Raw genomic sequence first — 114,767 nt, 5'->3', positions numbered from 1 at the left:
CATCGGCGACGGAATCAGATTGCGGAACACCGCGCCGTCGCCGTAGCGGATCTGCTGATTGCTTTGATAGGTCGGCACCGATGCGGTTGATGGCGCGCTCGCGGCGGCCGGGCTCGATGTGGGCGCTGGCGAGCGCGCGGTGACCGGCTGCGGTGGCGGCTGCTGCTGTGCCGTCGGCAGGGCTGGCGCTGAAACCGGTGCCGGCGCTGCGGCGGACGTCGCCGGTGAGGCAGACGGTGCATCGGCGGCGAATGCCGTGGGAGTACCGACCGGCATGACTAGCGCGAGTACGAGCACCGCATGCAGCACGCCGCACGCAGCAGCACGCAGGCGGCCGGCGAGGCACAACGAGGCGCGCAACGAAGGAGGCAACGGCCGGGCTCCGGCCGCGCGCGGCGGAAACAGCGCGGTCACGACTGCGTTCTCCACGGGGCGATGCGGAACAAAAGTAGCATACCCGGCAGCGCCAGCACGGTACACGCGATGAAGTAATCGAACCAGCCGATCTGCGCGACGATGTAGCCACTTGCCGCCGACGCGAGCGTGCGCGGCACGGAAGCCAGGCTCGTGAAGAGCGCGAACTGTGTCGCGGTGTAGCGCGGGTCCGTCGTACTCGCGATGTACGCGATGAACGCGGCGAGCGTGAGACCGGTCGCGAAGGTTTCGAGGCCGTACACGAGCGCGAGCGCGACCGACATCGCATCGAACTGCACGGTCCAGCCAATCCCGACGAGCGCGAGCAGCTTCGTCAGCCCCGCTCCCGCCGATGCGGCGAACCCATACAGCGTGCCGAGTACCGGCGAGGCCGGTCCGACCTGCGCGAGCCACGCGAAGCCCAGCGTCGACACCATCTGTAGCACGCCGAAAATCCACAGCCCGCGGCCGATGCCAATGCGCATCAGCCAGATCCCGCCGATGATCCCGCCCGCGAGACTCGCACCGAACGCGGTCGTTTTCGCGATCACGCCGATCTGCGTGCGCGTGAAGCCGATGTCGAGAAAGAACGATGTGGACAGCGTGGTCGCCATCACATCGCCGAGCTTGTACAGGAAGATGAAGCCGAGCACGAGCAGCGCGCCGCGCCAGCCGTCGCGCTGCAGGAATTCACGGAACGGCTCGACGATCGCCGCGCGCAGGTTCTTCGGCGGTACGCCGTGCACCTCGGGTTCGCGTACGACGAGCGTCATCACGATGCCGGGCAGCATGAATGCAGCGGTGACCATGAACACGGTGGTCCACGGCAGATGGTCGGAGAGGATCAGCGCGAGCGAGCCCGGTACCAGTGCCGCGATCTTGTACGCGTTCACGTGCACAGCGTTGCCGAGGCCCTGCTGCGTGTCGCTGAGCAGTTCACGCCGGTAGGCGTCGATCGCGATGTCCTGGCTTGCGCCGAAGAATGCGACCAGCGCGGTGAGCGCGGCGACGGTCCAGATCGATTCGCGCGGCGACACGAAGCCGAGTGTCGCGATCGCGCCGGCGACGAGGATCTGCGTGACCAGCATCCAGCCGCGCCGGCGTCCCGGCCGCCAGCCCGGCAGCCGCGGTACGTAGCGGTCCATCAGCGGCGCCCAGACGAATTTCCACGTGTACGGAAACTGGATCAGCGCGAACAGGCCGATCTCCTTGAGGTTCACGCCCTCGGAGCGCAGCCATGCCTGCACCAGGTAGACGAGCGTGAAAAGCGGCAGGCCCGACGTGAAGCCGAGAAAGACGCAGATCAGCATGCGCGTGTTCAAAAACGCGCGCCAGCCAGGATGTTCTTCGTGTGCGGTAAGTGCGCGCGCCTCGTGCGGCGTGTTCGACATGAGGAGAGTCAGCGTGAGCTTTTCTTGACGCGATAGACCGCAAGACTACCACGCCAGTTCTCGCCCCAGCGCACCGCCTGGCCGCCGTGCAGCACCGCGCGATCAAGAATTTCGATACCGACTTCCGGCGCCAGCGCCTCGAAATCCTTGATGGTCAGCACGCGCACGTTCGGCGTGTTGTGCCACTGAAAAGGCAGTGTCTTCGACACCGGCATCCGGCCGCGCAGCACCGACAGCCGATGCGCCCAGTAGCCGAAATTCGGAAACGACACGATGCATTCCTTGCCGACCCGCACCGTCTCGCGCAGGATTGCCGCGGTCTGGTGGATGGTCTGCAAAGTTTGCGACAGGATCGCGAAATCGAAGCTTCCGTCCTCGAACAGGCGCAGGCCGTCTTCGAGATTCTGCTGGATCACGTTCACGCCGTTCTTCGTCGACGCGAGCACGCCGGCATCGTTGATTTCGATGCCGTAGCCGGAGACCTCGAGTTCTTCGGTCAGCAGCGACAGCAGTGAGCCGTCGCCGCAGCCGAGATCGAGCACCGTCGAACGCGGCTCGACCCAGCGGGCGATCGCGCGAAAATCGGGGCGTGTCACAAGATAGTCGAGCGCGCGCTGGTTCATGCGTTCACCTCGGTGGCAATCCGTTCAAAGTAGGCGCGCATCAGGTTGTGATAGCGCGCGTCGTCGAGCAGGAACGCGTCGTGGCCGTGCGGCGCGTCGATCTCCGCGTAGGTGACCTGGCGCTTGTGATCGAGCAGCGCCTTGACGAGTTCGCGCGACCGCGCGGGCGCGAAACGCCAGTCGGTCGCGAAGCTCGCGATCAGATATTTAGCCGTGGTGTGCGCGAGCGCCGCGGTGAGGTCGCCGTCGAACGCCTTCGCGGGATCGAAGTAATCGAGCGCGCGGGTGATCAGCAGATAGGTGTTCGCGTCGAAGTAGTCGGCGAACTTGTCGCCCTGATAGCGCAGATACGACTCCACTTCGAACTCGACGTCGAAGTTGAAGTTGTATGCGTCTTCCGCGCCCTCGGCGCGGCGCAGCGCGCGGCCGAATTTCGCGGCCATGTCGTCGTCGGACAGATACGTGATGTGGCCGATCATCCGCGCGACGCGCAGGCCACGCTTCGGCTTCACGTCGTGTGCATAGTAGTTGCCGCCGTGGAAGTCCGGGTCCGACAGGATCGCCGAACGCGCGACCTCGTTGAACGCAATGTTCTGCGCGGACAGCTTCGGCGTCGACGCGACGACGATGCAGTGCGCGACGCGCGCCGGGTACATCAAGCTCCACGCGAGCGCCTGCATGCCGCCGAGGCTGCCGCCCATCACCGCGGCGAAGCACTCGATGCCGAACGCGTCGGCGACACGGGCCTGCGCGTTGACCCAGTCTTCGACGGTGACGACCGGAAAGCGCGCACCGTACGGTTCGCCGTTCGCCGGGTCGAGGCTCATCGGGCCGGTCGAGCCGAAGCACGAGCCGAGGTTGTTCACGCCGATCACGAAGAAGCGGTCGGTGTCGAGCGGTTTGCCCGGGCCGACCATGTTGTCCCACCAGCCGACGTCCTTCGGGTCGTCCGCATAGACGCCCGCGACGTGATGCGATGCGTTGAGCGCGTGGCAGACGAGCACGGCATTGCTGCGCGCGGCGTTGAGCGTGCCGTAGGTTTCGACCATCAGGTCGTAACCCGTGAGCGAGCGGCCGTTCTGCATGAGCAGCGGCTCGGGGAAATGCATTTTCTGGGGAGCGACGATCCCGATCGATTCCATTCAATCCGCCTTCTGACAGGAGCGGCTAAACGGCGTCGGCGATGCGCGGAGAAGAAACGGCTGGCGCGGCTGACGACCTCTTTAGCCGCATTTGTAGTGAACCGCGGGCCTGATACAAGCAAGACCCCAGCTGGTTCGCGCGCCCGCAATCGAGTCAGCAAATCGGCGCGCTGTTACGGAGGATCGGCGATGCCGATGAACCGTAATCGAGCGCAAAGTATAGCGGAAAATTGCGCGCGGCAGCGTCGGCGGTGGGCCTCCAGGGGCTATTGCAGGATCAGCCGCAGCTGCGCGTCCGCGTGTTCGTCGGGCTGACGCGTGAAGCCGCTGCGTGCATACCTGTGCCAGCGTCCGACGATATAGCTGACGAGCAGACTCGCACGCACCGCGGGATCGTAGTCGGCGGGCAGCGGCACCTGCGCGCCTTTATCGCCTTGCGTCGTCTGCGCAGCCTGTGCGTTGGAATCCATCAGCCCGAGCCGCAGGCACTGCTTCAACGACGCCTCGACGCGTTCGAGCATCTGGTTCACGCGTTCGGTGAGCCGCTCGTGCTCGCCGACGAGCGCTTCGCCGGTCAGCACGCGGGTCATGCCAGGATTCTTCGCGGCGAAGTTGAGCAGCATCAGCGCGATCGAGCGTGCCTGCAGCACGCCGTTCGGCTCTTTCGCGACGATCTGGTTGATCAGGCCGAAGATGGTCTGCTCGACGAACTCGATCAGCCCTTCGAACATCTGCGCCTTGCTGGCGAAATGCCGGTACAGCGCGGCCTCCGATACCCCGAGCCGCGCGGCGAGCGCCGCGGTGGTGATCTTCTCGCTCTTCGGTGCCTCGAGCATCGTCGCGAGCATCTGCAGGATGTGCACGCGCCGCTCGCCGGGCTTCAGGCGCACGGTGCGCGCACCGCCGCCGGCTACTGCGGCGGCGGGGTCTTCGGTTACGGCTTCGTCACGCTTGGGAATCGGTTGCATGTGCGTCGTCCCATCAGTCGCCCGGAGCGGATGCCCAGTCGTAGCGATTTTAACGAACGAATGCACCGGTCGACATAGTGCGGTCTGCCGGTGCCCGGCAGCGGCGCCTGGATGCCCGCCGGCCGGGCCGGTGCGGGGAGGTGACCGGTGATCCACACGGTGCGGATGCCGAGTCGCCGGTAGTTTTTCAGATGGCTGCGGGTATCTTCGACGAGAATCGCGTCGGCGAGCGCGACGTGCGCGTCACGCATCGTCCGGCGCAACATCGACGGGTCGGGCTTCGCGCGCCACAGGCGGCCGTGCTGCATGTGTTCGAGCGCGATCACGCGCTCGAACAGCCGCTCGATGCCCAGCTCCTTCAGCACCGCACGCGCATAGTTTTCCGGCGCGTTGGTCAGCACGATCTTGCGGCCGGGCAGCGCGGCGAGCAGTCGTGGCAGACCGCGCTCGCTGCGCAGCATCGCGGGCAGGTCGGGGAACGTGTGGACGACTTTCAGGAAGTCGTGCGGATCGATCGGATGATGGCGCGTGAGGCCGAGCAGCGTTGCGCCGTAACGCACGCTGTAGCCGGAGCGCAGGCGGTTCGCCTCGTCGAGATCGACCTGCAGCGTGTCGATGATGTACTGCGTCATCGCATCGTTGATCGCCGGGAAGATCGCATGCGACGCATGGTGCAGCGTGTTGTCGAGGTCGAACAGCCAGACGGGGCTACCTGCTTCGATCTTGGGACGACTGCGTCGCGGGCGGGAAGGGAGCATGAAGGATCGGCGGTTGGAGGCAGGCGGGTGCGGCAGATCGGCGCGGAGGTGGAGCGTCGCGGGGACGCTCCACGCATGCGCTCAGTGCGAGCGGATCATCGTGCCGAACGGCTGCTCGGTCAGGATTTCGAGCAGCACCGAATGCTCGATGCGCCCGTCGATGATGTGCACCGAATTCACGCCGCTCTTCGCCGCGTCGAGCGCCGACGAGATTTTCGGCAGCATGCCGCCGGAGATCGTGCCGTCGGCGAATAGCGCATCGATCTCGCGTGCCGACAGATCGGTCAGCAGGTTGCCTTCCTTGTCCATCACGCCGGGGATGTTGGTCATCATCACCAGCTTCTCGGCGTTCAGTACCACCGCGAGCTTGCCGGCGACGAGGTCGGCGTTGATGTTGTACGACAGACCGTCTTCGCCGAAGCCGATCGGCGAGATCACCGGAATGAACGCGTCGTCCTGCAGCGCCTTCACGACCGCCGGATTGATCGAATCGACCTCGCCGACCTGGCCGATGTCGATGTACTGACCGGGGTGGTCGCGGTCCGGCATCAGCAGCTTGCGCGCGTGGATGAGGCCGCCGTCCTTGCCCGTGAGCCCCACCGCGTGGCCGCCGAAATGATTGATCAGCGTGACGATATCCTGCTGCACTTCGCCGCCGAGCACCCACTCGACGACTTCCATCGTCTCTTCGTCGGTGACGCGCATGCCTTGAATGAAGGTGCCCTGCTTGCCGATCTTCTTCAGTGCCTGGTCGATCTGCGGGCCGCCGCCGTGCACGATGACCGGGTTGATGCCGACCAGTTTCAGCAGGATCACGTCGCGCGCGAAGCCCTGCTTGAGCCGCTCTTCCGTCATCGCGTTGCCGCCGTATTTGATCACCACGGTCTTGCCGTGATACTGGCGGATGTAGGGCAGCGCCTCGGCCAGTATTTCGGCCTTCAGGGTGGGCGCAATCTGCGAGAGATCGGGGAGTTCGGACATGGCGGCGGGCTCGGGCGCGGACAGTTTAAACAAGGGCGAATTGTACAGGACTGGCGCGCTGCAACAGCGTTTTCGACGTGGCTTCGGGGGGTGTTCCAGCGCCGCTTGCCGCACTGCGCCATGTCGGACTGCTGGCCCGCTTTTCCCTACCGATGCCGCCGGCCGGCGGGCGTGGCATCATGGCCGGGTCGGCCTTGCCCGTGTCATCGATCTGTCTTGCCATGAACCCGTCGACTCACCGTTCGCCCGCCACTACCGCCGCCAGCGGGCGTTGTCCGCGCTGCGGCCACGCCTTCGACTGCGCGATGCGCGCGGCCGGGGTCACAACCGCAGCCGGCCAGCAGTCCGACACGCCGCCGTGCTGGTGCCGCGCGATGCCCCCGTTGCCTGCCGAACGTCTGGTACCCGGTCGCGCGTGCCTGTGTCCCGAGTGCCTCGCCGACGAGATCGCCCGCGCGCAGACCGCGTCCGACACACCTGGCCCGGTGCGATAAGCGGCGTCCGGTGCGGTGTCACCATGTAAACTGACGCCATGCACCGCACCACCAACACAGGCCGCGTCAATCTAAGCCATCTCTTCTGGCTGCGCAGCTTCGCCATCATCGGCCAGCTCGGCACGATCGGCTTCGTGCAGATTTTCATCGGTGTGCATTTGCCGTTGCCCGCGATGCTGCTCGTGATCGCGCTCGAAGTGCTGTTCAATGCGCTTACCTGGCTGCGCGTCGCGCGCGCAAAGCCCGAGTCGAATCTCGAGCTGTTCGGCCAGATCTGGGTCGACCTCGGCGCGCTGTCGGCGCTGCTGTTTCTGTCGGGCGGCACGACCAACCCGTTCGTGTCGCTATACCTGCCGTCGCTCGCGATCGCGGCCGCGGTGCTGCCGTGGCACCTGATGCTGTGGCTCGCCGCGTTCGCGGTCGCCTGCTACGCGGTGCTCGGCTTCGACTCGGTGCCACTGAATCTCGATAATCCCGCGAACCTGTTCGACTACTACCGTGCCGGCATGTGGGTGAATTTCATGGTGAGCGTCGGGCTGATCGCGTGGTTCGTCGCGCGGATGTCGCGAGCGCTGCGTCAACGTGACGCAGCGCTCGGCGACGCGCAGCAGCGCTTGCTGCGTGACGAACGCGCGGTCGCGCTCGGCGTGCAGGCCGCGACGGTCGCGCACGAAATCGGCACGCCGCTGTCTACCATTGCGATGCTGACCGAAGAGCTGCGCGACGCGGCGCGTAGCGACGCCGGCCTCGCGCTCTATTCCGCGGACCTCGATCTGCTCGATCGGCAAATGACGCTGTGCACGTCGGCGCTTGCGCGGCTGCGCAGCCGCGCGGCGACGCACGAACTGCCGGGTAACCGGCAGACCGTCGCGGAATGGCTTGAATCGTTCGCGGAGCAATGGCGGCTGCGTCATCCGCACGTGACGTTCCAACTGCTGGGTTCGCCACCGGTCGACGCGACGCTCGCCGATACCGTCGCGGCCGGCCAGATACTGACGATCCTGCTCGACAATGCGGCGCGCGCGAGTCGCGATGACGTGACGCTTGCCGCGGTCGCGACGCCGCACGGCGATTTCGTCGAATTCGAGGTACGTGACGCGGGCCCTGGGATTCCGGCGTCGATGCGTACGTCGCTCGGCGCGATGCCGGTCGACAGCACGCAGGGCGGTCAGGGCGTTGGGCTGTATCTGGCATTTTCGGCGGCGGCGCGGCTGGGCGGATCGATCGAGCTGACCGACGCCCGCGGGATCAGACCGCGTGGCACACGCGCGGTGCTGAGGCTGCCGGTGGTGGCACGTGATTTATCGGGGGTAGGCCGTGTGGCGGCGCCCCCCAATGGGCCGGAGTAAGCGCTCTGCGTGGGACCAGAGTAGCGCGCTAAAGCGCGAACTCTGGTCGACAGCTAAAGCGCCAACTCCGACATGGGACCAGAGTAAGAGCTAAAGCGCTAACTCTGGTCGACAGCTTTGCATGGGACCAGAGTAAGCGCTAAAGCGCTAACTCTGGTCGACAGCTTTGCATGGGACCAGAGTAAGCGCTAAAGCGCTAACTCTGGTCGACAGGAGCAACACACATGAGTGACAACAATTTTCTGGTAATCGACGACGACGAAGTGTTCTCCGGCATCCTCGCCCGCGGTCTCACGCGGCGCGGTTTCACGGTGGCCGAAGCGCACAACGCCAACGAGGCAATCCGTCTCGCGAACCAGCAGAAGTTCGGCCAGATCACGATCGATCTGCACCTCGGCGACGATTCCGGCCTGACGCTCGTCGCGCCGCTGCGCGAACTGCAGCCGGATGCACGGATGCTCGTGCTAACTGGCTATGCGAGCATCGCGACGGCCGTGCAGGCAGTGAAGGACGGTGCGGACAACTATCTCGCGAAACCCGCGAACGTCGAGACGATCCTGTCGGCGCTGCAAAGCGAAGCGAGCGCGTTGCAGGCGGAAGAGGCAATCGAGAACCCGGTGCCCCTGTCGGTCGCGCGGCTCGAGTGGGAACACATCCAGCGCGTGCTGGCTGAGAACGGCAACAATATCTCGGCGACCGCGCGGGCGCTGAACATGCATCGGCGCACACTGCAGCGCAAGCTCGCGAAGCGGCCGGTCAAACAATGAAAAACGGGCGGTCTTGCGATGTTCGCAAGACCGCCCGCACCGTGCAGCGAGACGCCAGGGTATTTACAGCACGTAGCGCGACAGGTCTTCGTCCTGCGCGACTTCGTTCAGCGCGCGATCCACGTACCCGGCGTCGATCTTGACGCTCGTACCCGCATGATTGCCCGCCGAGAACGACACTTCCTCGAGCAGCTTTTCGATCACCGTGTACAGCCGGCGCGCGCCGATGTTCTCGGTTTTCTCGTTCACCGAGTACGCGATCTCCGCGAGTCGGCGGATGCCGTCGTCGGCGAATTCGAGGTGCACGTCCTCGGTTGCGAGCAGCGCCTGGTATTGCTTGACGAGACTCGCGTCGGTGGCGTCGAGAATCGCTTCGAAGTCCTTCACCGACAGCGAATCCAGTTCGACGCGGATCGGGAAACGGCCCTGCAGTTCGGGAATCAGATCGCTCGGCTTCGCGAGATGGAACGCGCCGCTCGCGATGAACAGGATGTGATCGGTCTTCACCATCCCGTACTTCGTGTTGATCGTCGTGCCTTCGACGAGTGGCAGCAAATCGCGCTGCACGCCCTGCCGCGACACCTCGCCGCCGCCTGCTTCGTTGCGCGACGCGATCTTGTCGATTTCGTCGAGGAACACGATGCCGTTCTGCTCGACGTTCTGCACGGCCTTCGTCTTTACTTCCTCGTCGTTGAGCATCTTCGACGCTTCTTCGTCGCTCAGGACCTTCAGCGCTTCCTTGACCTTCAGCTTGCGGCGCGCCTTCTTGCCGCCGCCGATATTCGCGAACATCGAGCGGATCTGCTCGGTCATGTCTTCCATGCCCGGCGGCCCCATGATGTCCATACCAGGCTGCGGCAGTTCGACGTCGAGTTCGATTTCCTTGTCGTCGAGCTGGCCTTCGCGCAGACGCTTGCGGAAGGTCTGACGCGTCGCGTTGTCGTCGCTGCCGCTGGACTCGTGCGCGCCTGCGCCGAAGCCAACCGGGCGCGCGCCCGGCAGCAGGATGTCGAGGATGCGGTCTTCAGCCTGGTCCTGTGCCTTCGAACGGACCTTGCGCATTTCGGTTTCGCGCGTCTGCTTCACCGAGATTTCGATCAGATCGCGCACGATGCTGTCGACGTCGCGGCCCACGTAGCCGACTTCGGTGAACTTGGTCGCTTCGATCTTGATGAACGGCGCGTCGGCGAGCTTCGCGAGGCGCCGCGCGATTTCGGTCTTGCCGACGCCGGTCGGTCCGATCATCAGAATGTTCTTCGGCGTGATTTCCTGGCGCAGCGGATCGGCGACCTGCTGACGGCGCCAGCGATTGCGCAGCGCGACCGCGACGGCTTTCTTCGCGCGGTCCTGGCCGATGATGTGCTTGTCGAGTTCCGAGACGATCTCGGCGGGAGTCATGGTGCTCATCGTGGGTCCTTACTCGATCGTCTCGATGACGCGGTTGTGATTCGTATAGATGCACATGTCGCCGGCGATTGCGAGCGCCTTCTCGACGATCTCGCGCGGCGAAAGATCGGTGTTGTCCGCGAGCGCTGTCGCCGCGGCTTGCGCGTACGAGCCGCCCGAACCGATCGCGCAGATGCCACCTTCCGGATCGAGCACGTCGCCGTTGCCGGTGAGGACGAGCGTGGTGTGCGCGTCGGCGGCGATCAGCATCGCCTCGAGCCGGCGCAGCATGCGGTCGGTGCGCCAGTCTTTCGCGAGTTCGACGGCGGCGCGCGTCAGGTTGCCTTGATGCTTTTCGAGCTTCGCCTCGAAGCGGTCGAGCAGCGAGAACGCATCGGCGGTGCCGCCGGCGAAACCGACCAGCACCTGGCCGTTGTAGATGCGCCGGACTTTCTTCGCACCGCCTTTCATGACGATGTTGCCCAGCGTGACCTGACCGTCGCCGCCGAGCGCGACCTTGTCGCCGCGTCGCACGGAGACGATCGTCGTGCCGTGAAATTGCTCCATTTGCGTTCCTTTTGCAAAACGGGGAAGACGGATGGCGCATCGCGCCATCCTGAAATGCGGCCGCTGCTCAGAGCGGAACAGCGGACGGCGCCGCGCGGCCCTCCGCGCACGCACGTGCAGCGCATGTCGGATTTATTTTAGGGCGTGCGGCGTCATATCAAGAGCCGTTCGCGCCGGCTGCGGCGAAAAAGCGGTGGCATGCGGGCTGGCACACGGGCGGCCTTTGGAAGAAAGACCGATGCGGCCGCGGCACGGCCGTGGAGCCGGTAAAAGATGCAAACCGGAGATGCAAGCCGGCCCGACACAGCAAAACCGGTGGCACAAAAAGAAAAAAGCGCACGGCATGCCGTGCGCCTTTCGACGAAGCGTTGTGATGGGGCGCGGAGCTGGCCGCGCCGCGGCGGTCAGTCGCCGAACAGCTTCTGGCGGAGTTCGCGGCGCTCCTGCGCTTCGAGCGACAGCGTCGCCGTCGGCCGCGCGAGCAGACGCGGAACGCCGATCGGCTCACCGGTTTCCTCGCACCAGCCGTAGTCGCCCGATTCGATGCGCGCGATGGACTGCTGCACCTTCTTCAGCAGCTTGCGTTCGCGGTCGCGCGTGCGCAGTTCCAGCGCATGCTCTTCCTCGATTGTCGCGCGGTCGGCCGGGTCCGGCACGATCACGGTTTCGCGCAGGTTTTCGGTCGTCTGGCCGGCATTGCGGAGGATGTCCGCCTGCAGCTGTTCGAGCCGGTTCTTGAAGAAAGCGAGCTGATCCTCATTCATGTAATCCTTGTCGCTCATCTTCAGGATTTCGGCTTCGGTCAAAGGTCGTTTCGTCGTCATCTGGCTTGCTTCTTCAATGTGGGGCAAAACTCATACATATTGCCCGCACTTTCGTGTAGCCCGCAACGGCGTCTGGATGACGCTGATGAAGCGCCGGCGAACACGGACGGTGAGCTGTCGTGATGCCGGAGCGCGTAGCGCTCATGCGCCGATGCGGGGCCGAACTCCTCTGGAAACCGGTTCGGATGCTCTCGAGCGGATGCTCCCGAGGTATTGCAGACCGGGTACGCGCCTCACGGCCGATATGCCGGCCGGCGATGTCGGCGTCCCTTCCGGACGAGATTTTCCGGCGCCGTTTTCAGGCCCGGCACACTATACGCGACGGCCGGGCGATTCGTTGTCCTTCTCCAGTGGGCACGTATTGTAACTGAATCACAATACGGCACCGCAACCGGGAGAGTCGCAAGCTTTCCGCCCCCGATTCCCGAAAATATAACGCGCCGACAATCAAAAAGCGATGGTCGTGCACGCTTTACGGCGACAGGGTTTTCACGCGTGCCGGATGGCTGGCCGAAAGGCTTGCCGGACGCCCTGCCCGGCGACCCGTGCCGCGTGGCACGGGTCCGGGCGCCGCCACGCCGGTGGGGCGCGCAGGGTCATGCTCAGGACGACGCTCAGGCGAGGCAGGCGTCGAGGCCGTCGGTGATCAGGTCTTGCGGCAGTTCGATGCCGATGAAGACCATCTTGCTGTTCTTCTTTTCGACCGGCTGCCATTTCGTGGCGAGGTCGCTGCCCATCATCTGGTGGACGCCCTGGAACACGACCTTGCGGTCGACGCCCTTCATGTACAGCACGCCCTTGTAGCGCAGCAGACGTTCGCCGTAGATCTGCAGGATGCCACCGAGAAAATCCTCGAGCTTGTTCGGATCGAACGGGCGGTCGCTGCGATAGACGAACGATTTGATCTTGTCGTCGTGATGCGCGTGGTGATGGTCGTGCGCGTGGTCGTGGCCCTCATGATCGTGGCCTTCGTGATCGCAGTTCGCATGATCGTGGTCATGATCGTGATCGTGCGCATGATCGTGGTCGTGGTCGTGATCATGCTCGTCTTCAGCGAGGAAGTCCGGATCGATCTCGAGCTTCGCGTTCAGGTTGAAGCCGCGCAGGTCGAAGATTTCCTTGATGTCCGCTTCGCCGAAATTGACGACCTTGATCGCCGCCTTCGGGTTCATGTGCAGCAGACGGTGCCGCAGATCGCCCAGTGCCTTCTCGTCGACGAGATCGGCCTTGGTGACGAACAGGCGATCGGCGAAACCGACCTGGCGCTGTACGACTTCGTGTTCGTCGAGCTGATGGTTCGCGTGCTTCGCGTCGACCAGCGTGATGATCGCGTCGAGCAGGAATTCGTCGGCGATGTCGTTGTCCATGAAGAACGTTTGCGCGACCGGGCCCGGATTCGCAAGGCCGGTGGTCTCGATCACGATGCGGTCGAAATCGAGCTTGCCGTCGCGCTTCTGCGCGGCGAGGTCGGCGAGCACGCGGGCCAGATCGCCGCGGATCGTGCAACAGATGCAGCCGTTGCTCATCTGGATGATCTGCTCGTTCGTGTCCTGCACGAGGATTTCGTTGTCGATGTTTTCTTCGCCGAACTCGTTTTCGATCACGGCGATCTTCATGCCGTGCTTCTCGTTCAGGATGCGTTTGAGCAGCGTCGTTTTGCCGCTGCCCAGAAAGCCGGTCAGGATGGTGACGGGAATCATGTGGTCGCCTGTCTGGGTACGTGAATCGGTGTATCGATGAATTGGGGGCCACGCGGGGCGCGAGCCTTGGGCATCGCCGCGCGTGCTTCAGCCGAATATTGAAACATATCTGTCAAGTGCCCGCTTGGCGGCTGGCTGCCGGACGTGCCGCACGGACGTAAGATTCGCCGCAGATGGGGGCGCTCACGCGATTTGCAACAGCAGCCCTTTCAGGTACTCGCCTTCCGGGAATGCGGTGAGCAGCGGATGATCGACCCCCGCGCCGAGACGCTTCAAGATGCGGGCGTCGACGCGCGCGTCGGCCGCCGCGCCCGAGACGATCTTCTGGAACAGATCGGCGTCGATCGCACCCGAGCACGAGTACGTGAACAGCAGACCGCCCGGCCGCAGCAGCCGGAAGCCGGTGAGATTGATGTCCTTGTACGCGCGCGCCGCGCGGTCCACGTGCTCGCGTGACGGCGCGAACTTCGGTGGATCGAGCACGACGAGATCGAAGCGCTCGCCCTCGTCGTAGAGGCGGCGCAGTGTCTTGAACGCATCCGCGTCGAGCCATTCGGCGCGCGCCGCATCGAAGCCGTTGGCCTCGACGTTTCGTTGCGCGAGCGCGAGCGCTTCGCCCGACGAATCCACCGACACGACCCGCTTCGCGCCCCCCTTCAGCGCGGCCAGCGAGAAGCCGCCGGTGTAGCAGAAGCAGTTCAGCACGTCGCGGTCCTGCGCGAACTGCTGCACGAGCGCGCGGTTGTCGCGCTGGTCGATATAGAAGCCGGTCTTGTGGCCATGCTGCACGTCGACGTGATAGCGGACGCCGTTCTCGCTCGCGATCAGCGTATCCGAGGGCGGGTCGCCGGCCAGTACGCCCGTGATCTGCTCGAGACCTTCCTTCTCGCGGATCGACACGTCCGAGCGCTCGTAGACGTTCGGGCAACCGGTCGCGCCGATCAGTGCGTCGACGATCGCGGCTTTCCACGCCTCGACGCCGGCAGCCATGAACTGGCACACGATCTGGCCGCTGCCCGCGGCGTTCTGCGCAGGCGTGTCGGGAACGTAGTAATCGACGATCAGCCCGGGCAGTCCGTCTGCTTCGCCGAAGATCAGGCGAACCGCGCCGGTATCGCGGACCATCGTCTGCCGGTGCGCAAGCGCACGCTGCACACGGCGCTTGAAGAACGCATGATCGATCGGTTCGGCTTCGTCGAAGCTCCAGACCCGCGCGCGGATCTGCGAATGCGGGCTCCAGGCGGCGCGCGCGAGAAACCGGCCGTCGTGCGCGCGCACGAGCACGGTGGTGCCGACGTCCGGCTTGCCGTCGACGTGGTCGATCGCATTCGCGTAGACCCACGGATGCCGACGCAGCAGCGATTTTTCTTTCGACGGTTTGAGCGTAACGATATTCATGACTTCACTTCGTGGGGGATTCAGCGGACACAGCAGCCGATGCGGCGTCAGTCGCGCTTCTTCGCGCGCGGATGCGCCGCGTCGTAAATGCGCGCGAGATGCTGGAAATCGAGGCCCGTATAGACCTGGGTGGCGGTGATGCTCGCGTGGCCGAGCAGTTCCTGCACGGCGCGCAGATCGCCGCTCGACTGCAGCACGTGAGTCGCGAACGAATGGCGCAGCACGTGCGGATGCACGTTCGCCGGAATGCCGGCGACGAGCGCCGCGCGCTTCACGCGGTCGCGCACGACGTTCGGCGACATCCGGTTGCCGCGCGCGGAGAGAAACAGCGGATGCGGATCGAGCTTGACGAATTCGTCGCGTACCGCGAGCCATGCGCGCAGCGCGTCGAGCGCCTTGCTGCCCACCGGCACGATGCGTCGACGATTGCCCTTGCCGAGCACTTCGACCTCTGCCGAGTCGAGCTTCAGCCAGCCGGCCGATTGATAGTCCCCCACGCTTGCGTAGCGCACGTCGAGGCCGACCAGCTCCGCGAGCCGCAGCCCCGACGAATAGAACAGTTCAAGGATCGCGTGATCGCGGACGTTTTCGGCAGTACCGGCGGTGGGCGCTTCCATCAGCGTGTGCGCATCGTCGACGGATAGCGCCTTCGGCAGCGTCTTCGCGCGTTTCGGTGCGCGCACTGTCGCGCACGGATTCGCGGGCAGTTCGACCCGCCCGGCGAGCCATCGATAGAACGCGCGCCATGCGGACAGCCGGTGCCCGATCGAGCGCGCGGACAGGCCGCCCGCATGCGCGCGCGAGACGGCGCCGCGGATGTCGATGGCGGTGAGGCTTTCGAGCGGCCGGCCGTTTGCGAGCTTCTGCAGTTCGCCGAGTTCGTGCGTGTAGGCGCGCAGCGTGTGTGCCGACAGCCGCCGCTCGTGCTCGAGGATCGCGAGGTAGGCGGCGACCGGATCGGCGGGCGTCACGATGGCGAGCGCGTCAGCGCGGCAACAGGCGGCTCAACGCCGCGCCGGCGAGTGCGCCGATGTGGGTGAGGAAATCGGTAGCCATGCCGTCGTGAAAGCGGCGTGGATCGGCCGAGCCCATCACCAGCAACCCGAATGCGGGCGCGTCGGGACTACCTTCGGGATCGCGCAGCGCGAGCAGCGCGATCGATTCGATGGCTTCGGCCGTGGCGGACGTACCGTCCGCTTCGTCGGCCGCGGCTATGGGTGCGAGCCACTGCGCCGCTTCGAAGCCGGTGTTCACGCCGCAGTACGGCGCGACGAGGCTGTTCGCGAAGATCCGCACTTCCTCGCCGACATGGCGCGCGAAATCGGCCTGCGCGTAGGGCTCGGCGACGTCCCAGACGCGCAACGCGGCCTGCGGCACGTCGAACACGTCGCGCAGGCCGTTGCCGATCGCGCGCGGCAGTGCGTACGGATCGCGTTCGGCCGTTACATGGACGGTCCAGCGGTTGAATTTCGCAGCGATGCTGTCGTTCTCGTGCCCGTAGCGCACGAGCTCGGCGAGCCGGCGCTCGAGATGCTTGTTCTTGTCGCGGAGCATTTCCATCTGCCGCTCCTGCAACGACACGGCGGCCTTTCCGTGCGGATTCGCGAGACGGATGGTCGCGAGCATCTCCGCGTTTTCGGCGAAGAATTCGGGGTTGGCCAGCAGGTATTCGGCGACTTCGCGATCGTTCATGGTTTCGGCGGATGAGCGTCCGGGTGGGACGCTGCGTTGAATGAGAGGAGTCAGTCGGCCAGTTCGATCTCGCCTTCGAAGACGGTCGTGGCCGGGCCGGCCATCAGCAGCGGCGCGTCTTCGCGCGCGCGGTCCCACGTAATTGTCAGCGCGCCACCGTGGGTATGGACGGTGACCGGCGAGTCGAGCAGCCCGCGCCGGATGCCCGCCGCGACCGCTGCGCACGCGCCCGTGCCGCACGCGAGCGTCTCGCCCGCGCCGCGCTCGTAGACGCGCAGTTTGATCTCGTTGCGCCCAACGATCTGCATGAAGCCCGCGTTGACCCGCTGCGGAAAGCGCGGGTGCCGTTCGATCACCGGGCCGTCGATACCGACCGGAAATGCCTCGGTGTCCTCGACGATCTGCACCGCGTGCGGATTGCCCATCGATACCGCCGAGATCCAGCGCGTCGTGCCGTTCACGTCGAGCGGCCACAGCGTGTCGTCGCCTGCGTGGCGTCCTTCGAGACCTTGCGTGTCGAACGGAACACGTACCGGTTCGAAGATCGGGCTGCCCATGTCGACGACGACTTCGCCGTTCGGCTGCATCGTCAACACGATAATGCCGTTCTGCACCTGGACGCGGACGCTGTGCCGGTCGGTGAGACCCTGGTCGCGGACGAACTTGACGAAGCAGCGCGCACCGTTGCCGCAGTGTTCGACTTCGCCGCCGTCGCAATTGAAGATGCGGTACCTGAAATCGACGCCTTCGATGGTCGGGCGTTCGACCAGCAGCAACTGATCCGCGCCGATACCAAAATGCCGGTCGGCGAGCGCGCGCACCCGAGCGGCACTCAGGCTGAGCGGCTGCGTATAGCCGTCGAGCACGACGAAGTCGTTGCCCGCGCCGTGCATCTTGGTGAATTTCAGTTTCATCCGGCTATTGTACGGGACGGGCGGGCGCAGTTATGCGTTTGCGTCGACGTGAGCGGCATGCGGTCCGGGCGGCCCGAATGCCGGCCGCCGCCCGTCGCTCAGTAAAACCCCGGCTGGCCGGGCGGCCGCGTCTTGAAGCGTTTGTGGACCCAGTAATACTGTTCCGGCATCTTCGGAATCTGCTCTTCGAGGAACGCGTTCATCCGGCGGGCGTCCACATCGTCGTCGCCGGTCGGGTAGTTGTCCCACGGCTTGAACACGCGCAGCCGGTAGCCCTTGTAGTGCGGCAGCACCTCGCCGATGATCGGCACCACCTGTGCGTGCCCGACTTTCGCAAAGCGGCCGACCGCGGTCAGCGTGCAGGTCGGCACGCCGAAGAACGGCACGAAGGTCGAGTTGCGCATCCCGTAGTCCATATCCGCGCCGAGCATGACCGGCTTGCGTTCCCGCAGCCAGCGCAGCACGATCCGCGCGCTGTCGGCGCGGCTTGCCATATCGGAACCGAAACGTCCGCGTGCGGCCTTCGCGACCGCTTCGAGCTCTGGATTGGACATCGGCTGGTAGAGCGCACCGCACTGCCTGTGCAGCGCGTGATTGATGAAGATCGACCCCGCTTCGATTCCCACGAAGTGGAAGCCGAGCAGTAGCGTCGGCGGCATATCCGGATCGTCAAGATCGATTTCGCTGTCGACCTGCACCAGTTTCTCGAGCTTCTCCGCGGAGGCGAACCACTGAAAACTGCGCTCGAGATAGCTGCGGATCGCGTGGCGGAAGTGCTTCTGTGCGACGTCCTCGCGGCGCTCGTCGCTCCATTCCGGAAAGCACAGCTTCAGGTTGATGTGGACGACGCGCTTGCGTCCACTGGGTATCTGATAGAGCAGCCAGCCGAGCCCGTCGCCGAGGCGCGCAACGAAGCCGTAGGGCAGCAGCGCAAATAGCCTCAACAGGCCGAGGGCCAGTTTCACACCGAGCTGGCTCAACATGCCTGCGCTCCGGACACGGCGGCGCGCGGGGCGAGGCCGCGAAATACGGTGAACGAATGGGTATGCGACACGCGGGGTTACTCTGCGACAAATTGAAGAAGTCGCTATAATAAAGGCTTCGCCGAGTTAATAGACAACTTGCGGGGCGAAGCCGGTCAGCACGATACAGATGCGTTTCACGCGTCATGCATCGCGGGCCGGTCAGGAAATCCGCTAAAGCGTCGCCGCTTCAGGCTCTAGAAGCTGGCTACGTGAAACTCAACCGTAACCACACTTCAGGAGTCTGTAACGTGGCAAACGATTATCTCTTCACTTCCGAATCCGTTTCCGAAGGTCATCCCGACAAAGTCGCGGATCAGATTTCGGACGCGATCCTCGATGCCATCCTGACGCAGGACAAATACTCGCGTGTTGCAGCGGAAACGCTGTGCAACACCGGCCTCGTCGTGCTCGCAGGTGAAATCACTACGACGGCCAACGTCGACTACATCCAGGTCGCGCGCGATACGATCAAGCGCATCGGCTACGACAACACCGAGTTCGGCATCGACTACCGCGGCTGCGCGGTGCTTGTCGCTTACGACAAGCAGTCGCCGGACATCGCGCAGGGCGTCGACCGTGCGCACGACAACAACCTCGACCAGGGCGCCGGCGACCAGGGCCTGATGTTCGGCTACGCCTGCGAAGAAACGCCCGAACTGATGCCGCTGCCGATCCACCTGTCGCACCGCCTCGTCGAGCGTCAGGCGAACCTGCGTCGCGATGGCCGCCTGCCCTGGCTGCGTCCGGATGCGAAATCGCAGGTCACGGTGCGCTATGTCGACGGCAAGCCGCATGCGATCGACACGGTCGTGCTGTCCACCCAGCATTCGCCGGACATCGAACTGTCGGTGCTGCGCGAAGCCGTGATCGAAGAAGTCATCAAGCCGACGCTGCCGGCCGAGCTCATCAAGGGCGACATCAAGTTCCTCGTGAATCCGACCGGCCGGTTCGTGATCGGCGGCCCGCAAGGCGATTGCGGTTTGACGGGCCGCAAGATCATCGTCGATACGTATGGTGGCGCCGCACCGCACGGCGGCGGCGCGTTCTCGGGCAAGGATCCGTCGAAGGTGGACCGTTCGGCCGCGTACGCGGGCCGTTACGTCGCGAAGAACATCGTCGCCGCGGGCCTCGCGTCGCGCTGCCTGATCCAGGTGTCGTACGCGATCGGCGTTGCGCAGCCCACGTCGGTGATGGTGAACACGTTCGGCACGGGTCGCGTGTCGGATGCGACGATCACGCGCCTCGTGCAGGAGCATTTCGACCTGCGTCCGAAGGGCATCATCCAGATGCTCGACCTGCTGCGCCCGATCTATGAAAAGACCGCTGCATATGGTCACTTCGGCCGCGAAGAGCCGGAATTCTCGTGGGAAGCGACGGACAAGGCACTCGTACTCGCCGAAGCCGCCGGCACGGAACCGGTCGCCGCGATCGCGTAAGCGCTTATTGCAGCATTTATCGCCACAGTTGAATAAAGCCCCGCACGGCATCTGCCGTGCGGGGCTTTTTCATTCCGGTGTGCGCGATGTGATCCGATGCCGCGATCAGCGGGCGGCAAAGGCGAACGCGAACCAGCCCGTGCTGCTCGCGCCCAGACGACGCGGCCGGCGGCTCGTGCTGTGCGGCGCGGGAATCCGCCGCGTGGAAGGGGCGCGCAACGGCGCGGGCTTGCGCAACAGCGTGCGCAGCGACAGACGGTGCGAACTGCGTCGCGCGCGCAGTGCCGAGAAGAACGCATAGAACCACGTGCGGATGCCGTCGATCGGGCGCGCCTCGCGCCATTGGTCGGCGAGCGCGCGCGTCCGCGCGGAGTGATGACGCAGCGCGCGCACGACGTGGCGCTGCGCCGGACGCGCCGCGATGCGTGCGGCACGTGTGAGTCGGGTGCTTAAAATAGTGTGCATGGCTTTCGGAAGGGGGCGGCGGCGCGCAGGGGAGATGCGAGCGAATGCAGCAGCAAGCGTGCCAATGACGGCACCCACCGCGCGACGGACAGGCCGGGGAGAACACGGAAGCGTAACGGGACGGGCAGGACGGGTGACATGGGCCGACAGAGCCCGCACCCGCCGTGCAAGGACGGAAATTGCATACGACATGCGAATCAGGCTACACGCGATCCGTGACTGTCGGAAGTCCGTTTTTACCCTCGCGGCGCGTCCGCCGATCATGCCCTTTGGGCGCGAATGCCGTGCGCGCGTGCCCTCGCATCGTGCAGTGCGCCCCATTGACGCAGCAAAGCCGACGCAGTGCGATCGCGCACGATTTACAATCGCGCATACGGTCAGTCCAAAGAAGCGGAATCCCATGCCAGGCCATTCGAAGAAGGAACAGATCCAGACGCTGCGCGAGCAGGGCTTTGTCGTCGTACCGGGGCTGGTGTCGCCGGAGCGCTGCGCGGAGCTGAGGCAGATCGCGTTGCAGCAACTGCAGGAAGCCGCGGCGCCGATCGAGTTCGAGGCCGACCTGCGCTACCCCGGCGCGCCCGAGTCGCGGCAGGCGCAAGGCGGCCACACGGCGAGACGCCTGCTCGATGCCTACGCGCGTCATCCGCGGTTTCACGAGTGGGCGACCGCGCCGGAAATCCGCGGCTGGATGGAACTGTATTTCGGCGAAGAGCCGCGCCTGTCGCGCGCGCATCACAACTGCATGATGACCAAGCACCCCGCGTACGGCAGCCTGACCGGCTGGCATCGCGACGTGCGCTACTGGTCGTTCGAGCGCGACGATCTGGTGTCCGTGTGGCTCGCGCTCGGCCCGGAAACGGTCGACAACGGCGGCCTGTGGTTCGTGCCGCATTCGCATACGCCGGCGTTCACGTCGAACCGTTTCGACGAGGCGAAGTTCTTCCGTGCGGATCTGCCCGAGAATCAGGCGCTGATCGAGACCGCGTTCTCCCCCGAACTGAAGCCCGGCGACGTGGTCTTCTTCCATTGCAACACGCTGCACTCGGCGGGCAAGAATCTGTCCGCCGACGTGAAGTTCTCGCTCGTCTTCACGTATCACGGCGCGAGCAACGTGCCGCTGCCGGGCACGCGCTCCGCGTCCAGGCCCGAAATCGCATTCTGACTTTGACGGCTGACCGCCGACCGTTCGCCGCGCTCAGCGTTTGCCCGATACCGTGAGCCCGACCAGCCCCGCGACGGTCGCGACGACTCCGCCGGCAATCAGCAGGATCGTCCGGTCGGTCGGCGCGCCGGTGAACACGCGTGACACGTCGTTGCTGAACGAATGGAACGACTGCCCGCCGAAATACAGCAGCACGATGCCGCCGACAACCAATGCCACTGAAATCGCTTTCGTCATAAGGTGCCTCGTCGATCGTTCGGTGGCCCGCAGTGTAGAAGACCCGCGCCGCAGCGTCCATCCCGCTGCGGCGTCGCCGCCCGGTCCGCTTGCTTCGTCCCACATGTCGAGCCTCTGCACGACGCTGCACGACCTGTCGCGATTCGCTAACATAATGCGTTCGACGTACCCGCTCTGAATCCGCACCGTCGCCCGGCACCAGCCGGACGACCCTTCCCGTTTTTCACCAAGGATTTCACCCATGGCTTACGAAGCAGCTTCAGCACGCTATTCGGACATGCAGTATCGCGTTTGCGGCAAGTCGGGTCTCAAACTCCCCGCGCTGTCGCTCGGGCTGTGGCACAACTTCGGCGACACGACGCCGCTGTCGACGCAGCGCGAGATCCTGCGTACCTCGTTCGATCTCGGCATCACGCACTTCGACCTCGCGAACAACTACGGGCCGCCGTACGGCAGTGCCGAAACGAATTTCGGCCGTCTGTTCAAGGACGACTTCAAGCCGTATCGGGACGAACTGCTGATCTCGTCGAAGGCGGGCTGGGACATGTGGCCGGGCCCGTACGGCCAGGGCGGCGGCTCGCGCAAGTACGTTCTTGCGAGCCTCGATCAGAGCCTGCAGCGCATGGGTCTCGACTACGTCGACATCTTCTATTCGCATCGCTTCGACGCGGACACGCCGCTCGAAGAAACCGCCGGTGCGCTCGCGACCGCCGTACAGCAGGGCAAGGCGCTGTACATCGGCATCTCGTCGTATTCGGCTGCGAAGACGCGTGAAATGGCGAAGCTGCTGGCCGAATACAAAGTGCCGCTGCTGATCCATCAGCCGGCGTACAACATGCTGAACCGTTGGGTCGAACACGAACTGCTCGATACGCTCGACGAAGTCGGCGCGGGTAGCATCGCGTTCACGCCGCTCGCGCAGGGTCTGCTGACGGGCAAGTATCTGAACGGCGTGCCGCAGGACGCACGGATCAACAAGGCCGGCGGCGGCTCGCTGAAGCAGGAGCATCTGAGCGAGCAGAACATCGAGCACGTGCGCAAGCTCAACGACATCGCGCAGCGTCGCGGACAAAGCCTCGCTCAGATGGCGCTCGCATGGACGCTGCGCGATTCGCGCGTGACGTCGGCGCTGATCGGCGCAAGCAAGCCGGAGCAGGTGCGCGAGAACGCCGGCGCGTTGAAGAACCTGTCGTTCACGAAGGAAGAGCTCGCCGAGATCGACAGCCATGCAATCGAGGGCGGCGTGAACCTGTGGGAAAAACCGTCGACGGATCAGCGCATCTGAACACTCGCATTTCACGTATCTCGCATCGCAGGCCGCCTTCGGGCGGTTTTTTTACGTGGACTGCTTACCGGTTGTCACCGGCCGGTGAGCGATTCTTCCGATTGTCATCCGGCATTGCTAAGTTCTCCGGCGATATCGAATCGACGGAGCGACGATGGATCGACAGACCGCCACGGCGGGAGCGGATGCAACGTTTGAACAGCGACCGCCACGCCGGGTCGCGATCGATCGGGTTGCGAACGTCGCGCTGCTCGCGCTCGTGTTCGCGGTGTTGCTGTTCCAGCTGTTCGGTTGGCCGCTGCTTCTGGCCTATGTGGGCGTCGCGTGGTGGATTGTCGCGCCGGTCACCATGCTGCTCGTCGTGCTTTCACCGACGCACTGGGGCTTGATTCACGAAGCGATTCACGGACAACTGCTGCCGCGGCATCGCTGGAACGAGGCGGTCGGCCGACTGCTCGCCATCGCGTTCATGCTGCCGTTCGACGCGGTTCGTTTCGGTCACCTGATGCACCATCGCTTCACGCGCGAACCGTACGATCGGCCCGATGTATTCGACGATGCTACCGGTCACACGTCGAGCACGTCGAGCACGTGGCGTGCGGTGTCGTACTACGTGCGTTTGCTCGGCGGGTTGTATCTGGCGGAGGTGATGCTGCCGATCCTCGCGTACTTGCCGGCAGACGTTGCGTGTCGTCTGGTGTCGCGTTCGGTCGGTGCCGAAGGACCCGTCGGCACCGACGTGCAGCGGCTGTTCGTCGCATTTGCCGGTGACCCGGCGCGGCGCGCGCGCATCCGGCGAGACGCGGCGCTGTCGCTCGCGTTGCATGCGTTCGCATTTCATCTGTATGGAGAATGGTGGCCGCTGCTGCTCGCGACGATGTACTTACGCGGTCTGTGGCTGTCGCTCGCGGACAACCTGCCGCACTACGATGTCCCGCTCGACGTGTCGGGGCGTGCCCGCAATTTTCGCGTACCGCGGTTCTGGCAGGCGGTGCTGATGAACCATCATCTGCACCAGTTGCACCACCGCTACCCGACGCTGCCATGGACGGCATTACCCGCTCTCGCGGACGATCACGCCGCAACGCCGCCAGGCACGGCGGCGCATACGCATTACTTTCGCGCGGCGCTGCGGCAGTTCCGACGGTCAGGCCGCGTCGGCTAACGACGTTGACAGCGGCCGCCTACTGCACGCGACGCGCGAGCGTCACATCAGTGCCGGCAACCCTTCGACCAGCACGACTGCGAATGCGACGCCGATTAGCGCACCCAGCACGCGTAGCACGTTATGTCTGAATTCCGTTGCACACGGTAGCGCTCCGAGGAACAGCGCACCAGCGAGCGCCATCGGAATGACCAGGATGAAATCACTGATCGTGAAATAGGTTGTCATATTCGTCTCCTTATCGGATCCTTCTTCGCCGCACGCCACTTCTGATTTTTCTGGGGGCGTCGACTCGATTCGAGTATAGGTGACGAACGAAGGGGTATTACCTGTGGACGCGCTGTTAGAGCGTCGGTTCGTTCGCTGTCGAAGCCCTATGGCACAGGGCTTCGAGCGATTTTAGACGGCGTCGCGAGTGTGTAGCGCATACTTACAAAGCGCTTTCCGATTATGCGTTTTACCCGCGAAAACACGCTGCCTCGGCGGCGCGAATTCACGCCGCGCCGATGCGTTCGCGACTGCGCAACCGCCACGCGATAGCAACGCCTGCCACGAGCAGCAGACCCACCAGTCCCGCGACACCGTTCCATCCATAGGCGGTCCAGTATCGGCCGCCATACGACCCGACGATGCTCGAGCCGAGATAGTAGGCGAGCAGATAGAGCGCAGCGGCCTGGCCTTTCGCTTCCTTCGCAAGCCGGCCGACCCAGCCGCTCGCGACCGCGTGGCCCGCGAAGAAGCCGAACGTCACGCACGCGATGCCGGCGGCGATCGCAGCGATCGGGTGCAGCATCGTGAGTCCGAGGCCGACGAGCATCAGCACGAGGCTCGCGATGAGCACGCGCCCGCGGCCGAACGAATCGGCCATCCGCCCCGACCAAGGCGAAGCGACGACGCCGGTCAGATAGACGACGAAGATCGTGCCGATGGCTGCCTGGCTCAGGCGGTATGGCGGCGCGAGTAGCCGATAGCCGATGTAGTTGTACAGCGTGACGAAGCTGCCCATCAGCACGAAACCCATCAGGAACAGCGCGGGCAGACCGGGGCGGCGAAAATGCGTGGCGAGCGCCGCGCGATGATGCGCGAAGCCGAGCCCGCGACGCGGCACGAAGTGGCGCGACGGCGGCAGCAGTGCGCGAAACGCGAGCATCGACAGCAGTCCGAGCACGCCGATCGTGCCGATCGACACGCGCCACGAAAACAGATCCGCGACGATGCCGGTGATCACACGCCCTGCCATCCCGCCGATCGCAGTGCCGCCGACGTACAGTCCCATCGCGAGGCCGAGGCCGTCCGGGTGCGCTTCCTCCGCGAGGTAGGCCATCGCGACCGCGGGCACGCCGCCGAGCGCGAGTCCTTCGAGCGTCCGCAGCACGAGCAGCGTGTGCCACTGCGGCGTGAACGCGACCGCGATCGTGAGCACGGCCGACAGCGTCAGCGAAGCGGTCATCAGCCGGTGCCGGCTCCAGCCTTCCGACACGAAGCCCGCGACGAACACCGCGACTGCGAGCGCGGCCGTCGTTAGCGACAGCGACAGGCTGCTTTGCGCCGGACTTACACCGAACGCCTCGGAGAATGCCGGCAGCAGCGGTTGCACGCAGTACAGCAACGAGAACGTCGCGTAGCCCGCGAACAGCAGCGCGATGCTCGCGCGCCAGTAGGCTGGCGTGCCGCGTTCGAGATAGCGTTCGTCGGGTGGCGGTGAGGGCGGAGAATCGGAAAGAGAAGCAGCCGAAGAAACGGTGCGGTCGGGCTTCGGCGGGGCATTCACGAACGGGGTCTCCTATCGGCAAAAAATCAGACGATACGCCGATCGGGACGACCACGGCACGGTGTGGCCGCGGTCGATGCGATGAGGATCGCGTTGTATGCAACGTGCGAACGCCTAACCCTTTGCAGCCCCCGCGCTCGCCGGCGCATCAGGATGCACGAGCTGATCCCCACTCGGCAACGCCGACGCATCCCACCCACCGCCGAGCGCCTTGATCAACGCGACACTCGCAGCCATCCGGCGCCGCGCGATCGACACGGCCTGCTGCTCGTTGGTCAGCGCGGTGGTCTGTGCGACGACGACGTCGAGATAGGTGATCGCACCGTTCTTGTAGCGGTTCGACACGATCGCGAGCGAGCGCTCGGACGCGGAGACCGCCTGATCCTGCGCGAGCGCTTCGCGTTCGAGCACGCGCAGCGCGGCGAGGTTGTCCTCGACCTCGCCGAACGCGGTGAGCACGGTCTGCCGGTACTGCGCGACGCTTTCGTCGTACTGCGCCTGGGCCTGCGCCTTGACGGCCGCGCGTCCGCCGAAGTCGAGCAGCGTCCCCGCGAGCGACGGCCCGAGCGACCAGAAGCGCGCGGGCGCGAGCAGCCACTGGCTGTAGTTGGTCGCTTCGAGGCCACCGGTGACCGACAGCAACAGGTTCGGAAAGAACGCAGCGGTCGCGACGCCGATCTGCGCATTCATGTCGACCACATGGCGTTCCGCCGACGCGATGTCCGGGCGCCGTTCCAGCAGCGCCGACGGCACACCGGCCGGCGCGACGACCGGCACCGCGGCGAGCGGCGCGACCGGCAGCGAGAAAGTGGATGGCGACTGCCCGACGAGAATCGCGATCGCGTGTTCGAGCTGCGTGCGCTGCACCTCGAGATCGATTGCCTGGGCCTGGGTGGTCTGCAACTGCGTCTGCGCCTGCGCGACGTCGGCATCGGTGGCGATGCCGCCAGTCAGACGATGCTGCGTGAGATCGACCGCTTCGCGATACGCCTTGATCGTGTCGTCGAGCAGTCGCTGTTCGCTGTCGATGCCACGCAGTTCGAAGTAATCGGTCGCGAGTTCGGCCTGCATCGACAGCAGCACCGATTGCGCGTCGGCGGCGCTCGCCTGCGCGTTCGCCTTCGCGCCTTCGACGCTGCGCGACACGCGGCCCCACAGATCCGGCTCCCACGTTGCGTCGCCCTGCACGAGGTAGTCGTTGATCGTGCGGCCCGCGGTGGATTTGTACAGCACGTTCTCCGACGATCGCGTGCGCGAAAAGCCGCCGCCCGCGGTCACGACCGGAAAGAAGGTCGAGCGGAACTGCGCGACCTGCGAGCGGGCCGCGCGAAAACGCGCCTGCGCGGCCTGCACGTTCTGGTTCGCGCCGGCGACCTGCTGCTCGAGCCCGTTCAATGCCGGGTCGCCGTAGACCTCCCACCATGCGCCGCGCAACGCGGTGTCGCCGGGTTGTGCGGGTTTCCAGCCGGTGCCTTCGAGTTCCTTGTAGGTCGCCGCGGCGGTCGCGGTGGGCCGCACGTAGTCGGGGCCGACCGTGCATCCGGTCAACGCGGACGCGGCCAGCAGCGCTGCGACCGCGTTGCGCGAAGAGAGGCGCCGCGTGCTCACTCTGCGACCTTTGGCGGTTCGCCGGCCGCTGGTTCACTGCCCGCGACGGCGCTGCTCGCCGGCTTCGCCGCGGCGATCCGCACCGGCGCACCGTCGACGATCGAATCCTGCGGATTCACGATCACCCGTTCGTCGCCCTGCAATCCCGACGCGATCGCGATGCGTGTGCCGAAGTCGGTACCGAGCGACACGTGCACGAGCTTCACGCGCTGCTGTGCATCGACGGTCGCGACCTTCACGCCGTCGGGACGGAACAGCAGCGTATTGCCGGGCAGCGTGAACGGCGCGCCGCCCGCGCCGAGCGAGAAGTGCACCTGCGCGTATGCGCCTGGCAGCAGATCGCCATTGCGGTTGTCGACGTCCACTTCGACGAGCATCGTCCGCTGCTGCGGATCGACCGCGCCGGCGCTGCGCGCAACGGTACCGGGATAGTGCTTCGACGGCCGCTCGAGGAGCGTGAGGTACGCGCTCTGCTGCGCGTGCACCTGCTGCGCGTAGGCCTGCGGCACGTTCACGTAGACCCGCAGCCGGTCCGCCGACGCGACGTGGAACAGCTCCTTCGCCGGCCCGCCCGAACTGCCCGCGTCGATCAGCGCGCCGACGTCGACGTTGCGCGCGGTGACGATGCCGTCGAACGGCGCATAGACCTTCTGGAACGACTGCGTCTTTTCGAGCCGCGCGACGTTGAAGCGCGCGGCATCGAGCGTGCCTTTCTTCGCGAGCATGTCGCCGACCTTCTCGTCGGTGTCCTGCTTCGACACCGAGTTGCTCTTCAGCATCCCGGTCCAGCGGTCGGCGGTGCTTTTCGCGAGCGCGTAGTTGGCCTGCGCGTTCGCAAGGTCCGCGCGCGCGGCGCGCAGCTGGTCGTCGACCTCAGGTGTTTCTATTTCGGCGAGCAGTTGTCCGGCCTTCACGTGCGCGCCGATGTCCGCGTACCACTGCTTCAGATAGCCGTTCGTGCGCGCGTAGATCGGCGTGTCGAGGAAGGCCTGCACGTTGCCCGACAGCACCAGGTCGAAGGCCGACGACGACTTCTGCGGCTGCACGACGGCAACGCTCAGCGCGCTCGCATGCTCCGCGTCGCGTTCGAGCGCGGCATGCGCGCTGTGTCGCGACCAGATGCCCTGTGCGGCCAGCACGAGCACGACGATCACCGCCACGATCGCGAGCCAGCGATTGCGGTGGGATACGGTGCCGGACGTCGCCGGCTTGCCGCCCGGTGGGGTTTCGTCAGGATGTCGACCTTCCATCGATGCCTTGCCTCAGGATGACTTGTGAACCACGTGTTCCGCCGAACGCCGCCGCCGGTCGGCGAGCCGCCGGTAGATCATCGAGAACACGACCGGCACGAACACCAGCGTGGCGAGCGTACCGATGGTGAGCCCGCCGATCACCGCGCGGCCGAGCGGCGCGTTCTGCTCGCCGCCTTCGCCAAGGCCGATCGCCATCGGCACCATGCCGATTATCATCGCGAGCGCGGTCATCAGCACCGGGCGGAAGCGCGTGAAGCCGGCTTCGATCGCGGCGCGCGTCGCGTCGCCGTGCTCGAGCAACTGTTCGCGCGCGAAGCTGATCACGAGAATCGAGTTCGCGGTGGCGATGCCGATACACATGATCGCACCGGTCAGCGCTGGAATGGACAGTGTGGTGTGCGTGAGGAACAGCATCCAGACGATGCCCGCGAGCGCGCCCGGTAACGCTGTGATGATGATGAACGGATCGAGCCACGACTGGAAATTGACCACAATCAGCAGATACACCAGCACGATCGCGAACAGCAGCCCGGTGAAGAGGCCCGAGAACGAGTCGTTCATCGTCTGCACCTGGCCGCGCACCGAGATCGTCGAGCTCTTCGGCAGATCGGCCTTCGAACTCGCGATGACCTTTTCGATGTCGTCGGACACGGCGCCCAGGTCGCGGCCGTCGGGGGTGCCGAAGATATCGACCGTCGATTGCGCGTTGTAGTGCGTGAGCACCGCGTGGCCCGCTTCGCGCCGCATCGTGGACAGCGCGCCGAGGATGTTGCTGTGACCGTTCGCGGTCAGCGGAATGTTCGCGAGCGCCTGTAGCGAATCGATCGTGTACTGCGGCGCTTCGGTGATCACGTTGTAGCTGACGCCGTTGCGCGGATTCAGCCAGAACGTCGGCGTGGTCTGCTGGCTGCCGGACAGCGTGATCAGCAGATCGCTCGCGATGTCCTTCTGCGTGAAGCCCGCCTGCAGCGCGCGCGTGCGGTCGACGTCGATGAAGATACGCGGCAGGTCCGCTGGCTGCTGGATCCGCGCGTCGGCGAGCCCCGGCACGCTGCGCAGCCGGTTCAGCAGCGTCGCGGCGAACGCGCGGTTGCCGTCGACGTCGCGCCCGACGATCTGCACGTCGATCGGCGATGGCATGCCGAAGTTGAGCGTCTGGCTGACGATGTCGGCCGGGAGGAACGCGAACTGCACGCCGGGGAATTCGTCGGTGAGCGTGCGCCGCAATGTGCGGACGTAACCGGCGGTCGGGTGATGGTCCGGATTCAGCGTGATCAGCACGTCCGCATCCGACGTGCCGATTGTGCCGGTATTGCTGTACGACAGGTTGATCCCCGACACCGGCAGCCCGATGTTGTCGATCAACGAATGCAGTTCGTTCGACGGAATCAGTTGACGGATGCGCGCATCGACACGATCGGTGACGACCGCGGTTTCCTCGACGCGCATGCCGGTTTTCGCGCGCAGGTGCAGCGCGATCGTGCCTGCGTCGACCTGCGGAAAGAAGTCGCGACCGAGAAACGGAATCAGCAGCAGCGACAGTCCGCAGCACGCGAGAAAGACCGTGACGAACATCCCGGGCCGTTCGACGCGCGCCACGAGAAACGTGCGATAGCGCTCGCGCAGGTTCTCGAAGCCGCGTTCGAACGCGAGATGCACGCGCATGAACGGATTGCGGCTCGTGCCGTCCGTGTGATGCAGATCGGCGGGCCGGTGGTGATGGCGCAGCAGATATTTCGCGAGCGTCGGCACCAGCGTACGCGAGAAGAAGTACGACGCGAGCATCGCGAATACGACCGCTTCGGCGAGCGGGATGAACAGGTAGTGCGCGACGCCCGAGAGCAGGAACATCGGCACGAACACGATACAGATCGACAGCGTCGAGACGAGTGTCGGAATCGCGATCTGATGCGCGCCGTCGAGAATTGCCTGTTCGAGGTTCTTGCCCTGTTCGAGCTGATGGCTCACGTTTTCGATCGCGACGGTCGCGTCGTCGACCAGAATCCCCACCGCGAGCGCGAGCCCGCCGAGCGTCATGATGTTGATCGTCTCGCCGAGCACGGACAGTGCGATCACCGACGTGATCATCGACAGCGGAATCGATACCGCGATGATCAGCGTCGCGCGCCAGTTGCCGAGAAACAGCAGGATCATCAGCGCGGTCAGGCACGCGGCGATCAGCGCTTCGCGCAGCACGCCCTGCACTGACGCGCGCACGAACAGCGACTGGTCCGCGACCGGATCGATGTTCAGCGACGCGGGCACGAGGTTGCGCAGCACCGGCATCATCTGCTTGATGCGGTCGACGATCTCGAGCGTCGACGTATTGCCGCTCTTGTTGATGGTGAGCAGCGACGCACGCTGGCCGTTCACGCGCACGATGTTGGTCTGCGGCTGGAAGCCGTCGCGCACATGGGCAACGTCGCGGATATAGACGGTGCCCGCGTCGGTGGTCTTGATCGGGATGTCGTTGAGGCCTTCGAGCGATGCCGGGCTCGCGTTCATTTCGACCGAGTATTCGGTGGAACCGATTTTCGCGGTGCCGGAAGGCAGGATCAGATTTTGCGCGCTGATCGCATTGACGACGTCCATCGGCGACAGGTTGCGCTGCTGCAGCTTGCGCGAGTCGATGTCGACCATGATCTGCCGCTGCTTGCCGCCGTAAGGCAATGGCGCCGACGCGCCGGGCACGGTGGCGAGCTGCGTCTTCAGGAAGTTGTTGCCGAAGTCGAACAGCTCCTGCTCGGTGAGCGACGGCGACGACAGCGACAGCCGCAGAATAGGCACCGTCGACGCGTTATAGCGCAGGATGAACGGCGGTGTGATCCCGGGCGGCAGCGAACGCAGCTGCGTCTGCGACAGTGAGGTGACCTGGGCGAGCGCTTCGTCGATGTTCGCGTGCGGCTGGAAGAAAATCTTCACGACCGCGATGCCGTTCAGCGACGTGGATTCGGTGTGCTCGATATCGTTGACCGCCACCGACAGACCGCGCTCGTAGTTGAGCACGATCCGCTTTTCCATCTCGTCGGCGGGCAGACCGTTGTACGTCCAGATCACCGACAGCACGGGGATGTCGATGTTCGGAAAGATGTCGGTCGGCGTACGGATGATCGTCAGCGGACCGACGATCATTAGCAGTAACGCTAGAACGATGAATGTGTACGGGCGCCGCAGCGCCAGGCGAACGATCCACATGAGCGGTGCGGTCGGGGTGAGGGCAAAACCGGCAAACTGTGCGGGCGCCGGACGTCGCGCGGACGGCGGTGGGCCTATGCGACCGGAATATACCGCGTATCGTAAGCTTCATGCGCGAAATTAAGCGGATGGTTCAGCACCGGTTATGATCGGCTCATTACTATGCGTTACAGTTAGTATTTTGTAAGAGGTATGCGGTGGAAAGGCGGGACATGTCCCTTTACTTTCTACTTTCCCCGCGCCGCCAAAACAGGAACAATGGTTTAACCGCACGGGAAACGCGCAGAGCGCAGAGCGGGTCAGGTGCGCTTGCAACGTTAGGGCGTCGCGGCGTTTTTTTCATACATTGACCGGCATCGGGTTCAACACAGCCGGCTTGGGAGAACGGGGAAACATCATGCAAGTCGGTTCTATCGTCCGATCCGTGCATATCGCCGTGCCTGCGGGCGCGCGCGGGATTGTCATGCGCCTTCTCGGCGACATGGCGATGGTGGCGTGGTATGCCGGCGAGCCCGGCACATCGCTGCTACTGAACACCGAACCCTTTTTCCTCGAAGATCTGATCGATACAGGCGACTTCGTTCGTCCCGCCGGCGCGCAGATACATTGAATGTCCGCTGGCCTGTCGGTGTGCCCATCGTGCACGTGATTCGCACGCTCGTGACGCGCTCGTCATCCGTGACGGCGCGGGGCACAATGCGGGCATGAACGACGATCTCCAGGTTTCGCAGGGCGGTGCCGACGGCGCTGTCCCTTTTGCCCGGCTCACACCGGAACGCGCGCTCGACGCGGTCGACGGCGTGCTCGAGACGGTGGGCGTGCGCACGGACGGCCGCATGCTGCCGCTGAACAGCTACGAAAATCGCGTGTACCAGATCGGCGTCGAAGATAGCCCGCCGGTGATCGTGAAGTTCTACCGGCCGGAGCGCTGGACCGATGAAGCGATTCTCGAAGAGCACGCATTTGTTGCCGATCTCGTTGAGCGCGAGATTCCCGCGGTGCCGGCCCGCGCATTCGATGGCCGCACGCTGCACGAATTCGAAGGATTCCGCTTCTCGATCTTCGAGCGGCGCGGCGGACGCGCACCCGATCTCGATCGCAGCGATACGCTCGAATGGCTCGGGCGTTTCATCGGCCGTATCCATGCGGTCGGGCGCACGCAGCGCTATACCGCGCGTCCCACACTCGACATCGACACGTTCGGCCGCGAGCCGCGCGAATATCTGCTCACCCACGACTTCGTGCCGGACAACGTGCGCACCGCGTGGACCACGGTCGTCGATCTCGCGCTGGAAGGCGTCGAGCACGCATTCGAGCGCGCCGGCGACGTACAGCCGCTGCGCATGCACGGCGACTGCCATCCGAGCAACGTGCTGTGGACCGACGCCGGTCCGCATTTCGTCGACTTCGACGACAGTCGTATGGGCCCCGCGGTACAGGATCTCTGGCTGCTGCTGCCGGGGGATCGACAGGAAGCGTCGCGTGCGCTCGCCGATCTGCTCGCAGGCTACGAGGACTTCTGCGAATTCGAACCGCGTGAACTGCATCTGATCGAAGCGCTGCGCACGCTGCGGCTCATTCACTATTCGGCGTGGCTCGCGCGACGCTGGAACGACCCTGCGTTTCCCGCGGCGTTTCCTTGGTTCAACTCGCAACGCTACTGGGAAGACCGCGTTCTCGAACTGCGCGAGCAGATCGGTGCGATGCAGGAAGGTCCGCTGTGGCCGGTGTCGTGAACGGCGCGTGAGCGCCCTACACGCCTACACGCGCTCGACGCTGCAGATCGTGCCGCCGGTCGCGGCGATTTCGCGAGCGGCTTTCGCGCCTTCGACCTGCAGTAGCGTCGGCAGCGACACGCCGTTCTTCGCGGCCGTCACTTCCGCGAGTATCGACACCGCGATTTCCGGCGGCGTGCGACTGCCGATGTAGATGCCGACCGGCCCATGCAGCCGCGCGAGTTCGGCGTCGTTCAGATCGAATTCCTTAAGACGCTCGCGCCGTGCCGCGTTATTGCGCCGCGAACCGAGCGCGCCGACGTAGAACGCGGGCGTCTTCAGCGCTTCCATCAGCGCGAGGTCGTCGAGCTTCGGGTCGTGCGTCAGTGCGATCACCGCGCAGCGCTCGTCGAGTTTCATGTCGAGCACGGTGTCGTCGGGCATGGTGTGGACGATCTTCGTGCCCGGCACGTCCCACTCGTCGGTGTATTCGTCGCGCGGATCGCAGACGGTCACCTGGTAGTCGAGTCCCACCGCGATATGACACAGGTAGCGCGATAGCTGACCGGCGCCGATCACGAGCATCCGGTAGCGCGGACCGTGAAGGGTCAGCAGCCGTTCGCCGTCGAAGTCGACGCCGTCGGTCGCGCACGCCGCTTCGAGCCGCGCCGCACCGGTCGTCATGTCGACCGTGCGCGCGACGAGCTGCCCGTCTTCCACCGCGCGGCACAGCGCCGCGATGCCGCTTGCTGGCGTCAGCGGTTCGAGCACGAGCTGGATCGTACCGCCGCAGGGCAGCCCGAAACGATGCGCTTCTTCGGCGGAGATGCCGTATTTCACTGCTTCGGGTACGGTCTGTTGAATGCCAAGGCGGCGCACGCGGTCGATCAGATCGTCTTCGATGCAGCCGCCCGACACCGAGCCGACCACGAGGCCGTCGTCGCGCACCGCGAGCATCGCGCCTTCGGGTCGCGGCGACGAGCCCCACGTCTTTACCACCGTCACGAGCAGTGCGCGGTGTCCTTCTTCGAGCCAGCGTGCGCTGGACTTCAGGACTTCGAGATCCACGCTGTCCATGGTTTCTCTTCCTTTCCGGTTAGGCAGCTTCCGGTTGTCCGCCAGCGGGTGGCGGATCGGCTATTTCTGCTATTCCTGCGATTGTGCCGCAGCCTGAACGTTTGCGTCAGATAGCGGCGTGGCTGCGCCGCCGCTCACCTGCTCGCCGAACCGCCGGAAGAACTCGCCGGCGAGCCTGCGCGCGGCGCCGTCGATGAACCGCGAGCCGATCTGCGCGAGCTTGCCGCCGACCTGCGCGCTCGCCGTGTACGACAGCTTCGTCGCCGTGTCGCCGGCAGGTTCGAGCGTGACGTGCGCCGTGCCGGTGCCGGTCCGGCCTTCGAAGACGATCGTGTACGTGCGCGGCGCGTCGATGTCGATGAGACGCATGCGACCTTTGAAGCTTACCTTCACCGGCCCGACCGACGCGCTCATCGACAGCGCGAATGTGTTGTCGCCGTCCGCCTCGATGCTGTCGCAGCCGGGAATCGACACGCGCAGGATCGTCGTGTCGTTCAGCGCTTCCCATGCACGCTGCTGCGAGATCGGCAGCGTGTAGTGCTCGGTCAGGTCCATGGCGTTGCTCCTCCGGAAGACGATGTTCTTGCGATCGTGGCCGAATGCGGCGAGGTTCTTCAGATTATGAACCGGCTGGCGCACGTCGACGTGCTGCTCCTGCGGGACCGCGATCACGGCGGGGCGCAGGGCGAAAAAAACGCAGGCCGTGGAGCCCGCGGTTGCGATGCTGCAGTGCGCAGACCCAGCGTCAGTGGGTCGCGTGAGCGAGCTTCGAATGGCGCCGCGAGTAGCCGAAGTAGATCGCCATGCCGATCACGAGCCAGACGACGAACGCGATCCACGTGATCGCCTGCAGGTTGACCATCAGGAACAGGCACGATGCGACCGCCAGCACCGGCACGACGGGCACGCCTGGGCAGCGGAACGCGCGCGGCAGATCCGGATGCGTCCTGCGCAGGATCAGCACCGCGATCGACACCATCGAAAAGGCGGCGAGCGTGCCGATGTTGATCAGTTCGGCGAGCACGTTGAGCGGCACCAGCGCGCCGATCAGGCCGAAGAAAATCCCTACCAGCCACGTCGTGAAGAAGGGCGTCGCGAAACGCGGATGCACGCGCGACAGCACGGCGGGCAGCAGCCCGTCGCGCGACATCGCGAAGATCACGCGCGTCTGGCCGTACGCCATCACGAGAATCACGGTGAGCATGCCGAGCACGGCGCCGAGATCGATGAAGCCCGCCACCCACGGCTGGCCGGCCACCTGCAGCGCGTACGACACCGGGTGCGAGATGTTCGCGAACTGCGCGTACGGCACGATGCCCGTGACGACCGCCGCGACCGCGACGTACAGCACCGCGCAGACGCCGAGCGAAGCGATGATGCCCACCGGCAGATCGCGTTTCGGGTTCTTCACTTCCTCGGCCGCCGACGACACCGCGTCGAAGCCGATGAACGCGAAGAACATCACGGCGGCCGCGCCGAACACGCCGTTCCAGCCGTTCGGCATGAACGGATGCCAGTTCGCCGGCGTGACGTGGAACACGCCCACCGCGATGACGAGCAGCACGACCACGACCTTGATCGCGACCATCAGGTTGTTCACGCGAGTCGATTCGCGCACGCCGACCGACAGCAGCGCGGTGATCGCCATCATCACGAGGAACGCGGGCAGGTTGAACAGCGTGTGAACACCGGGCACCGCGCCAGGGGCGGCCGTCAGCGCGTCGGGCAACGAGATGCCGAAGCCGTGCAGCAGCGACTGCAGATAACCGGACCAGCCAACCGATACCGCGGAGGTCGCGAGCCCGTATTCGAGCATCAGATCCCAGCCTATGATCCATGCGGCCAGTTCGCCGAGCGTCGCGTACGAATACGTGTAGATCGAACCGGCGACGGGGATCGTCGACGCGAATTCCGCGTACGCGAGCGCCGCGAAGCCGCATGCAACGGCCGCAATGAGGAATGACAGCATCAGCGCCGGGCCGGCCTGCACGGCGCCCGTGCCGGTCAGCACGAAAATCCCTGTGCCGATGATTGCGCCGACGCCGAGGAAAGTCAGATCGAGTGCGCCGAGCGCTTTTTTGAGTCCGGCGCTTTGCGCGCCGGCGAGCATCTGCTCGATGTTCTTCTTGCGGAAGAGGGACATGGGCGGGAGTCTCCTGGAGAGCACGCGCATGGGCGCGCCCGATATCGGAAAACCCTCGATTCTAGCGGATGTACGGTGCTGCCCCTGGCGGGCGCACACGGACGAAGGGGGATATGGCGCGGGCGATCCGGTTAAAGCCGGTTCAGGCCGTCATCACCGGATTCAGGTCGACGAGGCGATTGCTCATCACGTAGAACGTGAGTTCCGCGTTATTGCTGAGCCGCATTTTTTCGAGCAGCCGCGTGCGGTACACGCTGACTGTCTTCACCGACAGCGACAGCGTATTCGCAATGTCGGTCAGACGCTGGCCGGACGCGAGCATGCACAGCGTCTGGTATTCGCGGTCGGAGAGCTTTTCGTGCGGCAGCTGTTCGCCGTCGAACGATACATAGTCGGCAAGCGCTTCGGCCATCGCCGGGCTCACGTACTTGCGCCCCGCGGCGACCTGCTGGATCGCGCCGATCAGTTGCGCGGCGTCGATCGTCTTCGACAGATAGCCGGCCGCGCCCGCCTTCAGCGCGCGCACTGCGTACTGATCCTCGCGGTACATCGAGAACATCAGCACGGGCACACGCGGGACCTTGCGCTTGATGCGCTTGAGCACTTCGACGCCGTTCATGTCGGGCAGCGAGATGTCGAGCAGGATCACGTCGTAGACCTGCTTCGCGGCCAGCGCGAGCGCTTCAGCGCCGGTCTGCGCCTCGACGACCTCGCAGGCGACGCCGCGGTCGATCAGCAGATGGCTGACACCTTGACGGACGACCGCGTGATCGTCGACGAGCAGAATGCGCAGGCTCATGATGTGCCGCCTGAGCGCGCGTTCATGCCGGTGCCCGTCCGGTACGCGGCCGGCCGCGGCGCATCGACGAGCAGCCGGTCCCACGCGAACCGCGCGCGGACCGTGGTGCCGGAGGACTTGCCGTCGTGTTTCGCCGTGACGCTCGTGACCCGCAGCGTGCCGTCGAACGCTTCGCAACGCGCGCGCATGCCGGCCACACCGTAGTGGCCCTGCGCTTCGCCGCGACGTCGGCGCAGGCCGCGTACGATGCCGATGCCGTCGTCGGCGATGGTGAGTGTCAGGTGGCGGCGGCTCGTCTTGATCCGTACGTTCACGCACGACGCGCGTGCGTGGCGGGCGGCGTTGGTCAGCGCTTCCTGCGCGACGCGGAAGATCGCGAGTGTCCCGTCGGCGGACAGCCGGGTGAGGCGGACATCGGCGGCGCAGACGAAGCTCGTGCGCAGACGGGTGCGGGCGGCGAAGTCGTCGGTCCATTGCGCGAGCGCGGCGACGATGCCGGCTTCGAGAGGCGGTGCGTGCAGTTCCGTGACGGCGTCGCGGGCTGCGGCGCATGCGGCGTCGAGCGAACGGTTCGCGACCGCCAGTGCGGCCGCACATTGAGACGGCGCATCGGCGGGCAGCCAGGTATCGATGCCGGCCAGCGCGAAGCGCGCCGCGGTCAGTTCGGCACCCACGCTGTCGTGCAGTTCGCGCGCAAGCTGACGGCGAGCGGTTTCATGCGCCGCGGCGAGTTCGGCGGCGAGCGCACGGACGCGCTCGCGCAGACAGGCGAGTTCGGAATCGGCGGCGGAGGTCGGGTTGCCCATACCGATCGGCACGACCATCGACGTGTCCATCTCTCTCCCTCGTCAGGAAGCGGATTGGGGGGCGAACTGCGTGCGCATCGATCGCGCGAAGACTGGACAACGCATGCGAACCTCAAGCCTCCAGATGCATCTGCAGCGGGACTGCCGCGACGGATAATCGCTACGTTTTAGCGTAACGAATTTTACATTCAGTAACAAATCGGATCTAACCCTGGTGAGGGTTGACCACACTGATCGCTGCGCCGCGATGATATCTTAAAAAAATAGAAAATGCAGATACACCAAGGCTTAGCGGGGGATTTTGAAGGCCTTTCAGAAGTCTGTCACAGACGGCCGCGTCAGAAAAACGCTGACGGGAAAGGTTAAATCTGAGAAGCCGAATTTGTAACTCCGGCGCGGCGCGGTTCGACTGGCTCGCGGCGCGATGAAACGCACCGGGCACGCCAATAAAAAACCGGAGCGCAGGGCTCCGGTTCGGGTCAGGCGAAAGGCCGCGGACGTTTAGCCGACGAACGCTTTTTCCACGACGTAGTGTCCCGGCTCGTTGTTGCTGCCTTCCTTGAAGCCGAGGCTGTCGAGCAGTTCGCGCGTGTCGCGCAGCATGTGCGGGCTGCCGCAGAGCATCACGCGATCGTTCTCGAGCGAGAACGACGGCAACTGGAGGTCTTCGAACAGCTTGTTGGTGTCGATCAGTTCGGTGATGCGGCCGCGGTTCTGGAAGGTTTCGCGCGTGACCGTCGGGTAATACACGAGCTTCTCGCGGACGACTTCGCCGAGGTACTCGTGGTTATGCAGGTCTTCGGTGATGTATTCCTTGTACGCCAGCTCGTCGACGAAGCGGCAGGTATGCGTAAGCACCACCTTGTCGTAGCGGTCGTACACCTCAGGATCCTTGATGATCGACATGAACGGCGCGAGGCCCGTGCCAGTGGACAGCAGCCACAGCGTCTTGCCGGGCAACAGATTGTCGGCCATCAGCGTGCCCACCGGCTTCTTGCCGATCAGTACCTGGTCGCCCACCTTCAGATGCTGCAGACGCGACGTCAGCGGGCCGTCCTGCACCTTGATGCTGAGGAACTCGAGGTGTTCCTCATAGTTCGCGCTGGCCATGCTGTAGGCGCGGATCAGCGGCTTGCCTTCCACTTCCAGCCCGACCATCGTGAACTGGCCGTTTTCGAAGCGCAGGCTCGGATCGCGCGTGCAGGTGAAGCTGAAAAGCGTGTCCGTCCAGTGGTGGACGCTCAAAACGGTTTGGTGAGTCAGGTTGCTCATGGCGCTTGATGGATGCGAAAAAGAAGGCGGCCGTCGGTTCCGGCCATACGGCGACAGGGCGCGCACCTCGATGAGAACGATGCGCAATCCGTTATTCTACCGCGCCTGCTGCCCGTTGCCTGTCAGCGGCTAACACCCTGCGGGCTTCGGTGCGGGCACCGGCTGCCGACGCATGTCGGCGGTCTGCGTGACCGCGCATCGGGACACGGGCCGCGACAGGCTGCCGAAACATCGGTTTGCGGGCCGCCGGACGGGCATCGGCGAACTTGGCCGGGACGGCAAAACAGCCCCGCGATCATACCGAAACGCGTCGTGCGACGCAGCATTGACCCTGCTGGCGGAGCGGTAAAGGCTTGAATCGCTTGAAGAAAGGCGGGCCGCCTGGCGCTCGGCGGCGAGCTTCGCACCGAGGCCGACGAGCACGGCGCCGCACACTCCGTCGATCGGTCGACGCAACCGGCGATAGCCGCGTTGCGTGCGCTCCGTCGCGCCGATCATCGCGAGCACCACGATGCGCAGCCGGCACTGTTAAGCGAAGGACGCTAACCCGCCGCCGCCCTGCGCCCACGCTGCTTCAGCACACGCGCCTGCAGCACGATCACGACCAGCAGGAACACGCCGCGAATCACCGACTGCCAGTACGCCGACAGACTGACGAAGCCGAGCCCGTTCTCGAAGTTGAGCAGGTTGAAGACGAGGCCGAGCAGCAGCACGCCGGCAATCGTCATCGCGATGGAGCCTTCGCCGCCGGTCAGCAGCGTGCCGCCGAGCACCACCGCCGAAATCGCGAACAGCTCCCAGCCGACGCCTTCGTTCGGTTGTCCTGCGCCGAACTGCGCGGCGAGGATCACGCCGGCGAGTCCCGCGAGCAGCCCGCTCACCGCGTACGCAACGACCAGCGTCCGGTCGACGTTCAGGCCCATCAGCCGCGCCGCTTCCTCGCTGCCGCCGATCGCGAGCGAATGCCGTCCGAAGCGCGTGCTGCGCAGCGCGAGCCAGCCGAGTACGGCCGCCACGAGCGCGACGAGTCCCGGGATCGGCAGGCCGAACAGGTCACCCTGGCCGAACGCGCCGAAGTTCGTATCGGCGGAGATCGACACCGCGTCGTTCTTGCCGAGCAGCAGCGCGACGCCGTGCGCGCCGAGACTGGTCGCGAGCGTCGTGATGAACGGCAGGATCTTCAGTCGCGTGATGACGAGCCCGTTCAGCACGCCGACCGCCGCGCCGGCCGCCGCGCCCGCGAGCACCGCGACCCAGCCGCCCAACGGACTCGTCAGCGCGGCGACGACGCTCGCCAGCGCCGCGACTGTGCCGACCGACAGATCGATGCCGCCCGTGATGATCACGAACGCCATGCCGATCGAGATCAGCGCGAACATCGAGTTGTAGCGCCAGAAGGACGTGATGTTGTACGCCGACGCGAAGTGGTCGTAGCGCACGACGCCGAGCAACACGAGGGCTGCAAGCGCGATCAGGATGGGCAGGTTCTTTTTCATCGGACGAGGTTCCGGAGCATCGGAGGAGCGCGGCGTCAGCGCGCGCGTCGCTGCACGTAGACGGCCGCGACGATGATCGCCGCCTTGACGACGAGCGCCGCCGCATCGGGGATGCCGTGCGCGAGCAGCGTGTAGCGCAGCAGCTGGATGATCAGCGCGCCGATCAGCGTGCCGCCGATGTACGCCTTGCCGCCCGTCAGCGCCGTGCCGCCTACCGCTACCGCGGCGATCGCGTCGAGTTCGATGCCGAGCCCGACGACGTTCGCGTCGGACGACGAATTCACCGAGATCGAAATCAGCCCGGCCAGCCCGGCGAGCGCCGCGCAGATCGTGTACGCGATCAGCTTCGTGCGCGCGGTCGGAATGCCGCACAGATACGCGGCTTTCTCGTTGCCGCCGGTGACGAGCAGATACTGGCCGAACAGCGTCTTGCGCACGATCCACGTGAACAGCGCGACGAGCGCGAACATCAGCAGCACCTGGAACGGCACGCCGGCCACCTTGCCGAGCGCGATCCACTGAAATGCGGGGGTATCGAACGCCTGCAGGCTGCCGTCGGTGACGACCTGCGCGATGCCGCGTCCGGCGATGAACAGCACCAGCGTCGCGACGATTGGCTGCACCGCGAGCCGCGTGACGAGCAGCCCGTTGAACACGCCGCACAGCGCGGCGGCGAGCACAGGCAGCACGAACGCGAGTGCGATACCGAGCGCGCCGTCCACATGCATGAAGAGCATCGGCGCGAGCGCGCCTGCGATCGCCATCGACGCGCCCACCGACAGATCGATACCGCCGGTCGCGACCACAAGCGTCATGCCGATGCCGACGATCACGATCGTGACCACCTGCGTCAGGTTCACGTTGAACGTCTGCAGCGACCAGAAGTGCGGCGTGAACAGCAGGTTGAAGACCAGCATCGCGAGCAGCACGACGATCTCGCGCTGGATCGCGATACGCCGGCGCTTTTTCACCGTCGTCGCGGGCGCGGCCACGGTCAGCGGCGCGGCGTCGTTGCGCAATGAATCATGAGCCATGCCGGCTACCCTCCTTCTGCGTGGCTTGCGCCGCTTCGTGGACGTCGCCCGCTTCGACGGCGACCGCGGCTTCCGCGAGCGCCGAATGGCCGTCGCTGCCCCACGCGATCGCATCCATGATCGCGGTTTCGCTCATCGCCGCGCCGTCTAGCTGCGCGACCGTGCGGCCGTCGCGGATCACGACCGCGCGATCGGCTACCGCGGTCAGTTCTTCGAGTTCCGACGCGGACAGGAGTACCGCGAGTCCGGCGTCGCGCAGTTCGCGCACGATCGTCGCGACGTCGGCTTTCGCGCCGACGTCGATGCCGCGCGTCGGTTCGTCGAGCAGCAGCAGCGTCGGCTGCGCGGCGAGCCAGCGTGCGAGCAGCACCTTCTGCTGGTTGCCGCCGGACAGTTCGCGGATTGGTTGATCGGGGCTGCGCAGCTTGATGCCGAGCGACGCGACGAAGCGCTCGACGATCGCCTGCTGCTGCTTCCTGTCGACGATGCCGTGCTTCGCGAGCGTGCGCAGACACACGAGCGTGAGGTTGTCGCGCACCGACAGCTCGGGCACGATGCCGTCGCCCTTGCGGTCTTCGGTGAGGTACGCGAGGCCGCGCGCGATTGCATCCTGCGGCGACTTCAGCGTGACCGTCTTGCCGTCGATCGACACGCTGCCGCGCTCGAGCGGATCGGCGCCGAACATTAGACGCATCGTTTCGGTACGTCCGGAGCCGAGCAGACCGGCGAGCCCAACCGCTTCGCCACGATGCACCGCGAGCGACACGTCGTTGACGAGCGGTCGCGCGCCGAGACCCTGCACGGCGATCGCCTGTTCGCCGCGCTGCGCGAGATGCGTGTCGCGCGCAGTGGTGTCGTCGTCGACGACCGCGGCCAGCGTGCGGCCGAGCATCGTCGTCACGAGCTGGCGTTTGTCCATGTCGGCCATCGTGCTCTGCGCGACGGTCTGGCCGTCGCGCATCACCGTGACGCGATCGCACAGCGCATACAGTTCGTCGAGCCGGTGCGACACGAAGATTACCGCGCGGCCGTCGTCGCGCAGCTTGCGCACGACGGAGAACAGCAGCTCCACTTCGCGTTCGTCGAGCGACGACGTGGACTCGTCCATGATGACCATCTTCGCGTCGGCCGATACTGCGCGCGCGAGCGCGACCATCTGCTGGATCGCGGTCGAATAACTGCCCGCGGGTTTCTTCACGTCGATCTGCAAGCCGAACGATTCGAGCAATGCGGCGGCACGCTGCTGCACTGTGCGCCAGTCGATCAATCCGAAGCGCCGCGGCTCGCGACCCAGAAAAATGTTCTCCGCCACCGAGCGGAACGGCACCAGATTGATCTCCTGATAGATCGTGCTGATGCCGGCTTCGCGCGCTTCCTTCGGGCTGCGGAAATCGATCTCGCGACCCTCGAAGCGCACGCTGCCGCCGGCGCGCCGGTAGGCGCCCGTCAGGATCTTGATCATCGTGGATTTGCCGGCGCCGTTCTGGCCGATCAGCGCGTGCACCTCGCCGGCGGCGACGCTCAGTTGCGCGTCGCGCAATGCGGGGACGCCGCCGAAGCTGATCTGGATGTCCTGCATGTCCAGCAACGGCGGAAGCGCCGTGTCTCGGGACTGCGGCGTCTGGCTGACGGATACCGTCACGAAGCCCTCCGGATGCAATACGTGCGGCCGGCTGCAGGCCTTGCCGCTAGTTGTCGATGGTACGCCGGACAAAGCGAAGCGACGGCCCGCGAGACGCTGTGCGCAGCGCGGGCGCGCCGCTCCGAACCTTCCCGTCAGCGGAGTCCCTGGCGGCTCCGCTCACGCACTGCTTCGGGCGCTGCCTTCCGAGGGGGGCGCCCGTTACTGCCCAGTTGCCGCTGGTAGCGGGCTTAGTACCCGTACTGCATGCTCTGCTGCACGTTGCTCTTGTCGTAGAAGCGGTCCGATACCTTGACCCACGTCGGGATCTTTTCGCCCTTCGCGTAGCGCTGCGCGACGTCGCAGGCGAGCGGTCCGAAAAACGGGCTCGACTGCACGCTTGCACCCAGTTCGCCGGCGGCGATCGCGTCCATGCCGCCCTTCGTGCCGTCGATCGTCACGATCTGGATGTCCTTGCCCGGCTGCTTGCCGGCCGCCTTGATCGCGGCGATCGCGCCGAGCGCCATCTCGTCGTTGTGCGCGTACACGGCGGTGACTTCGGGGTGCGCCTGCAGCAGCGTTTCCATCACCTGACGACCCTTGTCGCGCGCGAAGTCGCCGCTTTGCGACGCGATGATCGACATGCCCGGATTTTTCGCGATCACTTCGTCGAAGCCCTTCTTGCGATCGTTCGCGGCGGACGCGCCCGTCGTGCCTTCGAGCTCGATGATCTTCGCCTTGCCGCCCGTCGCCTTGACGAGCCAGTCAGCGGCGCGGTGACCTTGATCGATGAAGTCCGAGCCGATGAACGTGATGTAGTCGCGGCCCGCCTTCGCCACCGACTGGTCGACGTCACGGTCGACGAGAATCACCGGAATGCCAGCCTTCTTCGCCTGCAGCACGACCGGTGCGAGCGGTTTTTCTTCGCGCGGCGGGAAGACGAGCAGATCGACGTGCTGCGCGATCATGTTCTGGATGTCGGAGACCTGTTTCGCGTTCGAACTGTTCGCGTCAGTCATCACGAGTTGCCAGCCGCACTTCGCGGCGATGTCCTTGAAGCTTTTCGTTTCGGCGAGCCGCCAAGGGTTGTTGCTCTCGGTCTGCGCGAAGCCGACCTTCAGCGGCGTTTTGTTGGGCAGCTTGGGCAGCCCGTCGTCGGCGTGTGCCGCGACTGCGCCGAAACCGAGTGTCAATGCGAATGTCAGAACCTGAAGCGATGCGGCCAGCGGACGAGCCTGCTGCCGGCGCGGTTGCCGATTGTGCGACGCCATGTCTTCCTCCAGTACCTGGTGGTGGATTGCTTATGCTTTTCTGGTAACGCTGTCGTCCTGCGAAGATCGCCGGACCTGCCGATTATTCCATCGGGAATTATTATTGGTCAATCACTAATAATATTAATTATGGGCTGTTTTGCCTCGGTAATTACCCTCACCGACGCGCGCTCGACCAGCGGACCGTCGAGCTTCACCATCCGGTGCCGCACCGGCGCGCCGGCCGCCCGGTTGTGCTCTTCCTGCAGCAGTGTCTCGACCGCCCAGCGGCCGAGCTCGTAGTTCGGCAGCACGACGGTCGACAGTGCCGGGTGCGTGTGGCGCGCGATTTCCTGGTCGTCGTAGCCGAGCACCGACACGTCTTCCGGCACGCGATGACCCAGCTGCTTCAGCGCTTCGATCGCGCCGAGCGCCATCAGGTCGTTCGCGCAGAAGACCGCTGTGGGCGGATTCGTTTCGCGCATCAGCGACAGCGTGTGCTCGAAGCCGGTGCCGGAGCTCCAGTCGCCGTCGCGTACGAGTTCCGCCGCGTACGGCAGGTCGGCCGTGGCGAGCGCGGTGCGGTAGCCCTTCAGGCGATCCTTCGACGCGTCCTGCCACGGCTCACCGTTGATATAGCCGATCCGGCGATGGCCGGCGCGCAGCAGATACTCGGTCGCGATGTGGCCGCCCGCGACCTCGGCCGGTACCACCGACGACTGGCCGCCTTCGCTCGTGTAGCAGTTCAGCAGCACGGTCGGCACGCGTGACAGCGCGGCCGGCAGGCTGACCTTGCGCGTATAGACGGTCGCGTAGATCACGCCGAACACGTTCGGGCTCGACAGCACGGCATCGAGCACCTGCTGTTCGATGTCGGCGTTGCCGTGCGTCGAGTAGACCGCGAGCATCTTGCCGCTCGCATAGGCGGCGTCGCGGGCGCCGTCGACATTGACGACCGGATGCGGACTGGTCGAGATTTCGTCGGCGAGATAGACGATCAGGTTGCGTTCGTCCTTCGACGCCGCGACCGGCGCGCGCGCCGACAGCCGGTAGCCAAGGTCGTGTGCCGCCTTCAGCACCTTGTTGCGGGTGGCTTCGGAAAACTTCGCGCCCGTCGCGTTGTTCAGCACCAGCGAGACCGAGGATTGAGATACGCCGGTGAGCTTGGCGATGTCGGTCATCGTGGGGCGGCGTTGAGTCGATTTCTTCATGGTGAGGCCGCGTGACGCGGCAGAAACGGAACACGCCGGAGGGTCCGGCTGCCGGGGCTCCGGCTGTCTCGACGGTACCACTAATAATATCCGCGCAGCAACGCGCGCAAACCCCGCGCAAACCGGTTTGAGCCCGGTCCAGCGAATTCCGCGGGCATTGCCAGGGGATAAATTTATTACTAATAATATTGACCGGCAACGTCTGCTCGTGCGATTCTCAGTCGCGCCGGGCCGTCATGGCTCTTTCACTGCCGTCTGCTATGCCCATGCACGACCTGTCACTGAGTTCCCTGCCATCCGATCCACCTTCCGCGCGCCTTGACGCGGTGCCGTTCGTGGCCATGCCGGTCGCGCCGGATGGTCTCGCATTGATCGAACTGGCAAGCGGCGACACGCGGGTGAAGGTCGCACCGCAGATCGGCGGCTCCATCGCGGCGTACTACGACGTGGCCAATAGTGGGCTCATGCACTGGTTCCGGCCCGCGACGCCGGCGGCGCTCGTGGAGCGCGATCCGCTGAAGATGGGCAGCTTTCCGCTGCTTCCGTATTGCAACCGCATCCGCGATGCGCGCTTCGTTTTCGAAGGCCGCACGATCGATCTGTCCGGCGACGGCAATCGCTACGCGCACGCGCTGCACGGTCACGCGTGGCGACGCGAATGGCGCGTCGGCGCGCGCACGCCGGAGGCTGTCGAACTGCATTTCGATCACGAGCCGGATGCGCATTGTCCGGGCGACTGGCCGTTTCGCTATACCGCGCAGCAGCGCATCGAACTGATCGGCAACGCGCTGCACGTCACGATGCGCGCGCGCAATCTGTCCGGCCGCGCGATGCCGTTTGGCATGGGACATCACCCGTACTATCCGCGGACGCGAGACACGCAGGTGCACGCGCAGGTACGCGCGATGTGGCATGCGGACGGCGACGTGCTGCCGACGCATCTCGGCGCACATCCGGCCGTCGATGCGCTGAGTCGCGGCATGTCCGCCGACGCGTTCGATCTGGACAATAATTTCGCGGGCTGGTCGCGCGAGGCGACCGTGACGTGGACCGACGAGCGGCGCAGCGTGACGCTGCGCGCGGAAGCGCCGTTCGATCATCTGGTGGTGTTCGCGCCACCCAACGACACGCAGTTGTGCGTCGAGCCGGTGACCAACACGACCGACTGCTTCAACGCCGGCATCGCGCCGGAACTCACCGGGGGCCAGGTGCTCGCACCGGATGAAGAGGTGGTCGCGCGGCTCGTGTGGACGCCGCAGCGGTTCTGAGATTCAGCCGACCTGCAGCCGCGCCATATACGGCAGGTGATCCGACAGCCACGCGGTTTCCTGCGTCGGCTGGATCCATTCGATCGGTTTCATGTCGCGCACGAACATCTTGTCGAGCGCGAGCGCCGGCGAGAAAGCGGGGAACGTGCGCGCCGGTTCGCCGAGCAGCGTCGCGACTTCGTGGAGTCCGTGTTCCCCGAAGAGCGGCACCGAATCGTTACGCCAGTCGTTGAAGTCGCCGGCCAGCACGAGCGGACCGCTCGGCGCTTCCTTCGCGATCCAGTGCGCGATCCAGTTCATCTGCCGCAGCCGCGCCGAGCGCGTCAGCGCGAGATGTGCGCACAGCAGCGTCACTGAATGTCCCGCAAAGGTCGCACGCGCGACCAGCAGACCGCGCCGCTCGAAACGATGCGCGGAGATGTCCCAGCGGCCGCCGAGATCGAGCGGATGCGGCGACAGGATCGCGTTGCCGTGCCGCCATGAAGGCTTGAAGACGTTCGTGCCGAGCGCGATTTCGAGTTCGAGTGCGCGGGCGATTTCGGTGGCCTGGCAATGCCAGACGTCGTCGAGCGGATCGCCGAGCGGCGCGCCGAAATTGCTCGACAGCACCGGCGCCGGCATCCGGCGCGCCATCGCTTCCTGCAGGAAATACGCGTCGGCGTGGGTCGACTGCACCCAGCGCTGCATCGCCTGCCATGCCTGGAAGCCGAGCGGCGTGCGTCCCTTGTGCAGGTTCCAGCTCACCGCGATGAAGTCTTTCGACTGCGCGTTGTCGCGAATCAGTTCCTCGGGGTTTCGCATGCCGCGTCGTCCACGTTTTTTGTCGATGTCATGGGTTGTTCGCGAGACTTGCACGCACCCGATATTCGAGCGTCGGATCTTTGTCGACGATCTTCCATGTGGTCCATTCACCGGTCTTGAGTTGCAGCCCAGGATGACTCGCACTGACGAGCCGCGGCTGCGGCGGCAGCTTGCAGCCTTCGGCGGTCTGCCGCGCGTCGTTTTCCTCGAGTGTTTCCTGCGCGTCGATCGCGAGCGTCACGCTGCTCGCATCCGCTCGCGTCGGCGAAATGGTCAGCGTGCGTGACAGATCGATACTGCCGGCCGGCTGATCCTTGCAGCCGACGTTGTGCTGCACGACGTGATGATGCGTGTCCGTGCGCGCCTGGCCGACGGTCGTCGTGCCGTCGAACGCGTCGATCTGCTGGCCATCGCGCATGACCTGCAACTGCCATTGCACGACCGGCTGCACCGGACGCGTGTCCTGCGCGTGCGCGAGCAGTGACGTGCCGAGCAGCACGGTGACGATGCTGGTTTTCCACATGAGAACACTCTCCGGCGCAGGGTGCGGCGGTGGAACAGCCGCCCATCTTACGCCTGCTGACGATAAGGGTTTCTGACACCCGATCGCCGGCCGGGTTCAGCAAAACAACATTTCAGTTGGTGACGGGAATGCGCCGGTTCAAGGCTCCGCGTGCATTCGCGCGGCTTGAGCGTCTGTTAGCAGCAGACGTGTCGCGCTGCTCGCTTGCGCGAAAATTTTGTGCATCGCTACACTGGGTCAAAGCGGTGCGCGGGACGGTAGATGCGCCGCATCGACGGTTTCAGTCCGACGGGGTGAGCGATGACGACAGCCATGGTCAAGCAGGAAATCGCGGTGGCGTCGTTCAGCAAGGTCTACGAACTCGACAGGGTCGAGAACGCGCTGAACGAACTCGGCGATGGTGCGAACGACGCGCTGCGTACGACGTACGAGAAGATGCTCAAGATCGGCAATCTGCGTTTCTGCGTGAAGCCGAACCGGATGCCGTCGATCGACGATCTGATCGATGCGCTGCCAAATTTCGAGGCTCCGCTCGACGACGTCCGCAAGCAGGTCGCGCTGTGCATCGAAACCGACGACCGTCTCGAGCTGATGCCGATCCTCTTGCTCGGCGATCCGGGCATCGGCAAGACGCACTTTGCGAAGCATCTCGCGCGGCTGCTTGGCACCGCGTACCACTACGTCGCGATGAGTTCGCTGACGGCGGGCTGGATTCTGTCCGGCGCGTCGTCGCAATGGAAGAACGCGAAGCCCGGCAAGGTGTTCGATGCGCTCGTGCACGGCAGCTACGCGAACCCGGTGATCGCGGTCGACGAAATCGACAAGGCCACCGGCGATTCGCAATACGATCCGCTCGGCGCGCTGTACGCGCTGCTTGAGCACGACACCGCGCAGACCTTCATCGACGAGTTTGCCGAAGTGCCAATCAACGCGGGCCACGTGATCTGGATCGCGACCGCGAACGACGAGCGCTCGATTCCCGAGCCGATCCTGAACCGGATGAACGTGTACGAGATTCCGCCGCCCGATCGCGACGGCGCGCGTCGCATCGCGCAGTCGATCTACGACGAGATCCGCTCGGCACACGGCTGGGGCGCGCGCTTTCCCGCGCAGCTCGCGGACAGCACGCTCGACGCGCTGATCCAGGCGTCGCCGCGCGAAATGCGGCGCGCCATCCTGAACGGATTCGGTGCGGCCCGGATCGCTAACCACGAGCAGATCGAACCCGACGACATTCGCCTCGACTACGGGACGCGTCGCAAGCCGATTGGGTTTTGACGGGTGGCGGGCGCATGCGCCGGCTGTGAATTAAAGCCGCCTGCGGGCGGTTTTTTATTGCTGATTGTGAATTCATCAGCGTAAATCGGTCGCCTGTTGTTTCGCAATTTGCAATTAAGAGTTGTGGCTGATCGGGTCGGAGAATTGATAGTAGGTGGATACACTGAGTCGCACTGAATGCCGCTACGGACAACCCGCCCAGCGGCCTTCCAGCCAAACGACTCATCCAGTGACACCAGGAATCCACCGTGAAAAAGATCTCGCTCGCCGCCCTGCTGATCTCCGCCGTTGTTACCGTGCCCGCTTTCGCGAACGACAACGGTCCCACACCAAAGACCCGCGCTGAAGTGAAGGCCGAACTCATGCAGGCCCGCGCAAGCGGCGTACTCAGCGTGAATCCGAATTCGACCGCATACGAGCAAGAGTTGCCGACCGGTGGCTACGCGGTGCCGCGTGTGCAGTACGGCACGCAGCTGAGCCAGGGGGCAGCGAAGGGCGTGAGCGTCGAGAACTGATCGCCGCGAACGGTCGTGCGTCAGGCGCGCGATCGCCGATGTCGCTCCGATGTCACTAGTGTGTCCGGCAGTGCCCGCAGCCATTTCGGCTGCGGGCACTTTGCTTTGAATCGCCGTCGTACAATCAATCCCATCAGACATGGCGGATGACTGCCGCGTGCGTCGTGACGGAGCGCGGCGGCATCCCGTTCCCATCGGGCAGTTCAGCGAGACGAAGCGCGGCGCGGTGCGCTGGCGCGAGACACATGGATCAGATCGAATGTGTAGTGATCGGCGCGGGCGTGGTCGGCCTCGCCGTGGCCCGCGCGCTGGCCGCGCGCGGACGCGAGGTGATCGTGCTCGAAGCGGCCGAGGCGATCGGTGTCGGTGTTAGCTCACGCAACAGCGAAGTGATTCACGCGGGCCTCTACTATCCGCGCGGCTCGCTGAAGGCCTCGCTATGCGTGCGCGGCCGCGAACTGCTCTATGAATACTGCGCGGCGCGCGGCGTTCCACATCAGCGCTGCGGCAAGCTGCTCGTTGCGACGGCGACGAACCAGATTCCGCAACTCGAAAGCATCATGGCGCGCGGCCGCGAAAACGGCGTGCTCGACCTGATCCGGATCGGCGGTACGGAAGCGCAGGCGCTCGAACCGGCGCTCGAGTGTGTCGCTGCGGTGTTTTCGCCGCAGACGGGTATCGTCGATAGTCATCAACTGATGCTCGCGTTGCAGGGCGATGCGGAAAACGACGGCGTCGTGTGCGCGTTCCATGCACCGGTCGAAGCGATCGAGGCGGTCAACGGACGCTTCGTCGTGAAGGTCGGCGGCGCGGCACCGACAACACTCAGCGCCGCATGCGTGATCAACAGCGCGGGGCTGCAGGCGAACGCGATCGCGCGTCGCATCCGCGGACTCGATGCGCGTCACGTGCCGCCGCTGTATCTCGCGCGCGGCAACTACTTCAGCGTATCGGGCCGCGCGCCATTCAGCCGGCTCATCTATCCGATGCCGAACGAAGCGGGACTCGGTGTGCATCTGACGATCGATCTCGGCGGCCAGGCGCGTTTCGGTCCGGACGTCGAATGGGTCGATGCGATCGGCTACGACGTCGATCCGCGTCGCGCGGATTCGTTCTATGCGGCGATCCGCGCGTACTGGCCCGCGCTGCCCGACGGCGCGCTGCAACCGGCCTACGCCGGGATTCGCCCGAAGCTGTCGGGGCCTGGTGAACCCGCCGCCGACTTCCTGATTCAGGGTCCCGCCGCGCATGGTGTGCGCGGACTCGTGAACCTGTTCGGTATCGAATCGCCGGGTTTGACCGCATCGCTTGCGATTGCGCAGCGTGTCTGCGAACTCACCGGCGCTGCGTAACGCATATAACGCGCATCACGCACATATGCACGCAGCGCCAATTTGCTTATGCCCGCCATTTGAATGCTCACGCGCGGCTGCTTCGTTGCTATCCTGTGAGGACCGCCGTCGTTAGAACGGCGTCAGTTCAATAAAATGGAGTGAGTCCCCATGAAGTCATCCCGCCGTACGTTTTTGATTACGAGCCTGGGCGTTGCAGGCGTTGCGTCCACGCTCGCGCTGTCCCGCCAGGCCTTCGCCGATGCACCGAAGGTAACCGAAGCCGATCCGACCGCACAGGCGCTCGGCTACAAGGAAGACGCAACGAAGGTCGACAAGGCGAAGTATGCGAAGTACGCCGCCGGCGAGGATTGCGGCAACTGCAGCTTCTATCAGGGCAAGGCCACCGACGCGTTCGGCGGGTGTCCGATGTTCGGCGGCAAGCAGGTGTCGAACAAGGGCTGGTGTAGCGCCTATAACAAGAAGGCCTGAATCTCGCGCGGCCTCCCGGCCGCGCACTCATTCACGTGCGCGCCGGCATCAACGGCGGACGGCGATCGAACCACGGACGCGCCGCCTCAAGCTGCGCGGCGAGTTGCAGCAGCGTCGCCTCGCCGCCGTCGCGCGCGGCAAACTGCACGCCCACCGGCAGCCCGCGCGCATTCCAGTAGAGCGGCACCGACATCGCCGGATGCCCGGTCAGATTGAATAGCTCCGTACAACCGGCCCATGCGAACGCCTTGTTCGAGGCCTCCGACAGCAGTCGCTTCATCAGCGGCTCGATCGGCATGGCGGTGACGGCGCGCATCTGGATGCGCTCCATCTGCGTCGGCTGCATCTCGCCAATCTTGATCGGCGCGCTCGCGAGCGTCGCGCAGAGGATCACGTCGTAACGCGTCAGCAGATTGGTGAGCTTCGCGGTGATGACACGCTGCGCGTCGAGCGCGGCAGGCAATGCGCGTCCGCCGAACTTGCGACCGATGTGCGCCATCGCCCACGTCGCGATTTCGAATTCCGTGCGCAATGGCTTGCGGCCCGACACGCGTTCGGCATTCAGCACGAGGTCTTCCGCCATCAGCGACCATAGCGTAAGAAACGCGTCGCGTACCGCGTCGAAATCGATGCCGGCCGATACCGGTTCGACGTGATGCCCGAGCGACGCCGCGAGTTGCGCGGCATCGTCGAGCGCGGCGCGCACGTCGGTGGACAGCGCGGGCGCAAGCATCGATTCGGTTACGTAGGCGATGTGCAGCGGTTTGAACGGTGCGCCGAGTGCGCCGGTGAACGTGCCCGCCGAACCCGGCGGCAGATGCGCATTTCCCGCAGTCAGATCGAGCAGCAGTGCACTGTCGCGCACGCTGCGCGATACCGCGTGATCGACAATCAGCTCGCCGGGCCATGGACGCACCGAAGGCGGTTGCCGACTGCGCGAAGGCTTCAGCCCGAACAGTCCGCAGCACGATGCCGGGATGCGGATCGAGCCGCCACCGTCGGCGGCATGCGCGAGCGGTACGATGCCCGCGGCTACCGCAGCGGCCGCGCCGCCGCTCGAACCACCCGGCGTGTGATCGAGGTTCCACGGATTGCGGCACGGCCCGAACAGTTCGGGCTCCGTGTACGGCATCTGGCCGATCTCCGGCGTGTTCGTCTTGCCGAAGATGTTGAGTCCGGCCGCCTTCGTCAGCGCGACGATCGGCGCGTCTTCGGACGGCACGAAATGGCGGTAGTGACGGCTGCCCATCGACATCCGCAGTCCGGCCACCGCGGCGCCGAGATCCTTGATCAGATATGGCACGCCCGCGAGCGGACCCTGTGCCGCATTCGCGGTGCCATTGGCGTCGTGTTGCGACGCGCGCCGGCGTGCCGCATCGTAGTCCTTCAGCACGATCGCGTTGATCGCCGGATTCGCCGCTTCCGCGCGCGCGATCGCGGTGTCCAGCAGTTCGCGCGCACTGACTTCGCGTGTGCGGATCAGCGCCGCGAGACCGGTGGCGTCGTGCGCGAGGTAATCGGCCTGCACGTCGGCGGCGCGCTTACAGACGTTCGCCGAGGAACGTCAGCGTGCGGCCGTGCGCGAGCGCCGACGCATGCTGGTTGTACGACGCGCGGTCGGTACAGTTGAAGCCGTGTTCTGCGCCCGTGTACAGATGGAACTCGACGTTGTCGTGGCCGGTGAAGCGCTCCTTTACCTCGCCTACCGCCGACAGCGGAATGCCGTGATCGTTTTCGGCGTAATGGAACAGCATCGGCACCTTGATCTTCGCGGCTTCGTCGAGATAGTTCTGGATGCCGCCGCCGTAGTACGAGACCGCTGCGTCGAGCGTGCCCTGCGCCGCCGCGAGGTACGCGAGCCGGCCGCCGAAACAGTAGCCGATCGCCGTGATCTTGCCCGTCACTTCGGGCATCGTGCGCAGCGCCGCGGCGCTCGCGCCGATATCGGCGACCGCGAGACTCACGTCGGTTTTCTGTGCCAGTTCGATGCCCTTGTCGCGATCCGCGCCCGCATAGGTGAGTTCGACGCGCGGCTGCGTGCGCCAGAAGATGTCCGGCGCGAACGCGACGTAACCGTCGGCCGCATATTGATCCGCGACCGAGCGGATGTGGCTGTTCACGCCGAAGATTTCCTGGACGATGATGATCGCCGGTCCCTTGCCGCTTTGCGGTAGCGCGAGGTAGCCCTCGAAGCTGTCCTTGCCGGCCGGAATGTCGATCCATCGGGAAGTGGTGCTCACGTTGTTCTCCTCGCGCGAAATCGGATGGTGCTGTGACAGTGTGACGTGTGCAGAGCGGGCGCACGAAATGTGTACGAAACGGCCGGCCAGTTTGCCATCAAAAGAATGCACGTGCAGTGCGGCAACACAGGTTGCCCATTTCGCATCGCATGTCGAGTGCGGCGGTTCTCGTAAGCGGATTGAAACGATCTCGATTATTCATTTTTCGGTGCGAGGCGCGTCCGGTAAAGTCGGTGGCATGGCCGCGGCGTGCGCGGCCGCCGATCGGAAGGAAGCCATCATGAATGCCCAGCGTTTTGTGTCGCCGTTCGCGGAGCGGTTCGATCTGCGCGTCCCCGTCGTGCAGGCGCCGATGGCCGGCGGCCCGACGTCGCCGGCGATGGTCGCCGCCGTGTCGAATGCGGGTGCGCTCGGGACACTCGCCGCTGCGCCGTTCGCGCCCGAGCGGCTCGCGAGCGAGGTCGCGGCAATCCGCGCGCTGACGCAGCGGCCGTTCGGCGTGAACCTGTTCGTGCTCGATCCCGCCGCTCCGGACGAAGCCACCGTGCGTCGCGCGCTCGACGCGATCGATCCGCTGCGCGCCGATCTCGGTCTACCGCCGGGGCAGCCGCTCGAACGCTACGCACCGGACTTTCGCGCGCAGCTCGACATGCTGATCGAACTGCGCGTACCGATCGTGAGCTTCACGTTCAATGTGCTGTCGAAAGAAGATGTTGCGCGATTGCATGCGGCGGGCTGCTATGTGATCGGCACCGCGACGCACGTCGCCGAAGGCATCGCATGGCGCGACGCGGGCGCGGATGCGATCGCCGCGCAAGGCGCCGAAGCCGGCGCGCATCGCGGCACGTTCATCGGTTCGTTTGAAGACGCGCTCGTCGGAACGATGGCGCTCGTGCCGCAGCTCGTCGATGCGACCGGTCTGCCGGTGCTGGCTGCAGGCGGCATCATGGACGGCCGCGGCATCGTCGCGGCGCTCGCGCTCGGCGCGCAGGCTGCGCAGATGGGCACCGCGTTCCTGACCTGCGAAGAAAGCGCGATTCCGGCGTCGTGGAAAGCGCGCGTGCGCGCGGCGTCGGACACGTCGACCGAAGTGACGCGCGCGATCACCGGTCGCCATGCTCGCGGCATACGCAATCCGATCATGCGCCGGCTGACCGAGCAGCTGGATCGCGTTGCGCCGTACCCGGTGCAGAACGCGTTGACCCAAGAGTTGCGGCAAACCGCGGGCCGTGCGGACAACGCTGACTATCTGTCGTTGTGGTCGGGCCAGGGGGCGCCGCTGGGTCGCGCGCGTTCCGAGGCATTGACGGCGGCCGCGCTCGTCGCGCAGCTCGATGCCGAATGGCGTGCCGCAGCGGCGGGCATCGTGGCGCTCGGCGATTGAACGCAATGCCCGCAATGCCTATTCGGACTATTAACGGAATTGCACTGCTAATTCTTTAGCCTTTCATGAAAAAAACCTGTTCGGGCTTCCGCCTACCTGGCGGAAACCCGCATGAGCCGGTGCTTTCCGGTCATCGGTGAAACTTCGCAGTGGACTCCCTCGGATAAACGCTATTGGTAGTGTCACCACTTTCCCAAAAAAATCCCCGGAATTAATTTGATCGCCTACACTTCCGCGCAAGCACGGGTGGGCACCTGTCACAAACAGGCTCCGCACACGTGCTGGCCAAGTGCATGAACGATGCATCCGGCGTGATCGTCCACGGGACAGAGGCAGGGTGGAGCGGGGCACAGGCGATTACGTTGTTTTTGGGACCGAAACTGGAGACTTACATGAATACCAAGCTTCAAAAGCTGTTGCCGATCAGCGCTGCGGCGATGCTGTTCGCTACGTTGGCAACGACCGCGGTAGCAGACGAGGTCGTCAAGATCGGCCACGTCGCGCCGCTGACCGGCGGTATTGCCCACCTGGGCAAGGATAACGAAAACGGCGCGCGCCTCGCGGTGGAAGAAATCAACGCGAAGGGGCTGACGATCGGCGGTCAGAAGATCACGCTGCAACTCGATGCACAGGATGACGCAGCTGACCCGCGTACGGCTACCCAGGTTGCGCAGAAGCTCGTCGACGACAAGGTCGTCGCCGTGGTCGGCCACCTGAACTCGGGCACGTCGATCCCGGCTTCGAAGATCTACAGCGATGCGGGTATCGTGCAGATCTCGCCGTCGGCAACGAACCCGGTTTACACGCAACAAGGCTTCAAGACGACGTACCGTGTCGTCGCGACCGATGCGCAGCAAGGTCCGGCTCTCGCGAACTACGCAGCGAAGGGCATGAAAGTGAAGAGCGTCGCGATCGTCGATGACTCGACGGCTTACGGCCAGGGTCTCGCGAATGAATTCGAGAAGACCGCCAAGTCGCTCGGCATGAACGTGATGTCGCACGATGCGACGAACGACAAGGCTGTCGACTTCCGCGCGATTCTGACGAAGATCAAGGGCGAAAACCCGGACGCGATCATGTACGGCGGCATGGACGCCACCGGCGGCCCGCTCGCGAAACAGGCCAAGCAGCTCGGCCTGCGCGCGAAGGTGCTGGCAGGCGACGGCGTATGTACCGACAAGCTGGCGGACCTCGCAGGCGACGCAACCGACAACATCGTCTGCTCGGAAGCCGGTATGGCGCTCGAGAAGATGGCGGGCGGCAAGGCGTTCGAAGCGAAGTACCAAAAGCGTTTCGGTCAGCCGATCCAGATTTACGCACCGTTCACGTATGACGCTGTGTACATCATCGTCGACGCGATGAAGCGTGCCAACTCGACCGATCCGGCGAAGATCCTGGCTGCCATGCCGGCGACCGACTACAAGGGCGTGATTGGCGAAACGACGTTTGATTCGCACGGCGACCTGCAGCACGGCGTGATCTCGCTGTACGACTACAAGGGTGGCAAGAAGACGCTGCTCGACGTCGTGAAGATGTAAATCGACGACGGTTGTCCGCGGCGGGTGCGAACCTGCCGCGCGACAGCGCAGGACACGAAAAAGGCACGCGGGCCGAACCCCGCGTGCCTTTTCTTTTGCCGGTCGGCGTGAGACGCTATCGTCAGAACAACAACCTGACTGGGAGGCTGCGATGACACGTCCGATCGACGACGAGTGGCGTCGGTGGATCGCCGAAAACCTGATGCTCGAGATCCCGCCCGATTCGCTCGCGGGAGCGCTCGTTTCGCACGGTTTTTCGGCTGACGATGCCGCGCGCGAAGTGCAGACGGCACTCGCGAGTCCGTATCTGCAGGGCAGTACGCGATTGCGCAATCGTTTGCGAAAGCGCGAGTGGATGCTGTCGGTGTACGGCACGCTGAACCGGCTGCGCGCGAACGGCGGGACGGTCGAGCGCCGCGAACGGCTCACGCACGACGAATTCTTCGAACAGTACTATTTCCAGAACCGGCCGGTCGTGATCACCGGCATGTTCGATTCGTGGCCGGCGCGTACGAAGTGGAGCTTCGATTATTTTCGCGAGCGCTGCGGCGACTGCGAGGTCGAAGTGCAGTTCGGCCGCGATTCCGATGCGAACTACGAAGTCAATCAGCCGCAGCTGAAGCGCACGATGCGCTTTCGCGAATACGTCGATCTGATCGAGCGGAGCGGCCAGACCAACGATTTCTACATGACCGCGAACAACTCGTCGCACAACCGGGAGGCGCTCAAGGCGCTGTGGTCCGACGTCGAGCCGATCCGCGCATACCTCGATGGGGAGTCGCCGGACACCGGCTTTTTCTGGTTCGGACCGGCAGGCACGAAGACACCGTTTCATCACGACCTGACCAACAACTTCATGGCGCAGGTGATCGGCCGCAAGCTGATCCGGCTCGTGCCGTTCCACGACACACCGCACATGTACAACGACCTGCATTGCTATTCGCAGGTCGACGGCAGTGCACCCGACGTCGATCGCTTTCCGGCGCTGCGCAACGCACAGGTGATCGAGTGCACGCTCGCGCCCGGCGAGCTGCTGTTTCTGCCGATCGGCTGGTGGCATTACGTCGAGGGACTCGACGCGTCCGTCACGATGACGTTCACGAACTTCCTCGAGCCCAACGATTTCGGCAAGACCTACGACACGTATCACGAGCTCTGAATTGAGCGTCCCACGCGCCGGCATGTTCTTGTCCGGCGCTCGATAAAAAAACGGCGGACCGGAATTTCCGGACCGCCGTTTTGCTCCCTGGCGCTTTCGCGCGGCCGTTTATTTTTTCGGTTGTGCAGTGAGCGAACCAAGACCGCCGAGCAGACCGCCCGACCCGGTGCTCGAGCCCGCGGCGCCGGTCAATCCACCGGTCAGCGACGTGACGAGCCCGGTGACTGGCGCGAGCAGGTTGGCAAGGCCGCCGGCCGCACCCGATCCGCCGCTGCTTCCGGTACCGCCCGTACCCGTCGTGCCGCCTGAACTGCCGGTCGTGCCACCCGCCGCGCCGAGCGCACCCGTCACCGTACCAAGCAGGCCGGTGATCGGTGCGAGCGGATTGCTCGAGCCCGTTCCACCGCTGCCGCCAGTGCTTGCGCCAAGGCCGTTGAGCGCGCCAGTCAGCGTTCCGGTGACGTTCGTGAGCAGCCCGGTGACGGGCGCGAGCGGTCCAGTACTGCCGCCCAGCGCACCGGTGAGTGTCCCGGTGACCGTGGTGAGCAGTCCGGTGACCGGAGCAAGCGGACCACCTGAGCCTGAACCGGTGCCACCGCCCAGACCACCGCCGAGTCCGCCGAGCCCACCGAGTCCTCCAAGCGCGCCGGTGAGTGTACCGGGCAGCGACGTGAGCAGTCCGGTGAGCGGCGCGAGCGGATTGCCCGAGCTGGTCCCGCCCGAGGTGAGCAGACCGCCGGCCGAGGTGACGGTGTCGCCGAGCTTGGTGACCACGTTGCCCAGGTTCTGTCCGATCGGGTTGCTGGTCGCGCCGCTGATCTGGGCGCCGGCGGCGTCGAGCCCGTGTCCGATCGTCGAGAGCAGGCCATCGAGCGGTTTGCCGAGACCCGTGGTGTCGCCGATGGCTTGAGTGGTCTGCGAGACCGTCGACGTGATCGGCGTGATCACCGTGCTGACGGTTTGCGTGACCTGCTGGATCGGCCCGTTGGTGAGCTGGTTACCGAGCTGCGTGCCGATGCCGCTGACGGTGTTGCCCACACCGGAGACGAGTCCACCGAGCGGACCGGTGAGCGGACTCAGCGGCGCAAGAGGACCGCTGCCCAGGCTGGTCACGAGCTGGCCGACATTATTGACGGACTGGCCTGCGTCATAGACCAGGTTGCCGGAACTGGCCAGCGTGATGCCGAGCGGATCCTTCACGTTGCTGTTGCCAAGCTGACCGAGGCCGTTTTGCAGCCCCGTACCGAGTGCCGTGACACCACCGCCGAGATTGGAGACGGTGTTGCCGAGCGCCGCCGTTGTTGCCGGGTTGGCGCCAGGGATTGCCGTCATGCCAATCTGACTGCCGATCGCCGAGACGGTCTGTCCGGTCGCGGTGACGACGTTGCCGCCGTTTTGCACGACGACGCCGATGGGGTTGGCGCTGGTGGGCGTTGGCGTCGGAGTGGGTGTCGGCGTCGGCGTCGGGGTGGGCGTCGGCGTCGGGGTGGGCGTCGGCGTCGGAGTAGGCGTCGGCGTCGGAGTCGGAGTCGGCGTGGGCGTCGGCGTCGGCGTCGGAGTGGGCGTCGGTGTCGGCGTCGGAGTAGGCGTCGGGGTGGGAGTAGGCGTCGGTGTCGGTGTCGGCGTCGGCGTCGGCGTCGGAGTAGGCGTCGGGGTGGGCGTCGGCGTCGGCGTCGGAGTAGGCGTCGGAGTAGGCGTCGGGGTGGGCGTCGGCGTCGGAGTAGGCGTCGGCGTCGGAGTCGGCGTGGGCGTCGGAGTGGGCGTCGGTGTCGGCGTCGGAGTCGGAGTAGGCGTCGGGGTGGGAGTAGGCGTCGGTGTCGGTGTCGGCGTCGGCGTCGGAGTAGGCGTCGGGGTGGGCGTCGGCGTCGGCGTCGGCGTCGGAGTCGGAGTCGGAGTCGGAGTCGGCGTCGGCGTCGGCGTCGGCGTCGGAGTCGGAGTCGGAGTCGGAGTCGGCGTAGGCGTCGGAGTAGGCGTCGGAGTAGGCGTCGGAGTAGGCGTCGGTGTCGGAGTCGGAGTAGGCGTCCCGCCGCCACCTCCACCTCCCGTTCCCGAGCCACCACCTGCGCCTATGCCGCCGCCGGAGCCGCTGCCACTGCCGCTCGGGATCGTTGGCTTGGGCCCGTTAACAGTTGTCCCGCAGCCTGTCAGTGCGATCAGCGATGAAATGCACATCGCAATCGTCGTTTTTTTGAATTGGTGGTTCATGCTAGTTTCCCCTCGGAAATAGACCGATGACGAGGAAACTGCAAGCCTCATGCCAATTCATTCGGGAACCGAAGCAATCGCGCGAGGCCTGTCGCTTCAAGGGAGAGAAGCAGGTGCGTTGCGTCGAGCGTTCGTGTTGCCGTCGGTGTGTCGAGGAACAGGCCCCTCGCGCGCGTGCCGCGTAACGTAACGCGTCGCGCGCGAAGCCCAGCGCGCATCCGATGATCGTGACGCGCATGACCGACGAAGCGCTTAGGCTGACGCCCAATAAAAAACGGCGGACCGGAATTTCCGGACCGCCGTTTTGCTCCCTGGCGCTTTCGCGCTGCCGCTTATTTTTTCGGTTGTGTAGTGAGCGAGCCGAGGCCGCCGAGCAGACCGCCGGACCCGGTGCTCGAGCCCGCGGCGCCGGTCAATCCGCCGGTCAGCGAGTTGACGAGCCCGGTGACCGGTGCAAGCAGACTGGAGAGGCCACCGGCCGCACCCGATCCGCTGCTGCCACCCGTCGTACCGCCGGTACCGCCGGTACCGCCAGTCGCTCCGCCGAGCGCGCCGGTCACCGTGCCAAGCAGACCCGTGACAGGCGCGAGCGGATTGCCCGCGCTACCCCCCGATCCACTGCCGCCGGTCACACCGCCCAGGGCACCCGTCACCGAACCGAGCAAGCCGGTGACGAGCCCCGTGACGGGGGCGAGCGGATTGCTGGAAGAGCCGGAACCTGAACCGCCGAGGCCACCGGTGAGCGCACCGGGCAACGACGTCAGCAGGCCGGTGATCGGCGCGAGCGGATTACTGGAGGAGCCGGAGCCGCCCAGGCCGCCGGTGAGTCCGCCGAGTATCCCGCCGAGCGGGTTGCTGCTGCTGGAGCCGCCAGCGGTGAGCAGACCGCCGGCCGAGGTGACGGTGTCGCCGAGCTTGGTGACCACGTTGCCCAGGTTCTGTCCGATCGGGTTGCTGGTCGCGCCGCTGATCTTGCTGCCCGCGGAATCGAGCCCGTGTCCGATCGTCGAGAGCAGGCCGTTGAGCGGTGCACCGAGACCGGTGGCGTCGCCGACGGTCTGGGTGGTCTGCGAGACGACCGAGGTGATCGGCGTGATTGCCGTGCTCACCGCCTGCGTGACCTGCTGGATCGGTCCGTTGGTAAGCTGGTTACCGAGCTGCGTGCCGATACCGCTGACGGTGTTGCCCACACCGGAGACGAGTCCGCCGAGCGGAGCGGTGAGCGGACTCAGCGGGGCCAGGGGACCGCTGCTGCCCAGGCTGGTCACGAGCTGCCCGACATTATTGACGGACTGGCCGGCGTCGTAGACCAGGTTGCCGGAACTGGCCAGCGTGATGCCGAGCGGATCCTTCACGCTGCTGTTGCCGAGCTGCCCGAGGCCGTTCTGCAGCCCCGTACCGAGTGCCGTGACGCCACCGCCGAGATTGGAGACGGTGTTGCCGAGCGCTGCTGTTGTTGCCGGGTTGGCACCGGGAATCGGCGTCGTGCCGATCTGGCTGCCGATCGCCGAGACGGTCTGTCCGGTCGCGGTGACGACGTTGCCGCCGTTCTGCACGACGACGCCGATGGGATTGGCGCTCGTTGGCGTTGGTGTGGGCGTTGGTGTGGGTGTCGGCGTCGGCGTCGGGGTGGGCGTCGGGGTGGGCGTCGGAGTCGGAGTCGGAGTCGGAGTCGGAGTCGGAGTCGGAGTCGGAGTCGGCGTCGGCGTCGGAGTCGGCGTCGGCGTCGGAGTCGGAGTCGGGGTGGGCGTCGGTGTCGGTGTCGGAGTCGGCGTCGGAGTGGGCGTCGGAGTAGGCGTCGGAGTAGGCGTCGGTGTCGGTGTCGGTGTCGGCGTACCGCCGCCTCCCGAGCCCGAGCCCGAACCGCTACCCGAACCGCTGCCCAAGCCACTCGATGGCCGGTTGACCGTCGATCCACAACCCGTCAAAGCGATCAGTGACGATATGCACATTGCGATCGCTGTCATTTTAAATTGGCGTTTCATGTTTGCAACTCCCCGTAAGAAACTGGTGGGAAGTCCTCTGCAAACCTTATGCCAATTTTTTGCTCCGTCTCATCCGGCCGGAGAGCCCCGTCCAGCAAGGCGAAGCGAGATCGCGTGAGATGCGCCCCAGGCTGCGCGGCCGCGATGTGTCGAGGAACAGCACGCCGCGCGCGAGCCACGTAACGTAACGCAACGTGTTTGCCTCGGCCCAGCGAGCCGTGTTCGCTTTACCGAAATCGAACCGGCTAAAAGCTGGCCCGTCGGGGCCGCCCAGGTTCAAATCAAGCTCAGATCTTCAGACGCCGCAGCATCCTCGGACCCGTCACCGCGAGCAAGGCGGCGCACAGCGCGACGACGGACAGCCCGATCGTCAGATTCGTCGCCTGCGCGACGCCGCCGATGATCACCGGCCCGAGCAGCATGCCGAAATAAGCTAGCCCGGCGACGTGTGCAAGCCCTTCGGCGGCGTGGATGCCCTCGACGCGCGCGGCAGCCGCGAACAGCACCGGCATCATGTTCGCGAGGCCGATGCCCATCAACGTGAAGCCGGCCATCGCGATCACGGGATTCGGCAGCAGCAGCGCGGCGATCATCCCCACGCACGCGAGCGATGCGCTCGCCATGATCAGCTGCGGCGCGCCGAATCGCGCGCGTACCGCGTCGCCGGCGAAGCGCGCAGCCGCCATGCCGCCCGAAAACGCCGCGTAGGCCGCGCTCGCGACCGCCGGCGTCGCCAGCACCACGTCGCGCATGTAGACGGTCGCCCAGTCGTACATCGCGCCTTCGGCGATCAGCGCGATCAGCGCGAAGATGCCCAGCGCCCACAGCGCCGGGGAGCGCCAGCGGTTCGCTCGCGGGGCGTGCGCGTCCGGATGCTCGGCGTGCGGCACGTGCGGCAGTACCGACGGACACGCTGCGAGCAGCACCAGCGCGCTGATCGCGGACGCCAGCGCCAGATGAACGGCAGGCGCCATCCCGCGCGCGAGCAGCGCGCCGCCGATCGCCGCCCCCGCCATCCCGCCGACACTGAACATCCCGTGCAGCGACGACATGATCGGGCGCCCCAGCGCGATCTCGACGGCGCTGGCCTCGGCGTTCATCGCGACGTCGAGCGTCGCCATGCCGGCGCCGAAGATCATGAGCACGATGAGCAACAACCAGTACGACGGCACGACCAGAATCAGCGCGCCGCAGACGGACATGACCAGGCCGCCGGTCAGGCACGCGCGGCGGCTGCCGACGCGGGCGATCCACGACGCGTTCGTCGCCATCGCGGTGATCGACCCGACGGCCACCGCGAGCAAAGCGACCGACAGCAATGCCGGGTTCAGATGGAAGCGGTCGCGCACGGTCGGGACGTGAACCCCCCACGACGCATACACCATCCCGGCGATGAAAAAGAGCGCCATCGTCGCGGTGCGTGCGCGGTTGCGTGCGGCGACGGGCAGGTTGCGATGAGCGGCGGGCAGCGCCGCCAGATCGGAGGAACGGTCGGACACGGAAATCTCGTCGAGGAAAGACGGTCGGCGCGCGAACGCACGAAAGCGCGCTGAAAGTAAACGTCAGATTCTATCCGGCCGGCCGGTCTTCTGCCGGGCTCGGCTGAACTAATATCTACCGATATCCACCGATATGCCCACCCCTCGACGAGGACACGTTTGAAGATTCCCGCTCACGCGCCGCTGCACCTGCTGCATCAGGTCGCCGTCGGTACGCTCGCTACCCACTGTCGCGATCCGCAGGGGTTTCCGTATCCGTCCGTGCTGCCGTTCGCACCCGACGGGCGGCACCGGCCGATGCTCCTCGTCAGTGGTCTCGCCGAGCACACGCGTAACCTGCATGCCGACCCGCGCGCCGGTTTTCTCGTCGCGCACGCGCCGGACGGCGACGTGCTTGGCGGTCCGCGCGTCACGCTGATCGGGACATTCGAGCGGATCGAGCCGGAGCAGGCCGTCGTGAAACGCTATCTGCGCTACCACCCGGACGCCGAACGCTATCTCGCGCTCGGCGACTTCGCGTTCTGGACGATGCAGGTCGACCGGCTCCGCTATATCGGCGGCTTCGGTGCGATGGGCTGGCTCGATGCCGAGGATCTCGACCCGCTTGCGCCGCTCGCGCCCGACGACGAAGCGCAGCTCGTCCAGCACTTCAACGATCACTCGCGGCGGCCTGCGACGCTGGAACTCGCCGGCATCGATCGTTATGGAGTCGACCTGAAGATCAAGGGCGCGCGCACGCGATTCATGTTCGATGCGCCGAAGACGGATCAGGAAACGCTGCACGCCGCGCTCGAGGATTGCATCGAGCGACACATTCGCTGATACCTGACATTGTCCCGACGCGTTGATTATTTCGTCGGACGTGAAGTAATTACCGATTTTGTTGCAACCAGCGCTTCGAAGTTCTCACGCCATGAAAAGTTTGGCTATAAAGATGCTTTTTATTTTCATGATTTGGGAGTGAATCGGGCATTTATCTGAAATATGCAGCGCCTTTTCAGGTGGCTTGAATTTGAGAGAAATGAAAAGTTTCTCGACAAAACTCGTTGAACTATTCGTCTGAAACAAACGTTAATTATTTTCTGTTATCGGCCTTTTGCGCGCTTTGAATTTTGTGTTAATCTCGCGTTCAAATTCCGAGGCATGATCATCTTCAAACGGCAAACCTGCTTAAGACTGGTAGCCATTTATCCAAACCATAAAGGTAAACTATGTCTTCCTACAAAGACCTTCTCGCACAGCGAGAGAAGCTGGAAAAGCAGATCGAAGAAGCGAAGGCACGCGAATATGCCGAAGTGCTGAACGAGATCAAGCAGAAAATGTCCGACTATGGCATTACGCTGGCCGAGCTCGGCGGCGGTCGCGGCAAGAACGCCAAGATTGGCCGGCCGCGCGCGGGCGTTGCGCCCAAATATCGCGATCCGGACAGCGGCAGCACCTGGTCCGGCCGCGGCAAACCGCCACGCTGGATCGCTGGTTTGGACCGTGAAAAGTTTCTGATTCAGAAATAAACGCTTCCGGTGCTTGCACCGGAAAGTAGTAATAAAACCGCGTCATCCGCAAGGAGCGCGGTTTTTTATCGACTGGAGAATGTGGCGGCTTCGCGGAAACCCGGATTCGATGGTCTGAATACGAATGCTTCATGTTCTTATAACCAGCTGATTTAAAAGAAGTTTCTAGGGGAATTGAGAGTTTTCAACAGCGCGGAGGGGTAGAATCGTGACGTCTGATCTCTCCACGTTCATATGTCCTCTACCGTAGCCGCCCAATCCAGCGAGAAACAGCGGGTTGCGCGAAAGACCACTTTCGTCAGTATCGTGCTCAATGCGGTGTTGAGCACGCTGCAGATCGTCGTCGGTATTTTTGCCCACTCCCAGGCGCTCATCGCGGACGGCGTGCATTCGCTGTCCGATCTCGTATCGGACTTTGTCGTACTGATCGCGAACCGCCATAGCGGCGCCGAGCCCGACGCCGATCACAACTACGGTCACAGCCGCTACGAGACGGTCGCGTCGCTGTTTCTGGGCGCATTGCTGATCGCGGTCGGGGTCGGGATGCTCTGGCGCGCGGGCATCCGGCTCACCGATCTCGATTCGATCCCGGCGGTTCATCTGAGCGCGCTGGCCGTTGCCGTGCTCGTGCTGGTTTCGAAGGAGAGCCTGTTTCGCTACATGCTGCGCGAGGCGCAGCGGGTGCGTTCCGCGATGCTGATCGCCAATGCGTGGCATGCGCGCTCGGACGCGGCGTCGTCGCTGGTCGTGGCGCTCGGCATCATAGGCAGCCTGGCCGGCGTGCGGCTGCTCGATCCGATTGCCGCGGCGATCGTCGGATTCATGGTCGCGCGGATGGGCTGGGTGTTCGGCTGGGACGCGCTGCAGGATCTGTCCGACCGCGCGCTCGACGAAACCGCGTCCGCCGATATTCGCGCGTTGCTGGTCGCGACGCCCGGCGTGCGCGGCGTCCACGAATTGCGGACGCGGAAGACGGGCGATTTCGCGCTGGTCGACGCGCACGTTCTCGTCGATCCGCTGATTTCGGTTTCGGAAGGGCACTACATCGCCGAATCCGCGCGGGCCCGGCTGCTCGTCGATCCGCGCGTACTCGACGCACTGATCCACGTCGACCCGGAGAACGATGCGCTTACGCGACCGCCCGTCGGGTTGCCGTCGCGCGAGGCGGTGATCGCTGAAGTCGAGACGGCGCTCGCCGGCCGGGGCATCGTCGCCGACGACGTCAATCTTCACTATCTAAGTACCGGCCTCGATGTCGAACTGACCTTGCGACCGACCGCGGGAGAAGAAGCGCCAGGCGATGCGTGGCTTGCTCGTGTCGATCTTGCGGGCTTGCAGCGTCGGCTCGGCGCGCGCCGTCTGGACGTGCTGCGCGCGGTGCCGCAAGAGGCACCAGCCCGCGCGAAGCGCGACATCGCCTGAGCCTCGCGGCATCTGTGGTCTCTACAGCGGCAGCTGCGTATCGAACTTGATCTCGCGCAGCACGACGCTCGTGCGGACCTGCGCAACGGCCGGAATCTTGAAGATGCGTTCGTGCAGGAACGTGTCGTACGCCTTGATGTCCGGCGCGACGATTTTCAGGATGTAGTCGGATTCGCCGGTCGTGCTGTAGCACTCAGTCACTTGCGGGCAGGTGGCGATTTCGCGTTCGAACTGCTCGACGCCGCCCTCGGTGTGCCGCGTCAAATGGATGTGCGCGAGCGCGCACACGTGCAGGCCGAGCTTCTCGCGATCGAGCAGCGCCGTATAGCGCTGGATCACGCCGGACTGCTCCATGTCCTTGATCCGCCGCCAGCACGGCGTGCTCGACAGCCCGACCTGGTCGGAGATTTCCTGGACCGAACGGCGCGCGTCCAGCTGCAGAAGACGCAGGATCTTTTGAGAGAACGTATCGAGTGTCAACTGCGCCTCCGTTGCGTCGCCGTATCCCTAATGGTAGAGGCGGCAAAAACGAAACGCAATGTATACCGCCCCTTACGAGGGAGATTCCCTAATTTGCTCCCTTACGAGCGGCTTTTTGTGCTGAGCCGTCCCCATCAGTGTCAATTGTGTCGGGCCCGGCCTCGCTAGCGGCGGCGGCGTCCGCGGCCTGCGACGCGCGCAGGTCAGCGAGCATGTTGCAGAAGAGCGCGCCCTGCTCGATCGCATCGTCGAGCGCGACGTGGGTATGCGGGTGATCGTCGAACCAGTGCTTCGGGAAGCGCGGCTTGATGCACTTGCGATACGGCAGCCCGGTCATCGCGAAGGCGAGCGTCTTGATGTCGAGCGCGGACCACGAGAACGGGCAACGTCCGGCGAAACGCATCATGTACCAGAACATGAACGTGAAATCGAAACCCGCCGGCATCGCGACGAACACCGGCTTGCCCGGCAGTGCCTCGACCCAATCGACGTAGGCGATCATCGCAGCCTCGGGCTGCTGCAGACCGAGCCGGCACGCAGCCCACGCTTCAGGTTGGGTCTTCCACCACGCGGCCTGGACTGGATGCGGCGCCGCGCCTTCGAGCAGTTCGAGATTCGCCGAAAACGTCGCGACGAGGCGTTTGTCTTCCGTATACGCGGCCGACGCGAAACTCAGCATCGAATGCGGACCAGGAATCGGGCCGTCCGCTTCGACGTCGGTGCTGACATAGATCTCGGTGCTCATGCGCCGACTCCGTCCGCGACATACGGATTGCTGCGGCGCTCGGCACCGAACGTCGACGTCGGGCCGTGGCCGGGGACGAACGTCACGTCGTCGCCGAGTGGCCAGAGTTTTTCGCGGATCGAGCGGATCAGGTCGTCATGATTGCCGCGCGGGAAGTCGGTGCGCCCGATCGAGCCGGCGAACAGCACGTCGCCGACCAGTGCCAGCCGATGCTCGCGGCTGAAGAACACGATGTGTCCGGGCGTGTGGCCGGGGCAGTGATACACCTCGAGCCGCGTGTCGCCGAACTGCGCGGTGTCGCCGTCGTCCAGCCAGCGGTCTGGTGCGAACGCCTGCGCGGCGGGAAAGCCGAAGCGCACGCTCTGGGCCGGCAACTGGTCGAGCCAGAAGCGCTCGTCCGGATGCGGACCTTCGATCGGCACGCCGTAGTGTGCAGCCAGCGTTTTCGCGCCCGCGCAGTGATCGATGTGGCCGTGCGTCAGCAGCACCTTCTCGACCTCGACCGATTGCCTGTCGACCTCATCGCGGATGCGGTCGAGATCGCCGCCCGGATCGACGACAGCCGCGCGGCCGGTCGCCTCGCACACGAGCAACGAGCAGTTCTGCTGGAACGGAGTGACCGGGATCAAGGTGACTTTCATGGGGCGGGCGCGGCTTCAAAAACTGCGATTGTACCGGCCGCCTGGCGCGTCCGCCGGTTGGCCGAAAGGTCGACGGCCAATACTCATTTTTTCAGCAATAGCGAGAATTCATCAACCGGATCAGGCGTTTGGGAGCCGGGGAATGTGTTTTGGGTATAATGGCGACCATTGTGCGCGGAAGCCGCGCTATCACCAGGCGTTCGCCACCGGTCCGAAAGGATGCGGCGGGCGCCATCAAGCAAGTGCCGTCGTTGTCGACGGCAAACTCTGCATCGATACGTTCGATGCACACGTCTCGTCCAGCCAGGCGCCGCCCGCCTGCTACGGCCTCGCTGCCGTGAAGCTGGATGGGGCCTACGCCGCCGTTCCTAGGCACTGATGTTCCGGTGCCCAAGAATGTGTTTGCCACGTTCGATGGCGGCATGTGGGGTCTGGTCAGGCTGCCGGGGACAGGTTGCGCCAGACGTGAAAACTAACCGTGCGGTAGCGGCTGAATGAGCCGCATCCGGGATTCGACGCTCTGCGCATGGCGCAGCCGTCGGTTTCGCCTTGCCGCCGGAGTCGCATGCAACACGCAGCTATCGCGTGATGCGGCTCGACAATGTGATGCACGTCTTATGAAAACTCGGTTGTCCCGACGTATCGGGAGTTTCTTTGCCTTTTTGGTGCTATCCGGCTGCGCGATGCCGCCAGGCCCCGCCGATCAGGCTGCCAACCCGCCGCTCGGCACGAAGAGCGCGCGGTCGACGGCCGCGCCGGTTGCTTACGGCAGCGCGTTCGCGATGCCGGCGCCCGACGCCCAGGCTAACGACAAATCTGACAAGTCCCTGTCCGACGCAGAACCGCTGACCGACGGCCCCAACGTGGCCAACTTCCGGCAGACGGGTCGCGCGTCGTGGTACGGCCCGCGCTTCCACGGCCGTCGCACCGCGAACGGCGAGCGCTACGACATGCACGCGCTGACCGCCGCGCACCGCACGCTGCCGATGGGGTCGTACGTGCGCGTGACCATTCCGGCGACGTCGCGCTCGGTGGTCGTGCGAATCAACGATCGCGGGCCGTATGCGCGTGGTCGCGTGATCGACCTGTCCCTCGCGGCCGCCCGCGAACTCGACCTGCAGCACGCCGGCACGGCGCGCGTGAAGATCGAAGGTCTGAGCCGGGAAGAAGTACGGGCCGCGCGCGACGAGACGCTCGCGGCCAACTCCGACAAGTAGGCCGAGGCGGGTTCCGTCCCGCGCAGTTTGCTGGTTGATTCCCTCTGAAGGGCCGCGTTCGCGGCCCTTCAGTCTTTTCCGGGTGCCAGTGCGAGCGCGCGCGCATACAGCGTGTTGCGCGACGCGCCGGTGATCGATGCCGCCACCCGCACAGCGCTGCTCACCGACAGTTCCTCCAGCAACACCCCAAGCAGCGCGTCGTGACTGTGCTCATCGTCCGCGACCTGCGCCCCTTTGCCCTCGACGATCACGACGAATTCGCCGCGCTGCCGGTTCGGATCTTCGGCGAGCCACGTTGGCCCTTCGGCCAGGGTGCAGCAGTGCAGCGCCTCGTGTAATTTCGTCAGTTCGCGGGCGATCAGAAGACGCCGCGCGCCGCCGAATGCTTCGGCGAGCGCAGCGACGGTTTCGACGATCCGGTGCGGCGCCTCGTAGAACACCATCGCGTACGGATGTGCGGCAAGCGGCTGAAGTACCGTCGCGCGCTGCTTCGCCTTCGACGGCAGAAAGCCGAGAAACGAAAACTGCTCGGCCCAGTCGCCGGCCGCACTGAGCGCGGTGACGAGCGCGCTCGCGCCGGGCAGCGGCACGACCGGCAGACCCGCCTCGCGCACCGCTTCAACGAGCTTCGCGCCAGGATCGGAGATGCCGGGCGTGCCTGCGTCGGACACATAAGCGACGCGCTCGCCGGCCTGCAGATACTCGACGATGCGCTGCGCGGCGGCGCGCTCGTTGTGTTGATGCACGGCGACGAGCGGCTTCGAGATGCCGTAGCGCGCGAGCAGTTGGCCGGTGTTGCGCGTGTCCTCCGCGGCGATGCGGTCCGCGAGTCCGAGCACGTGCAGCGCGCGCAGCGTGATGTCGGCCACGTTGCCGATTGGCGTCGCCACGACGTAGAGCGCGGAGGTGGGGTAGTGCTGGCCTTGCGCGAGTTCGGAAAGAGGAGTCATGGGACGGAACACGCAGACAGATAAAGCAAGGCCGACATTGTGCCACGCGGGCACGAGCGCTCCGGACGTAACGTCGCCACAACACGCGGCCGCTGGCCGTCCACTCGACCAGCGCGCGACGCGGACCATCGGCGCCGCATTCGAAGCGCGAGCGCTCGTGTTTCTTCAGCAGCAGCGACTGCGCTTCGTCGCGCGCAACGTGACGTGCCGCGGCGGCGAGATCGACCTCGTGATGCGCGACCGCGACGGCACACTCGTGTTCGTCGAAGTGCGCGCGCGTACGCGACGCGGCTACGGCGGCGCGGCTGCGAGCATCGGCTGGCACAAGCGACAACGGCTGCTGCGTGCGGCGGAGCATGTTCTTGCCCGCGGTATCGCCGGTCGCGGCGAGCCCACGCCGGCCTGCCGGTTCGACGTCGTCGCGTTCGAAGCCGGCCGACTCGTGTGGCTGCGCGACGCATTTCGCGCCGACGACCGCTAAACCTCCGGATACTGCGCGCGAGTACGCTAAACTTGCGGACGCACAGGGGCCGACGCATCGCATCGCGTGTCGCATAGGGTCGGCACAACGCGGGCACAACGTCGGCACAGCGCCGAACGCCGCCTCCCTGTCCTCGAGATACGGGCCGCGCGCGAGGCGGCCGCTCACGCAGTAGACGATAGAGAGTCGATGTCAGTCGAACGCATTCAACAGCACTTCCGCGACAGCGCGGCCGTGCAACTCGAAGCCCTGGAAGCGCTGTCGATGCCGATCGCCGCGGCCATCGACACGATGTTCGCCGCGCTTGCCAACGGCAACCGCATTCTCGCGTGCGGCAACGGCGCGTCCGCTGCTGGCGCGCAGCACTTTGCCGCGCTGCTCGTCGGTGGATTCGAGCGCGAACGGCCGGCGTTGCCGGCCATTGCGCTCTCCGCCGATGCCACCGTGCTAACCGCGATCGCCGATGCCGAAGCGTTCGAACATATCTTCGCGAGGCAGGTCCGCGCGTTGGGCCAGCCGGGCGACGTGCTGCTCGCGATTGCCGCAGCGGGCGACGCCGCGAACGTGCGCGCCGCGATCGACGATGCGCACGAGCGCGAGATGACCGTCGTCGCGCTGACTGCCGGCGACGGCGGTTCGATCGGCGAAGCGCTGACCGATACCGACATCCACATCTGCGTACCGGCGGCGCGTGCCGCACGCATCCAGGAAGTCCATTTGCTGACCATTCACTGCCTGTGCGACGGCATCGATGCCATGTTGCTCGGCGAAGATTGACCCGGAACTGATCCAGAAGGAGAGTTAGTTGATGAGCGCATACCGCGTCAGAAGAACGCTTGTACGTACCACGCTCGTGGTGGGCCTCGCGGCCGGACTGGCCGCGACGTTGCAGGGCTGTGTGCTGGCCGTGGCCGGCGCGGCGGGTGGCGGCGCGCTGCTGGCGACCGACCGGCGCACGCTGGGCGCGCAGACCGAAGACCGCGAGATCCAGGTGAAGGCGCTGGCGCAGCTCAGCAACAACCTGCCCGACGCGGCGCACACCAACGTCGCCGTGTTCAACCGGCGCGTGCTGATCACCGGCGAAGTACCGGACGACGCATCGAAGCAGAAGGCCGAGACGCTGATCCGCGGACTGAACAACGTCAACTCGATCGCCAACGAACTCGCGGTGCAGCCGGCCAGTTCGTTCTCGTCGCGGACCAACGACACGTACCTCGAAGGCCGCGTGAAGACCGCGCTGATCGGCGAGAAGAACCTTTCCGCGAACAACTTCAAGGTGGTGTGCGAGCGCGGCATCGTTTATCTGCTGGGGCTCGTGACTGTCGACGAAGGCAATCGCGGAGCCGATGCGGCGAGCCGCGTGCCGGGCGTCGTGCAGGTCGTGAAGGTGTTCCAGTACATCCAGTCGCCGGAAGCGGCTGCTGCTGCGGCGGCTGCATCGACGGTTGCTGCGCCTTCGGCAGCTTCGGCGCCGGCGGTGAGCGAACCGACGGCGAGCGCGATACCGGATTCATCGGTGAGCGCGCGTCCGCTTGATCAGCAGAACCCGGCGCCGGTGACGAATTCTGGGGCTGTGCATCCGGGGAATCCGGCAGCGCCGCAGCAATGAGCGTGGTGGTTTTGAGGCGGGTGGTTTTTGTGTTGAGTGCCGCGTTGCTGGTCGGCTCTTCGGTTGCTCGCGCGGCCGATGTGCCGGCCGGGCAGCTTGTCGCGAGCCGCAATGCCTGCATGGGGTGTCATGCGGTGGATCGGAAGCTCGTTGGGCCTTCGTTTGAGCAGATCGCTGCGAAATATCGAGGCGATGCGCAGGCTCAGGGCAAGCTCGAACGCAAGGTCAGGGACGGTGGGTCGGGTGTTTGGGGTGTGATTCCGATGCCCTCTCATCCTTCGATGAGTGAGGCGGATATTCGGGTTGTCGTCGGGTGGGTGCTGGCGGGGGCGCCGGGGAAGTGATCGGCTGATTTGCGTTTCGCTGCGGGTGGCTCCGGGGCCTCTGGCGCTTGGCAAAATGGAAATGCCCTGTGCTAGAATCGCAGCTTCGTTGGGGCGGTAGCTCAGCTGGGAGAGCGTCGCGTTCGCAATGCGAAGGTCGGGAGTTCGATCCTCCTCCGCTCCACCATAGAAAACTTGGTTGTATATTTATGCTTCCCACGACAAAGCCGGCCTTGCGCCGGCTTTGTCGTTTCGAGTGCCGGAAGCATGTGCCATCGACTCACTACGTCTTTCAAACAGCCGCTTCCAAAGTGCAACAGACATTCGCTCAGGAACATTGAACGGTGAGCAATCGGCGTGACCGTGTACCGTTGGGATTGACGTGTCAACGATCGCAAATCGGATGGGCCACTCCGTAATCGCGAGTATCCGGTTTGTGCTTCCGCGAGTGCGTGCTGTGGACCCGCATCAACCGTTAGTGGATGCGGAGTGTTCGTCAGCCCAAGAGGAAACGTCTCAAACTTATAGCCAAGGCCGAGGCATCGGTTTCCGGTGACAATTCGAATGAGCTCAAGCCGGAATGCGCTGTCTGCCAGCCAGGTGACGGCTCCGCCTCGTGGAAGTAGAAGAAAACTGCCCCATGGACGTTCATGATTTCACTTCAGACTGTCCTGATAGATATGGGCCGACTGCATGGCGTCAAGGACATTACCCCGACTCGCACGATACTTTGCATCAAGCACTAGGAAGCGACGAGTCCGCGAAGACTGAACGGTGAGAACGATATCCGGTTCACGTTGCCGTGACAGCCTTTTGACGGCGAGCGTGCTTACCTGATCCCAAGCATGAAATGTCGGCTGCAAGTGAGGGATCACGGCATTACCATTCACGCATCCATGCACCTTGGGGCGAATATCATCGGAGTGACGGGCGGCAAATCGCCGTCCGGCTTCCGGTGCGATCTCCTGGAGCAACTGCCACAGCCGCACGAAGCACCATCGCTCGTAAATTTGCCATTTCGGTCCGATGGGGAGCGGATCGTCCGCGTCGTCGCCAGGCAGGCCCATGTTCAAGGCCTTCCAGGTCAGTTGGAATACCCTCGCATAGTCGGGCTGCGCTGAAATGGCATTCAGGCCTGCCGCGGAAACTTCCGGGCGCGTCACAGCGTTGAACACCGGAGAGCGTCGGATGCCGTGCAGTCCACGTTCAAAACCGGTCAATACCTGAAGGCGGCGCGATACCTTGATCGACGCCCGCTCATCCTGTTGGCCGGCGATGCTGGCGAACCGCTGTCTCGACTCTGTTGCGCGGGTAAGGAAGCCATCCATCGTGAGCGCAATTGTTCTATTGGAGGCATGATCGAAACTGAGCTGCACATGAGGTACGTTATCCACCTCAGATCGACGAGGCTGCCCTGCTCCAATCCAGGCAGTCGACCTGTGGCTGGAGTCCGGTAGAGTTCTTGTACCGTTCTGACATCCAATCGCCGCACCTGATGAGGCTGTACGGCGCGTCGCCACCACTGTAGATGCATCAATGGTTGCAGGCAGACGATGCGCAAGGCGGTGAGGCATGCATCGCCATAGCGACGCATGCGGGCATAGGCCACCTCAATGATCGCCTCGTCTCACAAAAGCCCCATTAAACTCCGTACTTCACTTCGATCTTGAAACCGTCTAGCTAACCTCTATTGAATTTCGTTCGCTGCTTGATCAGGCTAGGGGGCGGCGCTTTATGGCGGAGGCAGCGGAGTACAATAATGAAAACAGTGGCGTCGTTTGTTCGTCACCGATGAGACGGTCCAATGGACGGTAGCCTCATTGATTAATAATTCGCAGGTTGGCTCAAAAGGGGCGCATATGGAAATCGAGGCGACCGTTGTTGCTATCAACAAACATGCCGGCGTGACCATTTACCGATCAAGTGGGCCTTGCCGCGACAGCGGTCAGAAAAATGGCCCACGCATACCCGCTGAGCAAGCACATCACAGGCCATCTTGAGGGGTTCCTTGGCAAGGCTGCAGGCGCTCAGTAGCAGCTGTGCCCTCAGCTCGTGGTTTTCAGTGAGCAATCGGGAGAGCCCTTCAAGGTGATGAACAGTGCGAACAGCGATCAAAACCATAAGCAGTTGAGAGGCGTGCCAAACGTCGTTCTGGATCCCGTAGAGTTCGCTCGCGGTCACCTAGTTGGATTGGCCTACCGTTCTTCCACCAGTGCGTGCGAAGTGCATGTGCAGCGCTTGCACAGCGCCTTTGAGAGAGCTGGTATCGCTGGAAAGCTTCGCTTCGCGCTGCGCGTCCTATCGCTAATGCGGGAAGCAGAGGACCTCGGGCGCGGTTACTGGTATCCGACTCCGCTGCGAGCCGTTGACGGCGGCCAACTGATACTAATGGTGTCGACGTCTCCCACTGGAGAACTGAAGCGTCACTTTCCGTCAATACGCAGGGCCGGATATGCCAGGGTTATATCTCTGTCGGACGCGGAAGATCTTCCACGTCAGTCGCTAGACCAGTGGCTGGGGGACGCACCGGGCTCGACCGTCGCGTGGGCGAATTTGGAGCTGGAGCGCGCGCGCGCGGCGATGGGTACAACCTTGGCCTGTCCGCATGTGGAGTTCTTTGGCGTCGTAACATCGGGTTCCCGGGAGTTGCCGACGTTTTCACCGCATTGGGTACACGACTCTGCACGAGCCGTCATCCACAGGGACGGTATGGTTCTTTGCCGTGAACGTCTGTCTGCCGTTGCTTTCAGGTATTTCGTTGGGCAACTGGACGAAGGCTTGCTTGTGGCCGAAAGCAATCGAGCAGTGGACGCCGATCGGCTCCAATTCGGATTGGCGGCCTTGGCGCAACGAAACATATCCGTTATAGCTAAGAGATTGAGTGATGCAGATGTGTATTTCATGCCTGCGCAACTACCAAGCTCCGAACGCCGGCTGTTGCTTGCTCTAGGGCAAAGGGATATGTGTTTGCCAGGAAAGGCCTATCGAGTGAGTTTTGGGGCGGCGAGTTCACTCGTAAATGCTAGGCTGAAATCTCTCGGGACAGATGTAAGGTGGAACACATGACTGAATCCAAGGTCTATTCGGCGCGAAGTGTTTTTGACGGACTTAAGAAAACCTTTCATCAATACCTTGAAGCGCAGTACCACATCTGGGACGAAGGCTTGATTGCTGAGCGCCAAAGGTTGCTTGGTCAACCGGGCGTGTCGTTTCAGGAGCCGCGACTGGAGGCGACACCGTTCTACGCAACCGGCGCTCCATATCGGCTGCTATCTATACCGAAACCTGCGCGGGACATCTTGACGCTTGCGTCGACACGGCCGCGTACTGGGATCTATTCGGAGCCGTACGCTCATCAAGCCTCAGCCTTGGAGGCGATCCTTACGCGCGACGAGGAGATTATCGTTGCGACCGGGACCGGCTCAGGTAAAACGGAGAGCTTCTTGATGCCGATTCTTGGCTCGCTGGCGATCGAATCGGCCCAACGCTCCGAATCTTGGAACGTGCCGGGAGTGCGAGCACTGTTGTTGTACCCGATGAATGCTCTCGTCAATGACCAACTGGCAAGATTGAGGAGGTTGTTTGGGGATGAACACGTCGCCCGCACCCTTAGATGTGGTCGTGACCGAAACGCTACCTTCGGCATGTATACAAGCCGCACCCCCTACCCAGGTCGCTCGACGCCGGCGAGGGACCGCGAACGCATTGGGGCGCTCATCAACCATTTGTTTCACGGTCTTACTGAGGAATCGCAAACCCTTTTGAGAGATGAGGGCAAGTGGCCGGCCAAGGACATCGAACGGTTTGCCGAGTCGCTCTTTCAGACTGGCACGAACGATGCCGAGCTGTTTTCGCGACAAGAGATGCAGAGAACGAGCCCAGATCTTCTCGTCACGAACTATTCAATGCTCGAATACATGCTCCTGCGGCCGATCGAGCGTTCCATTTTCGAACAGACCGCGCATTGGCTTGAGAGTCACCCGGACAACCGCTTCATCGTGGTACTCGACGAGGCGCACATGTACCGTGGATCCGGTGGTGCGGAGGTTGCCTACCTTCTTCGTCGGTTGCATTCTCGCCTCGGAGTGAAGCGAGACCGCGTTCGTTACATCCTTACCAGTGCCAGCTTGGGATCAGGTGTCGAAGCCGTCAAAAGAGTAAAGCGTTTTGCTGCTGATCTGACAGGACTCGAGAGCGCCACCCGTAGTTTCGTTTTGATCACGGGTGCGCCTGAAGAAAAAGACACCCCAAGAGTCGCAAGTCATGAAGAGGCGATAGCGCTCGCAGCCTATGACTTTGGAACGCTCCATCAGATGCATGAGGCCCCGGCTGCAACTGAGGTCGCATTGCGCCAGTTGTTTGGCAGCCTCGGGGTCTCGTTTCCGAAAGGAGCGCAAACTCAAAATGACCTCCGGCATATCGTTCAACAGTGGCTGAATCAGTTCGGTCCGGCCGCTCTGGCTGCGAACGGAATCACCTCGGCACCCCAGCCGCTTCGGACGATAGCCCAGCGAGTTTTTTCCGATGCCGTAGGGGCGGAACGTGCAATGGAGAGTTTGCTCGCCCTCATGTCCTTCGCAAGAGACAAGAAGAGTGGCCGAGTTTTCGCTCCTGTCCGTTCGCACCTCTTCTTCCGAGGTCTGCCGGGCCTATACGCATGCGTGAATCCCAAGTGCCCACATCGAACAAACTCAGGCCGAGCAAGTATTCTTGGCCGACTCTTCTCCACTCCAAGGCTTCGATGCGAATGCGGTTCACGGGTCTATGAGTTATTAACCCACCGAGACTGTGGCGCTGCATTCATCAGAGGCTACCTCAGTGATGAACACGGTGATTTTCTGTGGCACGAGCCATCCACAGGCTTGTGGAGTGACCTGGATTTGCTCGAGACGCACCTGCTGGTTGAGCCGGATCGGGAATCCCGACGCCAGTCAAAACTAATGGCCGGCGTTCGAACTTGGCTGCATATGCCGACCGGGCGGCTTGTGCCGACGGCACCTCCTGCGGAGTTAGCGGATCAATTCCTGTCGGTCCTGAGGCCCGAAACCCGAATTGAAGAGCGCGGGCGGTGGATGCTGTCCTTCAATAGGGAGTGTCCGGTTTGTGTGCGTTCGTGGCAGGGCCTGTCGAAGATCATGGATCTTGCAACCAAGGGTGAAGCACCCTTCGCGCATCTGGTCCGTGAGCAGGTTGCGCTTCAGCCTGCAACGCGAGCTCGAAACGATCGCTCCCCGAACGGAGGGCGCAAGGCTCTTTTGTTTTCGGATGGTCGGCAAAAAGCCGCCCGTCTGGCCCGCGACATACCGCGAGAGATCGAGCAGGATGTCTTTCGGCAATTGCTCCTCATGGCTTCCCAGGCGCTTGAACGAAGCGGTCACGAGCCCGTCCTCAGCCATTGGACTTACATTGCTTTCGTGGATGTTTTGTCGCGAACCGGACTTCAGTTGTTCGACGGGCAGGACCGATATGCGCTGCAACGAGACGTGGACCAGTACCGCCGCTGGCATGATGGCAACCTAGAGGATGCCCTCCGCGAGTTCACCCCATTGCCACCCCCTCGTTTTACGGCTCAGTTGCTGAGACAACTCGGATCGCGGTTCTATTCAGTCAACTCGCTGACGCTTGCCTATATTCAACCCACGCAGAGAGCGATGCGGGCTATCGCAGAGGCACAACCGCTAATTGCCCGGGATGACTTGCTGTCACTGGCCGTAGTTTGGGTGCAAGGTTTGGCCAATGAGTTTGCATTCGATACGAATGTAAGACACGGCATACGACAACAAGCTGCAGGTCACACTATCGGTGCGCCTTCAGGACGCGGGTTTTCGACGCGGCAGCAGCAATTTCTTACCGATCGGCTTGGTGAGTCGGTAGCAGCGTTGATAGCCGCGTTCAGTGAAACCATCTGTAGTTCGGACGAGGCCGGACGCTTCTTCATTAACCCAGGACGAGTCCGCCTTGAGCTTGCGTTGCGTCGACATTGGTACCAGTGTTTTGCGTGTACAGCCGTGTCGCCAGTTGCTTGGTGGGGGCATTGCCCAAACTGCTTAGAGCCTGGAGCAGTAGCTGTCGAACCGGAGGCGACATCCTACCTACGCGCACGCAAGGGATTTTGGCGAGACCCTGTGGTACATGCGCTCGAAGGCGCGGACGCGCCACTGAACTTGACAGTCGAAGAGCACACGGCTCAACTCTCATATCGTGATGTGGGCGATCCCAGCACCACAACTGAAGAGTTCGAACGCAGGTTTCGCGACATCCTCGTGCGCCCTGATGACGTTTCAATTGATGTCCTTTCAAGCACGACGACGATGGAGGTCGGGATTGATATTGGTTCGCTGGTGGCTGTCGGGCTGCGCAACATTCCTCCCCTGCGCCAGAACTATCAGCAAAGAGCTGGTCGAGCAGGAAGGCGAGGCTCGGCAATCTCGACCGTACTAACCTACGCACAGAACAGTCCGCACGACAATCACTACTTCCTGAACCCCGAGCAGATCATTTCGGGTGAGCCGACCATGCCGGGCGTCGATACGAAGAATTCCAAAATCATCGAGCGTCACATACGAGCTCAGCTTGTACAGACATTTTTCCGTGTTCATGGAGAGGGACCCGCCAGCGGTGATGTCTTTTCGATGCTCGGCGAAACATGGAGCTTTTATACGGGAGATGGCCCATTCAGCCTTGCTGCTTTTTCTCGATGGATTGCGTCTTCGCTAGAAGCGCAAGCATGCTACGCAGAAATTCGAGAGTGGCTCCCAATGGGGATTTCTGTTGACCCGGCCTCAGTTGCAGCAGGTTTTTTGACAAGGCTCGAAGAACAACGCCCTGGACGCGAGGAGGATCTGGATCAGGCCGATGAATACTTCATCGAGTTCCTCTTTAGCCATGGACATTTGCCTTCGTACGCGTTTCCGAGGGACCTCTGCGCGCTCCAAATTGAGGACGATCCACCTCGTGAAGGGCGCCCGCGTGTGCCGATTCTTCAACGGCCGCAGCAAGGATTGAACGTTGCTCTGTCTGAATATGCACCCGGTCGGCTGGTTGTCGTGAATAAGAAGACCTATCGGATCGGAACGGTGGCCGCTGGAGGGGCCAGCTCCCTTGTCGATCGGGCGGAGCGACTATTTGCGGGGCGACGGACCTATGTGCATTGCAACGCGTGTCTGTTCACTGCGGGGTTCATACGCGACAATGAAGACCGGCGAGCGTGTCCGGTCTGTGCGACCGGTCAGTTGACTGCGGTGACGGTGATCCAGCCCGAAGTTGTTTTCCCCGAGGGACGGAGAGAGGTAGACGAATTCGACGACGAACAATTTTTTAGTCAGGCGACATCAGCTCAGTTGCCGCTTCCGGAGGGAGATGTGCCATTCGCTTGGCATCCTCTCCATGTGAAAGGGCAACTTGCTACCGCTCGCGACCAGGCGATGGTGATGGTGAACAAAGGCGACGACAGTGACGACGGGCAGGGCGGTTTTCTAGTCTGCGCGCGTTGCGGGAAGACGTCGCTTGACGGACGGCCATTGGGCCCTCACCGGCGTGACTACCACATCGTGCCCAGGCGAGGAGAAGTGCGCCCCTCGCAAACTTGCAATGGGGAAGTGCAGCGTGTTTACCTAGGTTATGCGTTTTCCTCTGACGTGCTCTTGTTCCGAATTCCGATTGAAAAGCCGTTTAGATTTGACCCGGTGGAGAAGCGTGCCCGTCAGCCAATGGCCGATGCCCTTCAGTCACTTTGCGAGGCGTTGGTCCTTGGCATGGGTCAGGTACTAGACATCGATATTCGCGAGGTGAATGCGGGTTATCGATTTGTTCGGATTGGGGACACACACTCGGCCGACGTGTTCGTATATGACACGCTCTCTGGAGGGGCGGGTTATGCTACTTTGGCCGGCGAAGTGTTCTCGCGCGTGTTGGACCACGCAGAAGCGCTGCTGGGTCGGTGCGACTGCTCGACCTCTTGTGACAAATGTTTGAGGCACTACGGGAATCGGTTTCATCATTCGTCGCTGGACAGGCACCTCGCACTTGAGCTGATCTCGTATGTCAAGAGTGGCCGGCCGCCAGCGGCGTTTGACGTTACGCGCCAGCGCGCGGAATTAGTGTCGTTGGAACAACTTCTTACCCTTGCGGGATGGTCAATCGCCAACGAAGACGGTCCGGCACCGCTGACCGTAGCGCGAGCGGGACGCCAAACCAATGTCTGGATTGTCCCTTCGCTTGTCGATCCAAATGCGATCGGCGTGGGGCTGAGACAAGGTGACGCGGTGTTTACACCCTATGAGTTGAGCCGAGATCTACCCGGCGCCTATGCGGAGATCACATGAAGTCGACGGCTGTCATAAAGGTCGCTGCCCGAGAAGCAACACTCAAGAGGAAGGTTCGAGCGCATCTACGAGAACTTGGATTTTCAAGGGCCGCCGATGGCCTGCTTGTCCCACCCGCTATGGACAAGGAGACCTACCGAAAGGTACACGCCCATCAACGCGCCTCGAAATTGGAGGAGAACAGCAAGTGGATTGCCGCTCACGCCCCAAAATTGATTCGCCATTTTGCATCTGGCGCAGACATTGATGTCCCAGCTATAAGACCTCGATTAGAACTGGCGCCGGGGAGTTCGAAGGAAGGAGATCTGTTCAGGTTTGCAAGTATGAATTGGCGCATTCCAGTTTCAGAGGGCTACGGACGCCGGTTGCGCTTTTTGGTTTGGGACGAGAACAACGGAAAGCTCATTGGCCTCATCGCGCTAGGTGATGCGGTTTTCAATCTCAAGGCTCGGGATGCCGTCATTGGTTGGGACCATGTGCGAAGGAAGGAGGCACTGGTGCATCTGATGGACGCGTATGTACTCGGTGCTGTGCCTCCATACAACACGTTGCTTGGTGGGAAACTTGTAGCATCACTGGTTCGATCTTCAGAGATCGTCAAAGCCTTTGACGAGAAGTATCGCGATTCGGTTGGCGTTATCTCCCAAAGACGGAAGAAGGCTCGCCTAGTTGCAGTAACGACCAGCTCTGCGCTTGGTCGATCGTCGATGTACAACAGATTGGCGCTGGGCGGGCGCCGAATATTTGAACCGATCGGGTATACATCAGGATGGGGTCACTTCCACATTTCGGATGCGCTCTTTGAGGAGTTCCGCAGTTATCTTTCGTATTTGAGAGATCCGTACGCGGACGCCTTCAGCTTCGGTCAGGGTCCGAATTGGCGCATTCGATTGATCAAGCGAGCGCTAAGCCATCTGGGGATGGAACCTGATCTCATCCAGCACGGCATGACACGTGAGGTATTTCTCTGCACTATGGCCTCGAATTCCAAGGAGTTTTTGAGGGGAGACCATGTACGCGTGCGCTACGGAAATCTCCCAAGTGTCGCTGAGGTCGCCGACATGGCGATGGAGCGGTGGGTGATCCCGCGTGCTCACAATCGCCCTGAGTATATGAGCTGGCGGGCGGAGCAGTTTATGGAGGAACTTGCGCAGCCTGCATTAGCAACGCAACGAACACCAACGGTACAAGAGGCGCTGTGGACTGGGCACGTGACCAATTAGGGCGCTTGGTTCAGGCATCAGACGATGGCCTCTTTAGTTACGGCATGAGGTGTCCGACGTGTGCCGAGCCAGTATTTCGACGTGCAGGCGGTCAACGACGGCCGCACTTTGCGCACTATGGCTTCGGCGCGAAAGCGGGATGCGAACTGTACCGACCAGTCTCCAGCGCAAATGCACGCTCTTCTCACGTGTCTCAAGAGCGCTCTATCGGATTCCGAGGGGGCATTTTCCTCGGGGGGAATACTGGTGGAGGATTTCAGCTCTACCTCCGGCTGCCAAGACTTGAGACTGCAATTGAGGTCAGTGGACGGCTTCAAATTCAGACCGCATTGGGTGTTCGATCGGTGGTCGCGGAGAACCTGTTAGGCAAGCAGCTAATTCCACTCCCGCCGGCATTTCCGCTTGTAGAGGTTGGTGGTTCGGGAATGCTGTCTGCAGTTGCCGAATCGATCCGCCTAGATGTCACTCAATTCCGTGAAACTGGCAACATCTTCCGCTCAGTGGAAGATGGAGGGCGACTGCTCTCGGTAGAGGAACCGCTCGAACTCGGCCGACGCTACTGTGTGCTGGGTTGTGAGGCTCTCGTCGCTCCTCCCACTGACGTTGAGCTTCAAATCACAAACCAAATCGAGGTAAGAGGATGGCACTTCTGCGAGATAGAACTCCCCACAGGCCGCGTGGGGCACGCGGACCAATTGGCAGAGTCGATCGAGCATTTCCTCGGACGGTTGGTGCGGTCAGCTAGGGTTCGCGTCTGGCCGGTCGAGCCACCACCGCATCATATAGAGGCTGATGGAACGCTGATATACCCGATCGGAACCGAAAAAATCATAATTCGCCGTAGCGCTCCGTGCCAAGCTACTACCTCTGATGGCGTGGAAACTAGTCAAGTAACCCGTGTCCACTGGTCGAGCGACGAATGGGGCGGAATTGATGGCGTTGGCCCAGGCCCGTTGGCCTTGTTCGTGGGCGACCAAGAACAGTTCTGCGTACGGATTGAGGCGTGCGGGCCATTTTTTCCGGTCGGAATTCAAGTTGATACTCCTCAAGGCTGGTTTGATCTGTTCGATCCTCGCGCAAGTCGCGCCGTCTTCGCCGCCGTGACAATGACGTGCCGCCTTGTCTGTCCTTGTGAACGGATCGCGGTGAGCATACCGATCGACGTGACGGCGTGGAGCCGAAGTGGGGAAACACTGACATTTACGGGAACTGAAGCATTTCGGCGGGTAGATGCTGGTGGTTTCGGTGCGCTGCAGGGAGAGGAGCTATTGAAGAGTGTGGACGAGCCTTCGAGGACAAATCCGAAGCAGGTTTGGCTTGAAGGAGTGATGAGACGGCTGGGCAATCAGACAGTGGCCGACAAGCTGTCGTGGCGAACGCGGGCGGACGCGCGCGGAGCATCTCAATTGTCAGCATTCGAAGACCCGTCATGGCTTCGAATCTACGTTAAAGCCGCCAAATTAGGATGATACCGGCATGGCATATCTGGGTATTGATCGCAGGCGATTCGAGTATGTTCTTAGTCTTGGCGCAGATGAATTTGAACTACGGCGCTTCTTCATCGAGAACCGAACAATGCTGATCCAGCATGGCGGACGAGTACAAAACATTCCGCAAGGCTTAAAAGCCAGAGTCCACACCTTGGCGTTCGAGTTGCCCACGACGACGGACGGCGATGTGCAGTCGTGGTTTGGGAAGCACTTGACGATGGTCGATCCAGAGGAGCCAGCGAGGGTAGTCGAGGAGTTCACGCTCTATGAGGAACTTCGGGAGCCGATGCCAGAGAACAACGCTAGGCGCCTGGCGAGATCGTGTCTTGTTCACCTGTTCAGCGACAAGCCGCCGTTTGTGTTGACAGAGTTCTTGCGCACCCCAATGGGTGGGGTATCACGCCAGAAGGGTGTGGCAGAAGAGCCGGCCCAAACCGTCCCGGCTCTCCCGACGCCCACCGCCGCGTGGATCGTCCCTTCGGGTCTGTCCAAGCTGCTTGTGGACCTTGTGGAGGGGCACGACGTTGACGAGGATCTTGCTGACCTGCCGCCAGAATTCGGCACGTTCGTTTCCGGACTGCAAGCAGGGCAATTGGGGCGTAGAGAGGACGCGCGTGCGATGGCGGCCGCACTGCAAGATGGGTCTGTACTCCGCCTAAGCTTGGAGGCGTTCCTGAAACGTCGAGACGCTCGACGCAACGAAAACAGCGTATCCGTCAAAGGGCTTCGGACCCAGGACGAATCTAGCTTCAGTGGTGAGTTTTTTTCGGAACGAGACGAAGTGCTGGGGTATTGCACCAACGCGAGTCGACCCAGCGCAGTGTTTGTCAAACCGCTGGCGATCGTACGACCGGGGCAGGTGCTGTTTTTGTCCGACGACGACGCGAGGAGCATCTTTCCGGACACCGGCGACCTTATCGCTTTCCCAGGTTCCGGTCATCCTAGGCAACCTGTCCGTGGCGAGATCGGCGTATGGAAGGTCGAGGAACACGACACGGAAAAGCGCACGCGCTTTCATTTGGTATCTGATAAGCGCTCCGTGTTCGAGGCCAGGATGGTCCCATTTCCCTCCACGGACTACGACTCCGTGAGGGAGTATTTGAAGGAATTATCGTCACGTACCGAACGGCCACCGCTAAATCCCTATGTCTACCAACTGAGCGACGGTCTGGTGGTAGCTTGCCGGCCTGACCGGGCAGACTTGAATAGAGACGAGACCTTCGAGTTGGGCCTACTTGAGTGGGAGTCGCTACCGGCGCTTCGTTTTGATGGTCGCCTCTTCGTTATCGGGCCCTTGCCCAAGGAGCAGTCCATATATGAATGCGGCAGCTTAGCCTTCACCGCAAAGAATCTGTTTCGGAACAAAATAGGAAATGGGGCCGCCGCCGGCCTCACGAAAGCGCAGTTGCGTGACCTAGCTCAGTCGCTGGGCAATGGAGAGTCTGAACTGACTGGTCAGCGAATTGCTCGGCTCAGCGCTGAGCTTCTTCGATTGGCTGATCAGCGTGAAGTCCTAGATGTACTTGTCGAGAGCGTGGCACAACGGGCGGAGGTTAGATCGCGAATCGATCAGGTGATTGAATTCGAGGCTGCGAAGGAACTAGCGGTACGTACCGATCTACAAGGGGATATAGAGCGACTTCAAAAAGAACGAGCAGAGTGGGAAGAGCGTATTCGCAAGCAGCGAGACGAGCACAGGAGGCTACGAGACGAAACCACGAAGGTGGTGCGCAGCGCATTCGATAGAGCACGAAACGAAGGCATGCCCAAACTACTTGCCGATGCCGCGATCTTTCAAGCTCTTTCGACAAGCGTCGGCCTGTCTCCCGCACAGCCTGTGGCATCGACTTCAGTGGTGTCACCACGGACGTCACCGCGGGAACTGCTAGTCGCCCCGAGCGATGCAGTCACGGCCCTTCGCAAATTTGGCGTTGCTAAGCAGCGAGCCACCGCATTTTCCGCATTGTCCAAGGCGGTCCACGGCGCTGGCCTCATGCTCTTCGTCAAGGGCACAGTCGCACGTCCAGCGGTCGAAGCTTGGGCTGCTGCGCTTGGCGCGCGAGGGACTCTGTTTGATGTGTCGGTTGGTTTGATCGATGACGAAGTCGTCCGGGCCATACTAGGAAGCGTTCCACCGCCAGAGGTTGTCGTGCTCTTCGATGCAAATCTGTCGGCGCTCGACATCTATGGACGGTCTCTGACGGACTTGGCTATTACAAACATCGCCCGATCGGCAACGGTGCCTATGCCAGCAACGTTTATGGTGCTTTCCGAAGGGCTGGGGGCATTGCCGGTTCCTCGGACGTTCGAGCAACTTTCTGTTGAAATCGATCTAGAGCGTCGATATGAGTTTAGGGACGCCGCATACTTCGAGGGAATGACGCTAGAGAGCGGTGCTGAAGCGGAGCACCCGTCACTGTCACGACTTTGGGAACTCGGCGCGCGACGTCTGAGTGAGGAGATCGACAAATTACAGCCGGAAGACCGAGCCCTTGCTCTTTCGGTCTTGCTTGCCGAACAAGGAGCGTGAACATGAGCATCGGTCTCCATGGCGCCCGGCTATGACTACGGCGTGATAGTCAGTCATTTGAAAACCCAAGCAGATGCTCAGGAATTGCATCCGAGTTACTCGTTGCCTTTCTGCGACACATGTGTACGGACTTTGTCGAATCGGCAGGCGGTGCAATAAAACAAGCCAAGTATCCTAACGGGATGTTCGAGCAGAAAGTTAAAAGTGGCAGCACCTATGGGGGCATCTCCCCTGCTGCGAGGGCGAAGGTGCTTTTCTACACGGTTGTGAGGCTGTTAGTTTGGTAGTCCTCCTCGCGACGAAGTAAAATCCAGATCACCCGCAAGCCGGAACAACGCCCGCCATTTCCACGACGTACGCTCCCAGCCCGGACTACCTAACCCATGAACCTAGAGGCACCTATGTTAAAGCGCTTCATATCGCTGGCCCTTCTGACGGCCACCGCATTCTCCCTGTTCGGCTGCAATACAGTAGCCGGTGCAGGCCAGGACATCTCAAACTCTGCGCGAACCGTCCAAAAGGCGCTGTAACGCCGGACGACGACACATCACCCGTACTCATCCCGACAAATTCCACCCAGAAACCCGCGGCGCATTCCACAGACAAAATCAACGCTCAACCAACAACGCGTCGATGAAAAAGCGCCTCTCCCTCATCCTTCTACTGGCCACTGCTTCCACTCAGGCATGGAGCACCGAGCCCCTACCCGCGACCCCCTACTCAAAAGCCTACGCCGCCTGCACAAAAAAATCCGGCTCCCCAGGCTTCTACGACCAGTCCGCCGCCGCCCGTTGCGACGAAGCGGAAGTGAAACTCCAGAAAACCCGAATAAACACCGCCTACAACAAGATCCTGAAGATGTGGGCAAACGACCCATTGGCGATCGAAAAGTTGAACAAAGCGCAAAAGGCGTGGGTGCAATGGAGGGACGGCACCTACCATCTACTGCAGGAGAATGGAGGCTCGAATGGCCAGGTCGTCTACATTGTCAGTTCGAGCTTCCTACTCAAATCGCTGGCCGATCAGGCGAATCTGCTGGAAGGCATTCTCGCCGCCAACGGCGGAAACTAGACGGCGCCGTGCGACAACATCGAGTCACGGCCGCAACAACAAAACCACCTCACTCCTCAAACATCGAATGCCCATTCGCCGACGCCTCAGGAATCGGCTGCACCACATCCCAGTGCTCGACAATCTTGCCGTTCTCAAGCTTGAAAATATCGACAATCGCACTACCCCGCGTGCCAGGTTCCCGCACCGCATGCACATGCAGGATCACATAGTCGCCGTCAGTGAACACCTTGGTGATCTCGCTATGCGACTGCGGATACCTCTCCTTCAGAAACTCAACAAACTTCCGAAAGCCCTCAGGACCATCCGCAGCGAGCGGATTGTGCTGCGTATACCGCGGACCGACATACTTCAGCGCGGCATCCGCATCTTTCTTGTTCAAGCCTTCGTCGTAGAACGCCAGCACGACTTCCTTGTTGTGGGCTTCGGTCGTGGTGTCGTGAGCAAAGGCGGCTGGTGCGCTTGAAACCATCAGCGCCAAGGCGATAAAAGCAGGGATGACTTTCATTAATCGGTTCTCACTGTGTAGGACAGCGTCAGGGCTTAGGGAGGGGTACTTCACAGCGCCTCCGATCATACTGGAGGCGTGTCCATTCATGCCTCTCGCCGCGCACCGTATCGAAGGTCCATGCTGTGACAGCGACAGTGCAGAAGCACCTAGCACAGCGGCATTTCACCACCTCTTTGTATCCCACTGTATCCACAACCCCGAGCGTTACACAACGTTGCACCGACGGACTTTGTCGACATAAACCAGATACGTCCTCTGGGTTTAATGCTTCCAAGCCAGCCGACCTGGCTTCATCAACCGAAAGCGCAGACGGGCGTTTGCGCAGGAAGGCATTCACTACCCTGAGGTGTACATCATGAAACTCGTTCAATCGCTTGTCGTTGCCGTTGCTATCGTGATCCCGGCTCTGTCGTTCGCACAAACGAACCATCCGCTGACCCGTGCTGAAGTTCGCGCGGAGCTGGTCGAACTACAGAAGGCCGGCTACAACCCATCCACCGACTACACGCAATACCCCGCGAACATCCAGGCAGCCGAAGCCCGTCTGAGTGCGCAGAAGGGCGTGACTTCATCGTCGTATGGCCCGTCGACGGCTGGCACGTCGGCATCGGGTTCACGTGTGTCCCAGTCGCAGTCGGAATCGGAAGTAATCGGTCTCGGCCCGATCTACGCAAAGCCGTAAGCGGCCAACCGAAACAACAAGCGCGAGGTTCGCGGGCCGATGTTCCTTCCGGTCACGCCTCGCGCCGCTTCCGGCTCAAACGCCGAACGCGCCGCCGCGTCATCAAGAGCTCGCAGGCCTCTCAACACACACGACAATCAGAAAGGAGAATCAACCATGAACGACCCAATCAACACCCGACGTCGCCGACTGCTCGGCACGACGATCGCAGGTATCAGCTTGCTCGAGCTAGGCCTAAGCGGCATCGCGAACGCACAGTCCATCGGCCCCGATACAACGGAACCGCGCGCCGTTTCATTCGCCAACCTGAGGCAGATCAATATCGGAACGCTGAGCATGGGCTACGCGGAAGCCGGCCCACAAAGCGGACCGGTCGTGATCCTGCTGCACGGCTGGCCCTACGACATCTACAGCTTCGTCGAAGTGACGCCGCTGCTCGCAGCAGCCGGCTATCGCGTAATCGTGCCGTACCTGCGGGGCTACGGCACGACGCGTTTCCTGTCCGCGGATACGCCACGCAACGGTCAGCAAGCCGTGATCGCAGTCGACATCATCGCGTTGATGGACGCGCTGAAAATCGACAAGGCCATTTTCGGTGGCTTCGACTGGGGCGCGCGCACGGTCAACATCATCGCCGCGCTGTGGCCGGGACGATGCAAGGCGATGGTATCGGTGAGCGGTTATCTGATCGGCAGTCAGGAGGCGAACCGCACGCCGCTGCCGCCGAAGGCCGAACTGTCATGGTGGTATCAGTTCTATTTCGCCACGGAGCGTGGTCGTGCCGGTTACGAAGCGAATCGCCACGAGTTCAACAAGCTGATCTGGCATACCGCATCGCCGAAATGGAATTTCGACGATGCGACGTTCGAGCGTTCGGCCACGTCGTTCGACAATCCGGATCACGTCGCCGTGGTAATTCACAACTATCGCTGGCGGCTCGGTATCGCGCAGGGCGAGCCGCAATACGACGAACTCGAAAAGCGTCTCGCGACGGCGCCGCCCATTTCCGTTCCGACGATCACGATGGAAGGCGATGCCAACGGCGCACCGCATCCCGAGCCGGCCGCGTACGCGAAGAAATTCACTGGCCGGTATGCGCACCGGAACATCGGCGGCGGCATCGGACACAACCTGCCGCAGGAAGCACCGAAGGCATTTGCCGATGCCGTCATCGACGTCGCGCGGTTTTAACCGGCTGACCCGGACAGGAGTCACTCATGCGAAAAATCCGCACAGCACACCTCGCGCTGAACGCGGCGCTTCTAGTATCTGTCGTCGCGAATCACGCGTCGGCGGAGACGCCGAAGTCCGCGCCCTCGCCGATCTACGGCGTCACGATTCCCGACGGCTACCGCAAGTGGCAAATGATCGCGCCGTCCGTAGAAGCGGCCCCGCTCGACGAGCTGCGCGTCATACTCGGCAACCCGAAGGCGATCGAGGCGATCGAAAGTTCGACGCAGCCCTATCCCGACGGAACGATCCTGGTGAAGCTCGCGTACAAGCGCAAGCAGTCACCCGATTTCGAGCCTGCGACGGTGCCCGGGCAACCCACGACGGTACAGGTGATGGTGAAGGACTCGCACCGTTATGCATCGACGGGCGGCTGGGGCTTCGGCCGTTTCGTCAACGGGCAGCCGGTCGACGAAGCTCAGCATCAAACGTGCTTCGCGTGTCACGCAGCCCGCGTGAAGGATCGCGATTACGTGTTCACGCGCTTCGCTCCGTGACTGCGCCGTGATCGAAATCGGCCTGCGTTAAAGCATCGATCCCCGCTCGCATGCCGCGTACGCATCGCAACGGAGGGAGCAGAAAACAGAAACCGGGCAAGCCCGCAAAACGCGAACCCACCCGGCCGGAACAGAACAGAACGGAACAGATCGAAACAGACCCTAGGCCGCCGCCCGCTTCGGCGTCACCGCCGACACGACAAACGTCACGACGATGTTCGCCACGAGCGCAATCAACCCGATATACAGCGGATAGGTCGCATCGCCGAGATGCAGCGCATACACCGGCTTCAGCCCCTGCACGATCGCGAGCCCCGTGCCGATCACGATGCCGACCAGCCAGCCGAGGAACAGCCCCGGCGTGTTGAGTCGTCGCGTGTACAGCGAGAACACGATCGCCGGGAAAATCTGCAGGATCCACACGCCGCCGAGCAGTTGCAGGTCAATCGAGTACTGGGTCGGCAGCACGACGATGAACACCAGCGCGCCGAACTTCACGACCAGCGAAACGATCTTCGCGGTCGACGCCTCAGCAGCCGGCGTCATGTTCGACGACACCAGCGGACGCCACAGATTCCGCGTGAACAGATTCGCTGCGCCGATCGACATGATCGCCGCCGGCACCAGCGCGCTGATCGCGATCGCGGCGGCCGCGAAGCCGACGAACCACGACGGGAACAGCGTGCCGAACAGCGCTGGCACGACGTCCGATGCGGACTTCACGTGTATGCCCGCGGCGATCGCCATATAGCCGAGCAACGCGATCAGGCCGAGCAGCAGCGTGTACGCGGGCAGGAAGATCGCGTTCTTGCGCACCGTCTGCGCCGACGCCGACGAGAGTACCGCTGTCATCGTATGCGGATACATGAACGCCGCGAGCGCCGAGCCGAGCGCAAGCGATGCATACGCGGTGAACTGCGTCGGCTTCAGCAGGATGCCGGTTGCTCCGCCCTTCGCCTGGAAGTAGTGATCGGCTGCGTCGAACACGTGGGCGTAGCCGCCGAGCTTCACCGGAATCAGCCACACGGCCGCGATCACCACGATGTAGATCATGATGTCTTTCACGAACGCGATCATCGCCGGCGCGCGCAGGCCGCTCGTGTACGTGTACAGCGCGAGGATCACGAACGCGACGATCAGTGGCAGTTCGCCGCTCACGCCGAGCCCCTTGATCACGACTTGCATACCGACCAGCTGCAGCGCGATGTACGGCATCGTCGCGACGATCCCGGTCAGCGCAACCGCTGCGGGGAACCACTTGCCGCCGTATTCGCCTTGCACGTAGTCGGCGGCGGTGATGTGGTCTTTCGCGTGCGCGATCTTCCACAGCTTCGGCATCACCGCGAACACGAACGGGTACACGATGATCGTGTACGGCAGCGCGAAGAAGCCGTATGCGCCGACCGAATACACCAGCGCGGGCACGGCGATCACCGTGTACGCGGTGTAGAAGTCGCCGCCGACGAGGAACCACGAGATCACGGTGCCGAACTGGCGGCCGCCGAGGCCCCATTCGCTCAGTTGGGTCAGGTCGCCGCGTTTCCATCGTGCCGCGAAAAAGCCGACGACGGTGACGAGGACGAAGAACGCGATGAAGACGGTCATCGCTACCGGGTCGATGGGATTCAGATCGCTCATTTAAGGCCCCGGTAAACGACGTAGATCAGCAGCGACGTGAGCGGCACCCAGAGGAACTGATACCAGTAGAAGAACGGAAAGCCCGCGAACGAAGGACGCGCATCGTTGTAGAACGGCAGCCAGAGCAGCGCGATGTACGGGAGAAGCAGGATGAGCCATAGCCATGAGCGGCCGGGCTGGTCGGTAGATTCCACGGTTGTCTCCTGTGGTTGTTTGAACTGGTGTTCGGGTCGTGCGGTTTTTTTTGCGGCTCGCCCGGGCGATGCAGGGCGCACCGGTGCATTGAAACAGAAAGCTGACCGGAATGCAGCGGAAGACGCGGGCGCGGCGAAAGCGTCCGTGAAAGAGCCGCGACCCGGCGTCCCCGTGATTCATTGCCGGTGCGGTCTGACCGACCTGTCGTGTGCGTACGGGAAAGCACTGAAACCCGCGCCGAAAGCATCCGACGCCCGGCGGCGTAGTATTCGCTTTCGCCGCCACGGCGGCAAGCGCACGATTACGTAAGCCAGCTACGTAAAATTACGTAGCCTACCTGTCGTTACTTCACTGCGATGAATCTTAAAGCGAAGATGTTTCTGCTCGCGATCGTCCCGTTTCTGGGGGCGATCGCCGGCATCGAATTCGGTGTGCGCGAGCAGGCCAAAGTGCTGGCCGATACGCAGCACGCGACGATGCAGGCCGCGTACATATCGAGCAAGGAGCTCGAACTGAAGCATTACGTCGATCTCGCGACCAGCGCGATCGCGCCGCTCTATGACGTGCCTGCCGCCGACGCGCGCGACGACGCGACGCTGCGCCTCCGCGCGCTCGACGTGCTGAAGAAAATGGACTTCGGCCCGGACGGCTATTTCTTCGTCTACGACATGCATGGCCGCTCGCTGATGCATCCGCGCGAAGCGAACCTCGAGGGCCAGGACCTGTGGACGATGCGCGGTCCGCACGGCGCGTTGCCGATCCAGGAACTGACCGCCGCGGCGGCGCGTGGCGGCGGTTATGTGCGCTACGTGTGGCATCGTCCGTCGACCGGCCGGCTCGAGCCGAAGCTCGGCTACGTCGTGCCGCTCGAACGCTGGGGATGGATGGTCGGCACCGGCATCTATCTCGACGACGTGAACACGACGCTCGCACAGATCGACCAGCGCGCGTCGGCGAACATCGATCGCACGGTGATGTGGATCGGCGCGATCGCACTCGCGGGTCTCGGTGTGATCGCGGTGTGCGCACTGGTGCTGAACGTCACCGAATACCGCAGCGCCGACGCGAAGCTGAAGCGGCTCGCGCAGCAGGTGGTGGAGTCGCAGGAGAACGAACGCGCGCGGCTGTCGCGCGAACTGCACGACGGCATCAGCCAGATGATGGTGTCGGTGAAGCTGCTGCTCGAATCGGCCATGGCGCATCTCGAACGCAGCGACGTGCGGATACCCGCGGCGGAAACCGCGCTGTCGACGAGCCTTGCGCGGCTCCGCGACACGCTGCGCGAAGTGCGCCGCATCTCGCACGCGCTGCGGCCCGCGATGCTGGACGATCTCGGGCTCGCCGCCGCACTCGAACAGCTCACGCGCGAACTCAGCGAAGAGGCCGGCATCGAGATCGGCTTCTCGCAGACCGGCCACGCGAACACGGCACCGATGTCGGATGCCGTCAACATCGTGCTGTTCCGCATCGCGCAGGAAGCGCTGACGAACGTCGTACGCCATTCGCTCGCGACGCGCGCAAAGCTGTCGCTCGATGTATCGGCCGAGGCGGTCACGCTGTCGATGTTCGACAACGGCCGCGGCTTCGATGTCGCGCATGCGTTTGCCGGTCCGCGTGGCGGCGTCGGGTTGCGCAACATGCGCGAGCGGCTCGAACGGCTCGCCGGCACGCTGTCGCTGATGTCGCAGGCGGGTCACACGATTCTCACTGCACGTGTGCCGTTGGCGAATGGCGCGCCGCGTCTCGCGGCCTGACCTCGTAGCCCGAAGGAATCCGACATGAACGACGTTTCATCCACCGCTGCGCGCCTGATGCTGATCGACGACCACCCGCTCGTGCGCGACGGTCTGCGCGCGCGGCTCGATGCAGTGCCGAACTTCAAGGTCGTCGGCGAAGCGGGCAATGCGGACGAAGCACTCGCGCTCGCCGCGCAACACGAACCCGACCTCGTGCTGATGGATGTCGGCATGAAGGGGATGAACGGCATCGAACTAGCGGCCGTTTTTCATGAACGCTTTCCCGCGATCCGCGTGCTGATGCTGTCGATGCACGACAACGTCGAGTACGTCACGCAGGCGGTGCGCGCGGGCGCGAGCGGCTACGTGCTGAAGGATTCGCCGGCCACCGAGATCGTGCTCGCGATCGGCGCGGTGCTGCGCGGCGAGCTGTTCTTCAGCGCGGGGCTCGGCGCGCGGATGATCCAGGCGTCGGCGATGCAGACGCCAGTCGAACGGCTGACGCCGCGTGAGCGCGAGATTCTCGATGCGCTCGCCGATGGGTTGTCGAGCAAGCAGATCGCGCAGCGCAACGGCTTGTCGGTGCGCACGGTGGAGACACATCGGCTGAATCTGAAACGCAAGCTCGACATCGAGGGGCAAGCGGAGCTGATCAAGTTTGCGGTGGAGTATCGGCGGAGAAGCTAGGTGCTGCACAGCGGCTAGATCGACACGCGCTACACCGCCGAATATGTAAACAGAATGAATCGGTGCGCACGCATTCGCGTGACGCGACGCGACTTCGTGCGCGCTGAACGGGCGCCAGGCCGAACTGCTTCAATGCATGTCAGGAGCACACGAACAGCAAGTTCGGTTGCCGGGCGCTTCGGCCGCACCTCGAGCATTTGCAAGAGGCCCGGGCGCTCACGACGCAAACGGTACGCACGCCCCCGATGGCGTGCGAAGTTCCGTTTCGCCCTCGTTATTCATATATCAGGAGACGCATCATGTCCGGCAACAACAACGGAGTTGGCTCAACGTCGCCCAACTTTTCGCATACCCAGCTTCCGCAGCCCAGCGACGATGCACCCGCGACGCCTGCGCGCCGCAGCCCGTCGCTGCGCAGCCAGCACTCGAACGAGAACCTGCCGCCCGCGCGCACTTCGCAGGAGGGCACGGAGATGCAGGCCATTTCGCGGCAGGTGAGTGTGCGATCCCGCCGGTCGCTCTCGCCGCCGATCGAAACAGCTACAGACCAGATCGAGCGCATCTCGGCGGACGACGTAGAACGGGCGCTGGACACGATCGTCAACGAACCGCTGCCGCCGCACGTGAATTCGCCGGCCAGTCTCTGGCAGCACGTCGTCGGGCGGCTGCAGGGGGCGCTCGGCGGCGGGGTCACAGCCGGGATCACGTTCGGCGCATTCCGCGGTCTCGGTCCGCTCGCCGAGCACACGACGAACCCGGGCTTCGGCGCGCAGATGGCTGCGCAGATGCCGGCCGTCGTGATCGGCGGCTTGGCCGCCGGAGTCGGCAATACACTGGCATTGACGGTTGCGGCGCCGGTCGCCAACGCACTGCTGTCGAAGGCACTCGGTACCAGCACGTCACTCGTGCCCGAGAACCCGGAGCACATGGTGCCGGAGGGCTATCCGAACCGCGACGCGCAGATTGCGGGAATCCGGAAGGCACAATCGCGATTCGGTGTCGACTCGCTGATCAATATCCTCTCCGGTGTCGTGTCCTTTGGTGGCCTCCATGCCGTGCGCGGTGCACTGACGGCCAACGCGAACCTGTCGCCGGGTGTGGGCTATGCGGTGGCAGCGCTGACATCGTTCGCAGCCGGCGGTCTGACTACGCTGCTGACGCAGACCTTGCAGGCCAACAACCGGATCACGGTGCAGGGTCCCGATGGCGAGTCGCAAACGTTGCGACTCTTCAAGCACGCATCGAATCCTCCGCCGGCTGTCGGCGCCGCGGTCAACGCTGCGGTGCAGGGTTTTACCGGCGGTCGGGAGGGGGCGCGGGCGATCGCGCATGTGGTCTCGCAGATCGCGCAGCGCGGGGGGATCGTCACCGCGTCGACCGTCGGGTACGGCATGACACAGGCCGTGATTCCGACGGTTCGGGATGCATTCATGCGGGACGGTCAATCTCTCGAGGACGCCAACAGCCACGCCGCCGCCGCGATGAACGCGGTCGGCTTCACCGCGGTCGTGATCGCTTATTTCACGTTGCTCGGCAAAGTCGCCGGAACGCTGCCGCAGCGAAATCCGCCGCCCGCTCAGGATCCCGCTGGTCCCGGTCCGGCGCCTCGCTAGTTGACGCGACTTCCGGCCGTAGCGCTCCTGCGGCCGGTTCTGTGTTGCGCGCTTCATTCACTGTCAGCCAACCCGGACGCAGATCCAGCCTCAACTTCCCAACTGTCCCTTCAACCAGCGATAAAACTGCTGGATCGTCGCATCGCGCGGATGGCCCTCGCGCCACGTGAAGAAGTAATCGAGGGACGCGGGAATCCGCACGTGGCCCAGCTGCACGAGCTCACCGCGTTCGATGAACGAGCGCGCGAGTTGCAGCCGTGCGGTGGCGACCCCCTGGCCCGCGACCGTCGCCTGCAGCAGCAGGCCGGCATCGTCGAAGATCGGTCCACGATCGGGTTCTTCGGCGGACAGGCCAGCCGCTTCGAAGAAGTCGCGCCACGAACGCCGCGAGAAGTGCAGCAGCGGCATCGTCGGCAAGTCTTCGATGCGGAAGTCGGGATAGCGCGCGAGCAGCGTCGGGCTGCAGACCGCGACGACCATATCGTCGAGCAGCTTGCGGCTCAGGAAGCCGGGCTCGTCGACGCGCCGGTGCCAGATGCCGATGTCGACCGAATAGGGATCGGGCGGCACGACGCTCGCGTGCATGTGCAGCGACAGGTCGACCAGCGGATGTTTTTCGTAGAAGTCGCCGAGCCGCGGAATCAGCCACACCGACAGAAAATCGGACATCGCGCTCAGCTCGAGCCGCGTCGCGCCCGCGCTACCGAGACCGCGGCGGGTCGCGTCGAGCGCGTCGCGCAGGTCGTCGAGACTGTGCCGCACGCGGTCAGCGAGTTGCGCGCCGGCCGCGGTGGGAATCATCCGCGCACCGGCCCGGCGAAACAGCTCGACGCCAAGCTGTTCCTCCAGCCCCCGAAGATGATGGCTGACGGCGCTGTGCGTCAAATGCAGTTCTTCGGCAGCGCGACTGAAGCTGCGCCGGCGCGCAGCCGCTTCAAGCGCACGCAGAGCCTGCAGAGGAGGAAGGGGAGTTGGCATGACGTCAAATTCTACTCACAATCGACGTCGAAATCTCTCGCTGGCTCCAGACGCCCGACTCGCGAATAATCGAGCCCTGTTCCCGTATTCCCCAGATTCCCAGACAAGGCTGTCCGCATCATGACCTCGACCAGACTGCGCGTATTCGTCGTGTTCTCGCTCGGGTACTTCGTGTCGTACCTGTACCGCGGCGTGAACCTCGGCTTCGCGCCGTATCTGACACACGAACTCGGCTTTTCCGCCGCCGATCTCGGCACGCTGACGAGCCTGTACTTTCTCGGCTTCGCCGGCGCGCAGATTCCCGCTGGCGTGCTGCTCGACCACTACGGCGCGCGTCGCGTCACCGCGTGCGTGATGCTGGTCGCGGCGGTGGGCATCCTGCTGTTCGGCCTCGGCCACGATCTGCCGACGATGATGATCGGCCGGCTGCTGATCGGCATCGGCGTATCGGTGTGCCTCGGCGGCGCGTTCAAGGCGACCGCGCAGCATTTCCCGGTCGCGCAGCTGACGCTCGTCAACGGGTTCGTGATGGCGGTCGGCGGGCTGGGCGGCGTCGTGGTCGGCACGCCTCTGTCGTGGCTGCTGTCGGTTGTCGGCTGGCGTTCGGTCTGTATCGGTCTCGCCGTGTTCACGACGCTCGTCGCGGCGAACCTGTTCGCGTTCGCGCCGAAAGTGCGCGACACGCATCGCCAGGCCGGCGTGTTCGAGCAGTTCAAGGGCACGTGGCACATCCTGAGCAGCCGTGCGTTCTGGAAGCTCGCGACATTCTCCGGTCTCACGCAGAGCGTGTTCTACGCGATGCAGTCGCTGTGGGTCGGCGCGTTCCTGCGCGACGTCGTGATGCAGGATGCGCCCGGCGATGCGGCTGCGCATGCGGCTCACGCGGCATCGCTGGTGTCGGTGCTGGGTGCGGCGTTCATCGTCGGCAACATTGGCTTCGGCGCGCTCGCACGCACGCTCGAGCGGCGCGGCATGACCGTGCAGTTGTTCTCCGGCATGACGATGGTGGCGTTCGTGCTCGTGCAGGCCGCGATCGCGGCGCGCGTGCCGCTGCCCGAGCCCGTGCTGTGGGCTGCCTACGGCGCGCTCGGCGGCACCGGCATTCTCACGTATTCGGTGCTCGCGCAGCATTTCCCGGTGCGGCTGATCGGTCGCGTGAACACGACGTTCACGCTCGTGATCTTTCTCGCGATCTTCGTGCTGCAGGTGGCGATCGGCGCGGCGCTCGGTCATTGGCCCGCGCGCGACGGCCACTTCCCGGCCGTCGCGCATCGCAGCGTGTGGGCGGTGCTGATCGCGCTGCAGGCGGCGGGTGCGGTCTGGTATTTCATGCCGGCGCGGGGTGCGCGGGTGGTGGGGCAAGCGACGGGGTCGCAGGTGTAGGGGCGAAGGATCGCAGCGCAGCGCCGGTCGCCGCTCACACCGTATTGAGCATCCCACCGTCGACGAAATACGTCGACCCGACGCTGTAGCTCGCGCGCTCCGAACACAGGAACACGATGAAGTCCGCGAGTTCGGCAGGCGTCGCGAAACGCCGGATCGGCGCATGCCGGTCGGCAACGGCCTGTAGATGGCCTTCCCAGTCGCCGCCCGAATCCTGCGTGAGTTGCTTCGCGGTTTTCACCCAGTCGGGTGTCAGTACGAGGCCCGGATTGATCGTATTGACGCGGATGTTGTCGCCGATCAGTTCGTTCGCGAGGTTCTTCGAGAACATCATCAGCGCGGCCTTGGTGACGTTGTAGATCGGCTCGTAACCGAGCGGCTGCACCGCGCAGATCGACGCGTTGTGCAGGATCGCGCCGCCGCCGCGCTGCTTCATCGATGGCACGAGGCCACGCGCGAGCCGCACTGCGGCCATCACGTGCAGGTCCCAGTACGCCTGCCATTTTTCGTCCGGCGCGTTCAGGATCGTTTCGTTGCTGCCGGTGCCCGCGTTGTTGAACAGGATGTCGGTGCCGCCGAACGCATCGAGCGTCGCATGCACCAGCCGGTCGACGCCCTCCTGTGTCGCCACGTCGCACGCGACCGGCACCGTGCGCACGCCGTGCCGCGCGGCGATCTGCGCGGCCGCGGCGTCGAGACGCTCAGCCGCGCGAGCAGCGAGCACGAGGTTCACGCCTTCGGCCGCGAAGCTTTCCGCCACCGCGAGCCCGATGCCGACACTCGCACCTGTCAGTACCGCGACTTTGCCGCGCAGATTCAGATCCATCGATGTCTCCTCGTCGTCTGAACATGGACCGGGCCACAGCCGAGGTCCGTGCCGGCCATCATAGGACACGACGGCCGCCGCGCGAAGCGGCAACGAAAGGAGAGACGTGCGCTTTACCCGGGCGTGTGGTCCGCGGCGGAGCGCTGTTCGGCGATCAAGTCGGTGAGACGCGCAATCTGCCGGCCGTCCGCACCGAAGTTGCGGTCGTCGAGCCATTGCTCGAAGCCCAGACGGATCGCTGGCCATTCGCGGTCGAGGATCGAAAACCACGTGGTGTCGCGACTGCGTCCGCGATAGACCAGCGCCTGCCGGAACAGCCCTTCGTACGTGAAGCCGTAGCGCTCGGCCGCAGCGCGCGAAGGCGCATTCAGCGAATCGCATTTCCATTCGAAGCGCCGGTTGCCGAGCGTGTCGAACACGTACTTCATCACGAGGTACATCGTTTCGGTCGACGCGCGGCTGCGTTGCAGCAGCGGCGAGTACGTAATGTGGCCGACTTCGATCATGCCGTTCGTGGCGTCGACGCGCATCAGTGCGAGCGTGCCGACGGCCTTGCCCGTCGCGAGATCGATCACCGCGAAATGCCGCGGGTCGGTGAGCGTCGTCATTTTCGTGAAGTGCGCCTTCCAGACGTCGAACGAATCGAACGGGCCGGCCGCGAGGTAGGTCCAGTTCCGGCCGTCGGGCGCAGTGGCATGGGCGTCGAACAGATCGCGCGCGTGGCGCTCGACGTCGACCGGCTCGACGCGCACCAAACGGCCGGAGAGCGTAACGGCTTCGGGTGCTTTCGCGCCACGCCAGTCGGGCAGCGGCGCGCCGACAGGCAGGCCGTATTCGTTGTGCGTCGGGTTCAAGCGGGACTCCTCATCGGTGTGGGCGCAAAGTCATGCGCGGGTTATCGACAGCATACGACGCGCGAGTCCGCGTTTTTAGAGCCAATCGGTGGCGGCAGGCTGGGGCCAGCGCGCCATGTTCCGCGTTTCTTCTGTCTTGTCAGCCTTATTGCGTCTCCGTACACTCGCGCCTGACCAGAACGGCGCCGTGCCCCACCCGCACGCCAACAGAGAGGAGAACCCCCATGGCCGAATCCTATTTCCCACGCTGGCGCGCGCAGCCAGGTTCCGTCGAAGGCCGCGTCGTCGGCCCCGATGAACGGCTGCCGGCGCCGCAGATGATCGCGATGAGCATCCAGCACGTCGTCGCGATGTTCGGCTCGACGGTGCTCGCGCCGCTGCTGATGGGCTTCGATCCGAATCTCTGCATCTTCATGTCGGGCATCGGCACGCTGCTGTTCTTCGTGATCGTCGGCGGCCGCGTGCCGAGCTATCTCGGGTCGAGCTTCGCGTTCATCGGGCTCGTGATCGCGATCACCGGTTACACGGGGCATGGTGCGAATCCGAACATTCCGCTCGCGCTCGGCGGGATCATTGCGTGCGGGGTCGTCTACGCGATCGTCGGCGCGGTGGTGTCGGCGATCGGCACGAAGTGGATCGAGACGCTGATGCCGCCGGTCGTGACCGGCTCGATCGTTGCGGTGATCGGACTCAATCTCGCGCCGATCGCGGTGCACGGCGTGAGCGGCAGCGCATTCGAATCGTGGATGGCGCTCGTCACGGTGCTGTGCGTCGGCGCGGTCGCGGTGTTCACGCGGGGGATGGTGCAGCGTCTGCTGATTCTGGTCGGTCTGCTGATCGCGTATGCGATCTACGCGATCGTCGCGAACGGCTTCGGATTCGGCAAACCGATCGATTTCTCGATCGTCGCGAACGCCGCGTGGTTCGGCCTGCCGCACTTCACTGCGCCGGCCTTCGACGCGAAAGCGATGACGTTGCTCGCACCTGTCGCCGTGATCCTCGTCGCGGAAAACCTCGGCCACATCAAGGCGGTCAGCGCGATGACCGGCCAGAATCTCGATCGCTACGTGGGCCGCGCGTTCATCGGCGACGGCCTCGCGACGATCGTCTCCGGCTTCGCGGGCGGCACCGGCGTGACGACCTACGCGGAAAACATCGGCGTGATGGCAGTGACGAAAATCTACTCGACGCTGGTGTTCGTCATCGCGGCGGTGATTGCGCTGATCCTCGGCTTCTCGCCGAAGTTCGGCGCGGTGATCCAGACCATTCCGGGCCCGGTGCTCGGCGGCGTGTCGATCGTCGTGTTCGGGCTGATCGCGGTGACGGGCGCGCGCATCTGGGTCGTCAACAAGGTCGATTTCGCGGACAACCGCAACCTGATTGTCGCCGCGGTGACGCTCGTGCTCGGCGCGGGCGATTTCTCGCTGAAGCTCGGCGGCTTCGCGCTCGGCGGGATCGGCACCGCGACCTTCGGCGCGATTGCGCTGTACGCGCTGCTGCGCCGCAAACCCGCGCAGGCGCCGGTCGTCTGAACCTTTAGCTCTTCGCGCGGCCGCGGCTCGTCAGCGCAGTCTCGGAGAGATCCACTTCGCGCATCAGCTTGCCCAGCGTTTCGTCGTTGATCTTCTGTGCGTTGCGCAGGCCGAGCAGCGCCGCGCGTTCCGCGCGCATCGCGGCGAGCTTCATGCGGAACTCGAGCGCCTCGGCGGCGCGCGCTTCGTCGGCGGTTTCGTGCACATCGGTGAGCGTCGCGAGCCGGCGGCGGTACAGGTCCATGACGCGCGCGGTGACGTCGGTCGCATGGGCCGCGGTCGTTTCGTCGCAATCGGCGGTCTCGGTTTCGTGCAGATCGTCGACCGCGCGGATCGCGGCCTGCGCCGCGTGCACGCGCGCGGCCTGCTCTTCGGCCGCGTTCGGATCTCGACCGCGGCGCCAGCCGCGCAGCAGCAACGGCAACGCGATCACCGCGACCAGCAATGACAGCAGAATCACACCCGACGCGATGAAGATCGCGACGTCGCGGCCCGGCAGCGCCGTGCCGTCGGTGAGCGTGACGGGCAGCGACAGCACGCCCGCGAGCGTCACCGCGCCGCGTACACCGGCCACGGTCGTCACGGTCACCGTGCGCAGCCCCGGCACCGCGCTTTCTACGCCACGTTTCGCGGCGCCGCGGCTCGCGAACCAGCGCAGCAGCCATACCCACACGAAGCGGATCGCGTACAGCGCGAGCGCGACCGCCGCGACGTAGCCGAGTAGACGCCACACCTGCGCGTTGCTCGCGTGGTGCGCATCGAGCAGCGCGCGGCCGAGCACGTGCGGAAACTGCAGGCCAAGCAGAATGAACACCATTCCGTTGAACACGAAATCGATCATCAGCCACAGGCCGGTCATCCGCATGCGGGTCGCGACCGGGCTCGACACGACGATGCGCGTGTAGTTCATCATCATGCCGGCCGCCACCGCGGAGAGAATCCCCGAGCACCCGATATGCTCGGCGAACAGATACGCAGCAAACGGGATCAGCAGCGTCATCACGACGCCGGGCGCCGGGTCGCCGTCGCGCGTGAAGTTCAGGAAGCGCTCCGACACGAAGCTGAACAGCCATGCGATGGCGACGCCCGTCGCGAGTCCGCCGGCGGCGATCACGACGAAGCTGATCGACGCGTCGCGCAGCGAGAACACGCCGGTCAACGCTGCGGCGACCGCGAACTTCAGCGCGACCAGACCGGACGCGTCGTTCATCAGCGCCTCGCCTTCGAGGATATGCATCAGCTGCGGCGGAATGCGGTTCTTGCCGGCAATGCCGGTCAGCGCGACCGCGTCGGTCGGCGACAGCACCGCGGCCAATGCGAAGGCGACCGGCAGCGAGATTTCCGGCGCGAGCATGTGCACAAAGTAGCCGACCGCGAGTACCGTCATGAACACGAGTCCGAGCGCGAGCATCAGGATCGCGCGCCGCGCCATGAAGAACTCGCGCTTCGGAATGCGCCAGCCGTCCGCGAACAGCAGCGGCGGGATGAACAGCAACATGAAGATCTCGGGATCGAAGGTCACGTGCAGGCCGAGCACCGGCCACGCGAGCATCGCGCCGATCGCGATCTGCACGAGCGGCAGCGGCAGCGCGAACGGCAGCAGACGGACGACGATGCCGGACACGGTGACGGCGAGCAGCAGAATCAGAACGGTAAAGACGATTTCCATCGGCGGATTCGAAAGCGGACGACAATGAAGCGATGCACCGGGCACGACGCAAAGCGGCGAGCCGTGACGGCAAGTTGAACGGCGAATTGAACAGCGGTTGAAACCAGGGAAGAGTCCGCAGTGTAGCCGACGCGACGACGTGCCCGACCAGAACAGATGACCAACGTCCGCGCAAAAGTTCGCGGAGCGCGGCGCGAAATTAAAGAACTCGTAAAGAAGCCCGCAACCTCTCGCGCACTGCAGCGGTGCATCATGCGCCCTTAGCCGACGCACGAACCTTACGGGCGGTGCAAGCATCGATGCAAATTTCATCGGAACACGGATGCGAGTGTGCATGGAGCTTGCTTAGGATGATCCGATGACGCAAATTTCGAGAACGGATACGCGACCTCGCCCGCCGGCGACCGGATCGCCCGCTCTCGCTCGAGAGGAATGCATGACCATTGCGCAACAGGAAAGAACCGCGGCTTCGCCGCATGGCTTCGAGCTGTCGGTGACCTCGGGCTTCGACCGCTATTCGGTGCAGCACGACGACCTCACGCTGACGAGCGCGTTCCAGCCGATCTTCAGTCTGTCGCACATGCGCGCGGTCGGCTATGAAGGGCTGCTGCGCGCACACGACGCGCTCGACCGTCCGGTATCGCCGCTCGACGTGTTCGGCCAGGCGTCGCGGCTCGGCGAGGTGCTGCAGGTGGACCGGCTCGCACAGGCGCTGCACCTCGAGAACTACAAGGTACTCGGCGCGGAACGCGAGTGGCTGTTCCTGAATGTGCATCCGGGCGCGCTGACCGATCCGTATCATTCGGCCGCACTGCTTGCGAACCTGCGGCGCCTCGAGATCTCGCCGCGCCGCATCGTGCTCGAAGTGCTCGAGCAGCGCGCCGAAGACATCGAACGTCTCGCCGACGCCGTGCGACAGTTCCGCGAGCAAGGCTTCCTGATCGCGCTCGACGACTTCGGCGCGGGTCATTCGAACGTCGAACGCATCTGGCAGATGAACCCCGACATCGTGAAGCTCGACCGCGTGATGCTGTCGCACGCCGCGCATCGGGCCGATATGGCCGCGATTCTGCCGGGCCTCGTGTCGCTGCTGCACGAAGCGGGCAAGCTGGTGCTGATCGAAGGTGTCGAGACCGAGCACGAAGCGCAGATGGCGCTCGCGTGCGACGCCGATTTCGTGCAGGGATTTTTCTTCGGCCGGCCGAATCCGGGTGTCGCGGACAGCGCGCATGCGGCGCTGTGCATCAGCGAACTGACCGAGCGCTATCGCACGCAGACCGAAGCGCGCGAGCGCCACGACGCGAGCCGTCTCGCGCCGTATATCCGTGCGTTCGAACGCACGGCCGAACGGCTCGCGGCCGGCGAACCGCTCGACGAAGTGTGCTGGAACTTCCTCGCGCTCGACGATGCCGCGCGCTGTTTTCTGCTCGACGGCAGCGGCCGGCAGTCGGGGCGCAACGTCGTGCTGCGCGCGGACCGCGCGGCGCACGAAACGCGCTTCCTGCCGCTCGCCGATGCGCAGGGCGCGAACTGGCTGCGCCGGCCGTACTTCCGCGCGGCGATCGCCGCGCCGGAACGCGTGCACGTCACTCGACCTTATCTGTCGATCAACGAAGCGATGCCGTGCGTGACGCTGTCGGTCGCGACGCGCATCGGTGGACAGACCTGCGTGCTGTGCGGCGATATTGACTGGGTGGGCAGCGAGCGATTCTGACATCATGGCGTTCTCGACGCCGCCGATGCCAACCCATGTCCTCTTCTTCCGTTCTGCTCGAAGTCATCGCGACCACGGTCGCGGACGCGCGGCTCGCCGCGCAGGCCGGTGCCGACCGGCTCGAACTCGTCACCGCGATGGGCGAGGGCGGCCTCACGCCGAGCATCGGCCTGATCGAATCGGTCGTCGACGCGGTCGCGATTCCCGTCAATGTCATCGTGCGGCCGCATAGCCGCTCGTTCGTCTTCGACGCGAACGATCACACCGTCATGGCGCGCGACGTTCGCGCGATCTCGGCGGTCGGTGCGCACGGCGTAGTGATCGGGATGCTGACGCCGTCGCGCGAGATCGATCGCGAGGGGCTCGCGCGGCTTATCGATGCGGCGGACGGCCTTGCCGTGACGTTTCACCGTGCGTTCGACGAGACCCGCGATCTGCATGAAGCGCTCGACGTGCTGCTCGGCTTCGATGCGGTGACGAACGTGCTGACGTCGGGCGGGCGGCCTTCCGTATTGCAGTCGGTCGACACGATCCGCACGCTGGTCGCGCGCGCGGCCGGGTCGCACTGCACGGTGCTCGCGGGCGCCGGTCTGACGATCGACGCGGTCGCGGGCTTCGTGCGCGACACGGCCGTTCGCGCCGTGCACTTCGGGTCCGGCGTGCGGGTCGACGGCAACGGGCTCGCGCCGGTCGATCCGTCGAAGGTTGCGCGCGTCAGGGCGCTCCTCGACGGTTCAACCTGACGCGCGCTCTTACTTCGCAACGACGACCGGAATCCCGCGCAGCGTGCCCGCACCTTTCACTTCCTGCAACGCCCGCTGAACCACCGGCGACGTCACCGCCTCGAGATTCAGCTGCGCGGCGAGATCGCGTTCGCTGCGCTTCACGCCCGAGAGGTTCGCGAGCTTCACGTGACCGTAGCCGCGCACGCGTGCATGCAGATCGGCGAGCTTGCCGACGGTCTCCGCCGTCTCTGGCGTCACCGCTGGAAACGCACGCTGCATGGTGATTTCATAATCGTCGGCGAGCGCGCGTTCCATCCGGCGTTCGAGCGTCCTGCCGAACGGATCGAATGCCGTGCCGCGCAGCCCACGCCATTTCGCGAGCACGCCGAGCACCGGCCACAGCCATTGCCCGAACGTCACCTTGCGCGGCGCTTCGCCATGCTTCGAACGCGACAGCACCGGCGGCGCCATATTAAAGCGCACGCCGAAGTCCTTGCCCGCGACGCCTTCGAACTGCGCTTCGAGCGCCGCGCGGAACGTCGGGTCGGTGTGCAGGCGGGCCACTTCGTATTCGTCCTTCACCGCGAGCAGACGATAGAACGTCGTCGCGACCGCACGTGCGATGCGCTCGCCGTCTACGCCGCGTTCCGCCTGTCGCGCTGCATCGACGAGCGCACGATAACGCTTCGCGTACGCCGCGCCGCCGTAGGCTAGCAAGCGCGTTTCGCGGTCGGCGACCAGCTCGTCGAGCGTATCGATGCGCACCTCCGGTTGTGCCGCGTGACGCGCCTGCCAGAGTGTTTCGAGCGCGGCCGGTTCCGCGGCGGCGAGACGGCCCACCGCGAACGCGAGCTGGTTCATCGGCACCGCGACGTTGTTCAGTTCAATCGCGCGCATCAGTGCGCCGAGCGAGACCGGCACGAGCCCGAGTTGCCATGCGAAGCCGAGCATCAGGATGTTCGCGCCGATCGTGTCACCGAGAAAGCGTGTCGCGAGCGACTGTGCGTCGCAGGCCGACATCCTTTCATCACCGGCTGCGTGACGCATCTTCTCGTACAGCGCGTCGGCATGCAGGTTCGCGTCGGGGTTCTGCACGAACGTTGCGTTCGGAATCGCGTGCGTGTTGACGACGATGCGCGTGCGGCCGTGACGCACCGTCTGCAGCGCATCGGCGCTCGCGCCGACCACCATGTCGCACGCGAGCAGCACGTCGGCTTGCTGCGTGTCGATGCGCACCTGGTTCAGCCACTCGTCGCGCGCGGCGAAGCGCACGAACGACAGCACCGAGCCGCCCTTCTGCGCGAAGCCCATGAAGTCGAGTACCGATGCGCTCTTGCCTTCGAGATGGGCGGCCATGCTGATCAGCGCACCGACCGTCACGACACCCGTGCCGCCGACGCCGGTGACGAGAATGTCGTACGGCGCCGCATCGAGATGACCTTGCGGCAGCGCGAGTGCATCGACGCGTGCAGCGAGTGCTGCGACGTCGAACGCGACGCCCGCGGCCTTCTTCAGCTTGCCGCCTTCGATCGTCACGAAGCTCGGGCAGAAGCCGTTCACGCACGAATAGTCCTTGTTGCACGACGACTGGTCGATGCGACGCTTTCTGCCGAGCGGCGTTTCGATCGGCTCGACCGACAGGCAGTTCGACTGCACGCCGCAATCGCCGCAGCCTTCGCAGACCGCTTCGTTGATGAAGAGGCGCTTGTCCGGATCGGGGAATTCGCCTTTCTTCCGGCGCCGGCGCTTTTCGGCTGCACAGGTCTGGTCGTAGATCAGCACCGTGACGCCGTCGATGTCGCGCAGCACACGCTGCACGGCGTCGAGTTCGCTGCGGTGATGGAACGTCGTGCCTTGCGGAAAGAGGCCGTGATGGCCGTCGTATTTCTCTGGCTCGTCGCTGACGACGACGAAGCGCGACACGCCTTCCGCTTCGACCTGGCGTGCGATCTGCGGCACCGAAATGCTGCCGTCGACCGGCTGGCCGCCCGTCATCGCGACCGCATCGTTGTAGAGGATCTTGTACGTGATGTTGGTGTTCGCCGCGACCGCCTGGCGGATCGCGAGAATGCCCGAGTGAAAGTATGTGCCGTCGCCGAGATTCTGGAATACGTGGCGCGTTTTCGTGAACATCGAATGGGAGGCCCAGTCGACGCCCTCGCCTCCCATCTGGATCAGCCCGGTCGTGTCGCGCTCCATCCACGACGCCATGAAGTGGCAGCCGATACCCGCCTGCGCGATCGAGCCTTCCGGTACTTTCGTCGACGTGTTGTGCGGACAGCCGGAGCAGAAGTACGGCGTGCGCTTCACCGCGTCGGCGGCGTTCGACAGGATCTGCGGCGCGACCAGATCGACGACGCGCTCGCGCCGGTCGAGTGCGGGCTTGTGATGCGCGAGCCAGTTCGCGAACACCGGCAGGATGCGCGACGGCCGCAGCTCGCCGAGCGCCGACAGCAGCGGTGCGCCATCCGCCGCGTGCTTACCGGTCACGGTCGGCCGCGCGCCGGCGGTGCGGTTGTACAGGTAGTCCTTGATCTGCTGCTCGATCACCGGACCTTTCTCTTCGATCACCAGCACGTCGGAGAGGCCCGCGACGAACGCGTCGATGCGCGTCATTTCGAGCGGGAACGACAGCCCGACCTTGTAGATCCGCACGCCCGCGGCGTCGAGATCCGCGACGGTCAGATCGAGGCGGCGCAGCGCCTCCATCAGGTCCAGATGTGCCTTGCCGCACGTGACGATGCCGACGTTCGCGTGCGGGCTCGGCGCGATCCAGCGATCGATGCTGTTCGTGCGCGCGAAGTGGCGCACCGCGTCGAGCTTCGCGTGCAGACGCTGTTCGATCGTCAGACTCGGTAGATCGGGCCAGCGGTTATGCAAACCGCCTGTCGGCGTCACGAAGTCTTCCGGTACAGTCCATTCGGTGTGCAGCGCGTCGAGATCGACGGTCGAGCCGGACTCGACCGTTTCGGAGATCGCCTTGAAGCCGACCCACGCGCCCGAGTAGCGCGACAGTGCCCAGCCGTACAAGCCAAACTCCAGCATGTCGGCGATGTTCGACGGATTCACGACGGGCATGTGCCACGCGATCATCGCGAAGTCGCTCTGATGCGGCATCGACGACGACACGCAGCCGTGGTCGTCGCCCGCAACGACGAGCACGCCGCCGTGCGGCGACGAGCCATAAGCGTTGCCGTGCTTCAATGCATCGCCGGCGCGGTCCACGCCCGGCCCCTTGCCGTACCACATCGCGAATACACCCTCGACGGTACGCTCCGGGTCCGATTCGACGCGCTGCGTGCCGAGCACCGCGGTGCCGCCGAGTTCTTCGTTGATCGCGGGCAGGAAGCGCACGTCGTGCGTCTCGAGCAGTTTCTTCGCTTTCCACAACTGCTGGTCGACCATGCCGAGCGGCGAGCCGCGATAGCCGCTGATGAAGCCGGCCGTGTTCAGGCCGCGCGCGCGGTCGGCGTCGCGCTGCATCAGCGCGAGGCGCACGAGCGCCTGGGTACCGGTGAGGAAGATGCGGCCGCGCGTCGCGGTGAGGTTGTCCGACAGGCGGTAGTCCGACAGGGCAGGCGTGCCGTCGATCGGCAGGCGGGCAGTCATGGGGGAGTCTCCTTGTTATGCGCGTCTTATGCGTCCGCACACGTACGAGGTGGGGAGTGGAGGGATACACGTGCGGCGAAAGAGACTCTATTTTTTCGCGCCGATTAGAGAAGATTTTTGCTAAGTTCGTGCGCGGGTCTGGAGAGTGCGCGGTGGGGGCTGCGTTTTGTCTGGTTTTTGAGTGAGTTCTGCCGGGGCCCGTCGCGCCGCGTGATCTTCCCGGAGTAGACGGTGTGCGCCGACGTCCCATTGCAGTACCCTGACGGTTCTCTCCCAGTCCGCGGAGCCAACCGATGAAACTCTATTACTGGCCGAAGACCCGCGCGTTCCGTGCACTCTGGATGCTCGAAGAGGTCGGTGTGCCTTACGAACTCATGCGCGTCAACATCCGCGCGGGCGAACAGGGCACGGCGGATTACCGCGGCGTCAATCCGATGACCAAACTGCCGGCACTCGACGACGACGGCGTGCGCGTCGCCGAATCGGGCGCGGTGCTGCTGTATCTCGCGGACCGCTTTCCGGCCGCGAATCTCGGCGCGCCGCTCGACGATCCGTTGCGCGGGCGCTTCCTGCAGTGGCTGTTCTTCACGCCGAGCTGTCTCGAACCGGTGATGGCCGAGAAGATCACCGGCTCGGCGGGCAATTCGTTCAGTTTTGGGTGGGGCGATTTCGATCGCGTGAGGCAGGCGATCGACGGTGCGCTCGACGAAGGCGAATGGCTGCTCGGCGAGCGCTTCACGGCTGCGGATCTGCTGCTCGTCAGCACACTGCAGGTTGCGTTCTCGGCGCGCTTGCTGGAACCGCAGGGAAAGCTCGGCGATTACGTCGGTCGGGCGCTCGGGCGCGACGCGCATGCGCGCGCGATTGCGGTCGAGCAGCGCGAACGCGATGCGCTGAAGTAGCGCGATCGAATCGCATCACGTGGGCTGCGGGCCTGGCATCAGTTCGTGCGCTTCGAGCGGCACGACGTCGTCGAAATGCGTGTAGTCGATGTAGCTGACGCCGCCCTCGTCGCGGATCAGATCCACGTATCGATGCTGCCACCGAAGGCTCGCCGACGGCCAGGTGTAGCGCGCCTGCATGGTCTGCGCGGTGGTTTCGTCGGAGCCTTCGATCGTGATCAGCAGCGACGCGTCACTTGCCGCGAGCGTTGCGGCGGTTTCGCCGAACAGCGGGCTCGTTTCGTCGATCACGTGCATCAGGTTCCAGCCGAGCATGAAGATCGGATGCTGGTCGCGTACCAGATCGAGGTCGCGGATCTTGCGCGACGTATAGCCTTCCGTAGTGGTTTCGAGGCGCATCATCCGCAGCTTCGCGCGGGCCTCGGCGATCACGTTCTGCCGTCCGTTCGCGGCGCGCACGATCAGCGTCATGCGGCCTTCGAGCGGCCGCACGACCGCATAGCGCGCGAACATGATCTTCGCGCGTGGCCGCGAGAAGCGCGCGAAGATCAGCCCGGTCGCCAACGCGATGCCCGACATCCCGACGAAAATTTCGAAGGTCGCGACGAGATGCGCAAAGTAGGTTTGCGGATGCATATCGCCGTAGCCGACCGTCGCGAGCGTCTCGACGCTGAAGAAGAACGCGCCCGCGAAACCGTGCGGAAACTGGTTGGCGATCGGCGCGGTGCCGAGCAGATACAGTGACGCGAACGCGGTGTTCAGCAGCAGGAACAGCACCGCGAGCGAAACGAAGAAGGTGGGCCAGTTGACGAGCAGCGCGCGGTGATACAGGTCCTGCCAGAAGCGTACCGGCGCGTTTTGAGCGAACACGACGCGGCCGACCCCTTCGAGGCGGCGTCCGCGGCGGCGCAGCGGTGCCTCGTCGGTGGTTTCCGCGTTGAGCGAGTCGTCCTGCGAATCGGTGACCATCGCGTTCCCGGCGAGATGAAAACGCGCACAGCGTAGCATGCGCCGCCGTGCACGCAAGCCGGTACACGCAGTGGCCGCGCGACGCTCAAAAGGAACGCGCAACGCTCACGGAAACCCCCGCGGCTTCGGAATCCCGGCGCCGTGATCGATGTCGGACACCGCCTGGCGGTGCGCCGTTTCGATCGCCTCTTCGAGGTCCGCATAGCCGGCGTCGCCACCGACCGTGGTCCACGCTTTCACAGCCTTGTCGCGATGACGGATCTCGTATTCGGCATCCCAGCGCGCGCTGTGCAGTTCGAGCGGGCGCACGTGGATCGCGTAGACGCCGTAGAGGAAGAGCTGATCAGCCATGGTTGCCTCCAGCTGTTCAGGGAGAGTGGAAACGGATTGACTGGCGCCGCGCGCGGAAACAAACCAGACGGGCGGCGCCGCTTAACTACAGTTCGAGTGCGCCGAGGATGCGATGAGCGAGCGCCTTGGCTTCCTCGAATGCTTCCTCCGGAGTGGACGACGTCGTATCGACCTCGTAGAGCGTGCTCTCCGGCTCGGCGCCTTCGTCGCGTTCAAGCGATACCACGCCCTGGTACTGGTCTCCGTCTACCGGTCGCACCGTTGCGGTCGCCGTGTAGATCCCTTTGGTATAGGTGATGTCGTCCATGATGCATCTCCTCAAGGGTAGGGTAGCCCCCCTTCCTTACGGAAGAAGGGCCCCCTAAGAACTGTACGTGCGAGTTTCCCCGCATACAGCTCAAGCCTACTAGCTAAGTCCTGTTTCGAACAGAACCGGTTTCGTTACAACCAGATTGAGATGATGCACTTGCTGGTGGCAGTAAGGGTGGAGCAAGACCCGGTTGGATAATGCATCTGTCCCGCCATGCATCCGATATTCAAGATGATGATCGTGCCAGCCTGCTTCGTCCGTCAATGCACTCCCACAGTGCGCACAGTTGCCACCCTGTGATAGATACAGCGTGACCCATTGCTTCCGGTAGCGCATTGAGTCCTTCATACGCACCTGTCGCAATTGCTCACCGTATTGCTCCCACTTCGGATCGAAGGGATTAAATTCCCCTTTGACTTTCATATGTCGCTTGATGACCGTGCTGCTGGTTCGATATAGCTCAAACGACCCTCGACTGCCATCGTCGTGCACCACAGGAGCGGCGAATACCCAACTGCGTTCACCAATTGAGTGAAAGTATTTCTTTCTCACCCAGTCAGTGCTCTTGTTCGGATGCCGCCTCTTTGACCACCGCCAGAGCCTGTAGAACACCAGTGACTCCATGCGGCTGTACGTCTGCTTGGCAACTACAGGACTGTGATACTGCGCCCAGCCCCGTAGCATCGGGTTCAGCAGTCGGATCAACTCCTCCTGCTTCACCGTTTTGTGGCCACTGATCGTATCCGCCACCTTGCGGTAGAACGCTTGCGCATTCTTTTTGCTCGGTTTTATGAGCAGCTTTCCCGAGTACTTCCGGAAATTCCACCCGAGGAAATCGAAGCCGTCGTCAATGTGAGTGATCCGCGTTTTCTCCTCCGATAGTTGCAGTCCCCGTATAGCAAGGAAGGCTTCCACCCAAGGTCTGACTTCGCTTTCCAGCAACTCTTTCGAGTCACCAGTAATCACGAAGTCATCCGCGTACCGCACCACATTTACTTTCAGCCTCTTGGCTTTTGCGATCCCGAATTTCGCACCGAGGTGCGCAACCAGTTCACGCTCCAGCCCGTTCAGCGTCACGTTTGCCAGCGTCGGGGAGATGATCCCTCCCTGCGGCGTACCGGCCTCGGTCGCCCGTAGCTGACCTTTGTAAATCAGGCCAGCCTTCAGCCATTTCCGCAGAATCGTTTTGTCCATCGGGACATTACTTTCCAGCCAGTCATGGTTGATGTAGTCGAAGCATCCCTTGATATCCGCTTCCAGTACCCATCGGGCAGAGCCCTTCTGGGACATGGCAACGAAGATCTGGGACATGGCATCGGCCGTCGAGCGATTTAACCTGAACCCATACGAGTTCGGGTCGCTCGTCGACTCCGACACTGGCTCCAAGGCCAGCAGATACAGGGCTTGCATCGCCCTGTCCCGCATGGTCGGAATGCCCAGCGGGCGTTCCTTTCCATTTGGCTTGGGGATAAAGACCCTCCGTAATGGCAGAGGCCTGTATCCGCGGGCCGTCAACCGGTTGACGGC

At 63.9% G+C, this 114,767-nt stretch carries 97 protein-coding genes, 1 tRNA gene and 4 pseudogenes (1 of these 102 running past the window's edge); 43 read left to right on the top strand and 59 right to left on the bottom strand.

Annotated elements, in window-relative coordinates; genetic code table 11:
* The 7 genes from ACREXZ_RS00510 to argB form a co-directional block, all read right to left on the bottom strand.
* Positions 1-429: the beginning of a M48 family metallopeptidase gene (locus ACREXZ_RS00510; protein WP_431762061.1), read on the bottom strand. 747 nt of this gene lie to the left of the window's left edge; the window shows 429 of its 1,176 coding nt (coding positions 1-429); the start codon lies at positions 427-429; its stop codon lies off the left edge, out of view.
* Positions 411-1,805 (bottom strand): AmpG family muropeptide MFS transporter, encoded by a 1,395-nt coding sequence (locus tag ACREXZ_RS00505; protein ID WP_431762060.1) that lies wholly within the window; start codon positions 1,803-1,805, stop codon positions 411-413. Before ACREXZ_RS00505 ends, ACREXZ_RS00510 begins: the two co-directional genes overlap by 19 nt.
* Positions 1,806-1,813: 8 nt before the next feature.
* Positions 1,814-2,428 (bottom strand): methionine biosynthesis protein MetW, encoded by a 615-nt coding sequence (metW, locus tag ACREXZ_RS00500; RefSeq protein WP_431762059.1) that lies wholly within the window; start codon positions 2,426-2,428, stop codon positions 1,814-1,816.
* Positions 2,425-3,570 (bottom strand): homoserine O-succinyltransferase MetX, encoded by a 1,146-nt coding sequence (metX, locus tag ACREXZ_RS00495; protein WP_431762058.1) that lies wholly within the window; start codon positions 3,568-3,570, stop codon positions 2,425-2,427. The genes metW and metX overlap by 4 nt, the downstream gene beginning before the upstream one ends.
* Before the next feature lie 266 nt (positions 3,571-3,836).
* On the bottom strand, positions 3,837-4,538 hold the full coding sequence (slmA, locus tag ACREXZ_RS00490) for a nucleoid occlusion factor SlmA (protein ID WP_431762057.1): 702 nt from the start codon (positions 4,536-4,538) through the stop codon (positions 3,837-3,839).
* Positions 4,505-5,296, bottom strand: coding sequence for a pyrimidine 5'-nucleotidase (locus ACREXZ_RS00485; RefSeq protein WP_431762056.1), 792 nt, complete (start codon positions 5,294-5,296; stop codon positions 4,505-4,507). Before ACREXZ_RS00485 ends, slmA begins: the two co-directional genes overlap by 34 nt.
* 81 nt (positions 5,297-5,377) lie before the next feature.
* Positions 5,378-6,277: an acetylglutamate kinase gene (gene argB, locus ACREXZ_RS00480; protein WP_431762055.1), complete on the bottom strand. Its 900-nt coding sequence runs from the start codon at positions 6,275-6,277 to the stop codon at positions 5,378-5,380.
* A 221-nt stretch (positions 6,278-6,498) separates the two neighbouring features.
* On the opposite strand from argB, the gene ACREXZ_RS00475 reads away from it, so the two are divergent.
* The 3 genes from ACREXZ_RS00475 (at position 6,499) to ACREXZ_RS00465 (ending at position 8,887) form a co-directional block, all read left to right on the top strand.
* A complete protein-coding gene (locus tag ACREXZ_RS00475; protein ID WP_431762054.1) occupies positions 6,499-6,771 on the top strand; it encodes a cysteine-rich CWC family protein in 273 nt (90 codons plus the stop codon).
* Between the two features lie 38 nt (positions 6,772-6,809).
* Positions 6,810-8,120, top strand: a complete 1,311-nt coding sequence (locus ACREXZ_RS00470; protein ID WP_431762053.1) for an ATP-binding protein — start codon at positions 6,810-6,812, stop codon at positions 8,118-8,120.
* Between the two features lie 224 nt (positions 8,121-8,344).
* On the top strand, positions 8,345-8,887 hold the full coding sequence (locus tag ACREXZ_RS00465) for a response regulator transcription factor (protein ID WP_431762052.1): 543 nt from the start codon (positions 8,345-8,347) through the stop codon (positions 8,885-8,887).
* A gap of 63 nt (positions 8,888-8,950) precedes the next feature.
* Here the strand turns inward: ACREXZ_RS00465 and hslU are convergent, their stop codons facing one another.
* The 9 genes from hslU to ACREXZ_RS00420 form a co-directional block, all read right to left on the bottom strand.
* Entirely contained in the window at positions 8,951-10,294 is a 1,344-nt protein-coding gene (gene hslU, locus ACREXZ_RS00460; RefSeq protein WP_431762051.1) for an ATP-dependent protease ATPase subunit HslU, read from the bottom strand.
* Positions 10,295-10,303: 9 nt separating this feature from the next.
* Positions 10,304-10,840 carry an ATP-dependent protease subunit HslV gene (gene hslV, locus ACREXZ_RS00455; RefSeq protein WP_431762050.1) on the bottom strand — a complete coding sequence of 179 codons (537 nt, stop codon included), beginning with the start codon at positions 10,838-10,840 and terminating at the stop codon, positions 10,304-10,306.
* Positions 10,841-11,244: 404 nt separating this feature from the next.
* Positions 11,245-11,664 carry an RNA polymerase-binding protein DksA gene (gene dksA / locus ACREXZ_RS00450; protein ID WP_431762049.1) on the bottom strand — a complete coding sequence of 140 codons (420 nt, stop codon included), beginning with the start codon at positions 11,662-11,664 and terminating at the stop codon, positions 11,245-11,247.
* Positions 11,665-12,278: 614 nt separating this feature from the next.
* Positions 12,279-13,364 (bottom strand): CobW family GTP-binding protein, encoded by a 1,086-nt coding sequence (locus ACREXZ_RS00445; RefSeq protein WP_431762048.1) that lies wholly within the window; start codon positions 13,362-13,364, stop codon positions 12,279-12,281.
* Between the two features lie 183 nt (positions 13,365-13,547).
* Positions 13,548-14,762 carry a class I SAM-dependent rRNA methyltransferase gene (locus tag ACREXZ_RS00440; protein ID WP_431762047.1) on the bottom strand — a complete coding sequence of 405 codons (1,215 nt, stop codon included), beginning with the start codon at positions 14,760-14,762 and terminating at the stop codon, positions 13,548-13,550.
* Between the two features lie 47 nt (positions 14,763-14,809).
* Positions 14,810-15,733 (bottom strand): tyrosine recombinase XerC, encoded by a 924-nt coding sequence (gene xerC, locus ACREXZ_RS00435; protein WP_431762046.1) that lies wholly within the window; start codon positions 15,731-15,733, stop codon positions 14,810-14,812.
* A gap of 13 nt (positions 15,734-15,746) precedes the next feature.
* Entirely contained in the window at positions 15,747-16,454 is a 708-nt protein-coding gene (locus tag ACREXZ_RS00430) for a DUF484 family protein (protein ID WP_431762045.1), read from the bottom strand.
* Between the two features lie 50 nt (positions 16,455-16,504).
* Positions 16,505-17,368, bottom strand: coding sequence for a diaminopimelate epimerase (dapF, locus tag ACREXZ_RS00425; protein WP_431762044.1), 864 nt, complete (start codon positions 17,366-17,368; stop codon positions 16,505-16,507).
* Positions 17,369-17,466: 98 nt separating this feature from the next.
* Entirely contained in the window at positions 17,467-18,351 is an 885-nt protein-coding gene (locus ACREXZ_RS00420) for a lipid A biosynthesis lauroyl acyltransferase (protein ID WP_431762043.1), read from the bottom strand.
* A gap of 290 nt (positions 18,352-18,641) precedes the next feature.
* Here ACREXZ_RS00420 and metK point away from each other — a divergent pair, with 290 nt between their 5' ends.
* Positions 18,642-19,829, top strand: a complete 1,188-nt coding sequence (metK, locus tag ACREXZ_RS00415) for a methionine adenosyltransferase (protein ID WP_431762042.1) — start codon at positions 18,642-18,644, stop codon at positions 19,827-19,829.
* Positions 19,830-19,934: 105 nt separating this feature from the next.
* Here metK and ACREXZ_RS00410 read toward each other — a convergent pair whose 3' ends face one another.
* Entirely contained in the window at positions 19,935-20,294 is a 360-nt protein-coding gene (locus tag ACREXZ_RS00410; protein ID WP_431762041.1) for a hypothetical protein, read from the bottom strand.
* Between the two features lie 400 nt (positions 20,295-20,694).
* Between ACREXZ_RS00410 and ACREXZ_RS00405 the strand changes: the two genes are divergently transcribed.
* The gene (locus tag ACREXZ_RS00405; RefSeq protein ID WP_431762040.1) at positions 20,695-21,456 is read left to right on the top strand and encodes a phytanoyl-CoA dioxygenase family protein; all 762 of its coding nucleotides are present in this window, start codon (positions 20,695-20,697) and stop codon (positions 21,454-21,456) included.
* Positions 21,457-21,489: 33 nt separating this feature from the next.
* Here the strand turns inward: ACREXZ_RS00405 and ACREXZ_RS00400 are convergent, their stop codons facing one another.
* A complete protein-coding gene (locus ACREXZ_RS00400) occupies positions 21,490-21,693 on the bottom strand; it encodes a DUF3185 family protein (protein WP_431762039.1) in 204 nt (67 codons plus the stop codon).
* A 241-nt stretch (positions 21,694-21,934) separates the two neighbouring features.
* On the opposite strand from ACREXZ_RS00400, the gene mgrA reads away from it, so the two are divergent.
* Entirely contained in the window at positions 21,935-22,978 is a 1,044-nt protein-coding gene (gene mgrA, locus ACREXZ_RS00395) for an L-glyceraldehyde 3-phosphate reductase (protein WP_431762038.1), read from the top strand.
* A gap of 154 nt (positions 22,979-23,132) precedes the next feature.
* The gene (locus ACREXZ_RS00390) at positions 23,133-24,143 is read left to right on the top strand and encodes a fatty acid desaturase family protein (protein ID WP_431762037.1); all 1,011 of its coding nucleotides are present in this window, start codon (positions 23,133-23,135) and stop codon (positions 24,141-24,143) included.
* A 42-nt stretch (positions 24,144-24,185) separates the two neighbouring features.
* Here ACREXZ_RS00390 and ACREXZ_RS00385 read toward each other — a convergent pair whose 3' ends face one another.
* The 5 genes from ACREXZ_RS00385 to ACREXZ_RS00365 form a co-directional block, all read right to left on the bottom strand.
* Positions 24,186-24,371: a hypothetical protein gene (locus ACREXZ_RS00385; RefSeq protein WP_431762036.1), complete on the bottom strand. Its 186-nt coding sequence runs from the start codon at positions 24,369-24,371 to the stop codon at positions 24,186-24,188.
* Between the two features lie 265 nt (positions 24,372-24,636).
* Positions 24,637-25,788: an MFS transporter gene (locus ACREXZ_RS00380; RefSeq protein WP_431762457.1), complete on the bottom strand. Its 1,152-nt coding sequence runs from the start codon at positions 25,786-25,788 to the stop codon at positions 24,637-24,639.
* A gap of 240 nt (positions 25,789-26,028) precedes the next feature.
* Positions 26,029-27,522: an efflux transporter outer membrane subunit gene (locus tag ACREXZ_RS00375; RefSeq protein ID WP_431762035.1), complete on the bottom strand. Its 1,494-nt coding sequence runs from the start codon at positions 27,520-27,522 to the stop codon at positions 26,029-26,031.
* Positions 27,519-28,772: an efflux RND transporter periplasmic adaptor subunit gene (locus ACREXZ_RS00370; protein ID WP_431762034.1), complete on the bottom strand. Its 1,254-nt coding sequence runs from the start codon at positions 28,770-28,772 to the stop codon at positions 27,519-27,521. The genes ACREXZ_RS00375 and ACREXZ_RS00370 overlap by 4 nt, the downstream gene beginning before the upstream one ends.
* A 12-nt stretch (positions 28,773-28,784) precedes the next feature.
* Positions 28,785-31,970, bottom strand: a complete 3,186-nt coding sequence (locus ACREXZ_RS00365) for an efflux RND transporter permease subunit (RefSeq protein WP_431762033.1) — start codon at positions 31,968-31,970, stop codon at positions 28,785-28,787.
* 397 nt (positions 31,971-32,367) lie between these two features.
* Here ACREXZ_RS00365 and ACREXZ_RS00360 point away from each other — a divergent pair, with 397 nt between their 5' ends.
* Together ACREXZ_RS00360 and ACREXZ_RS00355 are read left to right on the top strand one after the other, a co-directional pair.
* Entirely contained in the window at positions 32,368-32,580 is a 213-nt protein-coding gene (locus ACREXZ_RS00360) for a hypothetical protein (RefSeq protein ID WP_431762032.1), read from the top strand.
* 94 nt (positions 32,581-32,674) lie between these two features.
* Positions 32,675-33,706 (top strand): serine/threonine protein kinase, encoded by a 1,032-nt coding sequence (locus tag ACREXZ_RS00355; RefSeq protein WP_431762031.1) that lies wholly within the window; start codon positions 32,675-32,677, stop codon positions 33,704-33,706.
* A gap of 24 nt (positions 33,707-33,730) precedes the next feature.
* Here ACREXZ_RS00355 and ACREXZ_RS00350 read toward each other — a convergent pair whose 3' ends face one another.
* The 12 genes and pseudogenes from ACREXZ_RS00350 to ACREXZ_RS00295 all read right to left on the bottom strand — a co-directional run bounded on the left by ACREXZ_RS00350 (position 33,731) and on the right by ACREXZ_RS00295 (position 46,364).
* Positions 33,731-34,762: an XdhC family protein gene (locus ACREXZ_RS00350; protein ID WP_431762030.1), complete on the bottom strand. Its 1,032-nt coding sequence runs from the start codon at positions 34,760-34,762 to the stop codon at positions 33,731-33,733.
* Positions 34,735-35,317, bottom strand: a pseudogene (locus tag ACREXZ_RS00345) (CoxG family protein). Before ACREXZ_RS00345 ends, ACREXZ_RS00350 begins: the two are co-directional and overlap by 28 nt.
* A gap of 190 nt (positions 35,318-35,507) precedes the next feature.
* Positions 35,508-36,905 (bottom strand): amino acid permease, encoded by a 1,398-nt coding sequence (locus ACREXZ_RS00340; protein ID WP_431762029.1) that lies wholly within the window; start codon positions 36,903-36,905, stop codon positions 35,508-35,510.
* A 142-nt stretch (positions 36,906-37,047) separates the two neighbouring features.
* Entirely contained in the window at positions 37,048-37,704 is a 657-nt protein-coding gene (rqpR, locus tag ACREXZ_RS00335) for a response regulator transcription factor RqpR (RefSeq protein ID WP_431762028.1), read from the bottom strand.
* The gene (locus ACREXZ_RS00330; RefSeq protein ID WP_431762027.1) at positions 37,701-38,540 is read right to left on the bottom strand and encodes a sensor histidine kinase; all 840 of its coding nucleotides are present in this window, start codon (positions 38,538-38,540) and stop codon (positions 37,701-37,703) included. Before ACREXZ_RS00330 ends, rqpR begins: the two co-directional genes overlap by 4 nt.
* A gap of 471 nt (positions 38,541-39,011) precedes the next feature.
* Entirely contained in the window at positions 39,012-39,782 is a 771-nt protein-coding gene (locus ACREXZ_RS00325; protein ID WP_431762026.1) for a ferredoxin--NADP reductase, read from the bottom strand.
* A gap of 384 nt (positions 39,783-40,166) precedes the next feature.
* A pseudogene (locus ACREXZ_RS00320) lies at positions 40,167-40,265 on the bottom strand (LysE family translocator); the annotation flags it as partial.
* A 59-nt stretch (positions 40,266-40,324) separates the two neighbouring features.
* Positions 40,325-41,278: an ABC transporter permease gene (locus ACREXZ_RS00315; RefSeq protein ID WP_431762025.1), complete on the bottom strand. Its 954-nt coding sequence runs from the start codon at positions 41,276-41,278 to the stop codon at positions 40,325-40,327.
* Between the two features lie 35 nt (positions 41,279-41,313).
* Complete coding sequence (locus tag ACREXZ_RS00310) at positions 41,314-42,312, bottom strand: ABC transporter permease (RefSeq protein WP_431762024.1); 999 nt, start codon at positions 42,310-42,312, stop codon at positions 41,314-41,316.
* Positions 42,302-43,891 (bottom strand): sugar ABC transporter ATP-binding protein, encoded by a 1,590-nt coding sequence (locus tag ACREXZ_RS00305; RefSeq protein WP_431762456.1) that lies wholly within the window; start codon positions 43,889-43,891, stop codon positions 42,302-42,304. The genes ACREXZ_RS00310 and ACREXZ_RS00305 overlap by 11 nt, the downstream gene beginning before the upstream one ends.
* Before the next feature lie 293 nt (positions 43,892-44,184).
* The gene (locus tag ACREXZ_RS00300) at positions 44,185-45,204 is read right to left on the bottom strand and encodes an ABC transporter substrate-binding protein (protein WP_431762023.1); all 1,020 of its coding nucleotides are present in this window, start codon (positions 45,202-45,204) and stop codon (positions 44,185-44,187) included.
* Between the two features lie 107 nt (positions 45,205-45,311).
* Positions 45,312-46,364 carry a LacI family DNA-binding transcriptional regulator gene (locus ACREXZ_RS00295; protein WP_431762455.1) on the bottom strand — a complete coding sequence of 351 codons (1,053 nt, stop codon included), beginning with the start codon at positions 46,362-46,364 and terminating at the stop codon, positions 45,312-45,314.
* A 371-nt stretch (positions 46,365-46,735) separates the two neighbouring features.
* On the opposite strand from ACREXZ_RS00295, the gene ACREXZ_RS00290 reads away from it, so the two are divergent.
* Positions 46,736-47,662 carry an aldose 1-epimerase gene (locus ACREXZ_RS00290; RefSeq protein ID WP_431762454.1) on the top strand — a complete coding sequence of 309 codons (927 nt, stop codon included), beginning with the start codon at positions 46,736-46,738 and terminating at the stop codon, positions 47,660-47,662.
* A gap of 3 nt (positions 47,663-47,665) precedes the next feature.
* On the opposite strand, the gene ACREXZ_RS00285 is transcribed toward ACREXZ_RS00290, so the two are convergent.
* A complete protein-coding gene (locus ACREXZ_RS00285; RefSeq protein WP_431762022.1) occupies positions 47,666-48,463 on the bottom strand; it encodes an endonuclease/exonuclease/phosphatase family protein in 798 nt (265 codons plus the stop codon).
* 28 nt (positions 48,464-48,491) lie between these two features.
* Positions 48,492-48,986, bottom strand: coding sequence for a hypothetical protein (locus ACREXZ_RS00280; RefSeq protein ID WP_431762021.1), 495 nt, complete (start codon positions 48,984-48,986; stop codon positions 48,492-48,494).
* Positions 48,987-49,286: 300 nt separating this feature from the next.
* Between ACREXZ_RS00280 and ACREXZ_RS00275 the strand changes: the two genes are divergently transcribed.
* The 4 genes from ACREXZ_RS00275 to ACREXZ_RS00260 all read left to right on the top strand — a co-directional run bounded on the left by ACREXZ_RS00275 (position 49,287) and on the right by ACREXZ_RS00260 (position 52,602).
* Positions 49,287-50,264: an AAA family ATPase gene (locus ACREXZ_RS00275; protein ID WP_431762020.1), complete on the top strand. Its 978-nt coding sequence runs from the start codon at positions 49,287-49,289 to the stop codon at positions 50,262-50,264.
* A gap of 248 nt (positions 50,265-50,512) precedes the next feature.
* On the top strand, positions 50,513-50,779 hold the full coding sequence (locus ACREXZ_RS00270; RefSeq protein WP_431762019.1) for a DUF4148 domain-containing protein: 267 nt from the start codon (positions 50,513-50,515) through the stop codon (positions 50,777-50,779).
* A gap of 245 nt (positions 50,780-51,024) precedes the next feature.
* Entirely contained in the window at positions 51,025-52,131 is a 1,107-nt protein-coding gene (locus ACREXZ_RS00265; RefSeq protein WP_431762018.1) for an NAD(P)/FAD-dependent oxidoreductase, read from the top strand.
* A gap of 150 nt (positions 52,132-52,281) precedes the next feature.
* Positions 52,282-52,602: a high-potential iron-sulfur protein gene (locus tag ACREXZ_RS00260; RefSeq protein WP_431762017.1), complete on the top strand. Its 321-nt coding sequence runs from the start codon at positions 52,282-52,284 to the stop codon at positions 52,600-52,602.
* Positions 52,603-52,633: 31 nt separating this feature from the next.
* Here the strand turns inward: ACREXZ_RS00260 and ACREXZ_RS00255 are convergent, their stop codons facing one another.
* Positions 52,634-54,130, bottom strand: a complete 1,497-nt coding sequence (locus ACREXZ_RS00255) for an amidase (protein WP_431762016.1) — start codon at positions 54,128-54,130, stop codon at positions 52,634-52,636.
* Positions 54,131-54,143: 13 nt separating this feature from the next.
* Entirely contained in the window at positions 54,144-54,842 is a 699-nt protein-coding gene (locus ACREXZ_RS00250; RefSeq protein ID WP_431762015.1) for a dienelactone hydrolase family protein, read from the bottom strand.
* 280 nt (positions 54,843-55,122) lie between these two features.
* Here ACREXZ_RS00250 and ACREXZ_RS00245 point away from each other — a divergent pair, with 280 nt between their 5' ends.
* From ACREXZ_RS00245 to ACREXZ_RS00235, 3 genes are all read left to right on the top strand, one after another.
* Positions 55,123-56,226 carry an NAD(P)H-dependent flavin oxidoreductase gene (locus ACREXZ_RS00245; RefSeq protein ID WP_431762014.1) on the top strand — a complete coding sequence of 368 codons (1,104 nt, stop codon included), beginning with the start codon at positions 55,123-55,125 and terminating at the stop codon, positions 56,224-56,226.
* A 392-nt stretch (positions 56,227-56,618) separates the two neighbouring features.
* Entirely contained in the window at positions 56,619-57,764 is a 1,146-nt protein-coding gene (locus ACREXZ_RS00240; RefSeq protein WP_431762013.1) for a branched-chain amino acid ABC transporter substrate-binding protein, read from the top strand.
* Positions 57,765-57,915: 151 nt separating this feature from the next.
* Complete coding sequence (locus tag ACREXZ_RS00235) at positions 57,916-58,923, top strand: cupin-like domain-containing protein (protein WP_431762012.1); 1,008 nt, start codon at positions 57,916-57,918, stop codon at positions 58,921-58,923.
* A gap of 108 nt (positions 58,924-59,031) precedes the next feature.
* Here the strand turns inward: ACREXZ_RS00235 and ACREXZ_RS00230 are convergent.
* Positions 59,032-60,441, bottom strand: a pseudogene (locus ACREXZ_RS00230) (collagen-like triple helix repeat-containing protein); the annotation flags it as partial.
* Between ACREXZ_RS00230 and ACREXZ_RS00225 the strand changes: the two are divergent.
* Complete coding sequence (locus ACREXZ_RS00225) at positions 60,335-61,150, top strand: hypothetical protein (RefSeq protein WP_431762478.1); 816 nt, start codon at positions 60,335-60,337, stop codon at positions 61,148-61,150. The pseudogene ACREXZ_RS00230 and the gene ACREXZ_RS00225 overlap by 107 nt on opposite strands.
* Positions 61,151-61,460: 310 nt before the next feature.
* On the opposite strand, the pseudogene ACREXZ_RS00220 reads toward ACREXZ_RS00225, so the two are convergent.
* Together ACREXZ_RS00220 and ACREXZ_RS00215 are read right to left on the bottom strand one after the other, a co-directional pair.
* Positions 61,461-62,795, bottom strand: a pseudogene (locus ACREXZ_RS00220) (collagen-like triple helix repeat-containing protein); the annotation flags it as partial.
* A gap of 605 nt (positions 62,796-63,400) precedes the next feature.
* Positions 63,401-64,612 carry an MFS transporter gene (locus tag ACREXZ_RS00215; RefSeq protein ID WP_431762011.1) on the bottom strand — a complete coding sequence of 404 codons (1,212 nt, stop codon included), beginning with the start codon at positions 64,610-64,612 and terminating at the stop codon, positions 63,401-63,403.
* Between the two features lie 159 nt (positions 64,613-64,771).
* Between ACREXZ_RS00215 and ACREXZ_RS00210 the strand changes: the two genes are divergently transcribed.
* The 3 genes from ACREXZ_RS00210 to ACREXZ_RS00200 all read left to right on the top strand — a co-directional run bounded on the left by ACREXZ_RS00210 (position 64,772) and on the right by ACREXZ_RS00200 (position 67,545).
* Positions 64,772-65,434, top strand: coding sequence for a HugZ family protein (locus ACREXZ_RS00210; protein ID WP_431762010.1), 663 nt, complete (start codon positions 64,772-64,774; stop codon positions 65,432-65,434).
* 389 nt (positions 65,435-65,823) lie between these two features.
* Positions 65,824-66,123 (top strand): H-NS family nucleoid-associated regulatory protein, encoded by a 300-nt coding sequence (locus ACREXZ_RS00205; protein ID WP_431762009.1) that lies wholly within the window; start codon positions 65,824-65,826, stop codon positions 66,121-66,123.
* 234 nt (positions 66,124-66,357) lie between these two features.
* On the top strand, positions 66,358-67,545 hold the full coding sequence (locus tag ACREXZ_RS00200) for a cation diffusion facilitator family transporter (RefSeq protein WP_431762008.1): 1,188 nt from the start codon (positions 66,358-66,360) through the stop codon (positions 67,543-67,545).
* 21 nt (positions 67,546-67,566) lie between these two features.
* On the opposite strand, the gene ACREXZ_RS00195 is transcribed toward ACREXZ_RS00200, so the two are convergent.
* The 3 genes from ACREXZ_RS00195 to ACREXZ_RS00185 all read right to left on the bottom strand — a co-directional run bounded on the left by ACREXZ_RS00195 (position 67,567) and on the right by ACREXZ_RS00185 (position 69,411).
* Entirely contained in the window at positions 67,567-68,025 is a 459-nt protein-coding gene (locus ACREXZ_RS00195) for an Lrp/AsnC family transcriptional regulator (RefSeq protein ID WP_431762007.1), read from the bottom strand.
* 88 nt (positions 68,026-68,113) lie between these two features.
* On the bottom strand, positions 68,114-68,770 hold the full coding sequence (locus tag ACREXZ_RS00190) for an exonuclease (RefSeq protein WP_431762006.1): 657 nt from the start codon (positions 68,768-68,770) through the stop codon (positions 68,114-68,116).
* A complete protein-coding gene (locus tag ACREXZ_RS00185) occupies positions 68,767-69,411 on the bottom strand; it encodes an MBL fold metallo-hydrolase (protein ID WP_431762005.1) in 645 nt (214 codons plus the stop codon). Before ACREXZ_RS00185 ends, ACREXZ_RS00190 begins: the two co-directional genes overlap by 4 nt.
* 617 nt (positions 69,412-70,028) lie before the next feature.
* Between ACREXZ_RS00185 and ACREXZ_RS00180 the strand changes: the two genes are divergently transcribed.
* Positions 70,029-70,628 (top strand): septal ring lytic transglycosylase RlpA family protein, encoded by a 600-nt coding sequence (locus tag ACREXZ_RS00180; protein ID WP_431762004.1) that lies wholly within the window; start codon positions 70,029-70,031, stop codon positions 70,626-70,628.
* 68 nt (positions 70,629-70,696) lie between these two features.
* On the opposite strand, the gene rsmI is transcribed toward ACREXZ_RS00180, so the two are convergent.
* Entirely contained in the window at positions 70,697-71,578 is an 882-nt protein-coding gene (rsmI, locus tag ACREXZ_RS00175) for a 16S rRNA (cytidine(1402)-2'-O)-methyltransferase (RefSeq protein WP_431762003.1), read from the bottom strand.
* Between the two features lie 37 nt (positions 71,579-71,615).
* On the opposite strand from rsmI, the gene ACREXZ_RS00170 reads away from it, so the two are divergent.
* The 5 genes from ACREXZ_RS00170 to ACREXZ_RS00150 all read left to right on the top strand — a co-directional run bounded on the left by ACREXZ_RS00170 (position 71,616) and on the right by ACREXZ_RS00150 (position 74,178).
* Positions 71,616-72,059 (top strand): YraN family protein, encoded by a 444-nt coding sequence (locus ACREXZ_RS00170; protein WP_431762453.1) that lies wholly within the window; start codon positions 71,616-71,618, stop codon positions 72,057-72,059.
* Between the two features lie 189 nt (positions 72,060-72,248).
* Positions 72,249-72,836, top strand: coding sequence for an SIS domain-containing protein (locus ACREXZ_RS00165; protein ID WP_431762002.1), 588 nt, complete (start codon positions 72,249-72,251; stop codon positions 72,834-72,836).
* Between the two features lie 31 nt (positions 72,837-72,867).
* A complete protein-coding gene (locus ACREXZ_RS00160; protein WP_431762001.1) occupies positions 72,868-73,668 on the top strand; it encodes a BON domain-containing protein in 801 nt (266 codons plus the stop codon).
* Complete coding sequence (locus ACREXZ_RS00155; RefSeq protein ID WP_431762000.1) at positions 73,665-74,012, top strand: c-type cytochrome; 348 nt, start codon at positions 73,665-73,667, stop codon at positions 74,010-74,012. Before ACREXZ_RS00160 ends, ACREXZ_RS00155 begins: the two co-directional genes overlap by 4 nt.
* Positions 74,013-74,102: 90 nt before the next feature.
* A tRNA-Ala gene (locus ACREXZ_RS00150) sits at positions 74,103-74,178 on the top strand.
* A gap of 469 nt (positions 74,179-74,647) precedes the next feature.
* Here the strand turns inward: ACREXZ_RS00150 and ACREXZ_RS00145 are convergent.
* Positions 74,648-75,385: a nuclease domain-containing protein gene (locus tag ACREXZ_RS00145; RefSeq protein ID WP_431761999.1), complete on the bottom strand. Its 738-nt coding sequence runs from the start codon at positions 75,383-75,385 to the stop codon at positions 74,648-74,650.
* Between the two features lie 1,668 nt (positions 75,386-77,053).
* On the opposite strand from ACREXZ_RS00145, the gene ACREXZ_RS00140 reads away from it, so the two are divergent.
* The 5 genes from ACREXZ_RS00140 (at position 77,054) to ACREXZ_RS00120 (ending at position 88,629) form a co-directional block, all read left to right on the top strand.
* Positions 77,054-82,315 carry a DEAD/DEAH box helicase gene (locus ACREXZ_RS00140; RefSeq protein WP_431761998.1) on the top strand — a complete coding sequence of 1,754 codons (5,262 nt, stop codon included), beginning with the start codon at positions 77,054-77,056 and terminating at the stop codon, positions 82,313-82,315.
* Positions 82,312-83,538 carry a Druantia anti-phage system protein DruA gene (locus ACREXZ_RS00135; protein ID WP_431761997.1) on the top strand — a complete coding sequence of 409 codons (1,227 nt, stop codon included), beginning with the start codon at positions 82,312-82,314 and terminating at the stop codon, positions 83,536-83,538. The genes ACREXZ_RS00140 and ACREXZ_RS00135 overlap by 4 nt, the downstream gene beginning before the upstream one ends.
* Positions 83,539-83,963: 425 nt before the next feature.
* Positions 83,964-85,007 carry a hypothetical protein gene (locus ACREXZ_RS00130; protein ID WP_431761996.1) on the top strand — a complete coding sequence of 348 codons (1,044 nt, stop codon included), beginning with the start codon at positions 83,964-83,966 and terminating at the stop codon, positions 85,005-85,007.
* A gap of 7 nt (positions 85,008-85,014) precedes the next feature.
* Positions 85,015-87,558 carry a hypothetical protein gene (locus tag ACREXZ_RS00125; RefSeq protein WP_431761995.1) on the top strand — a complete coding sequence of 848 codons (2,544 nt, stop codon included), beginning with the start codon at positions 85,015-85,017 and terminating at the stop codon, positions 87,556-87,558.
* A gap of 633 nt (positions 87,559-88,191) precedes the next feature.
* On the top strand, positions 88,192-88,629 hold the full coding sequence (locus tag ACREXZ_RS00120) for a lysozyme inhibitor LprI family protein (RefSeq protein ID WP_431761994.1): 438 nt from the start codon (positions 88,192-88,194) through the stop codon (positions 88,627-88,629).
* A 49-nt stretch (positions 88,630-88,678) separates the two neighbouring features.
* Here the strand turns inward: ACREXZ_RS00120 and ACREXZ_RS00115 are convergent, their stop codons facing one another.
* Positions 88,679-89,101 (bottom strand): nuclear transport factor 2 family protein, encoded by a 423-nt coding sequence (locus ACREXZ_RS00115; RefSeq protein WP_431762452.1) that lies wholly within the window; start codon positions 89,099-89,101, stop codon positions 88,679-88,681.
* 394 nt (positions 89,102-89,495) lie between these two features.
* On the opposite strand from ACREXZ_RS00115, the gene ACREXZ_RS00110 reads away from it, so the two are divergent.
* The 3 genes from ACREXZ_RS00110 (at position 89,496) to ACREXZ_RS00100 (ending at position 91,549) form a co-directional block, all read left to right on the top strand.
* The gene (locus ACREXZ_RS00110; protein WP_431761993.1) at positions 89,496-89,822 is read left to right on the top strand and encodes a DUF4148 domain-containing protein; all 327 of its coding nucleotides are present in this window, start codon (positions 89,496-89,498) and stop codon (positions 89,820-89,822) included.
* Between the two features lie 156 nt (positions 89,823-89,978).
* A complete protein-coding gene (locus ACREXZ_RS00105; RefSeq protein ID WP_431761992.1) occupies positions 89,979-91,013 on the top strand; it encodes an alpha/beta fold hydrolase in 1,035 nt (344 codons plus the stop codon).
* A 26-nt stretch (positions 91,014-91,039) separates the two neighbouring features.
* Positions 91,040-91,549 carry a cytochrome P460 family protein gene (locus ACREXZ_RS00100; RefSeq protein WP_431761991.1) on the top strand — a complete coding sequence of 170 codons (510 nt, stop codon included), beginning with the start codon at positions 91,040-91,042 and terminating at the stop codon, positions 91,547-91,549.
* Positions 91,550-91,711: 162 nt separating this feature from the next.
* On the opposite strand, the gene mctP is transcribed toward ACREXZ_RS00100, so the two are convergent.
* Together mctP and ACREXZ_RS00090 are read right to left on the bottom strand one after the other, a co-directional pair.
* Positions 91,712-93,187 carry a monocarboxylate uptake permease MctP gene (gene mctP / locus ACREXZ_RS00095; RefSeq protein ID WP_431761990.1) on the bottom strand — a complete coding sequence of 492 codons (1,476 nt, stop codon included), beginning with the start codon at positions 93,185-93,187 and terminating at the stop codon, positions 91,712-91,714.
* On the bottom strand, positions 93,184-93,381 hold the full coding sequence (locus ACREXZ_RS00090) for a DUF3311 domain-containing protein (RefSeq protein ID WP_431761989.1): 198 nt from the start codon (positions 93,379-93,381) through the stop codon (positions 93,184-93,186). The genes mctP and ACREXZ_RS00090 overlap by 4 nt, the downstream gene beginning before the upstream one ends.
* 357 nt (positions 93,382-93,738) lie before the next feature.
* Here ACREXZ_RS00090 and ACREXZ_RS00085 point away from each other — a divergent pair, with 357 nt between their 5' ends.
* From ACREXZ_RS00085 to ACREXZ_RS00075, 3 genes are all read left to right on the top strand, one after another.
* Positions 93,739-95,136: a cache domain-containing protein gene (locus ACREXZ_RS00085; RefSeq protein ID WP_431761988.1), complete on the top strand. Its 1,398-nt coding sequence runs from the start codon at positions 93,739-93,741 to the stop codon at positions 95,134-95,136.
* A gap of 24 nt (positions 95,137-95,160) precedes the next feature.
* Complete coding sequence (locus ACREXZ_RS00080) at positions 95,161-95,805, top strand: response regulator (RefSeq protein WP_431761987.1); 645 nt, start codon at positions 95,161-95,163, stop codon at positions 95,803-95,805.
* A gap of 299 nt (positions 95,806-96,104) precedes the next feature.
* Positions 96,105-97,418, top strand: a complete 1,314-nt coding sequence (locus ACREXZ_RS00075) for a hypothetical protein (RefSeq protein ID WP_431761986.1) — start codon at positions 96,105-96,107, stop codon at positions 97,416-97,418.
* 90 nt (positions 97,419-97,508) lie between these two features.
* Here ACREXZ_RS00075 and ACREXZ_RS00070 read toward each other — a convergent pair whose 3' ends face one another.
* Positions 97,509-98,396, bottom strand: coding sequence for a LysR substrate-binding domain-containing protein (locus ACREXZ_RS00070; protein WP_431761985.1), 888 nt, complete (start codon positions 98,394-98,396; stop codon positions 97,509-97,511).
* Positions 98,397-98,516: 120 nt separating this feature from the next.
* Between ACREXZ_RS00070 and ACREXZ_RS00065 the strand changes: the two genes are divergently transcribed.
* Entirely contained in the window at positions 98,517-99,779 is a 1,263-nt protein-coding gene (locus tag ACREXZ_RS00065) for an MFS transporter (RefSeq protein ID WP_431761984.1), read from the top strand.
* Between the two features lie 34 nt (positions 99,780-99,813).
* On the opposite strand, the gene ACREXZ_RS00060 is transcribed toward ACREXZ_RS00065, so the two are convergent.
* Both ACREXZ_RS00060 and ACREXZ_RS00055 read right to left on the bottom strand, forming a co-directional pair.
* Positions 99,814-100,605 carry an SDR family NAD(P)-dependent oxidoreductase gene (locus tag ACREXZ_RS00060; RefSeq protein WP_431761983.1) on the bottom strand — a complete coding sequence of 264 codons (792 nt, stop codon included), beginning with the start codon at positions 100,603-100,605 and terminating at the stop codon, positions 99,814-99,816.
* Between the two features lie 113 nt (positions 100,606-100,718).
* Positions 100,719-101,459 carry a GNAT family N-acetyltransferase gene (locus ACREXZ_RS00055; RefSeq protein WP_431761982.1) on the bottom strand — a complete coding sequence of 247 codons (741 nt, stop codon included), beginning with the start codon at positions 101,457-101,459 and terminating at the stop codon, positions 100,719-100,721.
* Positions 101,460-101,683: 224 nt separating this feature from the next.
* Here ACREXZ_RS00055 and ACREXZ_RS00050 point away from each other — a divergent pair, with 224 nt between their 5' ends.
* Positions 101,684-102,991: a solute carrier family 23 protein gene (locus ACREXZ_RS00050; protein ID WP_431761981.1), complete on the top strand. Its 1,308-nt coding sequence runs from the start codon at positions 101,684-101,686 to the stop codon at positions 102,989-102,991.
* A 4-nt stretch (positions 102,992-102,995) separates the two neighbouring features.
* Here ACREXZ_RS00050 and ACREXZ_RS00045 read toward each other — a convergent pair whose 3' ends face one another.
* Positions 102,996-104,660 (bottom strand): Na+/H+ antiporter, encoded by a 1,665-nt coding sequence (locus ACREXZ_RS00045; RefSeq protein ID WP_431761980.1) that lies wholly within the window; start codon positions 104,658-104,660, stop codon positions 102,996-102,998.
* A gap of 436 nt (positions 104,661-105,096) precedes the next feature.
* Here ACREXZ_RS00045 and ACREXZ_RS00040 point away from each other — a divergent pair, with 436 nt between their 5' ends.
* Positions 105,097-106,374, top strand: coding sequence for an EAL domain-containing protein (locus ACREXZ_RS00040; protein ID WP_431761979.1), 1,278 nt, complete (start codon positions 105,097-105,099; stop codon positions 106,372-106,374).
* Between the two features lie 35 nt (positions 106,375-106,409).
* Positions 106,410-107,117 (top strand): copper homeostasis protein CutC, encoded by a 708-nt coding sequence (locus tag ACREXZ_RS00035; protein ID WP_431761978.1) that lies wholly within the window; start codon positions 106,410-106,412, stop codon positions 107,115-107,117.
* A 9-nt stretch (positions 107,118-107,126) separates the two neighbouring features.
* Here the strand turns inward: ACREXZ_RS00035 and ACREXZ_RS00030 are convergent, their stop codons facing one another.
* Positions 107,127-110,708, bottom strand: a complete 3,582-nt coding sequence (locus ACREXZ_RS00030; RefSeq protein ID WP_431761977.1) for an indolepyruvate ferredoxin oxidoreductase family protein — start codon at positions 110,706-110,708, stop codon at positions 107,127-107,129.
* Between the two features lie 293 nt (positions 110,709-111,001).
* Between ACREXZ_RS00030 and ACREXZ_RS00025 the strand changes: the two genes are divergently transcribed.
* The gene (locus ACREXZ_RS00025) at positions 111,002-111,610 is read left to right on the top strand and encodes a glutathione S-transferase family protein (protein WP_431761976.1); all 609 of its coding nucleotides are present in this window, start codon (positions 111,002-111,004) and stop codon (positions 111,608-111,610) included.
* 15 nt (positions 111,611-111,625) lie between these two features.
* Here the strand turns inward: ACREXZ_RS00025 and ACREXZ_RS00020 are convergent, their stop codons facing one another.
* The 4 genes from ACREXZ_RS00020 to ltrA form a co-directional block, all read right to left on the bottom strand.
* A complete protein-coding gene (locus ACREXZ_RS00020; protein WP_431761975.1) occupies positions 111,626-112,579 on the bottom strand; it encodes an ion channel in 954 nt (317 codons plus the stop codon).
* Between the two features lie 105 nt (positions 112,580-112,684).
* On the bottom strand, positions 112,685-112,930 hold the full coding sequence (locus ACREXZ_RS00015; protein ID WP_431761974.1) for a hypothetical protein: 246 nt from the start codon (positions 112,928-112,930) through the stop codon (positions 112,685-112,687).
* Between the two features lie 85 nt (positions 112,931-113,015).
* Complete coding sequence (locus ACREXZ_RS00010) at positions 113,016-113,237, bottom strand: hypothetical protein (protein WP_431761973.1); 222 nt, start codon at positions 113,235-113,237, stop codon at positions 113,016-113,018.
* Between the two features lie 99 nt (positions 113,238-113,336).
* On the bottom strand, positions 113,337-114,767 hold a 1,431-nt coding region (gene ltrA / locus ACREXZ_RS00005), incomplete at its 5' end, for a group II intron reverse transcriptase/maturase (RefSeq protein ID WP_431761972.1).

The organism is Paraburkholderia sp. (genome assembly GCF_050742655.1).
Classification (GTDB): Bacteria; Pseudomonadota; Gammaproteobacteria; order Burkholderiales; family Burkholderiaceae; genus Paraburkholderia.
The sequence above is the reverse complement of the archived record's forward strand: the minus strand, read 5'-3'. Positions and strand labels throughout refer to the sequence as shown.

What these genes read in the sequence shown, in the direction of transcription:
- ACREXZ_RS00505 (WP_431762060.1), bottom strand. Translation starts at nt 1,805, where the DNA reads ATGTCGAACACGCCGCACGAGGCGCGCGCACTTACCGCACACGAAGAA.
- metW (WP_431762059.1), bottom strand. Translation starts at nt 2,428, where the DNA reads ATGAACCAGCGCGCGCTCGACTATCTTGTGACACGCCCCGATTTTCGC.
- metX (WP_431762058.1), bottom strand. Translation starts at nt 3,570, where the DNA reads ATGGAATCGATCGGGATCGTCGCTCCCCAGAAAATGCATTTCCCCGAG.
- slmA (WP_431762057.1), bottom strand. Translation starts at nt 4,538, where the DNA reads ATGCAACCGATTCCCAAGCGTGACGAAGCCGTAACCGAAGACCCCGCC.
- ACREXZ_RS00485 (WP_431762056.1), bottom strand. Translation starts at nt 5,296, where the DNA reads ATGCTCCCTTCCCGCCCGCGACGCAGTCGTCCCAAGATCGAAGCAGGT.
- argB (WP_431762055.1), bottom strand. Translation starts at nt 6,277, where the DNA reads ATGTCCGAACTCCCCGATCTCTCGCAGATTGCGCCCACCCTGAAGGCC.
- ACREXZ_RS00475 (WP_431762054.1), top strand. Translation starts at nt 6,499, where the DNA reads ATGAACCCGTCGACTCACCGTTCGCCCGCCACTACCGCCGCCAGCGGG.
- ACREXZ_RS00470 (WP_431762053.1), top strand. Translation starts at nt 6,810, where the DNA reads ATGCACCGCACCACCAACACAGGCCGCGTCAATCTAAGCCATCTCTTC.
- ACREXZ_RS00465 (WP_431762052.1), top strand. Translation starts at nt 8,345, where the DNA reads ATGAGTGACAACAATTTTCTGGTAATCGACGACGACGAAGTGTTCTCC.
- hslU (WP_431762051.1), bottom strand. Translation starts at nt 10,294, where the DNA reads ATGAGCACCATGACTCCCGCCGAGATCGTCTCGGAACTCGACAAGCAC.
- hslV (WP_431762050.1), bottom strand. Translation starts at nt 10,840, where the DNA reads ATGGAGCAATTTCACGGCACGACGATCGTCTCCGTGCGACGCGGCGAC.
- dksA (WP_431762049.1), bottom strand. Translation starts at nt 11,664, where the DNA reads ATGACGACGAAACGACCTTTGACCGAAGCCGAAATCCTGAAGATGAGC.
- ACREXZ_RS00445 (WP_431762048.1), bottom strand. Translation starts at nt 13,364, where the DNA reads ATGATTCCCGTCACCATCCTGACCGGCTTTCTGGGCAGCGGCAAAACG.
- ACREXZ_RS00440 (WP_431762047.1), bottom strand. Translation starts at nt 14,762, where the DNA reads ATGAATATCGTTACGCTCAAACCGTCGAAAGAAAAATCGCTGCTGCGT.
- ACREXZ_RS00430 (WP_431762045.1), bottom strand. Translation starts at nt 16,454, where the DNA reads ATGAACGATCGCGAAGTCGCCGAATACCTGCTGGCCAACCCCGAATTC.
- dapF (WP_431762044.1), bottom strand. Translation starts at nt 17,368, where the DNA reads ATGAAACTGAAATTCACCAAGATGCACGGCGCGGGCAACGACTTCGTC.
- ACREXZ_RS00420 (WP_431762043.1), bottom strand. Translation starts at nt 18,351, where the DNA reads ATGTTGAGCCAGCTCGGTGTGAAACTGGCCCTCGGCCTGTTGAGGCTA.
- ACREXZ_RS00410 (WP_431762041.1), bottom strand. Translation starts at nt 20,294, where the DNA reads ATGCACACTATTTTAAGCACCCGACTCACACGTGCCGCACGCATCGCG.
- ACREXZ_RS00405 (WP_431762040.1), top strand. Translation starts at nt 20,695, where the DNA reads ATGCCAGGCCATTCGAAGAAGGAACAGATCCAGACGCTGCGCGAGCAG.
- ACREXZ_RS00400 (WP_431762039.1), bottom strand. Translation starts at nt 21,693, where the DNA reads ATGACGAAAGCGATTTCAGTGGCATTGGTTGTCGGCGGCATCGTGCTG.
- mgrA (WP_431762038.1), top strand. Translation starts at nt 21,935, where the DNA reads ATGGCTTACGAAGCAGCTTCAGCACGCTATTCGGACATGCAGTATCGC.
- ACREXZ_RS00390 (WP_431762037.1), top strand. Translation starts at nt 23,133, where the DNA reads ATGGATCGACAGACCGCCACGGCGGGAGCGGATGCAACGTTTGAACAG.
- ACREXZ_RS00385 (WP_431762036.1), bottom strand. Translation starts at nt 24,371, where the DNA reads ATGACAACCTATTTCACGATCAGTGATTTCATCCTGGTCATTCCGATG.
- ACREXZ_RS00370 (WP_431762034.1), bottom strand. Translation starts at nt 28,772, where the DNA reads ATGGAAGGTCGACATCCTGACGAAACCCCACCGGGCGGCAAGCCGGCG.
- ACREXZ_RS00365 (WP_431762033.1), bottom strand. Translation starts at nt 31,970, where the DNA reads ATGTGGATCGTTCGCCTGGCGCTGCGGCGCCCGTACACATTCATCGTT.
- ACREXZ_RS00360 (WP_431762032.1), top strand. Translation starts at nt 32,368, where the DNA reads ATGCAAGTCGGTTCTATCGTCCGATCCGTGCATATCGCCGTGCCTGCG.
- ACREXZ_RS00355 (WP_431762031.1), top strand. Translation starts at nt 32,675, where the DNA reads ATGAACGACGATCTCCAGGTTTCGCAGGGCGGTGCCGACGGCGCTGTC.
- ACREXZ_RS00350 (WP_431762030.1), bottom strand. Translation starts at nt 34,762, where the DNA reads ATGGACAGCGTGGATCTCGAAGTCCTGAAGTCCAGCGCACGCTGGCTC.
- ACREXZ_RS00340 (WP_431762029.1), bottom strand. Translation starts at nt 36,905, where the DNA reads ATGTCCCTCTTCCGCAAGAAGAACATCGAGCAGATGCTCGCCGGCGCG.
- rqpR (WP_431762028.1), bottom strand. Translation starts at nt 37,704, where the DNA reads ATGAGCCTGCGCATTCTGCTCGTCGACGATCACGCGGTCGTCCGTCAA.
- ACREXZ_RS00330 (WP_431762027.1), bottom strand. Translation starts at nt 38,540, where the DNA reads ATGGACACGTCGATGGTCGTGCCGATCGGTATGGGCAACCCGACCTCC.
- ACREXZ_RS00325 (WP_431762026.1), bottom strand. Translation starts at nt 39,782, where the DNA reads ATGAGCAACCTGACTCACCAAACCGTTTTGAGCGTCCACCACTGGACG.
- ACREXZ_RS00315 (WP_431762025.1), bottom strand. Translation starts at nt 41,278, where the DNA reads ATGAAAAAGAACCTGCCCATCCTGATCGCGCTTGCAGCCCTCGTGTTG.
- ACREXZ_RS00310 (WP_431762024.1), bottom strand. Translation starts at nt 42,312, where the DNA reads ATGGCTCATGATTCATTGCGCAACGACGCCGCGCCGCTGACCGTGGCC.
- ACREXZ_RS00305 (WP_431762456.1), bottom strand. Translation starts at nt 43,891, where the DNA reads ATGCAGGACATCCAGATCAGCTTCGGCGGCGTCCCCGCATTGCGCGAC.
- ACREXZ_RS00300 (WP_431762023.1), bottom strand. Translation starts at nt 45,204, where the DNA reads ATGGCGTCGCACAATCGGCAACCGCGCCGGCAGCAGGCTCGTCCGCTG.
- ACREXZ_RS00295 (WP_431762455.1), bottom strand. Translation starts at nt 46,364, where the DNA reads ATGACCGACATCGCCAAGCTCACCGGCGTATCTCAATCCTCGGTCTCG.
- ACREXZ_RS00290 (WP_431762454.1), top strand. Translation starts at nt 46,736, where the DNA reads ATGCCGGTCGCGCCGGATGGTCTCGCATTGATCGAACTGGCAAGCGGC.
- ACREXZ_RS00285 (WP_431762022.1), bottom strand. Translation starts at nt 48,463, where the DNA reads ATGCGAAACCCCGAGGAACTGATTCGCGACAACGCGCAGTCGAAAGAC.
- ACREXZ_RS00280 (WP_431762021.1), bottom strand. Translation starts at nt 48,986, where the DNA reads ATGTGGAAAACCAGCATCGTCACCGTGCTGCTCGGCACGTCACTGCTC.
- ACREXZ_RS00275 (WP_431762020.1), top strand. Translation starts at nt 49,287, where the DNA reads ATGACGACAGCCATGGTCAAGCAGGAAATCGCGGTGGCGTCGTTCAGC.
- ACREXZ_RS00265 (WP_431762018.1), top strand. Translation starts at nt 51,025, where the DNA reads ATGGATCAGATCGAATGTGTAGTGATCGGCGCGGGCGTGGTCGGCCTC.
- ACREXZ_RS00260 (WP_431762017.1), top strand. Translation starts at nt 52,282, where the DNA reads ATGAAGTCATCCCGCCGTACGTTTTTGATTACGAGCCTGGGCGTTGCA.
- ACREXZ_RS00245 (WP_431762014.1), top strand. Translation starts at nt 55,123, where the DNA reads ATGAATGCCCAGCGTTTTGTGTCGCCGTTCGCGGAGCGGTTCGATCTG.
- ACREXZ_RS00240 (WP_431762013.1), top strand. Translation starts at nt 56,619, where the DNA reads ATGAATACCAAGCTTCAAAAGCTGTTGCCGATCAGCGCTGCGGCGATG.
- ACREXZ_RS00235 (WP_431762012.1), top strand. Translation starts at nt 57,916, where the DNA reads ATGACACGTCCGATCGACGACGAGTGGCGTCGGTGGATCGCCGAAAAC.
- ACREXZ_RS00225 (WP_431762478.1), top strand. Translation starts at nt 60,335, where the DNA reads ATGGGGTTGGCGCTGGTGGGCGTTGGCGTCGGAGTGGGTGTCGGCGTC.
- ACREXZ_RS00205 (WP_431762009.1), top strand. Translation starts at nt 65,824, where the DNA reads ATGTCTTCCTACAAAGACCTTCTCGCACAGCGAGAGAAGCTGGAAAAG.
- ACREXZ_RS00200 (WP_431762008.1), top strand. Translation starts at nt 66,358, where the DNA reads ATGTCCTCTACCGTAGCCGCCCAATCCAGCGAGAAACAGCGGGTTGCG.
- ACREXZ_RS00190 (WP_431762006.1), bottom strand. Translation starts at nt 68,770, where the DNA reads ATGAGCACCGAGATCTATGTCAGCACCGACGTCGAAGCGGACGGCCCG.
- ACREXZ_RS00185 (WP_431762005.1), bottom strand. Translation starts at nt 69,411, where the DNA reads ATGAAAGTCACCTTGATCCCGGTCACTCCGTTCCAGCAGAACTGCTCG.
- ACREXZ_RS00180 (WP_431762004.1), top strand. Translation starts at nt 70,029, where the DNA reads ATGAAAACTCGGTTGTCCCGACGTATCGGGAGTTTCTTTGCCTTTTTG.
- rsmI (WP_431762003.1), bottom strand. Translation starts at nt 71,578, where the DNA reads ATGACTCCTCTTTCCGAACTCGCGCAAGGCCAGCACTACCCCACCTCC.
- ACREXZ_RS00165 (WP_431762002.1), top strand. Translation starts at nt 72,249, where the DNA reads ATGTCAGTCGAACGCATTCAACAGCACTTCCGCGACAGCGCGGCCGTG.
- ACREXZ_RS00160 (WP_431762001.1), top strand. Translation starts at nt 72,868, where the DNA reads ATGAGCGCATACCGCGTCAGAAGAACGCTTGTACGTACCACGCTCGTG.
- ACREXZ_RS00155 (WP_431762000.1), top strand. Translation starts at nt 73,665, where the DNA reads ATGAGCGTGGTGGTTTTGAGGCGGGTGGTTTTTGTGTTGAGTGCCGCG.
- ACREXZ_RS00140 (WP_431761998.1), top strand. Translation starts at nt 77,054, where the DNA reads ATGACTGAATCCAAGGTCTATTCGGCGCGAAGTGTTTTTGACGGACTT.
- ACREXZ_RS00135 (WP_431761997.1), top strand. Translation starts at nt 82,312, where the DNA reads ATGAAGTCGACGGCTGTCATAAAGGTCGCTGCCCGAGAAGCAACACTC.
- ACREXZ_RS00130 (WP_431761996.1), top strand. Translation starts at nt 83,964, where the DNA reads ATGCTGTCTGCAGTTGCCGAATCGATCCGCCTAGATGTCACTCAATTC.
- ACREXZ_RS00125 (WP_431761995.1), top strand. Translation starts at nt 85,015, where the DNA reads ATGGCATATCTGGGTATTGATCGCAGGCGATTCGAGTATGTTCTTAGT.
- ACREXZ_RS00120 (WP_431761994.1), top strand. Translation starts at nt 88,192, where the DNA reads ATGAAAAAGCGCCTCTCCCTCATCCTTCTACTGGCCACTGCTTCCACT.
- ACREXZ_RS00115 (WP_431762452.1), bottom strand. Translation starts at nt 89,101, where the DNA reads ATGGTTTCAAGCGCACCAGCCGCCTTTGCTCACGACACCACGACCGAA.
- ACREXZ_RS00110 (WP_431761993.1), top strand. Translation starts at nt 89,496, where the DNA reads ATGAAACTCGTTCAATCGCTTGTCGTTGCCGTTGCTATCGTGATCCCG.
- ACREXZ_RS00105 (WP_431761992.1), top strand. Translation starts at nt 89,979, where the DNA reads ATGAACGACCCAATCAACACCCGACGTCGCCGACTGCTCGGCACGACG.
- ACREXZ_RS00100 (WP_431761991.1), top strand. Translation starts at nt 91,040, where the DNA reads ATGCGAAAAATCCGCACAGCACACCTCGCGCTGAACGCGGCGCTTCTA.
- mctP (WP_431761990.1), bottom strand. Translation starts at nt 93,187, where the DNA reads ATGAGCGATCTGAATCCCATCGACCCGGTAGCGATGACCGTCTTCATC.
- ACREXZ_RS00085 (WP_431761988.1), top strand. Translation starts at nt 93,739, where the DNA reads ATGAATCTTAAAGCGAAGATGTTTCTGCTCGCGATCGTCCCGTTTCTG.
- ACREXZ_RS00080 (WP_431761987.1), top strand. Translation starts at nt 95,161, where the DNA reads ATGAACGACGTTTCATCCACCGCTGCGCGCCTGATGCTGATCGACGAC.
- ACREXZ_RS00075 (WP_431761986.1), top strand. Translation starts at nt 96,105, where the DNA reads ATGTCCGGCAACAACAACGGAGTTGGCTCAACGTCGCCCAACTTTTCG.
- ACREXZ_RS00070 (WP_431761985.1), bottom strand. Translation starts at nt 98,396, where the DNA reads ATGCCAACTCCCCTTCCTCCTCTGCAGGCTCTGCGTGCGCTTGAAGCG.
- ACREXZ_RS00065 (WP_431761984.1), top strand. Translation starts at nt 98,517, where the DNA reads ATGACCTCGACCAGACTGCGCGTATTCGTCGTGTTCTCGCTCGGGTAC.
- ACREXZ_RS00060 (WP_431761983.1), bottom strand. Translation starts at nt 100,605, where the DNA reads ATGGATCTGAATCTGCGCGGCAAAGTCGCGGTACTGACAGGTGCGAGT.
- ACREXZ_RS00050 (WP_431761981.1), top strand. Translation starts at nt 101,684, where the DNA reads ATGGCCGAATCCTATTTCCCACGCTGGCGCGCGCAGCCAGGTTCCGTC.
- ACREXZ_RS00045 (WP_431761980.1), bottom strand. Translation starts at nt 104,660, where the DNA reads ATGGAAATCGTCTTTACCGTTCTGATTCTGCTGCTCGCCGTCACCGTG.
- ACREXZ_RS00040 (WP_431761979.1), top strand. Translation starts at nt 105,097, where the DNA reads ATGACCATTGCGCAACAGGAAAGAACCGCGGCTTCGCCGCATGGCTTC.
- ACREXZ_RS00035 (WP_431761978.1), top strand. Translation starts at nt 106,410, where the DNA reads ATGTCCTCTTCTTCCGTTCTGCTCGAAGTCATCGCGACCACGGTCGCG.
- ACREXZ_RS00030 (WP_431761977.1), bottom strand. Translation starts at nt 110,708, where the DNA reads ATGACTGCCCGCCTGCCGATCGACGGCACGCCTGCCCTGTCGGACTAC.
- ACREXZ_RS00025 (WP_431761976.1), top strand. Translation starts at nt 111,002, where the DNA reads ATGAAACTCTATTACTGGCCGAAGACCCGCGCGTTCCGTGCACTCTGG.
- ACREXZ_RS00020 (WP_431761975.1), bottom strand. Translation starts at nt 112,579, where the DNA reads ATGGTCACCGATTCGCAGGACGACTCGCTCAACGCGGAAACCACCGAC.
- ACREXZ_RS00015 (WP_431761974.1), bottom strand. Translation starts at nt 112,930, where the DNA reads ATGGCTGATCAGCTCTTCCTCTACGGCGTCTACGCGATCCACGTGCGC.
- ACREXZ_RS00010 (WP_431761973.1), bottom strand. Translation starts at nt 113,237, where the DNA reads ATGGACGACATCACCTATACCAAAGGGATCTACACGGCGACCGCAACG.